This is a genomic window from Acidovorax sp. SDU_ACID1 (genome assembly GCF_045291395.1).
In the GTDB taxonomy this organism is placed as follows: Bacteria; Pseudomonadota; Gammaproteobacteria; order Burkholderiales; family Burkholderiaceae_C; genus MR-S7.
This window is the reverse complement of record NZ_CP152342.1, coordinates 1,577,424-1,690,987: the sequence shown is the minus strand read 5'-3', so window position 1 is coordinate 1,690,987 and position 113,564 is coordinate 1,577,424. Positions and strand designations below refer to the sequence as shown.

98 protein-coding genes and 7 pseudogenes (1 of these 105 only partly in view) are annotated in these 113,564 nt (G+C 69.1%); 61 read left to right on the top strand and 44 right to left on the bottom strand.

Annotated features, from left to right (window positions below):
• Window positions 1-1,915: pseudogene (locus tag AAG689_RS08330) on the bottom strand (EAL domain-containing protein); it reaches 1,225 nt to the left of the window's first position.
• Between the two features lie 305 nt (window positions 1,916-2,220).
• Here AAG689_RS08330 and AAG689_RS08325 point away from each other — a divergent pair.
• Both AAG689_RS08325 and AAG689_RS08320 read left to right on the top strand, forming a co-directional pair.
• Window positions 2,221-4,011, top strand: coding sequence for an ABC transporter ATP-binding protein (locus AAG689_RS08325; RefSeq protein ID WP_406626308.1), 1,791 nt, complete (start codon window positions 2,221-2,223; stop codon window positions 4,009-4,011).
• Window positions 4,012-4,040: 29 nt separating this feature from the next.
• Window positions 4,041-5,369 carry a tetratricopeptide repeat protein gene (locus AAG689_RS08320; protein ID WP_406625551.1) on the top strand — a complete coding sequence of 443 codons (1,329 nt, stop codon included), beginning with the start codon at window positions 4,041-4,043 and terminating at the stop codon, window positions 5,367-5,369.
• 64 nt (window positions 5,370-5,433) lie between these two features.
• Here the strand turns inward: AAG689_RS08320 and AAG689_RS08315 are convergent.
• Both AAG689_RS08315 and mdtD read right to left on the bottom strand, forming a co-directional pair.
• A pseudogene (locus AAG689_RS08315) lies at window positions 5,434-6,940 on the bottom strand (rhomboid family intramembrane serine protease).
• Between the two features lie 67 nt (window positions 6,941-7,007).
• A complete protein-coding gene (gene mdtD / locus AAG689_RS08310; protein WP_406625550.1) occupies window positions 7,008-8,435 on the bottom strand; it encodes a multidrug transporter subunit MdtD in 1,428 nt (475 codons plus the stop codon).
• 279 nt (window positions 8,436-8,714) lie between these two features.
• Here mdtD and AAG689_RS08305 point away from each other — a divergent pair, with 279 nt between their 5' ends.
• A complete protein-coding gene (locus tag AAG689_RS08305) occupies window positions 8,715-8,873 on the top strand; it encodes a DUF3309 family protein (protein ID WP_406625549.1) in 159 nt (52 codons plus the stop codon).
• A gap of 18 nt (window positions 8,874-8,891) precedes the next feature.
• On the opposite strand, the gene AAG689_RS08300 is transcribed toward AAG689_RS08305, so the two are convergent.
• The 3 genes and pseudogenes from AAG689_RS08300 to AAG689_RS08290 form a co-directional block, all read right to left on the bottom strand.
• Window positions 8,892-9,155 (bottom strand): YdeI/OmpD-associated family protein, encoded by a 264-nt coding sequence (locus tag AAG689_RS08300; protein ID WP_406625548.1) that lies wholly within the window; start codon window positions 9,153-9,155, stop codon window positions 8,892-8,894.
• A gap of 41 nt (window positions 9,156-9,196) precedes the next feature.
• Entirely contained in the window at window positions 9,197-9,601 is a 405-nt protein-coding gene (locus AAG689_RS08295) for a LysR substrate-binding domain-containing protein (protein ID WP_406625547.1), read from the bottom strand.
• A gap of 89 nt (window positions 9,602-9,690) precedes the next feature.
• Window positions 9,691-10,092: pseudogene (locus AAG689_RS08290) on the bottom strand (LysR family transcriptional regulator); the annotation flags it as partial.
• A gap of 108 nt (window positions 10,093-10,200) precedes the next feature.
• Between AAG689_RS08290 and AAG689_RS08285 the strand changes: the two are divergent.
• The 9 genes from AAG689_RS08285 (at window position 10,201) to AAG689_RS08245 (ending at window position 16,771) form a co-directional block, all read left to right on the top strand.
• Entirely contained in the window at window positions 10,201-11,721 is a 1,521-nt protein-coding gene (locus AAG689_RS08285; RefSeq protein ID WP_406625546.1) for a CoA-acylating methylmalonate-semialdehyde dehydrogenase, read from the top strand.
• Entirely contained in the window at window positions 11,718-12,104 is a 387-nt protein-coding gene (locus tag AAG689_RS08280) for a lysozyme inhibitor LprI family protein (RefSeq protein ID WP_406625545.1), read from the top strand. The genes AAG689_RS08285 and AAG689_RS08280 overlap by 4 nt, the downstream gene beginning before the upstream one ends.
• Window positions 12,105-12,113: 9 nt before the next feature.
• Window positions 12,114-13,280, top strand: a complete 1,167-nt coding sequence (locus AAG689_RS08275; RefSeq protein WP_406625544.1) for an acyl-CoA dehydrogenase family protein — start codon at window positions 12,114-12,116, stop codon at window positions 13,278-13,280.
• 5 nt (window positions 13,281-13,285) lie between these two features.
• A complete protein-coding gene (locus AAG689_RS08270; RefSeq protein ID WP_406625543.1) occupies window positions 13,286-13,660 on the top strand; it encodes a TfoX/Sxy family protein in 375 nt (124 codons plus the stop codon).
• Window positions 13,661-13,747: 87 nt separating this feature from the next.
• Window positions 13,748-14,635 (top strand): 3-hydroxyisobutyrate dehydrogenase, encoded by an 888-nt coding sequence (gene mmsB, locus AAG689_RS08265; protein WP_406625542.1) that lies wholly within the window; start codon window positions 13,748-13,750, stop codon window positions 14,633-14,635.
• Window positions 14,636-14,774: 139 nt separating this feature from the next.
• Entirely contained in the window at window positions 14,775-15,326 is a 552-nt protein-coding gene (locus tag AAG689_RS08260; protein WP_034691228.1) for a C40 family peptidase, read from the top strand.
• Between the two features lie 141 nt (window positions 15,327-15,467).
• Window positions 15,468-15,719 carry a GlsB/YeaQ/YmgE family stress response membrane protein gene (locus AAG689_RS08255; RefSeq protein WP_020229653.1) on the top strand — a complete coding sequence of 84 codons (252 nt, stop codon included), beginning with the start codon at window positions 15,468-15,470 and terminating at the stop codon, window positions 15,717-15,719.
• A 19-nt stretch (window positions 15,720-15,738) separates the two neighbouring features.
• Complete coding sequence (locus AAG689_RS08250; RefSeq protein ID WP_020229654.1) at window positions 15,739-16,254, top strand: hypothetical protein; 516 nt, start codon at window positions 15,739-15,741, stop codon at window positions 16,252-16,254.
• A gap of 31 nt (window positions 16,255-16,285) precedes the next feature.
• A complete protein-coding gene (locus tag AAG689_RS08245) occupies window positions 16,286-16,771 on the top strand; it encodes an EVE domain-containing protein (protein ID WP_406625541.1) in 486 nt (161 codons plus the stop codon).
• A 48-nt stretch (window positions 16,772-16,819) separates the two neighbouring features.
• Here the strand turns inward: AAG689_RS08245 and AAG689_RS08240 are convergent, their stop codons facing one another.
• Window positions 16,820-17,767 carry a hydroxymethylglutaryl-CoA lyase gene (locus AAG689_RS08240; protein ID WP_406625540.1) on the bottom strand — a complete coding sequence of 316 codons (948 nt, stop codon included), beginning with the start codon at window positions 17,765-17,767 and terminating at the stop codon, window positions 16,820-16,822.
• A gap of 126 nt (window positions 17,768-17,893) precedes the next feature.
• Between AAG689_RS08240 and AAG689_RS08235 the strand changes: the two genes are divergently transcribed.
• A complete protein-coding gene (locus AAG689_RS08235) occupies window positions 17,894-19,045 on the top strand; it encodes a CaiB/BaiF CoA transferase family protein (RefSeq protein ID WP_406625539.1) in 1,152 nt (383 codons plus the stop codon).
• On the opposite strand, the gene AAG689_RS08230 is transcribed toward AAG689_RS08235, so the two are convergent.
• From AAG689_RS08230 to AAG689_RS08220, 3 genes and pseudogenes are all read right to left on the bottom strand, one after another.
• Window positions 19,026-20,015: a Bug family tripartite tricarboxylate transporter substrate binding protein gene (locus tag AAG689_RS08230; protein ID WP_406625538.1), complete on the bottom strand. Its 990-nt coding sequence runs from the start codon at window positions 20,013-20,015 to the stop codon at window positions 19,026-19,028. The two genes, AAG689_RS08235 and AAG689_RS08230, sit on opposite strands and share 20 nt — an antisense overlap.
• A gap of 105 nt (window positions 20,016-20,120) precedes the next feature.
• Window positions 20,121-21,008, bottom strand: a complete 888-nt coding sequence (locus AAG689_RS08225) for a LysR family transcriptional regulator (protein WP_406625536.1) — start codon at window positions 21,006-21,008, stop codon at window positions 20,121-20,123.
• Window positions 20,999-21,958, bottom strand: a pseudogene (locus AAG689_RS08220) (class I SAM-dependent methyltransferase). Before AAG689_RS08220 ends, AAG689_RS08225 begins: the two are co-directional and overlap by 10 nt.
• 88 nt (window positions 21,959-22,046) lie before the next feature.
• Here AAG689_RS08220 and AAG689_RS08215 point away from each other — a divergent pair.
• Window positions 22,047-22,361: a DUF2322 family protein gene (locus AAG689_RS08215; RefSeq protein WP_406625535.1), complete on the top strand. Its 315-nt coding sequence runs from the start codon at window positions 22,047-22,049 to the stop codon at window positions 22,359-22,361.
• 69 nt (window positions 22,362-22,430) lie between these two features.
• Here the strand turns inward: AAG689_RS08215 and AAG689_RS08210 are convergent, their stop codons facing one another.
• From AAG689_RS08210 to aceE, 5 genes are all read right to left on the bottom strand, one after another.
• Window positions 22,431-23,396 (bottom strand): tripartite tricarboxylate transporter substrate binding protein, encoded by a 966-nt coding sequence (locus AAG689_RS08210; RefSeq protein ID WP_406625533.1) that lies wholly within the window; start codon window positions 23,394-23,396, stop codon window positions 22,431-22,433.
• Between the two features lie 116 nt (window positions 23,397-23,512).
• Window positions 23,513-24,064 carry a YdeI/OmpD-associated family protein gene (locus AAG689_RS08205; protein ID WP_406625531.1) on the bottom strand — a complete coding sequence of 184 codons (552 nt, stop codon included), beginning with the start codon at window positions 24,062-24,064 and terminating at the stop codon, window positions 23,513-23,515.
• 72 nt (window positions 24,065-24,136) lie between these two features.
• Complete coding sequence (gene lpdA / locus AAG689_RS08200) at window positions 24,137-25,975, bottom strand: dihydrolipoyl dehydrogenase (protein WP_406625530.1); 1,839 nt, start codon at window positions 25,973-25,975, stop codon at window positions 24,137-24,139.
• A gap of 13 nt (window positions 25,976-25,988) precedes the next feature.
• Window positions 25,989-27,638 (bottom strand): dihydrolipoyllysine-residue acetyltransferase, encoded by a 1,650-nt coding sequence (gene aceF / locus AAG689_RS08195; RefSeq protein WP_406625529.1) that lies wholly within the window; start codon window positions 27,636-27,638, stop codon window positions 25,989-25,991.
• 13 nt (window positions 27,639-27,651) lie between these two features.
• Window positions 27,652-30,357, bottom strand: a complete 2,706-nt coding sequence (gene aceE / locus AAG689_RS08190; protein ID WP_406625527.1) for a pyruvate dehydrogenase (acetyl-transferring), homodimeric type — start codon at window positions 30,355-30,357, stop codon at window positions 27,652-27,654.
• A gap of 172 nt (window positions 30,358-30,529) precedes the next feature.
• On the opposite strand from aceE, the gene AAG689_RS08185 reads away from it, so the two are divergent.
• From AAG689_RS08185 to AAG689_RS08165, 5 genes are all read left to right on the top strand, one after another.
• Window positions 30,530-33,082 carry a PAS domain S-box protein gene (locus AAG689_RS08185; protein WP_406625526.1) on the top strand — a complete coding sequence of 851 codons (2,553 nt, stop codon included), beginning with the start codon at window positions 30,530-30,532 and terminating at the stop codon, window positions 33,080-33,082.
• Window positions 33,079-33,705 (top strand): response regulator transcription factor, encoded by a 627-nt coding sequence (locus AAG689_RS08180; protein WP_020229668.1) that lies wholly within the window; start codon window positions 33,079-33,081, stop codon window positions 33,703-33,705. The genes AAG689_RS08185 and AAG689_RS08180 overlap by 4 nt, the downstream gene beginning before the upstream one ends.
• Before the next feature lie 85 nt (window positions 33,706-33,790).
• Entirely contained in the window at window positions 33,791-34,642 is an 852-nt protein-coding gene (folD, locus tag AAG689_RS08175; RefSeq protein ID WP_406625525.1) for a bifunctional methylenetetrahydrofolate dehydrogenase/methenyltetrahydrofolate cyclohydrolase FolD, read from the top strand.
• A 31-nt stretch (window positions 34,643-34,673) separates the two neighbouring features.
• The gene (locus AAG689_RS08170) at window positions 34,674-36,704 is read left to right on the top strand and encodes a M3 family metallopeptidase (protein WP_406625524.1); all 2,031 of its coding nucleotides are present in this window, start codon (window positions 34,674-34,676) and stop codon (window positions 36,702-36,704) included.
• A gap of 125 nt (window positions 36,705-36,829) precedes the next feature.
• Window positions 36,830-37,468, top strand: coding sequence for a glutaredoxin domain-containing protein (locus AAG689_RS08165; RefSeq protein ID WP_406625523.1), 639 nt, complete (start codon window positions 36,830-36,832; stop codon window positions 37,466-37,468).
• A gap of 1 nt (window position 37,469) precedes the next feature.
• Here AAG689_RS08165 and rpiA read toward each other — a convergent pair whose 3' ends face one another.
• Entirely contained in the window at window positions 37,470-38,159 is a 690-nt protein-coding gene (gene rpiA / locus AAG689_RS08160; protein WP_406625522.1) for a ribose-5-phosphate isomerase RpiA, read from the bottom strand.
• A 38-nt stretch (window positions 38,160-38,197) separates the two neighbouring features.
• On the opposite strand from rpiA, the gene AAG689_RS08155 reads away from it, so the two are divergent.
• Window positions 38,198-39,262 (top strand): quinone-dependent dihydroorotate dehydrogenase, encoded by a 1,065-nt coding sequence (locus AAG689_RS08155; RefSeq protein ID WP_406625521.1) that lies wholly within the window; start codon window positions 38,198-38,200, stop codon window positions 39,260-39,262.
• 272 nt (window positions 39,263-39,534) lie between these two features.
• Here the strand turns inward: AAG689_RS08155 and AAG689_RS08150 are convergent, their stop codons facing one another.
• From AAG689_RS08150 to AAG689_RS08130, 5 genes are all read right to left on the bottom strand, one after another.
• Window positions 39,535-39,849: a hypothetical protein gene (locus tag AAG689_RS08150; RefSeq protein WP_406625520.1), complete on the bottom strand. Its 315-nt coding sequence runs from the start codon at window positions 39,847-39,849 to the stop codon at window positions 39,535-39,537.
• Between the two features lie 2 nt (window positions 39,850-39,851).
• A complete protein-coding gene (locus tag AAG689_RS08145; protein WP_406625519.1) occupies window positions 39,852-40,247 on the bottom strand; it encodes a phage holin family protein in 396 nt (131 codons plus the stop codon).
• 16 nt (window positions 40,248-40,263) lie between these two features.
• Entirely contained in the window at window positions 40,264-40,572 is a 309-nt protein-coding gene (locus tag AAG689_RS08140; protein WP_020229676.1) for a YqjD family protein, read from the bottom strand.
• 114 nt (window positions 40,573-40,686) lie between these two features.
• A complete protein-coding gene (locus tag AAG689_RS08135; protein ID WP_406625518.1) occupies window positions 40,687-41,793 on the bottom strand; it encodes an NAD(P)/FAD-dependent oxidoreductase in 1,107 nt (368 codons plus the stop codon).
• Window positions 41,794-41,809: 16 nt separating this feature from the next.
• A complete protein-coding gene (locus tag AAG689_RS08130; RefSeq protein WP_406625517.1) occupies window positions 41,810-42,847 on the bottom strand; it encodes a histone deacetylase family protein in 1,038 nt (345 codons plus the stop codon).
• Between the two features lie 104 nt (window positions 42,848-42,951).
• Here AAG689_RS08130 and AAG689_RS08125 point away from each other — a divergent pair, with 104 nt between their 5' ends.
• The 5 genes from AAG689_RS08125 to AAG689_RS08105 all read left to right on the top strand — a co-directional run bounded on the left by AAG689_RS08125 (window position 42,952) and on the right by AAG689_RS08105 (window position 48,980).
• Window positions 42,952-45,129, top strand: a complete 2,178-nt coding sequence (locus AAG689_RS08125) for an ATP-binding protein (RefSeq protein ID WP_406625516.1) — start codon at window positions 42,952-42,954, stop codon at window positions 45,127-45,129.
• Window positions 45,119-45,763 (top strand): RluA family pseudouridine synthase, encoded by a 645-nt coding sequence (locus tag AAG689_RS08120; RefSeq protein WP_406625515.1) that lies wholly within the window; start codon window positions 45,119-45,121, stop codon window positions 45,761-45,763. Before AAG689_RS08125 ends, AAG689_RS08120 begins: the two co-directional genes overlap by 11 nt.
• A gap of 89 nt (window positions 45,764-45,852) precedes the next feature.
• A complete protein-coding gene (locus tag AAG689_RS08115; RefSeq protein ID WP_406625514.1) occupies window positions 45,853-46,602 on the top strand; it encodes an SDR family NAD(P)-dependent oxidoreductase in 750 nt (249 codons plus the stop codon).
• 87 nt (window positions 46,603-46,689) lie between these two features.
• Window positions 46,690-47,874: a beta-ketothiolase BktB gene (gene bktB / locus AAG689_RS08110; RefSeq protein ID WP_406625513.1), complete on the top strand. Its 1,185-nt coding sequence runs from the start codon at window positions 46,690-46,692 to the stop codon at window positions 47,872-47,874.
• 116 nt (window positions 47,875-47,990) lie between these two features.
• Window positions 47,991-48,980, top strand: coding sequence for a Bug family tripartite tricarboxylate transporter substrate binding protein (locus AAG689_RS08105; protein ID WP_406625512.1), 990 nt, complete (start codon window positions 47,991-47,993; stop codon window positions 48,978-48,980).
• 69 nt (window positions 48,981-49,049) lie between these two features.
• Here AAG689_RS08105 and AAG689_RS08100 read toward each other — a convergent pair whose 3' ends face one another.
• From AAG689_RS08100 to AAG689_RS08090, 3 genes are all read right to left on the bottom strand, one after another.
• A complete protein-coding gene (locus AAG689_RS08100; protein WP_020229684.1) occupies window positions 49,050-49,490 on the bottom strand; it encodes a universal stress protein in 441 nt (146 codons plus the stop codon).
• An 84-nt stretch (window positions 49,491-49,574) separates the two neighbouring features.
• The gene (locus AAG689_RS08095; protein WP_406625511.1) at window positions 49,575-50,330 is read right to left on the bottom strand and encodes a 2OG-Fe dioxygenase family protein; all 756 of its coding nucleotides are present in this window, start codon (window positions 50,328-50,330) and stop codon (window positions 49,575-49,577) included.
• Between the two features lie 41 nt (window positions 50,331-50,371).
• The gene (locus AAG689_RS08090; protein WP_406625510.1) at window positions 50,372-52,069 is read right to left on the bottom strand and encodes a long-chain fatty acid--CoA ligase; all 1,698 of its coding nucleotides are present in this window, start codon (window positions 52,067-52,069) and stop codon (window positions 50,372-50,374) included.
• Between the two features lie 144 nt (window positions 52,070-52,213).
• Here AAG689_RS08090 and AAG689_RS08085 point away from each other — a divergent pair, with 144 nt between their 5' ends.
• Window positions 52,214-53,284 (top strand): linear amide C-N hydrolase, encoded by a 1,071-nt coding sequence (locus AAG689_RS08085; protein WP_406625509.1) that lies wholly within the window; start codon window positions 52,214-52,216, stop codon window positions 53,282-53,284.
• A 24-nt stretch (window positions 53,285-53,308) separates the two neighbouring features.
• On the opposite strand, the gene AAG689_RS08080 is transcribed toward AAG689_RS08085, so the two are convergent.
• From AAG689_RS08080 to hisD, 7 genes and pseudogenes are all read right to left on the bottom strand, one after another.
• Window positions 53,309-54,094: an HpcH/HpaI aldolase family protein gene (locus tag AAG689_RS08080; RefSeq protein ID WP_406625508.1), complete on the bottom strand. Its 786-nt coding sequence runs from the start codon at window positions 54,092-54,094 to the stop codon at window positions 53,309-53,311.
• A 35-nt stretch (window positions 54,095-54,129) separates the two neighbouring features.
• Window positions 54,130-54,828, bottom strand: coding sequence for an RraA family protein (locus AAG689_RS08075; protein ID WP_406625507.1), 699 nt, complete (start codon window positions 54,826-54,828; stop codon window positions 54,130-54,132).
• Window positions 54,829-54,837: 9 nt separating this feature from the next.
• Window positions 54,838-55,854, bottom strand: coding sequence for a Bug family tripartite tricarboxylate transporter substrate binding protein (locus AAG689_RS08070; protein WP_406625506.1), 1,017 nt, complete (start codon window positions 55,852-55,854; stop codon window positions 54,838-54,840).
• Between the two features lie 24 nt (window positions 55,855-55,878).
• A pseudogene (locus AAG689_RS08065) lies at window positions 55,879-56,663 on the bottom strand (Bug family tripartite tricarboxylate transporter substrate binding protein).
• Between the two features lie 231 nt (window positions 56,664-56,894).
• A complete protein-coding gene (locus AAG689_RS08060; RefSeq protein WP_406625505.1) occupies window positions 56,895-57,911 on the bottom strand; it encodes a LacI family DNA-binding transcriptional regulator in 1,017 nt (338 codons plus the stop codon).
• Complete coding sequence (locus AAG689_RS08055; protein ID WP_406625504.1) at window positions 57,908-58,669, bottom strand: SDR family NAD(P)-dependent oxidoreductase; 762 nt, start codon at window positions 58,667-58,669, stop codon at window positions 57,908-57,910. The genes AAG689_RS08060 and AAG689_RS08055 overlap by 4 nt, the downstream gene beginning before the upstream one ends.
• Before the next feature lie 2 nt (window positions 58,670-58,671).
• Window positions 58,672-59,991, bottom strand: a complete 1,320-nt coding sequence (gene hisD / locus AAG689_RS08050; protein WP_406625503.1) for a histidinol dehydrogenase — start codon at window positions 59,989-59,991, stop codon at window positions 58,672-58,674.
• A 166-nt stretch (window positions 59,992-60,157) separates the two neighbouring features.
• Here hisD and AAG689_RS08045 point away from each other — a divergent pair, with 166 nt between their 5' ends.
• The 6 genes and pseudogenes from AAG689_RS08045 (at window position 60,158) to AAG689_RS08020 (ending at window position 67,222) form a co-directional block, all read left to right on the top strand.
• Complete coding sequence (locus AAG689_RS08045) at window positions 60,158-60,532, top strand: hypothetical protein (RefSeq protein ID WP_406625502.1); 375 nt, start codon at window positions 60,158-60,160, stop codon at window positions 60,530-60,532.
• Between the two features lie 189 nt (window positions 60,533-60,721).
• The gene (locus AAG689_RS08040) at window positions 60,722-61,909 is read left to right on the top strand and encodes a TolC family protein (RefSeq protein WP_406625501.1); all 1,188 of its coding nucleotides are present in this window, start codon (window positions 60,722-60,724) and stop codon (window positions 61,907-61,909) included.
• A gap of 14 nt (window positions 61,910-61,923) precedes the next feature.
• Window positions 61,924-62,553, top strand: a complete 630-nt coding sequence (locus AAG689_RS08035) for a hypothetical protein (RefSeq protein ID WP_406625500.1) — start codon at window positions 61,924-61,926, stop codon at window positions 62,551-62,553.
• A pseudogene (locus AAG689_RS08030) lies at window positions 62,550-63,661 on the top strand (efflux RND transporter periplasmic adaptor subunit). Before AAG689_RS08035 ends, AAG689_RS08030 begins: the two are co-directional and overlap by 4 nt.
• A 10-nt stretch (window positions 63,662-63,671) precedes the next feature.
• Window positions 63,672-66,791, top strand: a complete 3,120-nt coding sequence (locus AAG689_RS08025; protein WP_406625499.1) for an efflux RND transporter permease subunit — start codon at window positions 63,672-63,674, stop codon at window positions 66,789-66,791.
• 44 nt (window positions 66,792-66,835) lie between these two features.
• Entirely contained in the window at window positions 66,836-67,222 is a 387-nt protein-coding gene (locus tag AAG689_RS08020; RefSeq protein ID WP_406625498.1) for a hypothetical protein, read from the top strand.
• A 15-nt stretch (window positions 67,223-67,237) separates the two neighbouring features.
• On the opposite strand, the gene AAG689_RS08015 is transcribed toward AAG689_RS08020, so the two are convergent.
• Complete coding sequence (locus tag AAG689_RS08015; protein ID WP_406625497.1) at window positions 67,238-68,179, bottom strand: LysR substrate-binding domain-containing protein; 942 nt, start codon at window positions 68,177-68,179, stop codon at window positions 67,238-67,240.
• A 122-nt stretch (window positions 68,180-68,301) separates the two neighbouring features.
• Between AAG689_RS08015 and AAG689_RS08010 the strand changes: the two genes are divergently transcribed.
• The 6 genes from AAG689_RS08010 to AAG689_RS07985 all read left to right on the top strand — a co-directional run bounded on the left by AAG689_RS08010 (window position 68,302) and on the right by AAG689_RS07985 (window position 75,931).
• The gene (locus tag AAG689_RS08010; RefSeq protein WP_406625496.1) at window positions 68,302-69,438 is read left to right on the top strand and encodes an alanine racemase; all 1,137 of its coding nucleotides are present in this window, start codon (window positions 68,302-68,304) and stop codon (window positions 69,436-69,438) included.
• A gap of 18 nt (window positions 69,439-69,456) precedes the next feature.
• Entirely contained in the window at window positions 69,457-70,437 is a 981-nt protein-coding gene (locus tag AAG689_RS08005) for a tripartite tricarboxylate transporter substrate binding protein (protein WP_406625495.1), read from the top strand.
• A gap of 279 nt (window positions 70,438-70,716) precedes the next feature.
• Complete coding sequence (locus tag AAG689_RS08000) at window positions 70,717-71,589, top strand: c-type cytochrome (protein WP_406625494.1); 873 nt, start codon at window positions 70,717-70,719, stop codon at window positions 71,587-71,589.
• Window positions 71,590-71,655: 66 nt separating this feature from the next.
• The gene (locus AAG689_RS07995) at window positions 71,656-73,032 is read left to right on the top strand and encodes a cbb3-type cytochrome c oxidase subunit I (protein ID WP_406625493.1); all 1,377 of its coding nucleotides are present in this window, start codon (window positions 71,656-71,658) and stop codon (window positions 73,030-73,032) included.
• Window positions 73,004-73,837, top strand: coding sequence for a CbbQ/NirQ/NorQ/GpvN family protein (locus AAG689_RS07990; RefSeq protein WP_406625492.1), 834 nt, complete (start codon window positions 73,004-73,006; stop codon window positions 73,835-73,837). Before AAG689_RS07995 ends, AAG689_RS07990 begins: the two co-directional genes overlap by 29 nt.
• Window positions 73,838-73,840: 3 nt before the next feature.
• Entirely contained in the window at window positions 73,841-75,931 is a 2,091-nt protein-coding gene (locus AAG689_RS07985; protein WP_406625491.1) for a nitric oxide reductase activation protein NorD, read from the top strand.
• Between the two features lie 26 nt (window positions 75,932-75,957).
• On the opposite strand, the gene AAG689_RS07980 is transcribed toward AAG689_RS07985, so the two are convergent.
• Window positions 75,958-77,187: an MFS transporter gene (locus AAG689_RS07980; RefSeq protein ID WP_406625490.1), complete on the bottom strand. Its 1,230-nt coding sequence runs from the start codon at window positions 77,185-77,187 to the stop codon at window positions 75,958-75,960.
• A 263-nt stretch (window positions 77,188-77,450) separates the two neighbouring features.
• Here AAG689_RS07980 and AAG689_RS07975 point away from each other — a divergent pair, with 263 nt between their 5' ends.
• On the top strand, window positions 77,451-78,458 hold the full coding sequence (locus AAG689_RS07975) for a D-2-hydroxyacid dehydrogenase family protein (RefSeq protein WP_406625489.1): 1,008 nt from the start codon (window positions 77,451-77,453) through the stop codon (window positions 78,456-78,458).
• 98 nt (window positions 78,459-78,556) lie between these two features.
• Here AAG689_RS07975 and AAG689_RS07970 read toward each other — a convergent pair whose 3' ends face one another.
• From AAG689_RS07970 to AAG689_RS07955, 4 genes are all read right to left on the bottom strand, one after another.
• Complete coding sequence (locus AAG689_RS07970; RefSeq protein ID WP_024001199.1) at window positions 78,557-79,684, bottom strand: branched-chain amino acid ABC transporter substrate-binding protein; 1,128 nt, start codon at window positions 79,682-79,684, stop codon at window positions 78,557-78,559.
• Window positions 79,685-79,816: 132 nt separating this feature from the next.
• Window positions 79,817-80,197, bottom strand: coding sequence for a hypothetical protein (locus AAG689_RS07965; protein WP_406625488.1), 381 nt, complete (start codon window positions 80,195-80,197; stop codon window positions 79,817-79,819).
• Window positions 80,197-80,643: a DNA polymerase III subunit chi gene (locus tag AAG689_RS07960; RefSeq protein WP_406626307.1), complete on the bottom strand. Its 447-nt coding sequence runs from the start codon at window positions 80,641-80,643 to the stop codon at window positions 80,197-80,199. The genes AAG689_RS07965 and AAG689_RS07960 overlap by 1 nt, the downstream gene beginning before the upstream one ends.
• Window positions 80,644-80,645: 2 nt before the next feature.
• Entirely contained in the window at window positions 80,646-82,130 is a 1,485-nt protein-coding gene (locus AAG689_RS07955) for a leucyl aminopeptidase (RefSeq protein ID WP_406625487.1), read from the bottom strand.
• A gap of 23 nt (window positions 82,131-82,153) precedes the next feature.
• Here AAG689_RS07955 and lptF point away from each other — a divergent pair, with 23 nt between their 5' ends.
• From lptF to AAG689_RS07930, 5 genes are read left to right on the top strand one after another with little or no spacing between them, the layout of a single operon-like run.
• Entirely contained in the window at window positions 82,154-83,248 is a 1,095-nt protein-coding gene (gene lptF / locus AAG689_RS07950; protein ID WP_406625486.1) for an LPS export ABC transporter permease LptF, read from the top strand.
• Entirely contained in the window at window positions 83,245-84,366 is a 1,122-nt protein-coding gene (gene lptG / locus AAG689_RS07945; protein WP_406625485.1) for an LPS export ABC transporter permease LptG, read from the top strand. Before lptF ends, lptG begins: the two co-directional genes overlap by 4 nt.
• Before the next feature lie 33 nt (window positions 84,367-84,399).
• Complete coding sequence (locus AAG689_RS07940) at window positions 84,400-84,789, top strand: sirohydrochlorin chelatase (RefSeq protein WP_406625484.1); 390 nt, start codon at window positions 84,400-84,402, stop codon at window positions 84,787-84,789.
• A 43-nt stretch (window positions 84,790-84,832) separates the two neighbouring features.
• A complete protein-coding gene (locus AAG689_RS07935; RefSeq protein WP_406625482.1) occupies window positions 84,833-85,774 on the top strand; it encodes a CysB family HTH-type transcriptional regulator in 942 nt (313 codons plus the stop codon).
• Window positions 85,771-86,922 (top strand): pyridoxal phosphate-dependent aminotransferase, encoded by a 1,152-nt coding sequence (locus tag AAG689_RS07930; RefSeq protein WP_406625481.1) that lies wholly within the window; start codon window positions 85,771-85,773, stop codon window positions 86,920-86,922. The genes AAG689_RS07935 and AAG689_RS07930 overlap by 4 nt, the downstream gene beginning before the upstream one ends.
• 59 nt (window positions 86,923-86,981) lie before the next feature.
• On the opposite strand, the gene AAG689_RS07925 is transcribed toward AAG689_RS07930, so the two are convergent.
• The 5 genes from AAG689_RS07925 to cobA form a co-directional block, all read right to left on the bottom strand.
• Window positions 86,982-87,857: a DMT family transporter gene (locus AAG689_RS07925; protein WP_406625480.1), complete on the bottom strand. Its 876-nt coding sequence runs from the start codon at window positions 87,855-87,857 to the stop codon at window positions 86,982-86,984.
• A 43-nt stretch (window positions 87,858-87,900) separates the two neighbouring features.
• Window positions 87,901-88,494: an alpha/beta fold hydrolase gene (locus tag AAG689_RS07920; protein WP_406625479.1), complete on the bottom strand. Its 594-nt coding sequence runs from the start codon at window positions 88,492-88,494 to the stop codon at window positions 87,901-87,903.
• Between the two features lie 296 nt (window positions 88,495-88,790).
• Window positions 88,791-90,425 carry a phosphoethanolamine transferase gene (locus AAG689_RS07915; RefSeq protein WP_406625478.1) on the bottom strand — a complete coding sequence of 545 codons (1,635 nt, stop codon included), beginning with the start codon at window positions 90,423-90,425 and terminating at the stop codon, window positions 88,791-88,793.
• Between the two features lie 30 nt (window positions 90,426-90,455).
• Window positions 90,456-91,943, bottom strand: coding sequence for a ribonuclease G (gene rng, locus AAG689_RS07910; RefSeq protein WP_020228067.1), 1,488 nt, complete (start codon window positions 91,941-91,943; stop codon window positions 90,456-90,458).
• A gap of 44 nt (window positions 91,944-91,987) precedes the next feature.
• The gene (gene cobA, locus AAG689_RS07905) at window positions 91,988-92,803 is read right to left on the bottom strand and encodes a uroporphyrinogen-III C-methyltransferase (protein WP_406625477.1); all 816 of its coding nucleotides are present in this window, start codon (window positions 92,801-92,803) and stop codon (window positions 91,988-91,990) included.
• A gap of 212 nt (window positions 92,804-93,015) precedes the next feature.
• Between cobA and AAG689_RS07900 the strand changes: the two genes are divergently transcribed.
• The 11 genes and pseudogenes from AAG689_RS07900 to AAG689_RS07850 all read left to right on the top strand — a co-directional run bounded on the left by AAG689_RS07900 (window position 93,016) and on the right by AAG689_RS07850 (window position 103,784).
• Window positions 93,016-94,734 carry a cytochrome D1 domain-containing protein gene (locus AAG689_RS07900; protein ID WP_406625476.1) on the top strand — a complete coding sequence of 573 codons (1,719 nt, stop codon included), beginning with the start codon at window positions 93,016-93,018 and terminating at the stop codon, window positions 94,732-94,734.
• Between the two features lie 17 nt (window positions 94,735-94,751).
• Window positions 94,752-95,099, top strand: coding sequence for a c-type cytochrome (locus AAG689_RS07895; protein ID WP_406625475.1), 348 nt, complete (start codon window positions 94,752-94,754; stop codon window positions 95,097-95,099).
• Between the two features lie 5 nt (window positions 95,100-95,104).
• Entirely contained in the window at window positions 95,105-96,313 is a 1,209-nt protein-coding gene (locus AAG689_RS07890; RefSeq protein ID WP_406626306.1) for a cytochrome D1 domain-containing protein, read from the top strand.
• Window positions 96,314-97,342 (top strand): Lrp/AsnC family transcriptional regulator, encoded by a 1,029-nt coding sequence (locus AAG689_RS07885; protein ID WP_406625474.1) that lies wholly within the window; start codon window positions 96,314-96,316, stop codon window positions 97,340-97,342.
• Window positions 97,329-97,805 (top strand): Lrp/AsnC family transcriptional regulator, encoded by a 477-nt coding sequence (locus AAG689_RS07880; protein ID WP_406625473.1) that lies wholly within the window; start codon window positions 97,329-97,331, stop codon window positions 97,803-97,805. Before AAG689_RS07885 ends, AAG689_RS07880 begins: the two co-directional genes overlap by 14 nt.
• On the top strand, window positions 97,795-98,274 hold the full coding sequence (locus AAG689_RS07875) for an Lrp/AsnC family transcriptional regulator (protein WP_406625472.1): 480 nt from the start codon (window positions 97,795-97,797) through the stop codon (window positions 98,272-98,274). Before AAG689_RS07880 ends, AAG689_RS07875 begins: the two co-directional genes overlap by 11 nt.
• A 3-nt stretch (window positions 98,275-98,277) precedes the next feature.
• Window positions 98,278-99,497, top strand: a pseudogene (nirJ, locus tag AAG689_RS07870) (heme d1 biosynthesis radical SAM protein NirJ).
• Window positions 99,490-101,076: a cytochrome D1 domain-containing protein gene (locus tag AAG689_RS07865; protein ID WP_406625471.1), complete on the top strand. Its 1,587-nt coding sequence runs from the start codon at window positions 99,490-99,492 to the stop codon at window positions 101,074-101,076. The pseudogene nirJ and the gene AAG689_RS07865 overlap by 8 nt, the downstream one beginning before the upstream one ends.
• Window positions 101,077-101,121: 45 nt before the next feature.
• Window positions 101,122-101,865 carry a Crp/Fnr family transcriptional regulator gene (locus tag AAG689_RS07860; protein ID WP_406625470.1) on the top strand — a complete coding sequence of 248 codons (744 nt, stop codon included), beginning with the start codon at window positions 101,122-101,124 and terminating at the stop codon, window positions 101,863-101,865.
• A 34-nt stretch (window positions 101,866-101,899) separates the two neighbouring features.
• Complete coding sequence (locus AAG689_RS07855) at window positions 101,900-102,505, top strand: class I SAM-dependent methyltransferase (protein WP_406625469.1); 606 nt, start codon at window positions 101,900-101,902, stop codon at window positions 102,503-102,505.
• 124 nt (window positions 102,506-102,629) lie between these two features.
• Window positions 102,630-103,784, top strand: coding sequence for an acyltransferase family protein (locus tag AAG689_RS07850; protein ID WP_406625468.1), 1,155 nt, complete (start codon window positions 102,630-102,632; stop codon window positions 103,782-103,784).
• Window positions 103,785-103,819: 35 nt separating this feature from the next.
• On the opposite strand, the gene AAG689_RS07845 is transcribed toward AAG689_RS07850, so the two are convergent.
• Entirely contained in the window at window positions 103,820-105,742 is a 1,923-nt protein-coding gene (locus AAG689_RS07845) for a diguanylate cyclase domain-containing protein (protein ID WP_406625467.1), read from the bottom strand.
• Window positions 105,743-106,026: 284 nt separating this feature from the next.
• Here AAG689_RS07845 and argA point away from each other — a divergent pair, with 284 nt between their 5' ends.
• Window positions 106,027-107,373: an amino-acid N-acetyltransferase gene (argA, locus tag AAG689_RS07840; protein WP_406625466.1), complete on the top strand. Its 1,347-nt coding sequence runs from the start codon at window positions 106,027-106,029 to the stop codon at window positions 107,371-107,373.
• Here argA and bla read toward each other — a convergent pair.
• Window positions 107,360-108,247, bottom strand: coding sequence for a class A beta-lactamase (bla, locus tag AAG689_RS07835; RefSeq protein WP_406625465.1), 888 nt, complete (start codon window positions 108,245-108,247; stop codon window positions 107,360-107,362). The two genes, argA and bla, sit on opposite strands and share 14 nt — an antisense overlap.
• A gap of 103 nt (window positions 108,248-108,350) precedes the next feature.
• On the opposite strand from bla, the gene AAG689_RS07830 reads away from it, so the two are divergent.
• The 5 genes from AAG689_RS07830 to AAG689_RS07810 all read left to right on the top strand — a co-directional run bounded on the left by AAG689_RS07830 (window position 108,351) and on the right by AAG689_RS07810 (window position 113,307).
• A complete protein-coding gene (locus AAG689_RS07830) occupies window positions 108,351-109,217 on the top strand; it encodes a LysR family transcriptional regulator (protein ID WP_406625464.1) in 867 nt (288 codons plus the stop codon).
• Between the two features lie 110 nt (window positions 109,218-109,327).
• On the top strand, window positions 109,328-110,542 hold the full coding sequence (locus tag AAG689_RS07825) for a CaiB/BaiF CoA transferase family protein (protein ID WP_406625463.1): 1,215 nt from the start codon (window positions 109,328-109,330) through the stop codon (window positions 110,540-110,542).
• Window positions 110,543-110,584: 42 nt separating this feature from the next.
• Window positions 110,585-111,556, top strand: coding sequence for a Bug family tripartite tricarboxylate transporter substrate binding protein (locus AAG689_RS07820; RefSeq protein ID WP_406625462.1), 972 nt, complete (start codon window positions 110,585-110,587; stop codon window positions 111,554-111,556).
• Complete coding sequence (locus AAG689_RS07815) at window positions 111,553-112,377, top strand: HpcH/HpaI aldolase/citrate lyase family protein (RefSeq protein WP_406625461.1); 825 nt, start codon at window positions 111,553-111,555, stop codon at window positions 112,375-112,377. The genes AAG689_RS07820 and AAG689_RS07815 overlap by 4 nt, the downstream gene beginning before the upstream one ends.
• A 42-nt stretch (window positions 112,378-112,419) precedes the next feature.
• Complete coding sequence (locus AAG689_RS07810) at window positions 112,420-113,307, top strand: LysR family transcriptional regulator (protein ID WP_406625460.1); 888 nt, start codon at window positions 112,420-112,422, stop codon at window positions 113,305-113,307.
• The last annotated feature ends 257 nt before the right edge of the window (window positions 113,308-113,564 follow it).

Below are 113,564 nucleotides of genomic sequence, written 5' to 3'. Positions count from 1 at the left end.
CGCTCAAGGCCAGGGCCTGCTGCAGGCGGTCGAGCAGCAGGCGCCGGTTGGGCAGGCCGGTGAGCGGGTCGTAGTAGGCCAGGTAGCGGATTTCCTCCTCGGCGGCCTTGCGCTGGCTCAGGTCCACCATGGTGACGATATGGCTGTCGCCCAGCCGCATGCCCGACAGCTCGATGGTGCGGGTCTGGCCGGACTTGGCGGTGATCACGCATTCCACCGGACGGATGGCGCCGTCCTCGCCATCCTGCGCCTGCGCGCAGGCGGTGCGCCATTCGCTCTGGGCGCGCTGGCGCTGCTGCGGGTCGGGCACGACCAGGCGCCACCAGGTGTCCACGTCGGGCGCCTCCTCGGCGCCGTAGCCGCAGATCTGCACGTGGCGGTCGTTGCGGAAGACGATGGCGCCGTTCTGCACCAGGTTCACCCCGGCGGGCATGTGGTTCAGGATGTTGCGCAGGTGGTGCTCGCTGCCGCGCAGCGCATCCTCCATCTGCTTGCGCTCGCTGATGTCCTGCACCACGGCGATGTAGAAGCCGGCCCGCCCGCCGTCGATGCGCAGCGGCGACGCGGTGAGGTCCGCCCAGACGAAGTGCCCGTCCTTGTGGCGGTAGCGCTTCTCCATGTGGAACTCGGAGATCTCTCCCGCCAGCATGCGCTCCAGGAGGGCCTGGCCCTCCTGCAGGTCCTCGGGGTGGCTGAAGTCCTGCAGGCGCATCTGCTGCAGTTCCTGCGCCTCGTAGCCGAGGATGTCGCAGAACTTCTGGTTCACGCGCACCAGCCGTCCGCCGCGCGAGTCCGCCTGGGCCATGCCCACGGCGGCCTGGTTGAACACGGCGCGGAAGCGCTCCTCGCTGTCGCGCAGGGCCGTGTCGGCCACCTTCACGTGGTCCAGCGCCTGGGCGCGCCGCAGCACCAGCAGAGCCACCAGGGCCGTCAGCAACGCGGTGACCAGCAGCCCGCCGGAGGCGAGCACGCCCGGCAGCTGCATTTCGTAGGGCGACAGGAAGCTGGCAGTGGGTTGGAACTCCAGGTGCCAGCGGCGCCCGCCCACCTGCACGTCGGACTCGCGGCGCATGTCCGTGTACCAGGGTGTCTCCTGGGCGGTCAGCAGGGGATAGGCGGGGCCGGGCTGGGCCGCGTCGGCCGGGCCGACGTCCGCCATCGTCAGCGACAGGCCCTGCAGGTAGCCCTCGCCGCGCAGCGACTGGACCACGTCGTACACCCGCAGGCTCACTCCCACCGCACCGAGAAAGCGCGGCGCCGCGCCGGGACCGGCCGCGAACACCGGCACGCGGATGATGATGCCCGCGCGGTGCTCCGTCTCCTGGTGCAGGTCGAACGGGGCCGACGCCACCAGCGCCCTGGTGTCGCGGGCCCGGTACATGGCCTCCAGGTTGGCCGGCTGCGAATGGATGTCCAGCCCTTCCACGCCCGGGTTGCCTTCCCGGGGCCAGAGGAAGTCCACCACGAAGTATTCCGGCCGCTGCCGGGGCGGGTGGATGGCGAAGCCGCCGGGCATGCTGCCGTCCAGGTGCGCGTCGGCACGCGCCCGGGCCTCGAACGCCTCGCGCTCGGGGCCGGGTACGTAGCGCGTGAAGTTCACGTTCTTCACGCTCGGGTGGTAGCGCGACAGCTCCAGCTGGCTGGCCACGCGCTCGAACTCGCTGCGGCGCAGCTGCGGGTTGACGGTGAGCAGGCCGCGTATGCCGTGCAGCAGGTCCACGTGCGATTCCATGCGCCGCTGCAGGGCCTCCGCGAACGAGCGCGCCTGCTGCTCGAAGCGCGCCTGCGCGATGGCCGTCATCGACGTGCGCTGCTGTTGCCACAGCGCATAGCACGCCACGCAGCCCGCCAGCACCATCGCCAGGCTGGGCAGCCAATGCCACGGCGAACGGCGCGAATCGGCGGGCGGTGTCATGTGGGGGAAGAAGAGAGGAGCCGGGCATCATGCCCGGTCGGGTGTGGGCAGAGCATAGCGGCATTTGCGCGCCCGATTGGCCGGCAGCGCGCGTGCCGGGCGCATGCCGCCATGAAAACCGTGCGCCGGCCTGCAAGGTGCGGCGCCGCCGCAACACTTGCCCGCCGCCCGCGCCCCGATGCCCCCACGCCAACCCCTGCGCGCCCAGGTACTTACCATCGGCGGCACAAGGAGTTTTGTCCGTGCTATCTCGTTTCTTCGGTTTCTTCGAGGCGCAGGTGCCGCCCTATCCCGCGGCCGAACCCATGCCGCCGCCCAAGGGCTTCTTCGCCTTCCTGTGGGCGTGCACGCAGGGCATGCGCGGCTGGATCGCGCTGCTCACGGCGACGTCCGCGCTGCTGGCGCTCTACGAGGCGCTGCTGTTCGCCATCATGGGCCACGTGGTGGACTGGCTGGGCACCGTCTCGCCCGCGCAGTTCTGGCAGGAGCAGCGCGCCACCGCGCTGGGCATCGCGGCGGTGCTGCTGGCCAGCGGCGGCCTGCTGGCGCTGCACACCTCGGTCATGCACCAGGTGCTGGCCATCAACTTCCCGATGCGGCTGCGCTGGGTGTTCCACCGGCTGATGCTGGGCCAGAGCATGTCGTTCTACGCCGACGAGTTCGCCGGCCGCATCACCACCAAGATCATGCAGACCGCCCTGTCGGTGCGCGAAGTGGTGTTCCTGGTGGTGGACGTGCTGGTGGGCGTGAGCGTCTACATGATCGGCATCCTGGTGCTGGCGGCCAGCTTCGAGTGGCGGCTGATGCTGCCCTTCGCCCTGTGGCTGGCCGCCTACGTGGCGGCATGCTTCTACTTCGTGCCGCGCCTGGGCAAGATCGGCAAGGAGCAGGCCGACGCGCGTTCGATGATGACCGGCCGCGTGACCGACGCCTACACCAACATCGCCACCGTCAAGCTCTTCGCCCACACGCGCCGCGAGGCCGAATACGCGCGCAGCGCCATGGAGGCCTTCAAAAGCACCGGCTATGCGCAGATGCGGCTGGTGAGCCAGTTCGAGATTGCCAACCACCTGATGATCACGCTGCTGCTGCTGGGCAGCACGGGCACGGCGCTGTCCCTGTGGTCGCAGGGCCAGGCCAGCCCCGGCGTGGTGGCGGCGGTCACGGCCATGGCTCTGCGCCTGATGGGCTACTCGCACTGGGTGATGTGGCAGATGACGGGCCTGTTCGAGAACGTGGGCACGATCCAGGACGGCATCGTCACGCTGACCCGGCCGCGCACCATCGTGGATGCGCCCGATGCCCGGCCGCTGCAGGTGCCGCGCGGCGAAATCGCCTTCGAGGACGTGAGCTTCGCCTACAAGGACGGCGGGCGGCAGGTCATCGACCACCTGAACCTCACCATCCGCCCCGGCGAGCGCATCGGCCTCATCGGCCGCTCGGGCGCGGGCAAGTCCACGCTGGTGAACCTGCTGCTGCGCTTCCACGACGTGCAGGGCGGGCGCATCGCCATCGACGGGCAGGACATCCGCGGCGTGACGCAGGACAGCCTGCGCGGCAACATCGGCATGGTCACGCAGGACACGTCGCTGCTGCACCGCTCCATGCGCGACAACATCCTCTACGGCCGCCCCGACGCCACCGAGGAGCAGATGCGCGCCGCCGCACACAAGGCCGAGGCGGCGGACTTCATCGCCCAGCTCACCGACCTCAAGGGCCGCAGCGGCTACGACGCCCAGGTGGGCGAGCGCGGCGTGAAGCTTTCGGGCGGCCAGCGCCAGCGCGTGGCCATCGCGCGGGTGATGCTGAAGGACGCGCCCATCCTGCTGCTGGACGAAGCCACCAGCGCCCTGGACAGCGAGGTCGAGGCCGCCATCCAGCACAGCCTGGACAGCCTGATGCACGGCAAGACCGTGATCGCCATCGCCCACCGCCTGTCCACCATCGCCGCGATGGACCGACTGATCGTGCTCGACGACGGGCGCATCGCGGAGCAAGGCACGCACGCCGAGCTGCTGGCGCAGGGCGGCGTGTACGCGCGCCTGTGGGCGCACCAGAGCGGCGGGTTCATGGGCGGCGACCTGGATGAGGCATAGTCGCATGTCACAAACCGTTACCCCGACCCATGCCCTCCCCCCGTCCGGCCCCGCTCAACGACGACGACGAAGACTCCGCCCGCTGGGACATCCCGCCCTTCTGGCAGCGGCTCAATAGCTTCTTCCTCTTCCCGCTGCAGCTCGAGCCGCTGCTCTACGCCGCCCTGCTGGCCCTGGCCTGCCTGGCGCTGCTGCTGGGCGGGCTGTTCGCGCCCTTCGTCCTGCTGGGCCTGCTGCTGGCGGTAAGCCGCTATGCCTTCAAGGTGGCGGCGCTGGCCTCGGTGGGCGTGACCCATAGCGACGACTACCGCAGCGACCTGGTGCAGGACGAATGGAAGTGGCTGCCGTGGAAGCTCTTTGCCGTGATGGTCGTCCACGGCCTGGCGATCGGCTGGCTGGCGCACGTCAGCCTGCGCCTGGGCGTGCTGGGCAACGTGGTGTCTTCCCTGCTGCTGCCCGCCACGGTGATGGTGCTCATCAACACCTGCAGCCTGCGCGCGGCCATCAACCCGTTCGAGCTGCTGGGCACGATCACGGGCATCGGCAAGTCCTACCTGCTGCTGTGCTTCTTCCTGTTCCTGCTGATGCAGGGCATGCCGATGGCCGCCGGGCTGCTGGCGGCCATCGTGCCGCGTGCGGTGGTGGTGCCGGCTATCGGCTTCGCCGTCATCTACTTCACCTGGGTCATGGCCGCGATGATCGGCTACGTGATGTACCAGCACCACCGCGCGCTCGACATCAGCCCCGTGCGCGCGCCCGAAGGCGCCGCCGCGCCGGTGCAGGACCCTGCCGCGGCCGAGGCCAGGCGGCGCGACGCGCAGGTGCTGCAGTGGGTGCAGGCCGGCGACATGCACGAGGCCCTCACCACCGCCCGCGAATGGCTGCGCACCGGCGCCGACGACCTGGCCGACCACCGCCGCTACCACCGCGTGCTCAAGGTGGCCGAGCGGCCGGACGCGCTCGCCACCCATGCGCAGCAGTTCATCCCCGTGCTGCTGCGCCAGCAGCTCACGGGCGAGGCGCTGGAGGTCTGGACGTCCTGCTACAAGCGCGCGAAGGGCTTCCAGCTCGCCGCGCCCGACGCCACGCTGGCCCTGGCCCGGCACGCCTGGAAGGCCCAGCAGGCGCGCCACGTGCTGGCCTTGCTGCAGGGGTTCGAGAAGCAGTTCCCCGATGACGGGCGCGTCCCCGAGGCGCTGGAGCTGATCGTGCGCGCCCTGCAGCAGGGGTTGAACGACTCCGAGCGCGCCGTGCGCGTGTTCATGCGCATGAAGGGCCGCTACCCCGATCACCCCTGCACGCAGGAAGCCGCATGGGTGCTGCGCGAGCAGCTCGGCAGCACGGCCACAGCGGCCTGAACGCTAGGCGCTGCATGGGGTGCCTGGTCTGCGGATCAGGTCCATGCATGCGTTTCCCCTTTGTTCATTGCGCTGCGCGGCCTGCCAGCCACCGGGTCACCGCCTCCTGCGGCGCGTCGCGCTGCAGGGCCGGCAGCCAGGCCCGGGCCGACTCCATGCGACCCGCCTGCGCCAGCCCGTTGGCCAGCAGCGCCAGCGTGTCGGGCCACTGCGGGTGGCTGCGGTGCGGCTCCAGTGCGCGGCACAGGCGCTCGGCGTCCGCCAGCTCGCCCAGGCGCACGAAGCAGCGCACCAGGCCATGCATGGTGTCGGCGCTCATGCGCACGCCGGGGCGGGCCCGCTCGCGGTAGGTGACGAAGCTCGCGTGCTGCAGGCGGCGCTCGTCCTCGGTGCGCGCCGGCAGCTTGAAGATGAGGCGCGCGGCGGCGTGGAAGTCGTCGCTGCCGGGAGCGTGGCGGGCGCTGTCGAACCAGGCGCACAGCACCTTGCGCGTCCGTCGGCGCCAGGCGGGCCGCGCCGCGCCATGCAGGCGCCGCGCGCTCGAAGTCCAGCGCGTCGCTGTAGCGGCGGGCGCGGGCGATGGCCTCCTGCAGGGGCCGGACGGATGCGGCCTGCTGCGCCGGCGCCGCGCCTTGCGCCGGCACGTCCACGCGGCGCAGCCTCATGTAGAGCGCCATGGACAGCGCGCCCGTCAGCAGCCCGCCGAAGTGCGCCATGTAGGCCACGCCGCGCCCGCCCACGAAGTGCTGCACCAGCTCGAACGCCATCCACACCGGCAGCATGACCAGCGCGGGCCAGCGCGCGTAGTTGAAGTAGAAGAGCACCATGTAGAAGAAGCGGATGCGCCGCATGCGGTACATCACCGCGTACATGCCCATCAGCGCCGACACCGCGCCCGAGGCCCCCAGACCGTAGCCGCCCATGCCGGCGTAGAACGCCAGCGCGAAGAACGACGCCCCCACGCCCCCCAGCAGGTAGAAGCCCAGGTAGGCCCAGGCCCCCAGCGCCATCTCCAGCGTGAAGCCGAAGAGGAACAGGAACACCATGTTGCCGACCAGGTGCCCCGTGCTGCCGTGCAGGAAGGTGGACGTGAGCGCCTGCACGGGCTGCCACCCCGCGCCGCTTTCGTAGCTCATGGCCCAGCGCTGGGTGAACGGCGCGGGCTCCTGCGGCGCGAAGGCCTCGCGCGCAGCCTTCCAGCGCGGATAGGCCTCGTCGCCCGGGCGGATGACCTCCCCGGCCAGCAGGCGCTTGCGGAACGCGCCTTCGTCCCACATGAGGCGGTACAGCTCGGCATGGGCACCCTTGCGGTACAGGCCCTGCGCGGCCTCGGCGAATGCCCCGTCGCGCCGGTCGCCCCGGGCCCTGGCCTGCAGGTGCTCGACGAACGGCGGCAGCTCCAGCCGGGGCAGCGGCGTGGCGGCGTAGCGCGCCGCGGCGCGCTGCACGGCCGCCTGCTCTCCTTCCTGCCAGCCCCAGTAGATGAGGCACTGCACGGCGATGAGCAGCACCGTCATCCACGGCGGCGAGCGCCAGGTGGGCTTGTTCTCGAGCGGTATGGCGATGAACATCTGTTATGCGAAAAAAGGCTGTGGCGCCCGTCCATCAAGCGCTGGCAGCTACGCTAACCATAGCAGATCAGCTCTGCTCCTCAGGCCCCAGCGGGCGCGGGCGCGGCGGCTCGTGCGGCGGCAGCTGCAGGAACAGCGCCGTGGCCGCCAGCGTGAGCACGCCCATGCAGGCGAAGGTGGCGCGGAAAGCCCAGAGCGTCTCGCCCTGGCTGAAGTAGCCCTCGAAACTCGCCAGCACCGCGCCCGCCACCGCCACACCCATGCCCATGGCGAGCATCTGCACCATCGACAGCAGGCTGTTGCCGCTGCTGGCATGCACCGTGTCCAGGTCCTTGAGCGTGACCGTGTTCATGGCCGAGAACTGCATCGAGTTCACGCTGCCGAACAGCGCGAGCTGCAGCACCAGCAGCGGCAGTGGCTGCCCCGGCGTGAGGAAGGCGAAGCTGGCGATCAGCAGCGCCAGCATGCAGGTGTTGGCCACGAGCACCTCGCGGTAGCCGTGGCGCCGCACCAGGCGCGTGACCAGCGGCTTGACCGCCATGCTGCCCAGCACCGTGGGCAGCATCATCAGCCCGGCCTGCAGGGGCGCGAAGCCCAGGCTCACCTGCAGCACCAGCGGGATCATGAACGGCATGCACGAGCTGCCCAGCCGCGAGAACAGGTTGCCCAGCAGCCCCACGCGCAGCGTGCGCACGGTGAACAGCCCCGGCGCGAACAGCGGGTTGCCGCTGCGCAAAGCATGCAGCCAGTAGGCCGCCAGGCTGGCCAGGCCGAACACCAGCATGACCAGCGCCGACGCGCCGCGCACGCCGCCCCCGGCCATGCCCTCCACGGCCAGCGACACCGCCGCCATGCCGAAGGCCAGCAGGCCGTAGCCCACCGCGTCGAACGCGCGCACGGCCAGCGCGTCGCCCCCGGCCATGAAACGGCGCGCGGCCACGAACCCCACCACGCCCACGGGCACGTTCACCCAGAAGATCCAGTGCCAGGACGCGTACTCCACCATCCACCCGCCCAGCGTGGGCCCGATCAGCGGCCCCACCAGCCCCGGGATGGCCACGAAGCTCATGGCCCGGATGAACTCGTCGCGCGGGAACGCCCGCAGCACCGCCAGCCGCCCCACCGGCAGCAGCAGCGCCCCGCCCAGGCCCTGCACCACGCGCGCGCCCACCAGCAGCGGCAGCGTGGGCGAGAGCGCGCACAGCACCGACCCGAGCACGAACAGCGCGATGGCCGACATGAACACCCGCCGCGTGCCGAAGCGGTCCGCCAGCCAGCCCGAAGCCGGGATCAGCACCGCCATGGCCAGCGAATACGCCACGATGACCGAATGCATCTGCAGCGGGCTTTCCTGCAGGTCGCGCGCCATGGCGGGCAGCGCGGTGTTGACGATGGTCGCGTCCAGCGTCTGCATGAAGAAGCCCAGCGCCACCAGCCAGAGCAGCGCGCGGCGTGGCGGGGCGGAAGACGGGGAGGAAGGCGGCGGCATGGACATGGGCGGGCAAGCGGGTAGCGCCCGAGTGTGCCACCGCGCCGCACCCCGCGCAGTTCATGGCGAAAATGCCTTGCAGCGCCCGTCCAACAAGCGCAGGCAGCTATGAAAACAAAAGCGCTTTACCCGCATGCGCACCCGTCCCGCCCCATGCGCCGGCCGCGCCCACAGGCCGCGTCGGAAAACCCTGACGCGGCCATGCGCCGCCTGCCGTCCTGCGCGTGCGGGTGGCCTGCGAAGAATGCAAGACATCGTCAACACCGCCTCTTGGAGGGAACCGCCATGTCGATCTCGCTTCTCCTGCTGATCATCCTGATCCTTATCCTGGTCGGCGCCCTGCCCACCTGGGGCTACAGCCGCAACTGGGGCTATGGACCGTCGGGCGGCCTGGGGCTGGTGGTGGTCATCCTGCTGATCCTGCTGTTGATGGGACGGATATGAGCGCAGGCCGCCGGGCCTTCAGCCCTGCGGCCGCTTGCCAGGCGACCAGGCCATGTTCATGTAGGCCGTTCCGCCGCGCAGTTCGTCCAGCATCTGCCGCAGGCGCTTGTGCCGGGTGGCTTCCAGCTTGGCGCGCGAGATCCAGCCCAGGTAGTCGTTGCGCTGGTAGGGCGGGCGGGCCTCGTAGGCCGGCATCAGCCCCTCGCCGTCCAGCGCCTCCCGCACGAACGGGGGCATCGGGTTCCTCGCCCGCTTGAGGGTGGATTGCTTCGCAGCAGCCATGCATGTCTCCTTTGCAGTGGGGCGCGCCATCATAAAAAGCCTCACGCCGGCATCAACCGCTGCGCCTCCCGCTGCCCCACCTCCTTCAGAAACCCCCACACCGCCTGCGTGCGCGCGAGGTGCTTGGCCTCGGCGGGCATGCTCATCCAGAAGGTGCGGGTGAAGCGCGCCTCCTGCGGCAGCACGCGCGCCAGGATGGGGTCGCGGTCGGCCAGGAAGGCGGGCAGCACAGCCAGGCCCGCGCCGGCGCGCACGGCCTCGTACTGCGCGGTGATGCTGGTGCTGCGCAGCGCGAAGCGCTCGGGCTGGTGCAGCTGGTCGAGAAACTGCAGCTCTTTGGTGAACAGCAGGTCGTCCACGTAGCTGATGAAGGCATGGTGGCGCAGGTCCTCGGGCCGCGCCACCAGGGGAGGCGCGCCAGGTATTCGCGCTGGCCGTACAGGCACAGCCGGTAGTCGGCCAGCCGGGTGACGATGACGGAGCCGCGCTTGGGCCGCTCCAGCGAGATGACGATGTCCGCCTCGCGCCGCGACAGGTGCAGCATGCGCGGCACGGCCAGCAGGTCGATGGACAGCTGCGGATGCTGCTGCGTGAGGCGCGCCAGGTGGGGCGCCAGGATCAGCGTGCCGAAGCCCTCGGTGGCACCCACGCGCACCAGGCCAGAGGGGCCGCTGCTGGCCGCGTTGGCGGGTGCGGCGCGCTCCACGCCGAGCACGGCGGTCTCCATGGCCTCCACGGCGGGCAGCAGGTGGCGGCCGGCTTCGGTGAGCCGGTGGCCCGCCGCCTCGCGCGCGAACAGGGGCGCGCCCATCTGCTTTTCCAGCGCCTGGATGCGGCGCGCCACGGTCGTGTGCTCCACGCCCGTGCGGCGCGCGGCGGCGGCCAGGGTGCCGGTGCGGGCCAGTTCGAGGAAGTAGCGCAGGTTGTCCCAATCCATGGCGAATGTGCAATTTTGCAAAGCTGGAGTGCGCGATTGTCTATTGCATGAAGAATTTCGCACACATACGATGGCTATATTCATTCCACTTCTCCAGGAGACAGACCCATGGACGCTTCCACCACCGCCGTGCAGGCCCCCACCGTCAAGCTGCTGATCGGCGGCAAGCTGGTCGAATCGAAGACCACGCAATGGCGCAACGTGGTCAACCCCGCCACGCAGGAGGTGCTGGCACGCGTGCCGTTCGCCACGCCCGACGAGATCGACGCCGCCGTCGCCTCGGCCAAGGAAGCCTTCAAGACCTGGAAGAAGACGCCCATCGGCGCGCGCGCCCGCATCTTCCTGAAGCTGCAGCAGCTCATCCGCGAGAACATGAAGGAGCTGGCCGCGCTGCTGACGGCCGAACAGGGCAAGACCCTGCCCGACGCCGAGGGCGACGTGTTCCGCGGCCTGGAGGTGGTGGAGCACGCCAGCGCCATCGGCAACCTGCAGCTCGGCGAGCTGGCGAACAACGTCGCCAACGGCGTGGACACCTACACCGTGCTGCAGCCGCTGGGCGTGTGCGCGGGCATCACGCCGTTCAACTTCCCGGCCATGATCCCGCTGTGGATGTTCCCGATGGCCATCGCCACGGGCAATACCTTCGTGCTCAAGCCTTCCGAGCAAGACCCCATGGTGACGATGCGCCTCGCCGAGCTGGCGCTCGAAGCCGGCATTCCCCCCGGCGTGCTCAACGTGATCCATGGCGGCGAGGACGCGGTGAACGCCATCTGCGACCACCCGGACATCAAGGCGATCAGCTTCGTGGGCTCCACCAAGGTCGGCACCCATGTGTACAACCGCGCCAGCCTCGCCGGCAAGCGCGTGCAATGCATGATGGGCGCGAAGAACCACGCCATCGTGATGCCCGACGCGAACAAGGAGCAGACCCTCAACGCTCTGGCAGGCGCGGCCTTCGGCGCGGCGGGCCAGCGCTGCATGGCGCTGTCGGTGGCGGTGCTGGTGGGCGAGGCGCAGAAGTGGATTCCCGAGCTGGTCGAGAAGGCCAAGACGCTCAAGGTGAGCGGCGGCACCGAGGCCGGCACCGACGTGGGCCCGCTGGTGAGCTGCGCCGCGCTCTCGCGCGTGGAAGGGCTGATCGAGCGCGGCATCGCCGACGGCGCCACGCTGGAGCTGGACGGCCGCAAGCCGCAGGTGGCGGGCTACGAGAAGGGCAACTTCGTCGGCCCCACGGTGTTCTCTGGCGTGAAGGCCGGCATGAGCATCTACGAGCAGGAAATCTTCGGCCCCGTGCTGTGCCTGGTGGCCGCCGACGACATCGACGCGGCCATCGAGTTCATCAACGCCAACCCCAACGGCAACGGCACCGCCATCTTCACGCAGTCGGGCGCGGCGGCGCGCAGGTTCCAGGAAGACATCGACGTGGGCCAGGTGGGCATCAACGTGCCGATCCCCGTGCCCGTGCCGCTGTTCTCGTTCACCGGCAGCCGCGCCTCCAAGCTCGGCGACCTGGGCCCCTACGGCAAGCAGGTGGTGATGTTCTACACGCAGACCAAGACCGTCACCGCGCGCTGGTTCGACGACAGCACCACCGGCCACGGCGTGAACACCACCATCAGCCTGAAGTGACCGGCACGCGCGCGGCCCTCGTCCTTGCCCTGCTGTGCCTCGGCGGCCCCGCCGCCTGGGCGCAGGCGGGCAGCGCCTGCCGCCCCGGCGGCACGGTGGAGGAGACGAGCGCCTGCGCCGTGCAAAGCTACCAGCAGGCCGACACGGCCATCCAGATCCTGTACGGCGACGTGATGCGCGCGCTCTCCGCCCACGAGCGCCCCGCCCTGCGCCAGGACCACGCGGCCTGGCAGCGCGAGCGCATCACGCACTGCAAGCAGGCGCAGCGCGCGGCGGAATCGCGCCCCGAATGGCCGCGCCTGTACCACGAGTGCCTGACGGCGCAGACCGAGGCGCGGCGCGCGGCGCTGGCGCACTGGCTGCACCACGGAGAAAAACCATAAGGAGACACCATGGACTTTGAACTCAGCGAAGACCAGCGCGCCTTTGCCGACACCGCCCGCCAGTTCGCGCAGGCCGAGCTGGCGCCGCATGCCGCGCAGTGGGACGCCGAGGCCATCTTTCCGCGCGAAGCCATTGCCAAGGCGGGCGAACTGGGCTTTTGCGGCCTCTACGCGCCCGAGAGCATCGGCGGCCTCGCCCTGCCCCGGCTCGACGCCACGCTGGTATTCGAGGAACTGGCCGCCGTCGATCCCAGCACCACGGCTTTCATCACCATCCACAACATGGCGACGTGGATGCTGGGCACCTGGGGCCAGGACGAAGTGCGCGCCACATGGGGCGAGGCACTCACCAGCGGGCAAAAATTAGCCAGCTACTGCCTGACCGAACCCGGCAGCGGCTCGGACGCCGCTTCCATCAAAACCCGCGCGGAATTGGTGGGCGGCGAATACGTCATCAACGGCGGCAAGGCCTTCATCAGCGGCGCGGGCGCGACCGACGTGCTGGTGCTCATGGCCCGCACGGGCGACGGCCAATCGGGCGCGGCCGGCATCAGCGCCTTCGCCGTGCCCGCCGACGCGGCGGGCATCCACTACGGAAAGAAGGAAGAAAAGATGGGCTGGAACAGCCAGCCCACGCGCCAGATCAGCTTCGACAACGTGCGCATCCCCGCGAATCACCTGCTGGGCCGCGAGGGCGAGGGTTTCAAGATAGCGATGAAGGGGCTGGACGGCGGGCGCATCAACATCGCCACCTGTTCCGTGGGCGCAGCCCAGGGCGCGCTGGGCCATGCACAGCGCTACATGCAGGAGCGCAAGCAGTTCGGCAAGCCGATCGCGAGCTTCCAGGCGCTGCAGTTCAAGCTGGCCGACATGGCGACCGAACTCGTCGCCGCGCGCCAGATGGTGCGCCTGGCCGCAGCCAAGCTCGACGCGGGCGCGCGCGACGCCTCCACCTATTGCGCGATGGCCAAGCGCTTCGCCACCGATGCGGGATTCAACATCGTCAACGAAGCGCTGCAGTTGCACGGCGGCTACGGCTACATCCGCGAATACCCGCTGGAGCGGCTGCTGCGCGACGCGCGCGTGCACCAGATCCTCGAAGGCACGAACGAGATCATGCGCGTCATCATCGGCCGGCGCATGCTGGACGGCGATGCGCCGGACGTGATTCGCTAGGCCCCATGCCCGCGCGCCCCATCGCTCCGGAAACCCTGCGCCTCATCGGCGCGGTGCAGGACGCGCTGGCCGAGCGCCTGGGCGCGCACGCCACGGTGGAAGAGCGCACGCTGTTCGGCTGCCACGCCTTCATGGTGGACGGCAAGCTGTGCCTGGCCGTCAAGGGCGAAGACCTGCTGGTGCGCCTGCCTCCGCAGGATCACGCCGCCACCGCCGAGCAGCCCGCGGTGCGCGAGCTGGATTCGCGCGGCGGCATGCCGGGTTACTTCTGGGTCGAACCCGCCGGCTACGCCACGCGCGCGCAATGGGTGCACTGGGTGGACGCCGCCATCGCCTACAACCCGCAGGCCAAGGCATCCCCCCGCAGGCGCAAGAAATGATTTCAAGCCTTCTCAGGCTCTAGCGCTTGATGCACAAGCGCAAGCAGCTATCAAAACCATAGTTTTCACACCACCAGGAGACACACCATGCAGATCGCATTCATCGGCCTCGGCAATATGGGCGGCCCCATGGCCATCAACCTCATCAAGGCCGGCCACAGCGTCAAGGCCTTCGACCTGAGCCAGGACGCCCTGGCAAAGGTCCAGGCCGAAGGCGGCCAGGCGGCGGCCAGCGCGCAGGAGGCCGTGCAGGGCGCCGAGGCGGTCGTCACCATGCTGCCCGCGAGCCAGCATGTGGAGGGGCTGTTCCTCGGCAGCGGCAACCTGCTGGCCAGCATCGCCAAGGGCACGCTGGTGATCGACAGCTCCACGATCGCCGCGGCCGCCAGCCAGAAGGTCGCCAAGGCGGCCGAGGCGGCGGGCATCGACTTCATCGACGCGCCGGTCTCCGGCGGCACCGGCGGCGCCATCGCCGGCACGCTCACCTTCATGGTCGGCGGCAGCGACGCGGCCCTGGAGCGCGCCCGACCCCTGCTGGAAAAGATGGGCAAGAACATCTTCCACGCCGGCGGCGTGGGCGCGGGCCAGACCGCCAAGATCTGCAACAACATGCTGCTGGGCATCCTGATGATCGGCACCAGCGAGGCCATCGCCCTGGGCGTGGCCAACGGGCTCGACCCCAAGGTGCTCTCGGAAATCATGCGCCGCAGCTCCGGCGGCAACTGGGCGCTGGAGGTCTACAACCCCTACCCCGGCGTGCAGGAGGCCAGCGCCGCCACGCGCGGCTACACCGGCGGCTTCGGCACCGACCTGATGCTCAAGGACCTGGGCCTGGCGCAGGAGAACGCGATGACCGTGAAGGCCAGCACCCCGCTGGGCGGCATGGCGCGTGCGATCTACGCCGCGCACAGCATCGCGGGCCACGGGGGCGAAGACTTCTCCAGCGTCATCAAGATGCTGCAGAAGAAGGGCTGACGCCGGGCGGCACCCGGCCGCCCCGGGCCGCAAGAGGCTGCCTATCGGCCTCGGCGGCCCCATGAAATCGGCCAAAATCAAAGGCTTGCAACATTTTGGGGGTGAGAAAAAGCCCCGACCCGTGTTACCCTCGCGCCCCATGTCCCGTTGGTTGTGCCTCCTGTTACTCCTTTGCGCAAATGCTTACGCCGCTCCCGCCGATGAGATGGACGGTGCGCGCACGGAACGCAACCTGATCGCCCACCTGCAGGAAGTGCGCCACGACGTGGCGGACCGCACCTCCGAGCTGGTCACCACCGCCATGGGCTTCATCGGTGTGCCCTACCGCCGGGGCGGCAACAGCGCCGAGACGGGCTTCGACTGCAGCGGCCTCGTACGCACCATCTACGAGCAGGCCAAGGGCCTGGTGCTGCCACGCCGGGCCAACGAGCAGGCCGCCGCCACCGAGACCATCGAGAAGAAGGACCTGCAGCCCGGCGACCTGGTGTTCTTCAACACCATGCGCCGCGCCTTCAGCCACGTAGGCATCTACCTGGGCGACGGCAAGTTCATCCACGCCCCCCGCTCGGGCGCGCAGGTGCGCGTGGAGGACATGCGCACTTCCTACTGGCAGCGCCGCTTCAACGGCGCGCGCCGCGTTGCGCTGGACGAAGCCGACGAGACCCTGGCCGCCGCGACGCGCCAGCCCTGAGCGTCCGCTCCCGCCCCCTCCATTGAAGATCGTTGACAGTTGGCAAGGGCCGCGCCCCCTTGTCCGACACGCGCATGCCTGCGCGCGGCCTTAGAGTGTGGCGACTCTCCAATCCTCACAACTGCGAAGGCGTTTTCCATCATGATGACTTTTCTCGGCACCGTACTGGTCGGCTTCATCGTGGGCCTGCTGGCCCGCGCCCTCAAGCCCGGCGACGACAAGCTCGGCTGGTTCATGACCACCCTGCTGGGCATTGCCGGCTCGTTCATCGCCACCTACATCGGCATCGCCATGAACTGGTACGCGCAGGGGGAAGCCGCGGGCTGGATCGCCTCGGTGATCGGCGCCATCGTGCTCCTGGTGCTGTACGACCTGGTGCGCCGCAAGTCCTGACCCGCTGATCCGTCACGCCATGGCCCTGCGCCGCACTCCCAGCGCCCACGCCCTGGCCGGCGACGACCCGGCGCTGCTGGCCGCGGTGCAGCGCAGCCGCCGGCTGCTGCACCGGCGCGCGCTGGTGGCCGCCGCCGCGGGCGTGGTGCCCGTGCCGGGGCTGGACTGGGCGGTGGATGCCGCCCTGCTCTCGCGGCTGATCCCGCTGGTGAATGCCGAATTCGGCCTCACCCCGGCGCAGCTCGATCTGCTCGCACCCGAAAAGCGCGAGCAGGTGCAGAAGGCGGTGGCCATGGTGGGCTCGGTGCTCATCGGCAAGTTCGTCACGCGCGAGCTGGTGCTGCGCGCCACGCAGGCCGTGGGCCTGCGCCTGTCGGCCCGGCAGGCCGCCAAATTCGTGCCCCTGGCAGGCCAGGCCGCGGCCGCCGCGCTGGGCTACGCCACGCTGCGCTACCTGGGCGAGCAGCACCTGCGCGACTGCGTGCGCGTGGTGCAGCAGGCACAGCTGCCGCTGCCGCCGCCCCAGGCGGCCTGACGCCTGCGCAGCGTTTTGCCAGAATGCGGCCATGACCGCTCCTGCTCCCCATGCACCGCGCTACTGGCTCATGAAGTCCGAGCCCGACGAATGCTCCATCGACGATGCCCTGGCCGCGCCCGGCGCCACCGTGCCCTGGACCGGCGTGCGCAACTACCAGGCGCGCAACTTCATGCGCGACGCGATGCAGGTGGGCGACGGCGTGCTTTTCTACCATTCGAGCTGCCCCGAGCCCGGCATCGCCGGCATCGCGCGCGTGGCCTCCGGCACGCGGCCGGACCCGACGCAGTTCGACCCCGGCTCGCCCTACCACGACCCCAAGTCCTCCCCTGGCCAGCCGCGCTGGCTGCTGCTGGACGTGCAGGCCCTGCGCAAGACGCGCCTGATCGGCCTGCCGGAGCTGCGTGCCACCCCCGCGCTGGCGGACATGCGCGTGCTGCAGCGGGGCAACCGGCTGTCCATCACGCCGGTGGAGCCGCACGAGTGGGAAGCGGTGCTGGCGCTATCCAATAGATAGCGCCTTGCGCTTGCTGGGCAAGCGCTGAAGGGCTTTTGGCCTGAAATCCTAACCCTGTGCCGCGTGCTGCTCGTCCAGCGCATGCAGGCGCAGGCGCGGGCCGGCGCGCATGACCTGCCCCGGCAGGTCGCGCCCCAGCACGCGCTGCAGGTCGTGCGCCACCGCGACCAGGCGCTCCAGGTCGATGCCGGTGTCTATGCCCAGCTCGTGCATCAGGTGCACCGTGTCCTCGGTGCAGATGTTGCCGGTGGCGCCCGGCGCGAACGGGCAGCCGCCGATGCCGCCCAGCGACGATTCGTAGTGCTCCACGCCGTGCGCCAGCCCCTCCATCACGTTGGCCAGGCCGAGCCCGCGCGTGTTGTGGAAGTGCAGCGCGATGGGCAGGTGCGGCAGATGCTCGCGCAGCGCCTGCACCGTGCATGCCACGAGCGGCGGCGTAGCCATGCCGGTGGTGTCGCCCAGCGTCAGGCCGGCGAAGCCCAGGTCGGCGAAGGTGCGGGCGATGGCCAGCACCTGCTGCACGGGCACGTCGCCCTCGAACGGGCAGCCGAAGGCGCAGGCAATCGCCCCCTTGAGCCGGATGGGCGCCCCCAGCGTGGCGGCAGCGATCTCGCGGATGTCCTGCAGCGAGCGCTCCACGCTGCGGTTCAGGTTCTTCTGGTTGTGGCTCTCGGAGGCCGAGACGAACACCACGGCTTCGTCCGCACCCGCGTCCAGCGCGCGCTCCACGCCGCGCCGGTTGGGCGCGAGCACGGCCAGCACCACGCCGGGGCGCCGGCGCACGGCGGCCAGCAGCTCGGCCGCGTCGCGCAGCTGCGGCACGGCGCGCGGCGAGACGAAGGAGGTGGCCTCGAAATGGCGCACGCCCGCGTCCATCAGCGCCTCCAGCAGCCGCAGCTTGGTGGCGGTGGGGATGAATTCGCTCTCCATCTGCAGCCCGTCGCGCAGGCCGACTTCGGTGATGGAGACCCGGGGAGGATAGGTGCGCGCCGTCATGCCTGCAGCATAGGACGCGGCACGCGGGCCCCCGCTCTCCATTCTTCGCGCCGCCATCGCGCTTCGCGACGCGCACGCGCGCAAACGCGACGCGCCGGGGGTGGCGTTTGCGGGATAGTCGGCGCCATGCAACTCGAAGGCATCCGCATCATCGACCTGACCCGCATCATCTCCGGGCCGTTCTGCACCATGCTGCTGGCCGATCTCGGCGCGGACGTGATCAAGGTGGAGACACCCGACGGCGACCCCGTGCGCGCCCAGGGCGAGGTCGTCGACGGCATGAGCTGGTATTTCGCGGCGTTCAACCGCAACAAGCGCTCCGTGGTGCTGGACCTGCGCAGCCCCGAGGGACTGGACGCGCTGCGCCACCTGATCCGCCACGCGGACGTGGTGGTGGACAACTTCCGCCCCGGCGTGATGGAGGCCATGGGCCTGGGCTGGGAGCAGCTGCAGGCGCTCTCGCCCGGCGTCATCCACACCAGCATCACCGGCTTCGGCGCCGACGGGCCCTACGCCCAGCGGCCCGCGTTCGACTTCATCGCGCAGGCCATGAGCGGCTTCATGAGCCTCAACGGCGATGCGCAGTCCGGCCCCATGCGCACGGCGGTCCCGATCAGCGACCTCGTGGCCGGCAACTACGCGGCGCTGGGCACGGTGGCCGCGCTGGTGCGCCGCGCGCGCACTGGCCAGGGCGAGCGCGTGGGAGCCGCGCTGCTGGACGGGCTGGTGAGCTACGGCGCGTTCTCCAGCGCCAACTTCTTGGCCAGCGGCCGGCTGCCGCCCGTGACGGGCAACGACCATTCGCTGGTCGCGCCCTACGGCCTGTTCGCCGCGGCGGATGGCGAGATCGCCGTGGCACCGTCCAACGATGCGGTGTACCGCAAGCTCATGCACGCGCTGGGCCTGCAGGCGCTGCTGGAGGACCCGCGCTTCGCCACCAATGCGCTGCGCGTGCGCCACCGCCCGCAGATCAACGCGCTGATCAACCAGGTGACGGTGCGGCGCGGCAAGGCGCACTGGGTGGAGGTGCTCAACGCCGCCGGCGTGCCCTGCGGCCTGGTGCAGGACCTGGCCGAGGTGTTCGCCGACCCGCAGGTGGCCCACCAGCAGATGGTGCTGGACGTGGAGCATCCGGGCCACGGCAGCGTGCGCATGACCGGCTTTCCCGTCAAGTTCGCCCGGCAGCCGTGCGCGGTGCGCCGGCCGGCACCCGACCTGGGGATGCACAGCCGGGAGGTGCTGCAAGAGCTGGGCTACGTCAGCCCAGCTCCAGCGTGAGCCCGGTGGCCGCGATCGCCGCGCGCCACTTCTTCGCGTCCTGCGCCAGGCGCTCGCCCAGCTGCTCGGGCGTGAGCGGGCGCGGCTCGCCGCCCTGGGCGCTGATGGCGCCGCGCACCTCGTCGGTCTGCAGCAGGCGGTTGACCTCGGCGTTCACCCGCTGCACCACGCCGCCGGGCACGCCCTTGGGGGCGAACAGGCCGTACCAGGTCGTCACGTCGAACTGCGGCAGGCCCTGCTCGGCCACGGTGGGCACGTCGGGCAGCACGGGATTGCGCCCGGCCGAGGTGACGGCTAGGGCGCGCAGCTTGCCCGCCTTGAGCTGCGTGAGCACGGAAGGGATGGACGCGGCCAGCATCTGCACCTGGCCGCCCAGCGTGTCCGCGAGCGCGGGGCCCGAGCCCTTGTAGGGCACGTGGCGCAGCCGGATGCCCGCCTGGTGCGCGAGCAACTCCACCGACAGGTGGGTGATGGTGCCCGCGCCGGGCGATGCGTAGGTGACGGTGTCGGGCGCCTTGCGCGCCGCCGCGATCAGGTCGGCCAGGCTTTTGTAAGGCGAGGCCGTGGGCACCACGTAGACCAGCGGCGAGTCGCCCACCAGCGCCACGGGCGACAGGTCGCGCTGCGCGTCGTAGGGCAGGCTCTTGTAGAACAGCGGCGCGATCACGAGGTTGTCGAGCTGCCCCATGACCAGGGTATGCCCGCTGTGCTCGGCCTTGGCCGCCTCGCCGATGCCGATGGTGCCGCCTGCACCGGCCTTGTTGTCCGGCACCACGGTCCAGCCCGTGGACTCGGCCAGCTTGGTGGCCACCACGCGCGAGAGGAAGTCCGTGCCGCCGCCGGGCGGAAACGGAACGATGAGCCGGATGGCCCGCGCGGGCCACGCGGCCGCGGTCTGCGCCTGCAGGTGCGGCGCCAGGCCTGCGGCCAGGGCGGCCGCCAGCGCCTGCCGTCGGGTGATGCACGTCATGGGGGGATGTCTCCTTCGGTCTTGTCGCAGCCCATGGTGCAGCCGGGGCGCCAGCCATGGCGTCGCAAATCCGCACGGCGGCATCTCGTTCAGCGATGCGTCACGTCACGCCAGCGGGCCGCGCAGGTGCTCCAGCAGCAGCCGCGCCGCGGCGCCGAGCTGGTCGTCCGGGCGCACGCCCAGCAGCAGCTGGCGGCGCGCCCAGGCGTCGTTCAGGTCCACCAGCGCGATGCCCTCCTGCACGTAGCGGCGCACGGCAGCCACCGGCGCCACGCACACGCCCAGGCCGGCGCTCACCATGGCGATCATGGCGTCGTAGGAGGTGACGTGGAAGCGCGGGCTGAAGCCCTGCTCACCCTGCGCGGCGGCGCGCGCCAGCATGTTGTTGGCGGCAGAGCCGCGGTGCATGGCCACGTGTTCGTACTGCAGCGTGGCGGCGAAGTCCACCGCCCCGCGCCCGGCCAGCGGGTGGCCGCGCGGCACCACCAGCGCCATGCGGTCCTGCCGGTAGGGGTGCACCTGGAGCTGCCGCGCGTCGTCCGACTCGGCGAACACGCCGATGTCGGCCGCGTTGTCCAGCACCATGCGCGTGACCGTGCTGCTGATGCGCTCCTCCAGCTCCACCTTCACGCGCGGATGCAGCGCCAGGAAGCGCGCGATGTCGTGTGCCAGGAACTGGGTGATGGACGACAGGTTGGCCGCCACGCGCACATGGCCGGTCACGCCGCTGGCGAAGTCGCGCACCTCGGCGGCCAGGTCCTCCGCGCCATGCAGCAGCGTGCGGGCGCCGCGCGCCAGCGTGCGCCCCGCCTCGCTGGGCACCACGCCGCGCGACTGGCGGATCAGCAGCGGCGTGCCGATCAGGCGCTCCAGCTCGGAGATGCGCTTGCTCAGCGCCGAGGTGGCGATGTGCTCGCGCTCGGCCGCGGCGGCGATGGTGCCCTCCTCGACCACGGCCACGAAAAGCTGCAGGGAATAGAGGTTCAGCCGCATGGCGCACTGTCCTGCCGGAAGACCAGCACCTTGAGCGCGCGGCCCGGGTCCACGTCGGCGAAAGCCGGCGGGTTGCCCACCCGCTCCACGAATATCAGGCCCGGCGCCAGTTCGCGCACCTACTCCCGCAGGAAGTCCACGCCCAGCTCGGGCGCATTCAGGCACAGCAGCGCGTGGCCGCCCGGCGCCAGCAGCGCGGGCAGGCGGCGCACCAGCCGCGCATAGTCCTTGGTGGCGACGAAGCTGCCCCTCTGGTAGCTGGGCGGGTCGGCGATCACCAGGTCGTACGGCCCGCCGCGCGTGATCTTGCCCCACGAGCTGAACACGTCGTGCGCCAAGAAGCTGGCGCGCGCGCCCAGCCCGTTGAGCTGATGGTTCTGCTGGCCCGTGCTTAAAGCGCCCCGGGCCATGTCCACGTTCACCACCTGCGCCGCCCCGCCCTGCAGCGCCGCGACCGAGAAGGCGCAGGTGTAGGCGAACAGGTTGAGCACCCTGGCGCCGGGCCGGGCGGCCACGTGGGCGCGCACCCAGCGCCGTCCCTCGGCCATGTCGAGGAACAAGCCGTGGTTCTGCCCGCGCAGCACGTGCACGCGAAAGCGCGCGCCCTGCTCCGTCACCATGTGCGGATCGGGCACGCTGCCGGCCATCAGCCGCGTCATCGGCAAGTTAGGGCTGCAGCCCTCGCTGCGCAGGGCCTCGCCGCGGTGCTGGAACACCCAGGAGAGAGGCTCGCGCGGCGCCAGCTGCGCCCAGCGCGCCTGCAGCGCATCGCCGACGGCGGCCAGTTGCCCCTCGTCCACGGGGGCGAAGCTCGTGAGCACGAAAACCGGCGGATAGGCGTCCAGCGCCCACTGCTCGCAGCCCGCGTGCAGCCCGCCGCGGCCGTGGAAGATGCGGCAGGCGTCCTCGGGCAGAGGCATGGCGGCGATGGCGTCGAGCAGGGCTTGCATGGTGGGGCGCTTATTCTGCCAGCGCGGGCAGCTATCTTTTTTGAGTTAGGGTACGAGGCTTTCGCCTCTTCACCCAAGGAATCCTCCCATGGCATTCGCCGACAACCTGCGCCAGCTGCCCTCCATCGCCCACCTGTCCGCGCTCGAACTGCTGGACGGTGCGGGCCAGGTGGTGGCCACCATCCCCAACCAGCCGGGCAAGACCGGCTCGCTCACCGTCTACGCCGCCCTGGCAGCCAAGCACGGCGGCATCACCCCCGATGCGGCGCGCGAAGGCCTGGAGCTGTTCGCAGAGCACACCGAGGACGCGCGCCAGCACCCCGGCAACCACCCCAACATCGACCGGCTGCTGGAGGTGATCGCCAGCGGCAAGGGCTACGCGGTGCGGACCGTCGCGGCTTGACGGTTTCAAGCCAAATCGCCCCGCAGCGCTTATCCACGAAGCGCAGGAAGCTATCTAATAGATAGCAGATCAGTCCACCGTTGCGCCGGACTGCTTCACCGCCTCGCCCCATTCCACGATCTCGCTGGCGACGAACTGGTCCATCTCCTGCGGCGTGGTGGGCGTGGGCTCGGAGCCGCGGTCGCGGATGAACTTCTGCATCTCCGCGCTGCGCAGGATGTCCACCGTCTCGCGGTTCAGCGTGTCCACGATCGCCTGCGGCGTGCCCTTGGGCGCCATCAGGCCCAGCCAGCCCACGGCCTCGAAGCCCTTGAACTCGGGCAGGCCCGATTCGTCGATGGTAGGCACGTCGGGCAGCTTGGACGAGCGCGTGCGCGAGGTCACGCCCAGCGCCACGGCCTTGCCGGACTGGATGTTGGCCAGCCCCGCCGTGACGGAGTCCACCATCAGCGGCACCTGCCCGCCCAGGAAGTCGGCCTGCGCCGGGCCGCTGCCCTTGTAGGGGATGTGCTCGATCTCGATCTTCGCGCGGGCCTTGACCATCTCGGCGCTCAGGTGCTGCGTGCCGCCGATGCCGGCGCTGGCGTAGCTCAGCTTGCCGGGCTCGGCGCGCGCCTTGTTCACCAGGTCCTGCATGGACTTCATGCCGCTGCCCGGGTGCGCCAGGAACACCAGCGGCACCTTGGCGATGAGCGTGATGCCCTGCAGGTCCTTGCGCGGGTCGAAGTTCACCTTGCGGTAGAGCGTCTGGTTCACCGCCATGGCGCTGCCGGCCACCAGCAGCGTGTAGCCGTCGGGCTTGGCGCGCACCACCTGCTCGGAGCCGATGTTGCTGCCCGCGCCCGCCTTGTTGTCCACCACGACGGCCTGGCCCAGACGCGTGCCGAGCCGCTCAGCCAGCGCGCGGGCGAAGATGTCCGTGGCCTGCCCGGGCGGGAACGGCACGACGAGGGTGATGGGCCGCTCGGGCCATGCCGCCAGCGCGGCGCCCGAGAGCGTGCATGCGGCCAGGGCCAGGCCGATCTTCTTGAACATGGGGGTCTCCTTGCTTGCGCCCGTGCAACGGGCACCGGGTTTATTGAAAGAAATGGCTTCCAGCGCTTATCCTTCAAGCGCTAGCAGCTATTAATTCTATAGCCACCATGCGGCACCTAATCCACCGCCTGCGGAGCGCTCAGGCTCTTGCTGTAGAAGCCCGAGGGGTCGAAGCAGCAGACCCGCTTCTTTCCCGAGGCCAGCATGTCGCACGCATCCGCAATGCGGCTCTTGCGCGTCTTGGCCTGCTTCGCGGACTCGATCCAGTGGATCCAGTCGATCCGGGCCAGCGTCGTGGTCGCGTCCCACACCACGCTGGCCTGCGGCGAGCCGGCCAGAGCCTGCCGGAAATCGGGCGGCAGTTCCGGCTCCGGCTCCCCGGCCACGGCGGATATCTCCAGCTCGACCATGTCGCCCGCCGCCGCACCGCAAGCCGCCAGCAGCGATGGGCTCACCTTCAGCCAGTGGCTGCGCTGGCCGTCCGGCTCCAGGGTGGCCTGGAAAGGGTGGCCGCCGAGTGTGCCTTCCACGGTCGTTCTCCCACGCCTGGGCAGCTTCTCGCTCGCGGACCTGGGCAGGACCACGAACGCCCATGCATCCCCCTTGGCCGCCTTGGCCGGGCGAAGCAGCTTTGCCTTGAAGCATGATCTCGTCGTTTCCTGGTTCATGGCGGCGTCCCGGACAAAAAAGCCGCGCAGCCCTTGCGGAGCATGCGCGGCCCACTGCGGCGTCTGCAGCAGCTACTTGCGTTGCGGCGGCACGTCCGTGCAGGAACCGTGCGCGATCTCGGCGGCCATGCCGATGCTCTCGCCCAGTGTCGGGTGCGGGTGGATGGTCTTGCCGATGTCCACCGCGTCCGCGCCCATCTCGATGGCCAGGGCCACCTCGCCGATCATGTCGCCCGCATGCGTACCCACGATGCCGCCGCCGAGGATCTTGCCGTGGCCATGGGCCTCGGGGGAATCGTCGAACAGCAGCTTGGTGTAGCCCTCGTCGCGGCCGTTGGCGATGGCGCGGCCGGAAGCCGTCCAGGGGAACAGGCCCTTCTTGACCTTGATGCCCTGGGCCTTGGCCTGGTCTTCGGTCAGACCCACCCAGGCGACTTCGGGGTCGGTGTAGGCCACGCTCGGGATCACGCGGGCGTTGAACGCGGCGGATGCCAGCGCCTTGTCGCCCTTGAGTTCGCCGGCGATGACTTCCGCCGCCACGTGCGCCTCGTGCACCGCCTTGTGCGCCAGCATGGGCTGTCCCACGATGTCGCCGATGGCGAAGATGTGCGGCACGTTGGTGCGCATCTGGATGTCGACGTCGATGAAGCCGCGATCGGTGACGGCCACTCCCGCCTTTTCCGCGCCGATCTTCTTGCCGTTGGGCGTGCGGCCCACGGCTTGCAGCACGAGGTCGTACACCTGCGGCTCGGGGGCGGTGCCGCCCTCTTCCGCCGGGGCGAAGCTGACCTTGATGCCCTCGGGCGTGGCCTCGGCGCCTACGGTCTTAGTCTTCAACATGATGTTGTCGAAGCGGTGGGCGTTCATCTTCTGCCAGACCTTCACCAGGTCGCGGTCGGCGCCCTGCATCAGGCCATCCATCATTTCCACCACGTCCAGGCGCGCGCCCAGCGTGGAATAGACGGTGCCCATTTCCAGGCCGATGATGCCGCCGCCCAGGATCAGCATGCGCTTGGGCACGCCCGCCAGCGCCAGGGCGCCGGTGGAGTCGACCACGCGCGGATCGTCGGGCATGAACGGCAGGCGCACGGCCTGCGAACCCGCCGCGATGATGGCGCGCTGGAAGGCGATGACCTTCTTGCTCCCGGTCTTTTCCTGCCCGGTGGCGCCCGTGGTTTCCTCCACTTCGAGGTGGTTGGCACCGACGAAGCTGCCCAAGCCGCGCACCGTGGTCACCTTGCGCATCTTGGCCATCGCGGCCAGGCCGCCGGTCAGCTTGCCGATGACCTTTTCCTTGTGGCCGCGCAGCGTGTCCACGTTGACCTGCGGCGCGCCGAAGCTGATGCCCGCCTTGTCGAGGTGGGCCACTTCATCGATGACGGCGGCCACGTGCAGCAGCGCCTTGGACGGGATGCAGCCGACGTTGAGGCACACGCCGCCCAGGGTGGCGTAGCGCTCGACGATGACGACCTTCAGGCCCAGGTCGGCCGCGCGGAAGGCGGCCGAATAGCCGCCGGGGCCGCCGCCGAGAACGAGCACGTCGCATTCCAGGTCAGCCGTGCCGCCGAAGCTGCTTGCTACAGGTGCAGGAGCTGCCGGCGCTTGCGCTGCGGGCGCTGGAGCCGGTTTGGGCTCCGAAGGCGCGGATGCGGGCGCGGGGGCCGGCGCGGCGCCTGCGGCTTCCAACGTCAGCACCACCATGCCTTCGCTGACCTTGTCACCGAGCTTCACTTTCAGCTCCTTCACCACGCCCGCGTGGCTGGAAGGAATTTCCATGGAGGCCTTGTCGGACTCCACGGTGATGAGGCTCTGCTCGGCCCTGATGGTGTCGCCGGCCTTCACCAGCACTTCGATCACGCCGACTTCGTCGAAGTCGCCGATGTCGGGTACTTTGATGTCGATCACTGCCATGTCAGTCGTCCTTTCACAGCAGCACACGGCGGAAGTCGCCGAGGATCTGGCCCAGATAGGCGTTGAAGCGCGCGGCGGCGGCGCCGTCGATCACGCGGTGGTCCCAGGTGAGCGAGAGCGGCAGCATCAGGCGCGGCTGGAAGGCCTTGCCGTCCCACTTGGGTTCGGTCTGGCTCTTGCAGACGCCAAGGATGGCGACTTCGGGCGCATTGATGATGGGCGTGAAGTAGCGCCCGCCGATGCCGCCCAGGCTGGAGATGGTGAAGGTGGCGCCGCTCATGTCGGCCGGGCCGAGCTTGCCGTCGCGCGCCTTCTTGGCAAGTTCGCCCATTTCCTGGCTGATCTGCAGCACACCCTTCTTGTCGGCGTCCTTGATGACGGGCACGACGAGGCCGTTGGGCGTGTCGGCCGCGAAGCCGATGTGGTAGTACTGCTTGTAGACCAGCGCATCGCCGTCCAGCGAGCTGTTGAACTCGGGGAACTTCTTCAGCGCGGCGACGCTGGCCTTGATCAGGAAGGCGAGCATGGTCACCTTCACGCCGCTCTTCTCGTTCTCCTTGTTGGTGGAGACGCGGAAGGCTTCGAGGTCGGTGATGTCGGCATCGTCGTGGTTGGTGACGGCCGGGATCATGATCGCGTTGCGCGTCAGGTTCGCGCCGCTGATCTTCTTGATGCGCGACAGCTCCTTGCGCTCGATGGGGCCGAACTTGGCGAAGTCCACCTTGGGCCAGGGCAGCAGGTCGAGGCCGACGCCGGAGCCGCCGCCTGCAGGAGCCTTGGCCGCCTGGGCCTTGGTCTGCACGGCGCCCGCCATCACCTGCTTGGTGAACGCGGACACGTCTTCCTGCGTAATGCGCCCCTTGGGGCCGGAGCCCTTGACTTCTTCCAGCGGCACGCCGAGCTCGCGGGCGAACTTGCGCACCGAGGGCGATGCGTGCGGCAGGCCCGGCGCGGGCGTGCCGGGCTGGTGCGCGGGCACGGCAGCCGTGGCAGTCGCGGGTGCGGCGGCAGCGGCAGGTGCGGGCGATGAAGATGCGGGCGCCGGCGCAGCGGCCGCAGGTGCGGGTGCGGCGGCAGGCGCACTGCCCGCCGCGCCTTCCAGCACGGCCACGAGATCGCCGATGTTGATCTTGTCGCCGATCTTGATCTTCAGCTCCTTCACCACGCCTGCGGCGGGCGACGGGATTTCCATCGATGCCTTGTCGGATTCGACGGTGAACAGCGACTGTTCCTCCTTCACCGTGTCGCCCACTTTGACGAGCAGCTCGATGACGGCCACGTCCTTGAAGTCGCCGATGTCGGGCACGCGCACCTCGAGCGGGCCGGCCGCAGCGGCAGGCGCGGCGGCGGGCGCTTCTGCTTTAGGAGCTGCCGGCGCTTGTGCAGCGGGCGCTGGGGCCTGTTCGGGCTCCTGGGCGCCGGCGTCGGCCGTTTCCAGCACGGCGATCACCGTGCCTTCGCTGACCTTCGCACCCAGCGCGACTTTCAACTCCTTGATGACGCCTGCGTGGCTGGAGGGGATCTCCATCGAGGCCTTGTCGGACTCCACGGTGATGAGGGACTGTTCGGCCTTCACGGTATCGCCCGCCTTGACCAGCAGTTCGATCACGCCGACCTCGTCGAAGTCGCCGATGTCCGGAACCTTGATATCTACCAATGCCATTGTTGTCTCCGGTTCAAGCGTAGAGCGGGTTGGTCTTCTCGGTATTGATGCCGTACTTCTGGATCGCCTCGGCCACCTTGGCGGCGGGCACCTTGCCTTCCTCGGCCAGGGCCTTGAGCGCGGCCACGACGATGTAGTGGCGGTTGATCTCGAAGTGCTCGCGCAACTTGCTGCGGAAGTCGCTGCGGCCGAACCCGTCGGTGCCCAGCACCTTGTAGGTGCGGCCGGCCGGGATGAACGGACGGATCTGCTCCGCGTAGTTCTTCATGTAGTCAGTGGAGGCGATCACCGGGCCCGTGGTCTTGCCCAGCTGCTCGGCCACGAAGGAAGTGCGCGGCGCATCGGCCGGGTGCAGCAGGTTCCAGCGTTCCACAGCCTGGCCGTCGCGGGCCAGTTCGTTGAAGCTCGGGCAGCTCCAGATGCCGGCGGCCACGCCCCAGTCCTTCTCCAGCAGCTCTTGCGCGGCGAACGACTCGCGCAGGATGGTGCCGCTGCCCAGCAGTTGCACCGTGGGCGCGTCCTGGGCCAGGGCGGGCGCCTGCTTGCACAGGTACATGCCCTTGATGATCTGCTCCTCCGTGCCGGGCTGCAGGCCGGGCATGGCGTAGTTCTCGTTGAGCAGGGTGATGTAGTAGAAGACGTTTTCCTGGCGCTCGACCATGCGCTTGAGGCCGTCGTGCATGATCACCGCGACTTCGTGCGCGAAGGTCGGGTCGTAGCTCACGCAGTTGGGGATGGTGCCCGCCAGGATGTGGCTGTGGCCGTCCTCGTGCTGCAGGCCTTCGCCGTTGAGCGTGGTGCGCCCCGACGTGCCGCCCAGCAGGAAGCCGCGCGCCTGCATGTCGCCGGCCGCCCAGGCCAGGTCGCCGATGCGCTGGAAGCCGAACATCGAGTAGTACACGTAGAACGGGATCATGATCCGGTTGTTCGTGCTGTAGCTCGTGGCGGCGGCGATCCAGCTGGCCATGCCGCCGGCTTCGTTGATGCCTTCCTGCAGGATCTGGCCGGCCTTGTCCTCCTTGTAGTACATCACCTGGTCGCGGTCGACCGGGGTGTAGAGCTGGCCCTTGGGGTTGTAGATGCCGATCTGGCGGAACAGGCCTTCCATGCCGAAGGTGCGCGCCTCGTCGACGAGGATGGGCACCACGCGCGGGCCGATGGCCTGGTCGCGCAGCAGCTGCGTGATGAAGCGCACGTAGGCCTGGGTGGTCGAGATCTCGCGGCCCTCGGCTGTGGGTTCGAGGATGGCCTTGAAGGTCTCGAGCGAGGGCACGGTGAAGCTCTCTTCGGCCTTCGCGCGGCGGCTGGGCAGGTAGCCGCCCAGGGCCTTGCGGCGCTCGTGCAGGTACTTCATCTCCGGCGTGTCGTCGGCCGGCTTGTAGTACGGCAGGCTGGGCAGCTCGCTGTCGGGAATCGGGATGTTGAAGCGGTCGCGGATGTACTTGATGTCCTCGTCGCTGAGCTTCTTGGTCTGGTGCACCGTGTTCTTGCCCTCGCCGGCCTTGCCCATGCCGTAGCCCTTGACGGTCTTGACCAGCAGCACCGTGGGCTGACCCTGGTGCGCGTTGGCGGCGTGGAAGGCGGCGTAGACCTTGGCGGGCTCGTGGCCGCCGCGGCGCAGCTCGAACACCTCTTCGTCGGTCATGTGCTCGACGAGCTTGAGCGTCTCGGGGTACTTGCCGAAGAAGTTCTTGCGCACGAAGGCGCCGTCGTTGGCCTTCATGGCCTGGTAGTCGCCATCGAGCGTCTCCATCATCAGCTGCTTGAGCTTGCCGCTCTTGTCGCGCGCCAGCAATGCGTCCCAGCCGTTGCCCCACAGCAACTTGATGACGTTCCAGCCGCTGCCGCGGAACTCGCCCTCGAGCTCCTGAACGATCTTGCCGTTGCCGCGCACCGGGCCGTCCAGGCGCTGCAGGTTGCAGTTGATGACGAAGACCAGGTTGTCCAGGTTCTCGCGCGCCGCCAGGCCGATGGCGCCCAGGGACTCGGGTTCGTCCATCTCGCCGTCGCCGCAGAACACCCAGACCTTGCGGTTCTCGGTGTTGGCGATGCCGCGCGCATGCAGGTACTTGAGGAAGCGTGCCTGGTAGATGGCCATCAGCGGGCCCAGGCCCATGGAGACAGTGGGGAACTGCCAGAACTCAGGCATCAGCTTGGGGTGCGGGTAGCTGGACAGGCCCTTGCCGTCCACTTCCTGGCGGAAGTTGTCGAGCTGCTCCTCGGTCAAGCGCCCTTCGAGGAAGGCGCGGGCATAGATCCCGGGGGCGCTGTGGCCCTGGATGTAGAGCAGGTCACCGCCGTGGTTCTCGCTCTCGGCATGCCAGAAATGGTTGAAACCGGCGCCGAACATGCTGGCCACCGAGGCGAAGGAGCCGATGTGGCCACCCAGGTCGCCGCCGTCGGCGGGGTTCAGGCGGTTGGCGCGCACCACCATGGCCATGGCGTTCCAGCGCATGTAGGCGCGCAGGCGCTTCTCGATGGCGATGTTGCCGGGGCAGCGCACTTCCTGGTCCGGCTCGATGGTGTTCACGTAGCCCGTGTTGGCCGAGAACGGCATGTCGATGCTGTTCTGGCGTGCATGTTCGAGCAGTTGCTCCAGCAGGAAGTGCGCGCGCTCGGGCCCTTCCTTGTCGATCACGGCCGATAGTGCTTCCATCCACTCTCGGGTTTCCAGTTGATCGGTGTCTTTCGTGGTCGAGCCTTGGGTCGGATCGGACATGCCAATGTCTCCTTGTGTATCGATGGCGTAAACGGGTTATGCCCGCAAGTTTCTCACAATTTTCCAAGATTTCAAATAGTGCTTTTGATTTTCATATTGAGAAAATTTGTTGCAATCGCACAATATTTCTCCAGATGAAATAGCGTCAACGCCCTCCCTTAAACTCCACTCCATGGACTCCCACCCGCCATCTGCCGAGCAGCCCGAATCCGCCGTGCCCACTCCGGCCCGCTGGTGGCGTACCTGGTGGCGCAGCCTCTCTCCTCACCGGCAGGACCGCTTTGCCGCCCTGGCACCCCTGGCGGCCGTTCTCATGTTCCTTGCAGCCATCATCGCTGCGTTCTGGTATTTACGCGCAGAAGAGGTGGAGCGCGAGAAAGAGGCCCTCAAGCGCGACGTGGAATACGCCCAGCAGCGCGTGCGTCTGCGCCTGCTGGAGAGGCAGGAGCAAATCATGCGCATAGCGCGCGACCTGTCGAACCAGGACCTGGAGCGCGCCGATTTCGTGGCGCGCGCCGAGGGCCTGATCAGCCAGTACCCCGAGTTGCAGGCCATCACCTGGATCGACGAGCGCGGCCGCATCCGTGCCAGCCACGCGGCGCCCACGGTTACCAGTGGCCAGTTGCGCGTGGCCGGCGAGGTGCTCAAGGCCGGAGAAACGGCCGACACCTTCGGGCTGGCACGCGATCTGCAGCAGCCGGTCTACGCACAGCCCACGGGCAGCAGCGGCGAGGCCGCCCCGCTGCTGCAGCTGCAGGTGCCGCTGTCGTCCCAGGGCAAGTTCGGCGGCGTGGTGCTCAGCGAATACTCCATCGACAGCCTGCTGCGCTACGGCACGCCCACCGAGGTGCTGGCGCGCTACGCCGTCACCCTGCTCGACGGCAACGATCACGTGTTGGCCGGCACGCCGCTAGCCCCGCGCCCCGGCGCCCGCCTGCCCTGGACGGCCAAGGCCAACGGCTACGAGGTGCCCGTGTCCCCCGTGGGCAACGGCCTGGTGCTGCGCGCGCAGGCCTACCGCACCTCGCTGGGCGTGGTGGGCAGCGGGCTGTTCTGGCTCGTGGGCACGCTCAGCGTGATGACCGCCTGGCTGCTGATCGCCACCTGGCGCCACACGCGCCGGCGCATGCAGGCCCAGCAGGCCCTGGTGGCCGAGACCAACTTCCGCCGGGCGATGGAGAACTCCATGCTCACCGGCATGCGCGCGCTCGACATGGAAGGCCGCATCACCTACGTGAACGCGGCCTTCTGCCAGATGACGGGCTGGACCGAGGCCGAACTGGTCGGCCAGACGCCCCCCTTCAGCTACTGGCCCGAGGGCGAATACGAAACCCTGCACGCCCGGCTGCGCGACGAGCTTTCGGGCAGGGCCATGATCGGCGGCTTCCAGATGCGCGTGAAGCGCCGCAACGGCACACTGTTCGACGCGCGCCTCTACGTCTCGCCGCTGGTCGATGCGCGCGGCCAGCAGGCGGGCTGGATGACGTCGATGACCGACATCACCGAGCCCAACCGCGTGCGCGAGCAGCTCACCGCCTCACACGAGCGTTTCACCATCGTGCTGGAGGCGCTGGACGCCTCGGTCTCCGTGGCGCCGCTGGGCAGCGAGGAACTGCTGTTCGCCAACCGCCTGTACCGCCAGTGGTTCGGCTCGCAGACCAACGGCCACCTGCAGCTCGTGGCCCAGGCCGGCGTGCTGCCCGCGCCGCGCGACAGCGGCGTGGAGGACGAGGACGGGCTCATGGGCCTGCCCACCGACACGCTGACCAGCGCGCGCTCGGAGAACGCCGAGATCTACCTGCCCGACCTGGGCAAATGGCTGGAAGTGCGCTCGCGCTACCTCAACTGGGTGGATGGGCGCCTCGCGCAGATGGTGATCGCCACCGACATCACGCCGCGCCGCCTGGCCGAGGAGCAGGCCGCGCGCCAGGCCGAGCGTGCGCAGTCCGTCAGCCGCCTCATCACCATGGGCGAGATGGCCTCCAGCGTGGCGCACGAGCTCAACCAGCCGCTCACCGCCATCAGCAACTACTGCAGCGGCATGGTCTCGCGCATCGAAAGCGGCCAGATCACGCAGGATGCCCTGCTTTCAGCCCTCTCCAAGACCGCCCACCAGGCCCAGCGCGCGGGGCAGATCATCCAGCGCATCCGCGCCTTCGTGAAGCGCAGCGAGCCCAACCGCCAGCTCGCCGACGTGGCCGGCATGGTGGCCGAGGCCGTGGAGCTGGCCGACATCGAGCTGCGCCGCCATAACGTGCGCCTGACCCACTACGTCGCCGCGCGGCTGCCCAAGGTGATGGCCGACACCATCCTCATCGAGCAGGTGCTGGTCAACCTCATGAAGAACGGCGCCGAATCCATCGCCCATGCGCACCGTCCGCCCGCGCACCGCAGCGTGGAGCTGCGCGTGGTGCCGCGCCAGGTGGACGGCCGCGACGTGATCGAATTCACCGTGCAGGACACCGGCAAGGGCCTCGCACCCGAAGTGCTGGCCCACCTGTTCGAGGCCTTCTTCTCCACCAAGAGCGAGGGCATGGGCATGGGCCTGAACCTGTGCCGCAGCATCGTCGAGTCGCACCAGGGCAGGATGCATGCGGAGAACCTCTACAATGGAACGGAAGTGACCGGCTGCCGCTTCACCTTCTGGCTTCCGCTGGCCGATGCTGCGGATGCCACTATGAATACCGTAGCAACATCCACCTCCACGCCAAGGACTACTGCATGAGCTTGCTTCCGAAAAAAGGCACCGTCTACGTCGTCGATGACGACGAAGCCGTCCGCGACTCCCTCCAGTGGCTGCTGGAAGGCAAGGACTACCGGGTACGCTGCTTTGATTCGGCCGAATCCTTCCTCGCGCGCTACGACCCCCGCGAAGTCGCCTGCCTGATCGTGGACATCCGCATGGGCGGCATGACCGGCCTCGAACTGCAGGACCGCCTGGTGGAGCGCAAGTCGCCCCTGCCCATCGTCTTCATCACCGGCCACGGCGACGTGCCCATGGCCGTCAACACCATGAAGAAGGGCGCGCTGGACTTCATCCAGAAGCCCTTCAACGAGGAAGAGCTGCTCGGCCTCGTCGAGCGCATGCTGGACCACGCGCGCGAATCCTTCGCCGACCACCAGCAGGCCGCCAGCCGCGACGCGCTGCTGTCCAAGCTCACCGGCCGCGAGGCACAGGTGCTCGAGCGCATCGTCGCCGGCCGCCTGAACAAGCAGATCGCCGACGATCTGGGCATCAGCATCAAGACGGTGGAGGCGCACCGCGCCAACATCATGGAAAAGCTCAACGCCAATACGGTGGCCGACCTGCTCAAGATCGCCCTGGGACAAAGCGCGGCCAAGGCCTGAGTCGCTCTCCTTTCCATAGCTGCCTGCGCATGCTCCACAAGCGCCAGGCAGCTTTTTCATTTGTAATCCGGACGCTTCCACCACCATGACAGCCCAACTGATCGACGGCAACGCCCTTTCGCGCCAACTGCGCGCCGACGTCGCAACGCGCACCGCCGCGCTGAAAAACCGCGGCATCACGCCCGGCCTGGCCGTGGTGCTGGTGGGCGAGAACCCGGCCAGCCAGGTCTATGTGCGCAACAAGGTCAAGGCCTGCGAGGACGTAGGCTTCCACTCGGTGCTGGAAAAGTACGAGGCCACGATGACCGAGGCCGAGCTGCTCGCGCGCGTCGAGGCGCTGAACGGCGACCCGGCCATCCACGGCATCCTGGTGCAGCTGCCGCTGCCCGCTCACATCGACGACCACAAGGTCATCGAAGCCATCTCGCCCCTGAAGGACGTGGACGGCTTCCACGTCGCCAGCGCCGGCGCGCTGATGGTGGGCGAAGTCGGCTTCAAGGCCTGCACGCCCTACGGCTGCATGAAGATGCTCGAATCCATCGGCATGAAGGATCTGCGCGGCAAGCACGCCGTGGTCATCGGCCGCAGCAACATCGTGGGCAAGCCGATGGCGATGATGCTGCTGGCCGCCAACGCCACCGTCACCGTGTGCCACAGCGGCACGGCCGACCTGGCCGCGATGACGCGGCAGGCCGACGTGGTGGTCGCCGCCGTGGGCAAGCGCAACGTGCTGACGGCCGGCATGGTCAAGCCCGGCGCCGTGGTCATCGACGTGGGCATGAACCGCAACGACGAGGGCAAGCTCTGCGGCGACGTCGATTTCGACGGCGTGAAGGAAGTCGCCGGCTACATCACCCCCGTGCCCGGCGGCGTCGGCCCCATGACCATCACCATGCTGCTGGTCAACACCCTCGAAGCCGCCGAACGCCTTGCTTGAACCCTTGGGCCCCGACGCTATCTATACCCGCATGAGCAATCCCCTCCTCGACTTCTCGGGCCCGATCCCGTTCGACCGCATCACCCCCGCCGACGTGGCCCCGGCCATGGACGCACTGCTGCGCCGTGCCGACACCGCGCTGGAAACCGTCACCGCGCCCGGCTTCCCCGCCGAGTGGAACGCGATCGCCCGCGTGCTCGACGTGGCCACGGAAGAACTGGGCCGCTCCTTCAGCGCCGTGAGCCACCTCAACAGCGTGGCCGACACACCCGAGCTGCGCGCCGCCTACAACGAGGCCCTGCCCCGCGTCACCGAGTTCTGGACGCGCCTGGGCGCCGACGAGCGCCTCTACGCCAAGTACAAGGCCATCGACCCCGCCACGCTCAACGCCGAGCAGCGCCAGGCCCACACCAACGCCATGCGCAACTTCGTGCTCTCGGGCGCCGAGCTGCAGGGCGCGGCCAAGGAGCGCTTCGCCGCCATCCAGGAACGCCTGGCCGAGCTGCAGCAGAAGTTCAGCGAGAACACGCTCGACGCCACCGACGCCTTCGCCTACTACGCCAGCGCCGATGAGCTGGAAGGCGTGCCCGCCGATGTGGTGCAGGCCGCGCGCGCCGCGGCGCAAGCCGAGGGCAGGGACGGCCACAAGCTCACGCTCAAGATGCCCTGCTACCTGCCCGTGATGCAGTTCGCCCGCAGCAGCGCCCTGCGCGAGCGCCTCTACCGCGCCTACGTCACGCGCGCCTCCGACCAGGCCGAGGGGGAAGGAAAGCGCTTCGACAACACCGCCGTCATGGCCGAGATCCTGGCCCTGCGCAAGGAAGAAGCCGCCCTGCTGGGCTACGCCAATTTCGGCGAGGTTTCCGTCGTGCCCAAGATGGCCCAGTCGCCCGCGCAGGTGGTCGGCTTCCTGCGCGACCTGGCCGCCCGCGCCCGCCCCTATGCCGAGAAGGACGTGGCCGACCTGCGCGCCTTCGCCGCCGAACACCTGGGCCTGGCCGACCCGCAGCCCTGGGACTGGCCCTATGTCTCCGAAAAGCTCAAGGAAGCGCGCTACGCCTTCAGCGAGCAGGAGGTCAAGCAGTACTTCACCGCGCCCAAGGTGCTCGCGGGCCTGTTCAAGATCGTCGAGACGCTGTTCGAGGTGGCCATCCGCCGCGACGAGGCGCCCGTGTGGAACCCCGCCGTGGAGTTCTACCGCATCGAGCGCGGCGGCCAACTGGTGGGCCAGTTCTACCTCGACCAGCCCGCCCGCCAGGGCAAGCGCGGCGGCGCCTGGATGGACGACGCGCGCGCGCGCTGGCTTCGCCCCGACACCGGGGCGCTGCAGACGCCCGTGGCGCACCTGGTCTGCAACTTCGCGAGCGGCGTGGAGGGCAAGCCACCGCTGCTCACGCACGACGACGTCATCACCCTGTTCCACGAATTCGGCCACGGCCTGCACCACATGCTCACGCAGGTGAACGAGCGCGACGTCTCCGGCATCAGCGGCGTGGAGTGGGACGCGGTGGAGCTACCCAGCCAGTTCATGGAGAACTTCTGCTGGGAGTGGGACGTGCTCAAACACATGACCGCCCACGTCGATACCGGCGCGCCCCTGCCGCGCGCGCTCTACGACAAGATGATCGCGGCCAAGAACTTCCAGGCCGGCATGGGCACGCTGCGGCAGATCGAGTTCTCGCTGTTCGACATGCTGCTGCACACCGAGCACGATCCTTCCAAGGACCTGCAGCCCCTGCTCGACCAGGTGCGCAGCGAAGTCGCGGTGCTCCAACCGCCCGCCTTCAGCCGCACGGCGCACACCTTCAGCCACATCTTCGCGGGCGGCTACGCGGCCGGCTACTACAGCTACAAGTGGGCCGAGGTGCTGAGCGCCGATGCCTACGCCGCCTTCGAGGAAACTGCCGGGGCCGACGGTCAGCCCAGTCTAGAGACGGGCCGCCGCTACCGCCAGGCCATCCTGGAAGCCGGCGGCAGCCGCCCGGCGATGGAATCGTTCAAGGCCTTCCGCGGCCGCGAGCCCAGCCTGGACGCGCTGCTGCGCCACCAGGGCATGGCATGAGGAAAAAGTGAGCTGCTTGCGCTTTCCAGCCAAGAGGTTCCGCCGCTTTTCAGTGCCAATCCTTTGACAGAAAAGCGCAAGCAGCTATGATTTTTGAAATCACCCGCGAGAACAGGAGCGCCCGCATGACCCCCTTCCGCTTTGCCGCCGCCGTGGGCTGTGCCGTCCTGGCCCTCGGCGCCGCACACGCCCAGCAGGTGTACCAGATCGTGGGGCCCGACGGCAAGGTGACGTTCTCCGACCGCGCGCCCGATTCCAGCGCATCCGCCACCCCGCTCGGCGGCGGCCAACGCGCCGCCGGCGCGGGCGACACGCTGCCCTATGCGCTGCGCCAGGTGGCCTCGCGCTTTCCCGTCACGCTCTACACCGGCAGCGACTGCGCGCCCTGCGCGAGCGCGCGTACCCTGCTGGTCCAGCGCGGCGTGCCCTTCACCGAGAAGACGGTCAACACCAACGAGGACATCGAGGCGCTGCAGCGCCTGAGCGGCAGCGCCAGCCTGCCGTTCGGCACCATCGGCGGCCAGCAGCTCAAGGGCTTCTCCGACGTGGAATGGACGCAGTACCTCGACGCGGCCGGCTACCCCGCCCAGTCGCAACTGCCGCCCAGCTACCGCCGCCCCGCCGCGACGCCGCTGGTGGCCGCCGTGCCGCCGCCCGCCGCGCCGGCCGAGGCACCTGCGTCCGCGCCGCGCCGCGCGCCGGTGCCGGCGCCAGCAGCCCCGAGCGGCCCGGCGCCGTCCAACCCGGCCGGCATCATCTTCTGAGTCAGAACGACAGCGTCTTCACGCCCTGCGCGGTGCCCAGCAGGCACACGCTGGCCTTCTGGTGCGCGAACACGCCCACCGTCACCACGCCGGGCCACTGGTTCACCTCGCTCTCGAAGGCCAGCGGGTCGCTGACGGTGAGGCCGCGCACGTCCAGGATGTGCTGGCCGTTGTCGGTCACCAGCGGCTGGCCGTCCTTCAGGCGCAGCGTGGCCTCCCCGCCCAGCGACTCGAAGCGGCGCGCGATCTGCGCGGTGGCCATGGGAATCACCTCCACCGGCAGCGGAAAGCCGCCCAGCACCTCGACCAGCTTGGACTCGTCCGCGATGCACACGAAGCGCTGCGCCAGCGCCGCGACGATCTTCTCGCGCGTGAGCGCCGCGCCGCCGCCCTTGACCATGTAGCCGCGGCCGTCGATCTCGTCGGCGCCGTCGATGTAGACCGCGAGCGAGCGCACCTCGTTCGCGTCCAGCACGGGAATGCCCAGCGCCCGCAGCCGCTCCGTGCTCGCCACCGAGCTGGACACCGCGCCGCGCACCTGGTCCTTCATGCTGGCCAGTGCGTCGATGAACTTGTTGACCGTCGAGCCCGTGCCCACGCCCACTACCTCGCCCGGCACCACGTACTGCAGCGCGGCCTGGCCCACCAGGGTCTTGAGTTCGTCTTGGGAGAGGGGAGCGGGTGTCGTCATGGGGGAAAATCCAAAGAAGTGAACCCTGGATTATCCGCATGTCCCTCCTGCCCTACGCACTCGCCCGCCCTTTCCTCTTCGGCATGGATGCCGAAGCCGCCCACGAACTGACCATGGACATGCTGGCGCGCGGCCAGCGCACGCCGCTGCAATGGGCCTGGTGCAATGAGACAGTGAGCGACCCGGTGCAGCTGGCGGGCCTCACCTTTCCCAACCGCGTGGGCCTGGCTGCCGGGCTGGACAAGAACGCGCGCTGCATCGACGCGCTGGCCGCCATGGGCTTCGGCTTCGTCGAAGTGGGCACCGTCACGCCCAAGGGCCAGCCCGGCAACCCCAAGCCGCGCATGTTCCGCATTCCGCAGAAGAACGCGCTCATCAACCGCCTGGGCTTCAACAACGAGGGGCTGGATGCGTTCATCGCCAACGTGCAGCGCTCGCAGGTGCGTGCGCAGGGCAACCTGGCGCAAGGCAAGCCACTGCTGCTGGGCCTGAACATCGGCAAGAACGCCGCCACACCGATCGAGCGCGCCACGGATGACTACCTCGCCTGCCTGGAGGGCGTGTACCCGCATGCCGACTACGTCACGGTGAACATCAGCTCGCCCAACACCCAGAACCTGCGCGCGCTGCAAAGCGACGAGGCGCTGGACGCGCTGCTCTCGGCCATCGCGGAACGCCGCGAACAGCTCGCCGCCGTGCAGGGCCGCCGCGTGCCCATCTTCGTGAAGATCGCGCCCGACCTCGACGCGGACCAGATCGCGGTGATCGCCGCCACGCTGCAGCGCCACGGCATGGACGGCGTGATCGCCACCAACACCACCATCGCCCGCGACGCGGTGCAGGGCCTGCCCCATGCCGGCGAGACCGGAGGCCTGAGCGGAGCACCCGTCCTGGAGGCCAGCAACGCGGTGATCCGCCAGCTGCGCGCGGCGCTGGGCCCGTCGTTCCCGATCATCGGCGTGGGGGGCATCCTGAGCGCAGAGGACGCCGTGGGCAAGATCCGCGCGGGCGCGGATGTGGTGCAGATCTACACGGGCCTCATCTACGAGGGCCCCGCGCTTGTTTCCAGGGCCGCGCGGGCCCTGCGGGACATGCGCCGCTGATGAGGGCCTGCCATCAATCAAATCCCCCGCGCGCTGGCCCCGCAACGCGGATGGATGCGCGAAGCGCGGCGCAGTCAATAGCCGTAGCTATTGGCAAGCCGCGCGACAAAGCAGACGCCGCATTGCGAGGCCAGCCCGCAGGGAGAGGCAGCCGGGCGGCGCATTGCGTCGTTGCGGCTTGCTTGTGTAGCAAAGCTACACGGCGCTCGCCACGCCTAGCACTGCACCGCCCGGCTACCCCTCGCGTGGGGGATTTGATTGATGACAGGCCCCTAGCCGCGGCGCAGGCGCGCCACCAGCGGCATCACCATGCCCGCCCAGCGGATCAGCCGCGCGGGCCCGGCCATCACGGCCACGCCCACGGCGGCAGCCGTGACCAGGGGATGCAGACGCGCGAACGCGAGCACGCGCATGGCCACCGGCGCGCCGGGTTCCACGCGGCCCGCGCCTTCGGAGGCCATGACCGCGCGGCTCTGACGGTAGGCGGTGCGGCGCGCCTTCAGCCGTTCGCGCTGCACGAGGATGCGGTTCAGCACCTTCTGCTGTTCCGGGCTGGCGGGCGCTGCCGCCGGTCGGTTCGTGTCCATGGCTACAGCTGCTCCTTGATCACCTGCCAGTCGTTGGCGAGTTCCCTGCGCGTGAGCGCGAAGGCGTTGCCTGCCTGGCGCACGGTGGACATCAAACAAGCCACCACGACACCGCAGGCCACCACGCTACCGCCCGCCAGCAGCCAGGCCACCAGCGTGCGGTGCGGCGTGTCCCAGAACTGCACCAGCACTGCCAGCGCCAGCAGCAGCAGCGCCACCACGGCCAGTGCGCCCAGGACGATGGCCAGCGCCACCATCTGCGCCACCCTGCGTTTCTGGTCCGCCCATTCGAGCCGTGCCAGCTCGATACGGTCTTCGGCCGCGATGGCCCCTTCGATCACGGCGGCGCGCCAGCGCGCCAGCCAGCCGTCCAGACCCAGCAGGGAGAGCCAGTTCATGCGCAGGTTCCCCGAATCAGCGGCGTGCGAGCAGGAAGCCCACCAGCGCGCCTACGGCCAGCGCCGCGCTGGCCACGCGCCAGGGTTCGTCGTGCGCATAGCGGTCGGCGGCGGCAGCGGCCTCCTTGGCCTGGGCGGCCGCGTCCTGCGCTGCGCGCACGGCGGAATCGCGCACGGAATGCATGCCGTCGTCCAGACGCTGGCGCAATTGCTTGATCTCCGGAATGCCGTCCAGGTCCTTGCTGGCCAGCAGGCTGCGCAGGTCGCCGACGAGGCGTTCGAGCTCGCCCTGTGCGTTGGAAATGGTTTCGGATGCGGAGGTCATAGACAAGCCTTTCATAGCAGGACATTACGGTAATACGCCGCACGCGGGGCCGGTGTAGGCGTACGCCCCATCTTAGCCAATGCAAGGCTTGGCGCCGCTGATTCTCCGCAACCCTCAGGGCTTACCCACCATGCCGGCCACGTGCGCGCCAATGGCCAGCGCGCTGGTCAAGCCGGGCGACTCGATGCCGAACAGGTTCACCAGGCCCGGCACGCCATGCTCCGCCGGGCCCTGGATCAGGAAGTCGGCGGCGCTTTCGTGCGGCCCGCTGATCTTCGGGCGGATGCCCGCGTAGCCCGGGGCCAGCGCCCCGTCCTGCAGGCCCGGCCAGTACCGGCGCACTTCCGCATAGAAGCCGTCGGCCCGGCGCGGGTCCACGACCAGGTCGTCGGGACCGTCCACCCACTGCACGTCGGGGCCGAACTTGGCCTGCCCGCCCAGGTCCAGCGTGAGGTGCACGCCCAGGCCCGCGGCCTCGGGCACGGGGTAGATGAGCCGGCTGAAGGGCGCCTTGCCCGCCAGCGTGAAGTAGCTGCCCTTGGCATAGGCCGCACGCGGCACGTGGGCCGGGTCCAGCCCCTTGATGCGCCGCGCCAGGTCCGGCGCATGCAGGCCTGCGGCGTTGACCACCAGCGCTGCGTGCAGGCAAGTGCCGTCCTTCGCTACCAGTTCAATAGCATCCTGCGCTTTCTGTGCCTCCTCCAGAGGCGAATTCAGTGCCACGAGGCCGCCCGCGTTCTCCAGATCGCCCTGCAGGGAAAGCATGAGCGCATGGCTGTCCACGATGCCGGTGCTGGGCGACAGCAGGGCCGCCACGCATTCCAGCGCGGGCTCCAGCGCGCGCGCCTCGTCCCGCGCGAGCCACTGCAGGTCGTGCACGCCATTGGCCCCGGCGCGCTGGCGTATGCCGTGCAGCTGCGCTTCCTGCTGGGGCGAGGTCGCCACGATGAGCTTGCCGCAGCGGCTGTGCGGCAGGCCGCGCTGCCCACAGTAGTCGTACAGCAGCTCCTTGCCCTGCACGCACAGCCGGGCCTTCAGCGAACCTGCAGCGTAGTAGATGCCCGCGTGGATCACCTCGCTGTTGCGCGAACTGGTTTCGGTGCCGATGGCGTTAGCCGCCTCCATCACCAGCACCTCGCGCCCCTGCAGCGCCAGCGCGCGCGCCACGGCCAGGCCCACGACGCCGGCGCCGATCACGACGCAGTCGACGGTCTCACTCATGTTCTGTTTCCCTTCTTCAAGCCTGCTCGAAACCTTCGAGCACATTCACTGCATTGCTCCCCAGCTCCGCCGCCGCGTAGCCTCCTTCGAGCACGAACACCGTGGGCAGCCCCAGGCGGGCCAGGCGCTCGCCGATGCGCGGAAAGTCGTCCGCCGCCAGGCGAAAGCGCGAGATGGGGTCGCCCTCGAACGTGTCCAGCCCCAGCGACACCACCAGCGCATCGGCGCCGTGCGCAGCGATGCGCGCGCAGGCCTGCTCCAGCGCGGCCATCCACGCGGCGAAACCGGTGCCGGCGGGCAGCGGCAGGTTCAGGTTGCAGCCCGCGCCCGGCCCGGCGCCGGTCTCGTCGGCATGTCCCAGGTAGAACGGGTATTCGGTGCGCGGATCGCCGTGGATGCTGGCGAACAGCACGTCCGCGCGCTCGTAGAAGATGCTCTGCGTGCCGTTGCCGTGGTGGTAGTCCACGTCCAGCACGGCAACGCGCGCGGCGCCGTGCAGGCGCAGCCACTGGGCCGCCACGGCGGCGTTGTTCAGGAAGCAGTAGCCTCCCATGAAGTCCGGCCCCGCATGGTGGCCCGGCGGGCGGGTGCAGCAGAACGCGGCGCGCGCGCCGGCGGCCACGCAGGCCGCGGCGCTGGCGGCCGCATCGGCGCCGGCCTTGGCCGCGGCCCAGGTGCCCGCAGCCAGGGGCGTGCCGTTGTCCATGGAATAGAGCCCCAGGCGGGCGATGAAATTGGCGGGCTCCACGTCGTCGCGCAGCGTGCGCACGGGCCAGACCGAGGGAAAGGGCTGCACCTGGGCGTTGGCGGCGTCCAGCGCCAGCCACTGCTGCCAGGCCGTGCGCAGGAAGTCCAGGTAGCGCGGCGCGTGCACCTGGGCCAGCACGGCGACGCTGTCCTCGCCGGGCGCCTGCAGTGCATGGCCGCGTGCGCGCAGGCGGGCTTCCACGTAGTCCACGCGGGCGGGCTTCTCGAAGCACGGCACGCGCTCGCCCCGGAAGAATTCATGCTGCGGCGCGTGGCCCTGGTGCAGCGGGTTGTGGAAGGTGATCATCGTCGGCGCGGCGGCGGTGGGGCTGGAGCGCCGATTGTGGCTGAAGCCGCACCCACCCAGCGCGTACACTGGCAGGCCCGCGCCGGGCACCACCACCAGCCGCCATGAGCCGCCCCGACCTGTCCTTCCTCCTGCGCGCCGAACAGGGTGCGCCGGCACCCGCCGCCGCGCCGTCCAGCCAGGACGAGCGCCGCGGCATCGAGCGCGCCAGCGGCGCGGTGGCCGCGCTGATCGCCGAGCTGCGCGCCTCGCAGGCCGAGCTGGAAGCGCAGAACAAGGTGCTGCGCTACAGCCAGGCCGCGGCCGAGAGCGCCTCCGAGCGCTTCGAAACGCTGTTCTCCAGCGTGCCGCTGTCGCTGATGGTGCTGGACGAGCACGACATCGTGGTGCAGGCCAACTCCATGGCGCACCGCTCGTTCCAGCCCAGCGAGGCCGACCGCCCCCTGACCTCGCTCATGCCCTTCGTCAGCGCCGGAGACGCGCCGCGCGTGCGCGCCGCGTTCGACGCAGCGCGCCGCGAAGGCACGGCCGAGGCCACCGAGGTCGTGTTCCACATCGGCCGCGAAGGCCGCATCACCGGCGACCTGCACATCGCCCGCATCGAGGAGCCGCAGCAGGACGCCCAGCCCCCGCTGGTGCAGTTCCTGTGCGCCGTGATCGACCAGGGCCCCCTGCTGGCCGAGCGCCAGGCCCTGCAGCGCAGCGCGCAGGCGCTGCAGGAGCGCAACGCCCAGCTGCACGCCAGCGAGCTGCGGCTGGAGGCCGTGATCAACTCCGCGCTGGACGCCATCATCTGCGTGGACCAGCACCAGCGCATCACCGTCTTCAACCCCATGGCCGCCATGCTGTTCCAGTGCTCCACGCGCGACGCACTGGGCAGCCCTTTGGTGCGCTTCCTGCCCACCGCCGGGCAGGTGCTGGCCTTCGCGCAGCTCACCACGCAGGCGGGACTGGGCGAGATGACCGCCCTCACCGCCGGCGGCAAGGAGCTGGCGGTGGAGGTCAGCGTCTCCTTCGAGCGCCACGCCGAGGGCGAGACCACCACCGTGTTCGCACGCGACCTCACCGGCCGCAAGCGCGCCGAGGCGCGCCGCACCGAGCTCGAGGCGCAGCTGCGCGAGTCGCACAAGATGCAGGCCGTGGGCACCATGGCCGGCGGCATCGCGCACGACTTCAACAACATCCTGCATGCCATCCTGGGCAACGTGGAGCTGGCCAAGGCCGGCTACGCGGCCGACTCCGCAGGCATGGAAAGCCTGCTGGAGATCGAGAAGGCCGGGCGCCGCGCCCGCGACCTGGTGCGCCAGATCCTCACTTTCAGCCGCAACGAGCCGCCCCGGCGCGCCGCCGTCTCGCTGGCCGACGTGGCGCGCGACACCAACCGGCTGCTGCGCGTCACCATGCCGCCCGAGATCGAGCTGTCCATGCACCTGCCGCCCGACCTCCCGCCGGTGCTGGCCGACGCCACGCAGGTGGAGCAGGCGCTGCTGAACCTGTGCACCAACGCCATCCACGCCATCGGCCCGCGGCGCGGCCACATCCACCTGGAAGCCGCCCCGCTGCAGCCCGACCCGCGCCTGCGCGAGCGGCTGGGCCTGGCCGAAGGCGGCTACGTGGCCGTGACCGTGCGCGACGACGGCCCCGGCATGGACGCGGCCACGCTCTCGCGCATCTTCGAGCCTTTCTTCACCACCAAGCCCGTGGGCCAGGGCACCGGCCTGGGCCTGGCCGTGGTGCACGGCGTGATGCGCACGCACGGCGGCGGCATCGACGTGCACAGCAGCCCCGGCCACGGCAGCCGCTTCACGCTGTACTTCCCCGTGGCGCAGGGGCCCGTGGCAGCCGCACCCGCGCAGGCGGCCGCGCCGGTGCCACCGGCAAGCCCGCACACCCCGCCGGGAGCAGGCGACCGCCAGCGGCACGTGATGTACGTGGACGACGACGAGGCGCTGGTCTTCCTCGTGCAGCGGCTGCTGCGCCGGCGCGGCTATGCCGTGAGCGGCTTCACCGACCCGCACGAGGCCACCCAGGCGCTGCAGAGCGACCCCGCACGCTACGACCTGCTGGTGACCGACTACAACATGCCCGGCTACTCCGGCATCGACCTGGTGCGCGCGGCGCTGGCCATCCGCGCCGACCTGCCCGTGGCGCTGGCCTCGGGCTACGTCACGGCCGAGATCGAGCAGGCCGCCCTGGCCGAAGGCGCCCGCGCGCTGATCCACAAGCCCAACGACGTGCAGGAACTGTGCGCCACGGTGGACCGCCTCGTCCATGGGCATTGAGTGCCTGCACGCGGACGACGACCTGCTGGTGCTGCACAAGCCCGCAGGCCTGCTGTGCGTGCCCGGACGCGGCGACGACAAGCAGGACTGCCTGTCCGCACGCGCCGAAGGCGCATGGCCCGGCGCGCTGGTCGTGCACCGGCTGGACCAGGCCACCTCGGGCCTGGTGTTGATGGCACGCACCGCCGCGGCGCAGCGGCGCCTGGGCGATGCCTTCGCCGCACGCGCGGTGGACAAGCGCTACCACGCCGTCGTGCACGGACAGCTGCGCGCAAGCGATACGCCGGATGGCTGGGGGCTCATCGACCTGCCGCTCGCGCGCGACTGGCCTCGCCGCCCCATGCAGAAGGTCGACCTGGCGCACGGCAAGCCCAGCCAGACGCGCTGGCGCGTGCTGCACCACGACGCAGCGGCAGGCACCACGCGGCTCGAGCTGCAGCCGCTCACCGGGCGCACGCACCAGCTGCGCGTGCACCTGGCCGCCATCGGCTACCCCATCGTGGGCGACGCGCTCTACGCGCCCGCAGGCGCACTGCCCTCCGCGCCCCGGCTGCTGCTGCATGCCAGCGCGCTGCGCTTCGCCCACCCTGCCCTGGGCCACGACTGCCATTTCAGCCAGCCGCCGGATTTCTAGTGTTTTTTGCCTCCAGCGCTTGATGGACAAGCGCAACCAGCTATCAATCCATGAGCAGAGCAGCCTGCGGGCTGCATTACCATCGCAGCATGACCCAGCACCTCACCATCCTCACCGGCGCATCGCGCGGCATGGGCCTGGAGATGGCCCGGCAGCTGCTGCAGCCCGGCCACACGCTCATCACCCTGTCGCGCCAGCCCAGCGGCCAGCTCCACGCCCCGGAGGGCGCCCAGCTGGAACAATGGGCGCAGGACCTGGCCGACGGCGCCGGTGCCGCCCGGCGCCTGCGCGACTGGCTGGCCGGCCAGCAGGCCGGCCGCTTCGCCAGCGCCACGCTGATCAACAACGCGGGCGTGATCCCGCGCATCGCCCCCCTGTCGGACAGCGATGCCGCCGACCTGGCCAACGCATTGCGCGTGGGGCTGGAAGCGCCCATGCAGCTCACCGCGGCCTTCCTCGGTGCAACCGAAGGCTGGGCCGTGCCGCGCAAGGTGCTCAACATCTCCTCGGGCCTGGGCCGCAAGGCCATGGCCTCGCAGGCCGCCTACTGCGCCGCCAAGGCGGGCATGGACCACTTCACGCGCTGCCTGGCGCTGGACGAAGCGGCCAAGCCCCACGGCGCGCGCGTCTGCTCGCTGGCGCCCGGCGTGATCGACACCGACATGCAGGTGCAGCTGCGCGGCGCCGATGCGTCGGACTTCCCCGACGTGCAGAATTTCGCCAACCTCAAGGCCGGCGGCATGCTCGCCTCGCCCGCAGGCGCGGCCGCCCGCGTGCTCGCATGGCTGCAGCGCGCGGACTTCGGCGCGAATCCCGTGGCCGATGTGCGCGAGGCCTGAAACTACCCATTCGATAGCTGCTTGCGCTTATCCAGCAAGCGCTAGAGCCTGATTTCATTCACAACCATCACACCCTAGGAGAACACCATGTCCCGTGAAGTCGTCGTCGTTTCCGCCGTGCGCACCGCCATCGGCACCTTTGGCGGCAGCCTGAAAGACGTGCCGCCCACCGAACTGGGCGCCACCGTCGTGCGCGAGTCGCTCGCGCGCGCCAGCGTGGAGGGCAAGGACGTGGGCCACGTCGTGTTCGGCCACGTGGTCAACACCGAGCCCAAGGACATGTACCTCTCCCGCGTAGCGGCCATCAACGGCGGCTGCGCCGAGGGCACGCCCGCGTTCAACGTGAACCGCCTGTGCGGCTCGGGTCTGCAGGCCATCGTGAGCGCCAGCCAGTCCATCCTGCTGGGCGACGCCGACGTGGCCATCGGCGCGGGCGCCGAATGCATGAGCCGCGCTCCCTACGCCAGCCTCACCAGCCGCTGGGGCGCGCGCATGGGCGACTTCAAGATGATCGACATGATGATCGGCGCGCTGCACGACCCCTTCCACACCATCCACATGGGCGTGACGGCCGAGAACATCGCGGCCAAGTGGGGCATCACGCGCGAGGACCAGGACAAGCTGGCCGTCGAGAGCCACAACCGCGCCGAGCGCGCCACGCAGGCGGGCTATTTCAAGGACCAGATCGTGCCCGTGATGCTCAAGAGCAAGAAGGGCGAGGTGGCCTACGCCACCGACGAGCACTTCCGCTCCGGCGCCACCCTGGAAGACATGGCCAAGCTCAAGCCCGTGTTCGTGAAGGAAAACGGCACGGTGACGGCGGGCAACGCCTCGGGCATCAACGACGCGGCCGCCGCCGTGGTGCTGATGGAGGCCAAGGCCGCCCAGGCGCGCGGCGCCAAGCCGCTGGCGCGCCTGGTGGCCTATGCGCACGCGGGCGTGGACCCGAAGTACATGGGCATCGGCCCCGTGCCCGCCACGCAGCTCGCGCTCAAGAAGGCCGGCCTGACGGTCAATGACCTGGACGTGATCGAAGCCAACGAGGCCTTCGCCGCCCAGGCCTGCGCCGTCACGCGCGACCTGGGCCTGGACCCGGCCAAGGTCAACCCCAACGGCTCGGGTATCTCGCTGGGCCACCCGATCGGCGCCACGGGCGCCGTCATCACCGTGAAGGCGCTGCACGAGCTGCAGCGCATCCAGGGCCGCTACGCGCTGGTGACCATGTGCATCGGCGGCGGCCAGGGCATCGCGGCCATCTTCGAACGCATCTGACACCCGCCATCGCCAATGGCGATGGCGCGCGCCCGCATCGGCACGGCTGCCGCGCGGGCGTTTGCGCCATCATGCGCACCGGCTTCATTTCCCCCGATTCCAAGGAGACTCACCCCATGCACCGCAGACACCTTCTTTCCCTGGGCGTGCTCGCCTGCGCACTGGGCGCCGCACAAGCCCAGACCGCGGCCCCTGCCGCAGCGGGCGCCTATCCGTCCAAGCCCATCCGCCTGATCGTGCCCTTCCCGCCCGGCGGCGGCACCGACATCCTGTCGCGCCTGGTGTCAGCCAAGCTCACCGAGGCCAACAAGTGGACCGTGGTGGCCGACAACAAGCCCGGCGCGGGCGGCACCATCGGCATCACCGAGGCCGTGAAGGCCGCGCCCACGGGCTACGACATCGTCATGGGCCAGAAGGACAACCTGGTGATCGGCCCCTGGCTGTACAAGAGCCTGCCCTGGGATCCGACCAAGGACCTGACGGCCGTCGCCCACGTGGCCTGGACGCCCGTGGTGATCGCCACCAGCGCCACCTCGCGCTTCAAGACCCTGGCCGACGTGGTCGCCGCCGCCAAGGACAAGCCCGGCACCATCACCTACGGCTCGCCCGGCAACGGCACCTCCATCCACCTCGCGGGCCACCTGTTCGAGCAGGCTGCGGGCATCAAGCTGAGCCACGTGCCCTACAAGGGCTCCAACCCCGCGCTCATGGATGCGCTGGCGGGCAACGTGGACCTGCTGGTCTCGTCCCTGCCCTCGGCCATGGGCCAGATCAAGTCGGGCAAGCTGCGCCCGCTGGCCGTGACCTCGGCCAAGCGCAGTTCCTCGGCGCCCGACGTGCCCACCGTGGCCGAGTCCGGCTTCAAGGGCTTCGACGTGAGCACCTGGTACGGCCTGCTGGCCCCCGCCGGCACTCCCGCGGCGGTGGTGCAGACGCTCAACACCGAGGTCAACAAGCTGCTGGCCCAGCCCGACGTGCAGGCCGCCATCCAGGCCCAGGGTGCCGAGGCGCAGGCCATGACGCCCGCCGAGTTCAGCACGCTGCTCAAGACCGAGTACACGCAGTGGAAAGGCATCGTGGAGGCCTCGGGCGCCAAGATCGAGTGATCCTGCCGGCGCTTCCCATGAAAAAAACGGCTCCCGCGGGAGCCGTTTTTTGTAGGGCGCGGTGTGCGCTCAGTCGCGCACCACCAGCACCGGCACGTGGGCCACGCCCAGCACGCGCTGCGTGACGCTGCCCAGCACCAGCTTCTCCAGGCCGCGGCGGCCATGGGAGCCCATGACGATGAGGTCGGCACCCACGCTCTCGACGGCGCGCACGATGCCATCGTGCACCGCATGGCCCTCGCCCACCATGGTATTCACCGTGGCCACGCCGGCCTGCGTGACGGCGGTCTTGGCGGCATCCAGGGCCGTGTTGGCCTCGGCGGTCGCCGCGCTCAGGTACTGCGCCTGGCCATAGGCGAAATCGGCGCCCACGCCGGTGAACGGATAGGGGTCGATCACGTACAGCGCGGTGACCGCGCTGCCGAAGGTCTTGGCCAGCGCCGCGGCCTTGGCCACGGCCTTCATGGAGGTTTCCGAACCGTCCACGGGAACCAGGATGTGCTTGAACATGGAATCTCCTTTGCGAGTTGAGAGAAGTGGTGGGGTCCAGTGTGGCGCCATCACGCGCGCGGCGGCTTGACGCGCATCAATCAATCACGGCTCGCCGTCGCCCTGGAAGCCTGCGCGCCGGCAGGTGAGCACCAGCGTGTCGCGCCAGCCGCCGCCTTCCTCCAGCGGCTGGATGGGCGTGGTTTCATGGATCATGCGCGCATCGTCGAGCAGCATCAAGGACCATGGCTCGTTCAGGGTGAAGCGCTGGCCGTTGGGGCCCGCGGCCTCGAAGATGCGCGTTTCGCCCCCCTTGACGCCGTGCCGCGCGACGAGGAACACCGCCACCAGGTCCACGCCGTCGCGGTGCGCGCCCTCCGGCGTGGGGCGCCCGATGCCGCCCTCGGTGTCGATGCGGAACTGGTGCGCCTCGATGTACCAGCGCTCGGGCCGCGAGGCCAGGGCCGCCTGCGACAGACCCGCCACGGCATGCATCAGCCGCTGCCATGCGGGGAGCACCACGGCCTGCTCCTTCATCGGCGCGAACCACCGCTGCATGCCGCCGTGCAGCGCGTTGTACTCCACCGGCTGCCAATGCGCGCGGTGCGGCACCTGCTGCACTGCATCCCCGTCCACGACGAAGCAGGAGTGGCGCCGGCGGCGGTAGCGGCCGCCATCCTTCAGGAAATCGTCGGGCGGCAAATCGTCCCAGTCCTGTGCCAGCGCCTGCAACTCGGCCAGGGTGCACCCGGCCCACAGGGCCGTGTCGTTGGGCTGCAGGACGGCATAGCCGCGGTCGCGCAGTTGCGGCACGACCTGGCCCGGAGGAACGTAGGGAGGGGAAAAAGTGACATGCGCCATGCCGCTGGAGCTTAACCGCTGGCGCAGGACGTCCGTGCGGGCTACAACTGCCCTGCGTTCTGCGCCTCCTGCAGCAGGCGCCACATGACCTTGCCGCTGCCGGACTTGGGCAGCGCATCCACGAAGCGCACGAGGCGCGGCACCTTGTACACGGCCATGTGCTCGCGGCACCAGGCGACGATCTCCTCCTCGCTGACCAAGTCCCGGTGGCTGGCGCGCAGCACCACGACGGCCTTGACCGTCTCGCCGCGGTAGTCGTGCTGGGCGGCGATCACGCAGGCCTCCTGGATTGCGGGGTGGCGGAACATCAGCGCCTCGACCTCCGCCGGCCAGACCTTGAAGCCGCTGGCGTTGATCATGCGCTTGAGGCGGTCGGTGAGGAAGAAGTAGCCCTCCTCGTCCATGCGCCCCAGGTCGCCGCTGCGGAAGAACCGCCTGCCCTCCAGCTCCATGAACGCCGCCGCCGTGGCCTCGGGGTGCTTCCAGTAGCCCGAGAAGACCTCGGGGCCGTGGATGACGATCTCTCCTTGCTCGCCCACCGGTACTTCCTGCAGCGTCTGCGGGTCCACCACGCGCGCGTCAGTGCCTATGAAAGGGATGCCCAGGCATTGCTGCTTGGGGCGGTCAGGCGGGTTGCTGTGCGAGGGCGCCGCGGTTTCCGTCAGGCCATAGCCTTCGACGTAGCGCAATCCGTAGAGCTCCAGCAGCCGCTGCGCCACCGCCTGTGGCATGGCCGCACCGCCGCCACCGATGTACTGCAGGCTCGACAGGTCGTACTGCGCGAAATGCGGGCTGGCCAGCAGGTCGATGATCATGGTGGGAATGTTGGTCCAGCTCGTCACGCGGTAGCGTGAGATGAGCCGGCCGGCCAGGTCGCGGTCCCAGCGCGGCATGAGCACCAGCGTGGCGCCGCAGTACATGGCGCAATGCATGACGCTGACCATCCCCGTGATGTGGAACAGGGGCAGCACGCCCAGCACCACGCTTTCGGCCGTGGCGCCGCCCCAGAGGCTGCCGGCGACGGCGTTGTGCATGATGCTGCGGTGCGGATGCATGCATCCCTTGGGCAGTCCCGTGGTGCCGCTGGTATAGGGCAGCACCGCGAGGTCGCCGGGCCCGACCTCCAGCGCCGCAGGCGCGCCGGCACTGTCCAGCGCCTCGTGCCATGCATGCACCTGCCCCCCGTGCAGCAGGGGCAAGGGCCTGTGCGTGCACAGCCATTCCCGCCATGTGTCGGGCATGTCCGGCGGTGATAGCGACGGGGCATCGAAGGCATCCGCATACTGCGTGACCATGAGGTGCTGCAGCCCCTGGCCTTCGGGCAGCGCGGCGCTGGCCGTGGCCAGCTCGCCCGCGATGTCGGCCGTGGCGATGGCCACGCGCGCCTCCGAGTCCAGGAGGTAGTGCTGCAGCTCCTGCGCGCGGTTCATGGGATTGACCGGCACGACGACGGCATTGGCGCGCAGGATCGCGAAATGCGCCAGCACCCATTGCGGGCAGTTCTGCATGAACAGCACCACCCTGTCGCCCTTGCGCACTCCCAGGGCCTGCAGCCGCGCTGCCAGGCGCTGCGCGCCGTCGTGCAGCGCGCGGTAGCTGGTCTCCTGCCCGAGGAAAACCAGCGCCGGCTTGTCCGGATAGCGCCGCACATTCACGGCCAGGTTGTCCCAGAGGGAGGTGGCCGGCACGGTGATCGCCTGCGGAAGGCGGCTGGGCCAGAACGCGTGGTGGGGTCGCATGCGATGGGCTCCTATCTGATGCCACGCAAGCCTAGGGACTCGCGGCATGCGCATCATCAGTGGGAGCCCCAGTGCGCAGTCTCCGGCGCGACGCACGCGCCGCCTGCACGGTGGTATCCATAATGGCGTTCAGGGAGTATGCGCATGAAGCCGAACAAAGTTCTTTGCCTCTTGACCCGCTCACTGCTGGCGGGCCTGACCAGCGTGTCCGTGCTGACCGGCGCCTGGGCCTGTACGCGGCTGGTGTTCCATGGCGCCCACGGCCAGGTGGTCACCGCCCGGTCGATGGACTGGAAGAGCGACATCACCAGCAACCTCTGGGTACTGCCGCGCGGCATGGCCCGCAACGGCGAGGCCGGTCCGAACTCGCTGCGCTGGACTTCGCGCTACGGCAGCATCGTCACTTCGGGCTACGACGTGTCCACCACCGATGGCGTGAACGAAGCCGGGCTGCACGCCAACCTGCTGTGGCTGGCCGAGTCCCAGTACCCACGCTTCGATGCGCAGAGCAAGCCCGGCCTGACCATCGCCGCCTGGGCGCAGTACGTGCTGGACAACTTCGCCACCGTCCAGGAGGCCGTGGCGGCACTGGAGAAGGAGCCGTTCACCCTGGTCACCGACAACGTGCCGGGCGAGAACCGCCTGACCACGCTGCACCTGTCGATGTCGGACGCCAGCGGCGACAGCGCCATCGTCGAATACATCGGCGGACGCCAGGTGATCCACCACAGCCGTACCTACCAGGTGATGACCAACTCGCCGGTGTTCGAGCAGCAGCTGGCACTCAACACCTACTGGCAGCAGATCGGCGGCACCACCATGCTGCCCGGCACCAACCGCGCGGCCGACCGCTTCGCGCGGGCGGCGTTCTACGTCAACGCCATTCCCAAGGACCCGGACCCGAACAAGGCACTGGCCAGCGTCTTCAGCGTAATCCGCAACGTTTCGGTGCCCTACGGCCTCACCACGCCCGGCGAGCCCAACATCTCGTCCACCCGCTGGCGCACGGTCTTCGACCACCAGCGCAAGCTGTATTTCTTCGAATCCGCCCTCACGCCCAACACGTTCTGGGTCGATCTCAAGGCCGTGGACTTCAGCAGCGGCAGCGGCAAGGTGCTCAAGCTCGACCTGGGGCCGAACCAGAGCCACGCCTACGCGGGCGACGCCACGCGCGCCTTCCAGCCGGCGGCGCCATTCAAGTTCCTGGGCCTGTGAAGCGCCGGCACGCCTGAGACGCCGTCAGTACTGGATGGAGATGTCCTCCTGCCCCCGGCTGGCGGCCTTGCGCAGTGCCTGGGTGATGATGCTGGTCGCCACGTTGGCGAAGTAGCGCGCGCCCCAGCCGGCATACTTGTCCTCGGCTTCGGGCGTCAGCGCAATGGTTCCCGCGCACTTGCCGGCCGCGGCAACTGCCCGCAGCGCCTTCTCGATCGCCGCTTCCACCGGCGGCGAAGCCCAGTCGTTGTTGTGGCCCATCGCATGCGCAAGGTCGTTCGGGCCGACGAACACCGCATCGACACCCTCCACGGAAGCGATGGCCTGGGCGTTCTCGACACCCTCGGGCGTCTCGATCATGGCGATGAGGGAGATGCCCTCGTTGCTGCGCCTGGTGTGTTCGATGCCTCCGAAAGCGCCATAGCCTGCGGCACGCGAGCTGAAGGCGCTTCCGCGGCGCCCCACCGCCGGGTAGCGCACCTGCTCGACGAGGCCGCGCGCCTGCGCGGCAGAGCTGACCATGGGAATTTGCACCGCGCCCGCCCCCATGTCGAGCACACGCGAAATATCCTGGGGCAGGCAGCGCACCACGGGAATGATGCCGCTGGCCCGTGCCGCCCGCAGCATGTTCTCGGTGGTTTCCAGATCCGCGCAGCCGTGCTCGTTATCGATGATGACGAACTCGAATCCCGCGTAGGCGCACATCTCGATGATGGCAGGGCTGGGCAGGCCGCTGAAGAGGCCTCTCAAACGGCGGTCGCTTCGCAGCAGTGCGGACAGTCGGGTATCCAGGGGGTGGCGGATTTCCATGGGCTTGACGGGTGTGAAGAAGTGAGGGGAGAAGGTCAGTGGATTTCATCGGCGTGGCGCATCGCCGCTTCGAGCATGCCCAGGTCGAACCGGCCGCTGCGTGCGGCCTCCAGCAAGGGAGCTTCCTTGCGCTTGACCAGTTCGATGCACTCCGGCATCTGCGCCAGGTACCGGGGCGCGATGACCACTGCGCCATGCCGGTCGGCATGGACCACGTCGCCATCGTTCACCGTGAGGCCGAACACCTCCACGGGCTGTCCGAAATCGACGACGTGCACATGCGCATGCGATGGCCCCACGCTGCCGGCGAGGATCGGGAAATTGGGCGAGAGGTCCCCGATGTCACGCACGGAGCCGTTGGTCAGGACGCCGGCGACGCCCAGCCCCTCGTGCACGGCGGAATTGACCTCGCCCCAGAACGAACCCGTGCCGGGCCGGTCGTCCATGTCCTGCATGACGACGATCACGGGCCCTTGCGGGTGGCCCGCCACGTGCCGGTAGTACGCGAGGCGCGTGGCCCGCACCGTGGCGGGGTCGATCTGGGGCGGGCTGCTCGCACGGATGCGGGCCGTGCGGGCAATGCCTACCACGGCAGGCAGCGGCTGCGGTGCGGCGACGAGCGTGCCGTAGGTGAAACCGTGCGCCACACGGCTTCCCATGGCGATTTCCAGCGCGTTGCAGATCGTCGGCGTATCCACCGCGCGCAGCGCCTGGAGAAGGTCGGGTGTCAGCATGCGGGCACCTCAATCGATGGTCAGGTTGTTGGCCTTGATCAGGTTCGAGAACTTGACAGTCTCCTCGCGGATGAACTGGCGGAAGGCATCCGCCGTCATCGGCCTGGGCGAGAAGCCTTGCGCGGCCATGCGCTCCTTCACCCCTGCGCTCTTGAGCACGGCGACCACCTCCTGGTTGAGGAAGGAAACGACGGGCGCCGGCGTGCCCGCGGGCGCCAGCAGGCCCAGCCAGGTGACGGCCTCGAAGCCGGGCACGCCGGCTTCGTCCAGGGTCGGCAGATCGGGCTGGAGGGGCGAGCGCTGGCGGCTGGTCACGGCAAGCGCCGTCGCCTGGCCGTTCTTCGCGAACGCCAGCGCCGTGGCCATGTTGTCGAACTGCATGTCGATCTGGTTGCCCGCCAGGTCCACCAGCGACTGGCTGCTGCCCTTGTAGGGCACGTGCACGGCCTTGCCGCCGATGCGCTCGAGCATCATCAGCGTGGTCAGGTGCTGCGAGGTGCCGTTGCCGCTGGTGCCGTAGGACACGGCGTCCGGCTTGGCCTTGATGGCGGCCACCAGCTCCGGCACGTTGCGCGCGCCGGATTTCTTGCTGGCCAGCAGCACCAGCGGCGTGTCGGCCAGCTCCGTGATCGGAGCGAAGTCCTTCTCGACGTCGTAGCTGATCTTCTTGAGCAGGTGGGGATTCACCGCCAGGGCCGTCTGCGTGCCCAGCAGCAGGGTATAGCCGTCGGGCTTGGCGCGCGCGACATATTCCGTACCGATGCCGCCGCCCGCCCCGGCCTTGTTGTCGACCACCACCGCCGTTCCCCAGCGTTTGCCAAGCTCATCCGCGATGAGCCGACCGATGATGTCGGTGGCGCCTCCAGGGGCGAACGGGACCACGATCACGACGCGGCCGGTATGCGGATAGCCCTGCGGGCCGGTGGTCTGCGCCGCTGCGGCCACGGCGCCCAGGGATGCGCCGAGCACGGCGGCCTTGAACGCCCGCAGCAAAGGTCGGCGCGCGAGTTTGAACGAATCGAACATGGAATGTCTCCTCAGGATTGCGGTTTATTCGGCCTGGATTCGCGCGTCGCGAATGACCTTTTCCCATTTGGCGATTTCGGCACGCTGGAAAGCGGCGAACGGCTCGGCGGTGCGCCCGTCGGGCTCCACGCCCAGATTGCGCAACCGCTCCTGCGTGTCGGGGCTGGCCACGATGGCGGCGATTTCCTTGCCGAGGCGCTCGACGATGGGCTTGGGCGTACCGGCCGGGGCGAACACGCCTTGCCAGGACTGCATCTCGAACCCGGTGACGCCGGCCTCGTCCAGGGAAGGCACGCCCGGCAGGCTGGGCACTGCTTTCTTCGAGGTGACGCCCAGCACCTTGACGCGCTTGCCGTCGATCATGGGCCGCGCCGCGGCCACGGTTTCGAACACCATGTCGATCTGGCCGCCCACGAGATCGACCATGGCCTGCGAGCCCCCTTGTAGGAAATCTGGCGCAGCCGGGTGCCCGTGAGGCTTTGGTAGAGCTGCCCCGAAAGGTGTTGCGACGTGCCGGCACCCGCCGTTCCATAGGTCAGGCTTTCCGGTTTGGCCTTGAGCTCCGCCGTGATCTCCGCGACCGAATTGAAGCGGCTGCCGGCAGGCACGACCAGCACGTTGCTCACCATGCCCACCAGGTTGACGGGCGCGAAATCCTTGACCGGGTCGTAGCCCAGGTTGTCGTTGAAGAAAGGGTTGACCGCGTGCGTGGTGATGGTGCCGCCCATGAGGGTGTAGCCATCGGCCGGGGAGCGCGCGGCGGCCTGTGTGCCGACGATGCCCGAGACGCCCGGGCGGTTCTCGATCACCACCGGCTGGCCCAGGCGTTCGCCCAGTTTCTGGGCGATCAGGCGGGCCACGCCGTCCGAAACCCCACCGGTGGAAAACGGCACGATGTACTTGACGGGCTTGCTGGGCCAGTTGTCCGCCGAGGCCAGGCCAGGCAGGAATGCGAGCGTGGCGCAAGCCGCGGCCAGCGCGGCGCTCAGGGAACGGCGGCGCCGTTGATGGATGGACACGAAATTTTCTCCTTTGATTGATCAGACCGCGTGGGTCCGCACCGAATCGCGCTCGACGATGCGGCAGGGAACCACGACGTTGCGGGAATTCACATCGCCCTGCATCTGCTCATGCAGCAGATCCACGGTGGCGCTCACCATGTCCTCGACGCTTTGCACCACGGTGGTCAGGCGGTAGGAGCCCCACGCCGCCTGGGGCACGTCGTCGAAGCCGATGACCCCGACGTCCTGCGGTACGCGCAGGCCCAGTTCCAGGCGCAGCACGTCCATCGCGGCGATGGCCATGTGGTCGTTGGCAACGAACACCGCGTCGGGCGGCTGGCCGCTGCCGAACAGCTCGCGCGTGGCTTCCTGGGCGCCGCTGAAGCTGTAGTGGCCGACCGCCCGGCGGTACGGCGCATGGCCCGCCTCCTTCAACGCATCGCTGAAACCGCGCTCGCGCTCCTGATTCGTCGAGGAGTTCTCCAGGCCCGCCAGAAAAGCCGGGCGCCGGTAGCCCCGCTCCAGCAGCAGCTCCGCAACCATGCGCCCGCCCTTGTAGTTGTCCGAGGTCACGGAGCTGGTGCTGTGCCGCGCCAGCGCGCTCATGTCGGGCACACGGTTGAACAGCACCACGGGCACGCCCGCGTCGGCGCAGGTCTTCGCCAGCGCGGTGGACAGCGTCGTCGAGGCCATGACGATGCCGTCCACCTGGTATTGCAGGATCTCGGTGAGCACGCCATCCGTTTCGTCGAGGTCGCTGATGAACATCAGCACGTGGTAGCCCTGCTTCTGCAGCTTCTGCGACAGCTTCTCGATCACCAGCGGATAGAACTGGTTTTCCAGGTAGCTCATCACCAGCGCGATGATCCGGCTGCGCCGCGTGATGAGGCTGCGCGCCAGCGCGTTGGGCCGGTAGCCCAGGGTCTGGGCCGCCAGCATGACCTTGCCGCGCGTTTCTTCCGACACGCTGGCGCCGGGCGTGAACGTGCGGCTCACCGCCGACTGCGACACCTGCGCGAGCCGGGCGACGTCCTGCGCCGTGACGTTGGTCTTCATGCCGCGGTCCAGCCGCCGTCGAGCATCAGCGCGCTGCCGGTCACCAGGCTGGAGGCATCGCTGGCGAGAAAGACGAAGGCGCCCATCACCTCTTCCATCTGCCCGAGGCGCCCGAGCGCGATGCGTTCCATGACCCACTGGCGAAAGCCCGGCTCCTGGAACATGCGCGCCGTCATGTCGGTCTCGATGAAGGTCGGGCACACCGTGTTCACACGGATGCCCGCAGGGCCCAGCTCCCACGCCAGCGCCTTGCCCATGCCTTCGACGGCATGCTTGCTCGCGCAGTACAGGGTGCGGCGCGGGCTGCCGACGTGCCCCATCTGCGACGACACGTTGATCACACTGCCGCAGATGCCCTCTGCGGCCATGCGCCGCGTCACCGCGCGGGTGACGTAGAACGCGGCCTTCACGTTGAGGTCGAGCACTGCGTCGATGTCCTCGTTCTCCAACTGCGCCAGCGGCTTGGGCCGGTTCATGCCGGCGTTGTTGACCAGCACGTCGTACGCGCCCAGCCCCGCCAGCCGCTCGTCCACGGCCCGCGCATCGGTCACGTCCAGGACCAGGTAGTCGCACTGGCCGCCTTCCTCTCGCAGGCGCTCGCAAGCGGCGATCAACTCGTTTTCCGATCGCGCAGCCAGGGTGACGGCGGCGCCCGCCTGCGCCAAGGCCGCCGCGGCCGCGAGGCCGATGCCGCGGCCCGCGCCCGTGACCAGGGCGCGTTTGCCGTCCAGCCTGAAGCTGGGGGTGCGCGGCAGCATGCTCATGCCTCGGCCGGCACGGGCTGGTACCAGGGCACCTCGGCGCGCGTGCCATAGCGGCGCACGCGCAGGTTGGCCTGCTCGCCGTGCCCCGCGAAGTTCTCCATGTGGCACAGGCGCGAGCAGTATTCGCCCATGAGCGCGCTGGCCTCGTCCGTCAGCACCTTCTGGTAGGTACAGGTCTTGAGGAACTTGCCCACCCACAGGCCGCCCGTGTAGCGGGCCGCCTTGTTCGTGGGCAGCGTGTGGTTGGTGCCGATGACCTTGTCGCCGAAGCTGACGTTGGTGCGCGGCCCGAGGAACAGCGCCCCGTAGTTGGTCATGCGCTGCAGGAAGTAGTCCGGGTCGCGCGTCATCACCTGCACGTGCTCGGAGGCCAGCTCGTCCGCCTTCGCCAGCATTTCCTCGTCGCTGTCGCAGACGATCACCTCGCCGTACTCCGCCCAGCTCTGCGCCGCGATCGCTGCCGTGGGCAGGATCTGGAGCTGCCGCTCCACCTCGGCCATGGTGTCCCGGGCGAGCTTTTCGCTGGTCGTCAGCAGCACGGCGGGCGACGTCGGCCCGTGTTCGGCCTGGCCCAGCAGGTCCACGGCGCACATCTCAGCATCCACCGACTCGTCAGCGATCACCAGCGTCTCCGTCGGCCCCGCGAACAGGTCGATACCCACGCGGCCGAACAGCTGCCGCTTGGCCTCGGCCACGAACATGTTGCCGGGACCGACCAGCATGTCCACCGGCGCGATGCTCTGCGTGCCCACCGCCATTGCCACCACGGCCTGCACGCCGCCGAGCACGAGGATCTCGTCCGCCCCCGCCATGGCCATGGCCGTGACAATGGCCGGATGCGGCTTGCCCTGGAACGGCGGCGCGGTGGACACCACGCGCTTGACACCTGCCACCTTGGCCGTCAGCACGCTCATGTGCGCCGATGCGAGCAGGGGGTACTTGCCGCCCGGGATGTAGCAGCCCACCGCATTCACCGGGATGTGCTTGTGGCCGAGGACGACGCCGGGGTACGTCTCCACCTCCACGTCGCGCATCGAGTCGCGCTGGATCTGCGCGAAGTTGCGCACCTGCTTCTGGGCGAAGGCGATGTCCTCGATCTCGCGCGCGGACAGGCTCTTGCGCGCCGCTTCGATCTCCGCCTGGGACAGGCGGAAGTCCGCCGGGTCCCACTGGTCGAACTTGCGGCTGTATTCGCGCACGGCTTCGTCGCCTCGGCGTTCGATGTCCTGGATGATGCCTTCCACGGTGGCGCGCACCTTGGCATCGTCTTCGGCACGGATCTGCATGGCCTTGCCGCGTTTGAGGTATCTGATCATGAGGTTCTCTGGGTTGGGACGGGTTGCATACGAATGCAGCATACTTTTGGCGCCTTGCAATCGCATGCAAATAGGGGTTTTCACCAAGAAAAACCTTGCAGCTTGACCTTGGAGTGGCTTCAAGGTTTGAAATAGCGCCTCCCTCGCTGCTGCTACACTTTTTTCGATGCGCCGCTGGCTCGCCATCCTGTTGCTCGTGCTCATGCCCGCCCAGGCCACCTGGGCGGTGGCGGCGGGCTATTGCGTCCACACACCGGGCGCGGCGGCCTCGGACCACCTCGGGCACCACGACCCCAGCGCGCACGGCCATGCCTCCGTGCTGGCGGATGCGCCGCAGGCCCAGGACGCCGGCAGCGATGGGGCGCCCCATGGGCACCATGACTGCGGGCACTGCCATGGGCAATGCGCGGGCCTGCTGATCGGGCTGGCGCCGCTGCCCCTGGAACGGATTCCCGGCCCGTCTGTCCAGCCCATCGACGACCCGTGGGCGGCCTTGGCGTCCGTCCGCCCCGAACGTCCCAAATGGGCTCCCCTCGCCTGACCGGCGAGGCGGGACCCTCCTTCTCCTCCATCCCGTTCGCGCCCGAGCGCGCAGCCCCTTCGCTGCCCGCCCGGCCGCTGCTTGCCGGTCTCCCGTGTCCCGTCCTCAACACTGGAGCATCGGATGTATCCGACAACACGAATACCGAACCATCTTCGGCAGGCCCTGCTTGCCCTTACCCTGGCCGGCATGGGCGCCGGCGGTTTTGCCCAGGCAACGCCAGCACCGGCCAGCCTGAAAGATGTCTATGAGACGGCCTGGGCACGCCAGCCCGAGGCACAGGCCCTGGCTGCGCGCCGGGATGCCGTGCAGGCGCAGCAGCGCGCCGCGGGCGCATGGACACCCGAGCCGCCCGCACTCGCAGTCGCGGCCAAGTCCGACCGGTTCACGCGCAACGATGGCGCGCGCGAACTCGAAGCGGCCATTGCCATCCCCCTGTGGCTGCCCGGCGAGCGGCGCAGCAACGGCGCCTTGGCGGACAGCGCGGCCGCCGCCCTGGAAAGCCGCGTGGAGGCCGCGCGCCTGCGCCTAGCCGCCACGGTGCGCGAGGCCTGGTGGAGCTGGCAGCGCACACGCATCGATGCAGAGATGGCTCGCGGGCAATGGGACAGCGCGCGCCGCATCGCCGCCGACGTCGCGCGGCGCGCCCAGGCCGGCGACCTGGCGCGGGCCGACCGGCACCAGGCCGACGGCGCCGTCGCCGCGGCCGAGGCCGCCGTGGCGCAGGCCGAGGCCGCAACGACGGCGGCACTCCAACAGCTGAGGGCGCTGACCGGCGGCGCGGCCATCACAGCGATTGCGGACCCTGCCCCCGATGAGCCGGAACCTGCATCGGCAGACGCACCGCCGCACCCGGCGCTGGCCGAGTTGCAGGACCGTGCCGCCGTGGCCGAGCGCGCCGCAGCGCTGGCGGCCACGCAATCGCGCGCCAACCCGGAGCTGACCCTGTCCGCCACACGCGAGCGCGGGTCGTTCGACGAGCGCTACGGCCGCACCGTCACGCTGGGCATCCGCATCCCCCTGGGCGCAGGGCCGCGCCACGACAGCCGCGTGGCGGCGGCGCGGGCCGACGCCATGGAAGCCCAGGCGCAGCTCGCGCTCGACCGTGCGCGGCTGCAGTCCGAGGGCGAGGCCGCCGTCGCCCGCGTCCATGCCGCACGCGCCCAGCTCGCGGCCGCCGAACGCCGCGCCGCGCTGGCGCGCGAGACACGCGGCTTCTTCGACAAGTCCTTCCGCCTGGGCGAAACCGACCTGCCCACGCGCCTGCGCATCGAGAACGAGGCCTTCGATGCCGAGCGCCAGGCCGCGCGCAGCCGCATCGAGCTGGCCGCGGCCATTTCCACTTGGCGCCAAGCGCTGGGCCTGCTGCCGCAGTGAGCGGCAGGATATGAATGAAATTGGCCTCCAGCACTTATTCATCAAGCGCGAGCAGCTATCAAACAAGTAGCAAATCTCTTTTCGAAACCTCGACCATGAAACCCTCATCCCTGCTGGCGGTGCTCGGCATCGCCGCCCTCCTCCTGTCTCCGCTGGCGCGCGCCGGCGAAGGCCACGACCACGGCGACGCGGTCCCCGCCGCCACCGGCCCCGCGCTGCCGCGCTTTGCCGCCGCGTCGGAACTCTTCGAACTCGTCGGCGTGCTGAACGGCAAGCGCATCACGCTCTGGCTCGACCGCGCCGACGACAACGCGCCGGTGACCGGCGCGCGGATCGAACTCGACATCGCCGGCGAAAAACTCCAGGCCGAACCGCATGACGATGCCTATGAACTCATGCTCGCTGCCGAGCCCGAGCCGGGCGTGCTGCCGATCACGGCGACAGTCACTGCGGGCAGCGACGTCGATCTGCTGGCCGGCGAACTCGACCTCCACGAGCACGCCCACGCCGACGCCACTGCACCCTCCAGGCCCTGGGCCCGCTATGCGGCCTGGGCCGCCGGCGCGGCTGCAGCGCTCGCGGTGCTGGTCGCCATCGGCCGCACGGCGGCCTCCCGCCAACGCCGCGCAGGGGGTGCCGCATGACCGCGCGACGCATAGTTCTCACCCTGGCCGCCGCGCTGTCGCTGAGCATGCTCCCCTGCGCCTTCGCCGGCGAAGGTCACGACCATGGCGACAATCCCGCAGCGCCGAACGCCAACGGCCCGCAGCGCCTGCCCGATGGCAGCGTGTTCCTGCCCAAGCCCGCGCAGCGCAGCTCGGCGTGCGCACCCTGCGCGCCGAGGAAGGCGCGCTGCCACGCGCGCTCGAACTGAACGGCAAGGTGGCCATGGACCCCAACGCGGGGGGCAAGGTCCAGCCTACGAGCGCCGGCCGCATCGAACCGGGTCCGCGCGGGCTGCCGAACCCCGGCCAGGCAGTGCGCAAGGGCGAGGTGCTGGCCTATGTCGTCCCGTCGGCCGCCCCCATCGAGCGCTCGAACCAGGCCGCGCAACTGGCCGAGCTGCGTGCCGCCAAAGGCCTGGCCGACAAGCGCGCCGCACGCCTGCAGGAACTGGCAGACACCGTGCCGCGCAAGGACATCGAGGCGGCCGAGAGCGAGGCCCGCAGCCTGGCCGAGCGCATCGCCGCCGTCGGCGCCGGGCTCTCCACCCGCGAGGCCCTGGTGGCGCCCGTCTCCGGCGTGATCGCCTCGGCCAACGCGGTGGCCGGCCAGGTGGTGGATGCGCGCGAACTGGTCTTCGAGGTGATCGACCCGGCGCGGCTGCGCATCGAGGCGCTCGCTTTCGACCCGGCGGTCGGCGCGGACATCGGCAGCGCCACGCTGGCCATCGGCCAGGAGCGCGTTCCGCTGGCCTTCATCGGCGCCGCGCGCAGCCTGCGCGAGCAGGCGCTGCCGCTCGCCTTCCGCGCCGAAGGACCCGCGCTGTCGGCGCTGGCCGTGGGCCAGCCGGTGCGCGTCTTCGTGCAGAGCAAGGCCACGGTCCAGGGCATCGCGGTGCCCGTGGCCGCGCTGATGAAGAACCCTGCGAACCAGACCATCGTCTGGGTGAAGACCGCGCCGGAGCGCTTCGAGCCGCGCCCCGTGACGGCCGAGCCGCTGGACGGCGTGAACGCGGCGGTCACGTCGGGCCTCGCGGCCGGCGACCGGGTGGCCACGCAAGGGGCCACGCTGATCAACCAGGTGCGCTGAAGGAGCCCGCATGTTCAAGTGGCTTCTCGACAACAGCCTGGCCAACCGGCTGCTGGTGATCATCGCCAGCGTCGTGCTGATGGCCTACGGTGCCTTCACACTGTCCCGCACGCCGGTGGACGTGTTCCCCGACCTCAACAAGCCCACGGTCACCATCATGACCGAGGCCGGCGGCATGGCCGCCGAGGAGGTGGAGCAGCTCATCACCTTCCCGCTGGAGACGACCATGAACGGGCTGCCCGGCGTCGAGTCGGTGCGCTCGACCTCGTCGGCCGGCCTGTCCTTCCTCTACGTCACCTTCGGCTGGAGCACCGACATCTTCCGTGCCCGCCAGCTCGTCTCCGAGCGGCTGGCCTCGATGGAGGAAGGCCTGGCCGAAGGCGTCGTGCCGCGCATGGGGCCCATCAGTTCCATCATGGGCGAGATCATGCAGATCGCCATTCCGGTCGACCCGCAGAAGATCAGCCCCATGGCCGTGCGCGAGTACGCCGACTGGGTGCTGCGCCCCCGGCTACTGTCGGTGCCGGGCGTGGCGCAGGTGATTCCCATCGGTGGCGAGGTACGGCAGTTCCAGGTGCAGCCGGACACGGCACGCATGGCCGACCTGGGCATCTCGCACGAGCAGCTCGCCGCGGCGCTCAAGGGCTTTTCGGCCAACACGTCGGGGGGATTCCTGGAGCTGAACGGGCGCGAATACCTGATCCGCCACATCGGCCGCACGTCGCGCCTGGAGGACCTGAAGAACCTCGCGCTCACCGCCCGCCAGGGGCAGCCCATCGTGCTGCGCCAGATCGCCGAAGTGACCTTCGCCGCCGCCATCCAGCGCGGCGACGCGGGCTTCGAGGGCAAGCCGGCCGTGATCCTGGGCGTCCAGAAGCAGCCCACTGCCGACACCATCGCCCTGACCACGGCCATCGAGGACGCGCTGGCCGGGCTGCAGGGCTCGCTGCCCGCAGGCATGGAGGCGCCGCGCGTCACCTTCCGCCAGGCCAGCTTCATCGAGGCGTCGATCACCACGCTGCAAGGCAAGCTGATCGGCGCCTCGGTGTTCGTCGCGGCGATCCTGTTCTTCTTCCTCGGCACGCTGCGGCCCACCATCATCGCGCTGACGGCCATCCCCGTGTCGATCTTCATCACCGCGCTGGTCTTCCGCTGGTTCGGCCTGTCGATCAACACCATGACGCTGGGCGGCCTGGCGATTGCCATCGGCGGGCTGGTGGACGATGCGGTCGTCGGCGTGGAGAACGTGCTGCGCCGCCTGAAGGAAGACCGCGCCAGGCACCCTGGCAAGCGGCTGCATCCGCTCGAAGTGGTGGGCCGCGCGACGATGGAGGTGCGCTCGGCCATCCTCTATGCCACGGTGATCATCGTGCTGGTCTTCATCCCGCTGTTCGCGCTGCCCGGGCTGGAGGGCAAGCTGTTCGTGCCGCTGGGCATCGCCTTCATCGTCTCGACGCTGGCCTCGCTGGTGGTGTCGGTGACGGTCACGCCGGTGCTGAGCTTCTTTCTGCTGCCCCGCATGAAGCACCTGGACCATGGCGACACCCGGGTGCTCGCCTGGCTGAAGGCGCGCTACCGGGGCGGTCTGGAGGCCGTGCTGGAGCGACCCCGGGCCGCGCTCGCCGCCGCGGCCATCGCGGTCGTGGCGGCCACGGCGGCGGTGCCCTTCTTCCCGACGACCTTCCTGCCGCCGTTCAACGAAGGCACGCTGCTGATCGGCCTGCGGTTGAATCCGGGCGTCACCCTGCCGGAGAGCTCCGCGGTGGCGCGCCAGGCCGAGGTGCTGGTGCGCCAGGTGCCCGAGGTCACGCACGTGGGGCGGCGCAGCGGCCGCGCCGAGCTGGACGAACATGCCGAGGGCGTGCACGTGAGCGAACTCGACGTCGGCCTGAAGCCCACCGCCGAACTCACGCGCAGCATGGACGAGGTGCGGGCCGACATCCGCGCACGCCTGGCCAACCTGCCGGCCGCCATCGAGATCGGACAGCCGATCTCGCACCGCATCGACCACATGCTCTCGGGCGTGCGCTCGCAGATCGCGATCAAGATCTTCGGCGAGGACCTGGACGCGCTGCGCGGGCAGGCCGAGGCGCTGCGGCAGCGGCTGGCGGCTATTCCCGGCATCGCCGACCTGCAGGTCGAAAAGCAGGTGCTGGCGCCGCAGATCAAGGTGCACATCGACTACGCCGCGGCCGCACGGTACGGCGTGCCCGCGCCGCAGGTGCTGGCCACGCTGCAGAGCCTGGTCGAGGGCGAGAAGATCGCGCAGGTCGTCGAAGGAGGCCGGCGCTTCGCGCTGGTGGTGAAGCTGCCCGAGGCGGCGCGGTCGATCGAGGGCTTGCGCCAGATCCTGATCGAAACACCGGCGGGCCACATCCCGCTCTCCAAGGTCGCGACGATCGAGGACGGCGACGGCCCCAACCAGATCAGCCGCGACGATGGCAAGCGCCGCATCGTGCTGTCGGCCAACGCTTCGGGCCGCGCGCTGTCGGAAGTCGTTGCGGACATCCGCCGGGTCGTCGCCGAAACCCCGCTGCCCGAGGGAGCCTTCATCACGCTGGGCGGACAATTCCAGGCGCAGGAGGAAGCCGCGCGGCTCGTCGGCCTGCTGTCCATCGTGTCGCTGGCGCTGATGTTCGTGGTGCTGTACAGCCGTTATCAATCCACCACGCTCTCGGCCCTGATCATGGTGAACATCCCGCTGGCCCTGGTCGGCGCGGTGATCGGCCTCGCGCTGTCGGGCCAGCCGCTGTCGGTGGCCGCGCTCGTGGGCTTCATCACGCTGGCGGGCATCTCGGTGCGCAACGGCATCCTCAAGGTCAGCCACTACATCAACCTGATGCGCTTCGAGGGCGAGCGCTTCGACCGGAAGATGATCCTGCGCGGCTCCCTGGAGCGCCTCTCCCCGGTGCTGATGACGGCGCTGGTCACCGCCTTCGCGCTGGCGCCGCTGCTGTTCGAGGCCGAGCAGCCCGGCACCGAGGTGCTGCACCCGGTGGCCGTGGTGATCTTCTCCGGCCTGATCAGCTCGACGCTGCTCGACACCTTCCTCACACCCGCCATGTTCTGGCTGTTCGGTCGCAAGGATGCCGAGCGGCTGGAGAACGACAAGGACGCCGAGGCGCTGTGATTTCCCCAATGCCCGTTTTTTCCATCCACCCGAAAGGAAACACCATGAAGACGCATGCTGCTGTCGCTGCCATCACCCTGACTCTCGCCAGCGCGGCTTTCGCCGCGGGCGGCAAGCACGACCATGCCCACGGACACCAGCCGATGCACGGCGGCGTCGTGGTCGAGGTCAAGGACGTGGACTACGAACTCGTCGCCCGGCCCGACACGATCCAGCTCTATGTGCGCGACCACGGCAAGCCTGCCGATGTCTCGCAGGCCCGCGCGAAAGTCGTGCTGCTGACCGGCACCGACAAGCAGGAGGTCGAGCTCCAGCCGGCTGGCGACAGGCTGCAGGCCACCGGAAGCTTCAAGGTGGGGCCCGGCACCAAGGCCGTGGCGGTCGTCACGGTCCATGGCAAGGCCGCTACCGCGCGCTTCACCATGAAGTAAGCGCCGAAGGCCGCCCTATCGCGGCGGGAACTGCACGGTCGCATCGGCAAACTCGCGCGCATCGGCCTGCAGCCAGGCGATGAGCGCCTCGACCGGTCCGCGTGCGGCAGTCTCTTCGCGGCAGAGGAAGTAGTACTCGCCCGCACTGGGCACGTTCGACGCGAAAGGGCAGAACAGGTCGGACAGTGGATCGAGGCTGCGCAGGAAAAGCGTGGGCACCAATGCCACCCCACGCCCGGCGCGCGCCGCGTCCAAGGTCATGAAGAAGTGCCCGAAGTCGCTCGTCGCCACCTTGGCAGGCAGCGTCTCGCCGCGCGAACGGAACCAGTCGCTCCATGCAGTGGGACGGGGAGCCACGGAAAGCAAGGTGAATTGGCAGAGGTCGGCGGGCGAGTGCAACGCACCTGGCGCGATCAAGCGGCGGCTGGCCACCGGCGTGAGGACCTCGTCCCAGAGCTGGAACGCCGCGACGCCGTTCCAACTGCGCACCAGCTCATGCGGGATGCGCGGCTGGTTGCGCAGATAGCGCTTGCCCGGGAACGGGCCGAGCCGGATCGCAGCGTCGAATTCATCGCTTTGGAAATCCGCGGGCGCGGTCGATGTCAGCACCCGCACCTCGATATCCGGCCACGCCGCCGAGAACGCAGGCAGCCGCGGCAGCACGTACTCAAAAGCCAGCGATTGCGTGATGCTGATCTTGAGCGTGCAGCGGCCTCCGGATTCCCGTCCGCGGCGGGTCGCCGTTTCGAGAATATCGAGGCTTTGCTGTGCCGCCCGGAAGAAATCCTCTCCCTGCGGGGTGAGCGCCACGCTGCGCGTGAGGCGCACGAAGAGCCGGTAGCCGAGGAAGTCCTCGAGCAGCCGAACCTGGCGGCTGACGGCGCTCTGCGTCACATGCAGGTCCTGTGCAGCCAGCGAGAAGCTGAGGCGCCGCGCTGCCGCCTCGAAGGCGCGCACGGCCAATAGCGGTGGAAGAAGCTCACGGCTGGAACTGCGCGGCATACGCATGATTTTAAGTCATGCATACAGCCCAAAATCATCGTTTGTCAGCACTCGGCCGCAGGGCGACAGTGCGGGCCATGCTCCATCGGCCCAACGTTTTCCAAATAGATCTGCGCGCGGTTGCGGCCTGTACCCGCGAAATCCGCACCGTCATCGGCCAGGGCCGCCCTTTCATCGCGACCTTGAAGGCCGGCGGATACGGCTACGGGGTCTTGCCCGTGGCGCTGACGGTGCTGGAGAACGGCGCCGACGCGCTCTCGATGTCCAGCCTGCACGACGCGGTCGCCCTGCGCGAAGCGGGCATCACCGCGCCGATCCTGGTGTACGCAGGCACTCTGGCGGACGCCGGCAGCGTCGCGGTCCACGAGGAATATTCGCTGATGCCTTCGTTGCACGACGAGGCCTCCTTCGCCGGTTTCGCACAGCACCTGAAGGCCCGAGTGCGCGTTGCCGTGAAGGTCGACATCGGGCCCGAGCGCATCGGCGTGCCTTTGTCGCAGGCGCGTGAATTCATCCGGCGGGTGCATGCGCATCCACGGATGGAATTGTTTGCGGTGCATGCGCACCCGAACGTGCAGCACGGCGACGGGGAAGGCGTGCGCGAGTGCATGCAATGGCAATACGACCGCTTCGTCGGGTTGCACCAGGAACTGCGGGCCGATGGCATCGACGTGCCGTGGTTCGCGCTCGCGAGTTCGAAGGTGCTGCGGATGGCCGGCGCATCCATGGCACTCAGCGCGGTGGACCCCGGCGCCGCATTGTTCTCCTCCCTGTCGGGAGGGCCGGCGCAGGCCTTCGCCCAGTTGCGCACCCGCCTTCTCGCCGTGCGGACCGTCGAGCGCACCGAGCACCTGCAACAAGCAGCCTTCCCGATGCGCCAGGACATGCGGGTCGGCGTGCTGCCCATCGGTTACTCGGATGGCATGCATCGCGTCCATGCTGCCAGCGTGCTGGTGCGCGGCCAGCGGGCGCCTGTCCTCGGCAAGCCCGCGCTCGAATACACGCGCATCGACCTCAGCAGCCTGCCTGATGCGCAGGTGGGGGACGAGGTAGTGATCATTGGCCGGCAGGAGGGAGCCGTGATCTCCCCGGAAGAGGCTTGCGCCTTCCAGCGTGCCGCCCGTGTCATCGATCTGGCGCTGCAGATCGGTCCCACCGTGGAGCGTGAGTACATCGGCGCCTGCGGGTCTCCGCTTTCCTTTTCTCAACCCTAGATCGCAGGAGCTGTGAACATGCCCTCCATTTCCCGCCGCCACTTCGTCGCCCTGGCCGCCGCGCACGCCGCTGGCGCCACGAGTGGTTCCGCATTCGCAAACGGTTTTCCCAACCGTCCCATCCGGCTGATCGTGCCGTACGCGGCGGGCGGGGGTGCCGACATGGTTGCCCGGACCATCGCACAGCGCCTGACCGAGACGTTGGGATGGTCGGTCGTGGTCGACAACAAAGCCGGCGCGAACGGCTTGATCGGTTCCGACGCGGTGGCCAAGGGCCCTGCGGACGGCTATACCCTCCTGCTCACCGATGCCGCATTTGCGACCAATCCCGCGGTGCAGCCCAAGATTCCGTTCGACCCGATCAAGGACTTCGCGCCCATCACCCTCGTCGGCTCGTCGCCCCAACTGCTTGTGGCCCACCCCTCCTTCCCGGCCGACTCGCTGAAGGACATGCTCGCGCTGCCGCGCGACCAGGTGCGCAATGCCGGAGTGGGCACCACCGGCGCTGGGTCGGTGGCGCATCTGCTGCTGGAAACGCTGAAGCTGAAGACTGGTATGGATCTTGTACACGTGCCCTACAAGGGCGGCAGCGCTGCTCTGAGCGATGCCGTCGGCGGGCAGATTCCGCTGGTGATCAACTCCGTTCCAGCTTGCATGCCGCACATCGAGGCGAAACGGCTCAAGGTTCTCGCCATCGCCAGCCCGTCGCGCCATCCCAAGCTGCCGCAGGTGCAGACCTTCTCGGAAAGCGTGCCGGGTATCGTCGCCAGCGCCTGGTACGGCGTGCTGGCTCCGGCGAAGACGCCGCCTGAGGTATTGCAACAGCTGGGCGCAGCCTTTGCGAAATCGGTCGAACTGCCCGATGTCAAGGCCAAGCTGACGGCAGCATTCATCGACCCCATGCAGGTCGGTCCGCAAGCGTTCTCGAAATTCCTCGGAGAGGAAATCGCGCGTTGGCAGGCGGTGGCCAGGCAAACCGGCATCACGGCCAATTCCTGAAGCGCTGGCGGCTGCGGCCGCCAGGCCACTGGCGCCGCCCTCCAGAGTTTTCGGGCCTTTGTCCTACACCGCTGAGCATGCGGCGTTCCCAACATTGGTGCGCAACGACACCTAGCCACTCCAGCAGGAGTGAGACAGAGGGGAGCCCCACATGAAAGCTTAGTTTGTACCGTTCAAACTGGTCTCGTATGCGGTAGTGCTGCTGATGGTGGGCGCGATCTGCTACGGCGGCATCATTGCGCTCACCTACTGGTCCGGCATCGGCGTGTGAGGCGCGCAATGAACAAGCGCCAAACCCGTCTGTTCGCGATCGGTGCCACAGCCGCCTCGGCCCTCGTCTTCCTAGGACTGACGCTGGACAGCCACCGGCAATTCGACCGCCTCACCAACGCCCATGCCATCACCCCTGCCGTCACGCTCGGCAAGGACGTATGGCACAAGAACAATTGCATCAACTGCCATACCCTGTTCGGCGAAGGCGCCTACTACGCCCCCGATCTCACCAAGATCACCAAGCTGCGCGGAGAGGCCTACCTCAAGGCCTACCTCAAGGATCCGTCGAAGTTCTACGACGAGAAGCGCCATCGGCGCCTCATGCCCAAGCAGGATCTGAGCGATGACGATATCGCGGGCCTCATCGCCTTCCTCGACTGGGTGAGCAATGTAGACAACCAGGGCTGGCCCCCGCGGCCCATCCTCGTTACCGGAGCAGCCCTGCCGGGCAGCGACCGAAGCGCCAGCCAGCAGACGGATGCGTCTGCCGCAGACCGCGGCGTAGGCGACGCGCCCCCGGGGGCACGTCCCGTCAGTGGCCAGGAAGATCCCATTGCCCTCGGCGAGCGGCTGTTTCGCTCTGCCACACCGGCGTGCACCGCGTGCCACTCCACGGCACCCGGTGTCGACATGGCAGGCCCGTCCCTGGCAGGCCTGCAGGGTCGTACCGAATCACTGCTGGCATCAGGCCAGTACAAGGGGAAGGCGCACGACGTGAGCGGCCATATCCACGAATCGATCGCGGAACCCAGCGCACACCTGGTGCCGGGCGCCATGTATTCGGCAGACGGCACCTCGTTCATGCCCACAACGTATGCGAAAGACCTGAAGCCGGAGCAGATCGACCAGCTCACGGCCTATTTGATGTCGTTGAAATAGGCCAACCGATGGTGTGTGCAGGCAGGTCCGCACCATCGCAGCGCCAGGTTCTCCCGGGAGTCCGCCATGAGATACAAGTCACAAGCCGTCGCCTACTGGTACTTCGCCGTGGCCGTGGCCCTGTTCGGCCTGCAGCTGGTGTTCGGGCTACTGTCGGCCACCAAATACCTGGGGCCCGATCCCTTGCTCTACATCCTGCCGTTCGACGTCACCAAGATGATCCACACGAACGTGCTCATCGTGTGGGTGATCTGCGGCTTCATGGGCGCCACGTACTGGATGGTGCCGGATGAATCCCGCACCGAACTCCACAGCACGCGGATCGCCTATGTCCAGCTCGTGCTGTGGACCCTGATGGGCCTGGCCACGGTGGTCGGCTACCTGTTCCGCTGGGGCACCGGCAACAAGCTGCTGGAGCAGCCCCTGCCGTCGAAGATCGTCATCGTCATCGTCATGCTCATGTTTCTCTACAACGTGGGCATGACCATCCGGAAGTCGGGACGCTTCACCACGACGGAAGGCGTGCTGCTGGGCGGCCTGGGCCTTGCCGCCGTGCTGTACCTGCCTGCACTGCTGTACTACGAGAACTACACCGTTTCCATCTTCTACCGGTGGTGGACGATCCATCTGTGGGTGGAGGGAGTGTGGGAAATGATCCAGGGCGGCTTCCTGGCCTATCTGCTCATCCGCCTGTCGGGCGCCGACCGGGAGGTGATGGAAAAGTGGCTGTACGTGATCGTCGGGCTCGTCTTCATTGCCGGCATCCTGGGCACGGCGCACCACTACTACTGGGTGGGCGTGCCGTCGTACTGGCTGCCGATCGGCGGCATCTTCAGCGCGCTGGAACCTGTGGCACTGGTGGGCATGGCGATGTATGCGTATTTCGCCATACGGCGTTCGGGCATGGCCCATCCCAACAAGCTGGCGCTGCACTGGACCGTGGGCAGCGCGGTCTACACGCTGTTCGGAGCGGGGCTCCTGGGGCTGGCACACACGTTTCCGAGCGTCAACAAATGGACGCACGGCACATTGATCACGGCCATGCATGGCCACGCCGCCTTCTATGGCGCCTACGCGATGATCGTGCTGGCGATGATCACCTATGCCCTGCCCTCCTTCACGCGCCGACCCGAGGAAGGCACGTCCATGGGCTATCTCTCCTTCTGGATGCAGATGGCCGGCATGTTCGGCATGACGCTGTCGTTTGCCACGGCGGGCATCGGACAGGTGTACCTCGAACGCATCATGGGAATGGGCTACCTGGATGCGCAGCTCAAGATCCAGGTGCACTTCGTCATGCTCATCATCACAGCGTCCATCTTCACCATCGGGGTCGCGCTGTTCATCATCGACTTCTTCCGCTACGCGCCCCGGCTGGAACCGTTGCGCGCCGATGCCCCCAACCATCCACTCGATGCGAACAGAACTGCCGCCACTACATGAACCGGCCGGCGCCCAGCCAGCAGCCGGCTCCGCCGCGCCCTACTACGTGCCGAGCGGCGACGAGGTCGAGGTTTTCGCACGATGCCACGCACAGGGCCTGGCCGTGATGCTCAAGGGGCCCACGGGATGCGGCAAGACGCGTTTCATGGAGCACATGGCCTGGCGCCTGCAACGGCCGCTCATCACCATTTCCTGCCATGACGACCTGAGCGCCAGCGACTTGGTGGGACGGTTCCTCATCCGCCATGACGGCACCGTGTGGCAGGATGGGCCTCTCACACGTGCCGTGCGCGAGGGCGCCCTGTGCTATCTGGACGAGGTGGTGGAGGCGCGGCAGGACACTGTGGTCGTGCTGCATCCGCTCACCGACCACCGGCGCATGCTGCCCATCGACAAGACAGGCGAGCTGCTGCAGGCCACACCCGGTTTCGGCCTGGTGGTGTCGTACAACCCGGGCTACCAGCGCATGCTCAAGGACCTCAAGCCCAGCACGCGGCAACGTTTCGTGGCATTGGATTTCGATTTCCCACCACCAGACGCGGAGGCGCAGATCGTTGCGCAAGAGGGCGGCGTGGCCCTGGGAGATGCCCGCGCATTGGTACAGCTGGCCGTGCGCCTGCGTGCACTGCAGGACCGCGGCTTGGCGGAAGTGCCCAGTACGCGCCTGCTGGTCGCCGCGGCGCAACTGGCCGCAGGTGGCATCGAATTGCGCCGAGCCTGTTACCGCGCCGTAGTGTCCCCGCTCTCCGACGAGCCCGCACTGGTGGGGGCCATGCGCGACCTCGTGGATGCCACCTTCGTGTGAGCCATGGCCGAGGCCGAAGACGTCATCACCGACGCGGCGAGACACGCGACGACTTTCGCGCAGGCCTTGTGGCGCAGGCATCGCCCCGACACAAGCCCCGCTTCATCGCATTTGGCGGACTCCGCCGATCGGCTGGACCTGCTGATACGCGCGGCCTTCGGCGATGGGCTTTCGCTACGGACGGCGCAGGAGCCCGCACCGGTGACATTCCTGCGCCGATGGTTCGTGCGCAACGAGCCACCGCCACGCTCCTCGGCCTTACCGGGCACCGATGGAACGCACGTATGGCTGCCTCGCACAATGCCCGCCTCCCTGCCGCCCGCCATGGCAGCGGAACGCTACCGCGTGCTGGCCTTGGTCCAAGCGATGCGCGCACGACGAGGCGGGGCGCCCCTGCACGCAAGCACGCACCGACCGTTGTTGCGCGATCTGTTTTCTCTGCTGGAAGCCCATGCGGCCGATCGTGCGCTGATCGCTCTCCTGCCGGGCATGGCTGCGCCGCTGGAGCGCCTGCACCAGGCTGCGCTGGAGGAGCGCCCTTCTCCAGACACCTTGCCACGCGCCCTTCGCAGCTTGGAAAGATTGGCACGTGCCATCCTGGCTGCCCCTGCAGGCGCTCCGCTGGCGTACGACCCTGCAGAGCTTTCCACGTTGCCGCAGGCAGGCGGCCCAAGGCAATGGCTGATCCCCCTGCCCGCCAGCGCGGCACAGGTGATGGCGCGCGCGCAGGAGCTGATGCCGCTGTTCGTTCCCGCAGAGGGGGAAGGCAGGCTACAGCGGTGGCTGTGGCGGGACGCATGGCTGGGAGAGATGCGCAATCCGGCCCCGCTGGCCAGGGCTTGCGCCGGCGACAATCCGCCGGCCGAACAGATACCGCCGCAAATGCCCGTACGTTCTGCACGCTTGGCACGCCGCCCGCAAGCGCGTCAACCACGCGAGGATGAAGACGACGAAGGGGGATCGGGCGCCTGGATGGTACAGACGGCTCAGCCACACGAGCAGGCCGAAGACCCCATGGGCATGCAGCGACCCAGCGACCGGGACGCCAAGACAGCGGCAGAGGAGTTTGCCGATGCACTGTCCGAGCTGCCCGAAGCGCGGCTCGTCTCGACTTCGGAGCGTGCCAAGGAAGTACTGTTGAGCGACGATCCTCCCGAGAGGCTGGCACATCAGGCAGCCTGGCATGCGGAAAGGCGCGATGCGCTCACGCTGCAGTATCCCGAATGGAACTTTCGCACAGGGTCCTATCGGATTCCGGGTGCCACTGTGCGGGTGTTCGAAGCATCTGACGGCCCCGCACGCTGGCTGCAGGACACGCTGGCCGAGCGGCAAGCGATGCTGCAGGAGGTGCGCCGGCGATTCGAATTGCTGCGCAGCCGCCGGACACGCGTGCGCCGACAACTCGATGGCGACGACATCGATCTCGATGCCTGTGTCGAAGCACATGCGGACTTTGCCGCCGGACTGCCCTTGTCCCAGCACCGCTATTGCAGTGAACGGCGCACGCGGCGGGACCTAGCGGTGATGGTGCTGATCGACGTCAGCGGCTCCACCGATGCGTGGATCGCACCAGGCCGGCGGGTGATCGACGTGGCACGCGAGGCACTGCTGCTCGTGAGCGTCGCACTCGACGGCATGGGTGCGCCCTTCGCCGTGCAGGCCTTCTCGGGCGAAGGCCCTCAGGGCGTCACCGTCCGCAACGTCAAACGCTTCCACGAAGCGTACGGATCTCCGGTCGCCCTGCGCATCGCGGGGCTGGAGCCCGAGCACTACACGCGCGCAGGCGCTGCATTGCGGCATGCATCCACCACCCTGCTGCAGACCCCTGCGGCGCACCGGCTGCTGCTGCTGCTCTCCGACGGCAAGCCCAACGATATCGACGACTACGAGGGGCGATACGGCATCGAGGATGTCCGGCAGGCCGTCGCCGAAGCGCGCCTACAAGGCGTCGCCCCCTTTTGTTTGACGGTGGACCGGCATGCGGCGGACTACCTGCCCTTTATTTTCGGCGCGCACCATTTCGCACTGCTGCCCCGCACGGAGCATCTGCCGGCAGTGCTCCTGGACTGGTTGAGGCGCCTGCTCACGGTGTAGTGCCCTGCGGGCCTGAATGACCGAGGTCAGAGCTTCTTCTTGCGGGTATTGGGCAGGAATGCCGTCGCCAATCCCAGCAGTGGCAGGAACGAGGTCACGCCGTAGACCCAGACGATTCCATGCTTGTCGGCCAGTTCCCCGACTCCGGCTGCGCCGATGCCGCCGATTCCGAACATGAGCCCGAACATGAGGCCCGACACCAGGCCGACGCGGCCGGGCACGGCCTCCTGGGCATACACCACAAGCGCGGCGAATGCCGAGGACATCACCAGGCCGACGGCAATGGCCAGGATCGCCGTCCACAACAGGTTGGCATAGGGCAGCGCAAGCGCAAAGGGCGCGACGCCGAGAAAGGAAATCCAGATGACCGCCTTGCGGCCGATGCGATCGCCCACGGGCCCGCCGACAAACGTGCCTGCCGCCACCGCAGCGAGGAACAGGAAGAGGAAAACCTGGCTGTGCTGAACGCTCAAGCCGAAGCGCTGGATCAAATAGAACGTGAAGTAGTTGGTGAAGGATGCGATGTAGACGAATTTCGCAAACATGAGGATGCAGATGACCGTCACGGCACGGATGACGCCCGCCCGGTCCAGGCCTTCCCCGTGGCTCTTCGCAAGGCTCTTGGCCTTTGCCTTGCCGTGGTGCAGCACCCAAACCGTCAGGCGGTACAGCACGAAGATGGCGGCCAGGGCGACGAGCATGAACCATGCGACGGCCGATTGCCCATACGGAATGACGATGGCGGCCGTGAGCAGCGGTCCGATCGCAGTGCCCGTGTTCCCGCCCACCTGGAAGGTCGACTGGGCGGTGCCGAACCGCCCGCCCGATGCGAGCCGTGCGATGCGCGAAGCTTCCGGATGGAACGTGGCGGAGCCCACGCCTACGACGGCCGCCGCCACGAGCAGCATGGGGTAGCTTCCGGCGGTGGCAATCAGCGCGATGCCGATCAGCGTCATCACCATTCCCGAAGGGAGCAGGTAAGGCTTGGGATGCTTGTCCGTGTACAGGCCGATCCACGGCTGGAGCAGCGATGCCGTCGCCTGGTAGACCAGCGCGATGATCCCGATCTGCCCGAAGCTCAGCGAGAAGTTCGCCTTGAGCATGGGGAAAATCGCAGGCAGCATGGCCTGGATCATGTCGTTGAGCAGATGGGCCAGCGCTGCGCCCCCGACGATGGGCATGAGGAAGCCTTGGGGCTGTGCCTCGCTTGCGGACGGAGGCATCGGGGCATCGAGCGTGGCGCTTTTGGCAGTCATGGGCAGTCAATGGAATGGAAGTACGCGAGAGTACGCCGTCCGGCCGTGGCCCTCTCTCGACAAGCTGCCAATTCCTGTCGCGCTCCTGCCATGGAGCCACCGAGGCGTTTTGTAACCTTGTGTCGATTCCTGCGTGATTTGCCGGGGCGGCCCGGCCACCCCCTTTTTCATCAACGACAATGCGACCTTGGCGCCGAAAAGACGGCCGCATCGACCATTTTTTGAACACGATGGCCGACCATCGTGCAGATGTACCGGACCCAATGAACATAGTCATTCTCGACGACTACCAGGACGCGGTGCGCAAGCTCCACTGCGCACCCCGCCTCGACCCGTATTCCGCCAAGGTCTACACGAATACAGTCAAGGGCCTGGGCCAGTTGTCGGTGCGGCTGAAAGACGCGGACATCATCGTCCTGATCCGCGACCGCACCCATATCAACCGCCAGCTGGTGGACAAGCTGCCCCGCCTCAAGCTGATCGCCCAGACCGGGCGGGTAGGCTCGCATATCGACGTGCCGGCGTGCACGGAGCGCGGCATCGCCGTCGCGGAAGGCGTCAGCTCCCCCGTGGCGCCTGCCGAACTGACCTGGGCCTTGATCATGGCCGCCATGCGGCGGCTGCCCCAGTACATCGCCAACCTCAAGCATGGGGCCTGGCAGCAATCCGGCCTGCGCGCCGCCGCCATGCCGCCCAATTTCGGCATCGGCACCGTGCTGCGTGGCAAGACGCTGGGCATCTGGGGCTACGGGCGCATTGGCCAGATCGTCGCCAGTTACGGCCGCGCCTTCGGCATGAACGTGCGGGTCTGGGGCCGGGAGGCCTCGCGCGCGCAGGCGCTCAGCGACGGGCTGCAGGTGTCCAGCACGCGCGCCGAGTTCTTCGCGGAATGCGACGTGGTGTCGGTACACGTGCGCCTCACGGACGAGACGCGCAACATGATCACGCTGGACGATCTGTCGTGCATGAAGCCCACCGCCCTGTTCGTGAATACGTCGCGCGCCGAACTCGTCGAACCTGATGCGCTGATCGCCGCGCTCAACCGCGGCCGTCCCGGCATGGCGGCCGTGGACGTCTTCGAAAGCGAGCCGATCCTGCAAGGCCATGCCCTGTTGCGGCTGGAGAACTGCATCTGCACCCCGCATATCGGCTACGTGGAGCAGGACAGCTACGAGCTCTATTTCGGTGCCGCCTTCGACAACGTGGTGAATTACATCAAGGGAACACCGACGAATATCGTCAATCCCGGCGCCTTGCAGGTCCGGCGCTGATACCGATAACCCGAAGGCGATGCAAAAAGGGGCTTCGATCGAAGCCCCTTTTTAATGCCGGTCCTGGTCGGACCGGCAATGCACAAATAACCGGCTGATTAATTCAGCGGCGTCTTCTTGCCGTCCTTGTAGACATACAGCGTGATGGCGGGATTCTTCATCTCGCCATTCGGCTCGAATGCGATATTCGCGGTCACGCCCTTGTAATTGGACTTCAGCAGTTCAGGGATGTACACCTTGGGATCCCACGAACCGGCACGCTTCATGGCATCGACCAGCAGCATGGTGGCATCGTAGGTGTAGGGGCTGTACACCTGGAACTGGTTAGGGTACTTGGCATCGTACTTGGCCTTCCAGGCCGTGCCGCCAGGCATCTTCGCCAGCGAAGCGCCACCTTCCGCGCACACCACGTTGCCCAGCGTCTTGGCGCCTGCCGCCAGTTTAGCGATCTCGGTCGTGCAAACGCCGTCACCGCCGAAATACTTCACGTTGGCCATGCCGAGTTGCTCCATCTGGCGGAGCATGGGGCCGGCTTGCGGGTCCATGCCGCCGAAGAAGATGGCGTCGGGGTTCTTCGCCTTGATGGCCGTCAGGATGGCCATGAAGTCCGTGGCCTTGTCGGTCGTGAACTGCTCATCGACCACCTTCATGCCCTTTTCGGCGGCCACGCGCTTGAACACGTTGGCCACGCCCTGGCCGTAGGCCGTACGGTCGTCGACAATGGCCACGGTCTTGAGCTTCAGGGTTTCGGCGGCGTAGACAGCCAGGCCGGAACCCAGCGCATTGTCGTTGGCGATGATGCGGAAGGTGGTCTTGTAGCCGGGCTTGGTCAGGTTGGGGTTGGTCGCCGCGCCCGTGACGTGCGGGATGCCGCAGTCGTTGTACACCTTGGAAGCCGGAATCGTGGTGCCCGAGTTCAGATGGCCGACGACGCCCGCCACCTTCGCATCGCACAGCTTTTGTGCGGCAGCGGTGCCCTGCTTCGGATCGGCCGCATCGTCTTCCGCCAGCAGTTCCAGCTTGACCTTCTTGCCGCCGATGGTGACGCCCTGCGCATTCAACTCCTCGATGGCCATGCGCGAGCCGTTTTCGTTGTCCTTCCCGTAGTGTGCCTGGGCACCCGATACCGGGGCCACGTGGCCGATCTTCACCACCTCTTGAGCGGCGGCCATCCCAGCAACCGCTGCGATCGCAGCAGCCACGGTCAGTTTCAACTTCAGTTGCATATGGATCTCCAATAAAAAGACGCTGGAATATGGTTGTGTCCAACGCGGAGAAACATATCGCAATTCCTATGCCCAATCACTAGGGAACACGATGAAGTTTCCAGGAAACGACACAGGGGAATACCCTGTCAGCTACGAGACGTTTGAACCGTTCGCCAATTCTTCCGCCACAGCCTCGTAAACAGCATGGCGAACGACGGCTTCCACTTCTTCCCTGAGACGAGGGACCATGGAGCGCGTCTGCTCCTGCACGACGAGGGCGATGGCTTCGCGCAAGCGCTGGTCCAGGACCACGTCCACGCGCTGCATGACACGGTGCACCACATATTCCTCGATGCCATGCGGCAGCGGACTGCCCGCCACCGGCGCTTCAGCGGGCACAGGAACAGGCTCCTGGACCGCCGCAGGCGGTGGTGCCGCCTGTGCCTCGGACAGGACTGCGGTTTCGGGAAGGTGCACCACATCGGTGAGCGTGGGCACGAATCTGGGCGGCATGCGCGGCGGGGTGGACATCACATCCCCTCCTTGAGCACCAGGTCGTGGCGCACGATCTGGTGGCCGCGCGATGCATAGTGGCGCCACCGCTCCCGCGCCCTGCTGCGGTCGGCCTCGTCGGAGCGGCTCACCACCTCGACCAGCTTGGCGAATTCGCCATACCCTTCGGGCACCGCATCGCCGAGGTTCAGCAGCATCTCGCGGTGCCGGCACTGGCGCATGTCATAGGTGGCGCGCACCAGCAGCACCGGCGACGCCATCCGCTGCTCCTCGTCCGCCTCGTCCAGGCAATGGGCCACGAAGTCGGTCGGCGCCATGGCCCACAGCATGCGGTCGAGCTGGCGCAGGTCCTGCTCGGAACCGGTGATCACCACGCGCATGTCGCGGCGCACCGCCTTGCGCGCGAACCGGCAGGCATAGGCCAGCTTGTCCGGCGCATTGAAATGGAACGCCACCTCGGTCATGTTCATCCCACGCGGGCCGCGCGCCTGGCGGGCTTGCGGGCAGAGCCTGCCGCTTCGATACCCAGCAGGTAATGCACCAGCAGGCCCACGGGCCGGCCGGTGGCGCCCTTGGCCGCGCCACCCTTCCAGGCCGTGCCGGCGATGTCCAGGTGCGCCCAGGGCGTATTGCCGACGAAGCGCTGCAGGAACTTGGCCGCCGTGATGGAGCCTCCGGCGCGGCCGGCCACGTTGGCCACGTCGGCGAAGTTGCTCTTGAGCCCCTCGGCATATTCGTCGTCGAGCGGCATGCGCCAGCAGGGGTCCAGCGCGGCGTCGCCGGCCGCCAGCAGGCGCTCGGCCAGGCCGTCGTCCGAGGCGAACAGGCCGCTGCGCAGCCCGCCCAGGGCGATGACGCAGGCCCCCGTGAGCGTGGCGATGTCGATCACGACAGCCGGCTTGAAGCGCGCGGCATAGGCCAGGGCGTCGCACAGCACCAGCCGCCCCTCGGCGTCAGTGTTCAGGATCTCGATGGTCTGCCCGCTCATGCTCGTCACCACGTCGCCGGGCTTGACCGCCCTGCCGTCGGGCATGTTCTCGCACGCGGGGATCAGGCCGACCACGTTGATGGCCGGCCGCAGGTCCGCCAGCGCGCGGAAGACGCCGAGCACGCTGGCCGCGCCGCCCATGTCGAACTTCATCTCATCCATCTCGGCGGCCGGCTTGATGGAGATGCCGCCCGTGTCGAAGGTGATGCCCTTGCCCACCAGCACCACCGGTGCCTGGGTCTTGCCCGCGCCCTCGTAGCGCAGTTCAATGAAGCGCAGCGGTTCCTCCGAGCCGCGCGCCACGGCCAGGAAGGCGCCCATGCCCAGCCTGGCGACCTCGGCCGGACCGTGCACCTTGCACTGGATGCCCGGGTGCTTGGCCAGCGCCTTGGCAGCCTGGCCCACCAGCGTGGGCGTGGCGTGGTTGGCGGGGCGGTTGGCCCATTCGCGCGCATATTCGGTGCCGGCGACCAGCGCCGTGGCCGTGGCGAACTCGGCCCGCGCCGCCGCGGCATCGGCCACCCCCACGGCCACGCGCGCGAGTGCGCGCGGTTCGGCCTTGCTCTTGGTGGCCGTATAGACATAGCTGGCTTCCGACACGGCCCGGACCGCCGCGCCCACCGCGCCCGCCTGGGGCGCGGCCGCGAAGACCAGCGCCAGTCGCCTGACGGACGGCGCCTTGATCATCGCGCCCGCCGCCAGGACGGCCTGGCGCACGGCGCGCGCGGTACCGTCGCCGCAGCCCAGCAGCGCCACCCTGCGCGCGGATACGCCCAGGGGTGCATACAGCGGCAGCAGCTTGCCCGCCTTGGTGTCCAGGTCGCCCGCCTTGAGCGCATGGGCCGCCAGCGACGACAGCGCGTCCGCGCGCGGCTTGAAGCCCTCGGGCACCAGCACCACGAGCAGATCGCACGGATGCGCGGCAGCGGCGGACAGTGAAAGCGTCTTCAGTTCGAAGTTCATAATCAGCGTTTTCCTTCGAACCAATGTTATTCGATTCGTCCATTCGCAAGGAGCTGGCGCGCAGCTTCGGCGCCACCCTGGTGGTGCTGATCACCGTGGTCATGACCATGATGCTGATCCGCACGCTGGGCCAAGCCTCGCGCGGCAGCGTGGCCCCGTCCGACGTGATGCTCGTCATGGGCTTCACCGTGCTGGGGCAGTTGCCCACCATCCTGAGCCTGAGCCTGTTCATCGCCGTGGTCGGCACGCTTTCGCGCATGTACCGCGACAGCGAGATGGTCATCTGGTTCTCCGCCGGCCGGGGGCTCATGAGCCTGCTGGCGCCACTGCTGCGATTTTCCTGGCCGGTGATGCTGGCCGTGGCCGCGCTGTCTCTGGCGGTGTGGCCCTGGGCCAACCGGCAGGTGCAGGAGCTCAAGGAACAGTACGAGCAGCGCAGCGACGTGGACCGCATCGCGCCGGGTGAATTCCAGGAATCCTCCAACGGCACGCGCGTGTTCTTCATCGACAAGGACTCGCCCGACGCCAACGCGGCCAACAACATCTTCATCGCCACCACGGAGCCGCACCGGGAAACCGTCACGTCCGCGCGCAGCGCGCGGCTGGAGGTGCGCAACGGCGAGCGCCTGGCCCTGCTGAGCGACGGGCAGCGGCTGGAGACCCTGCTCGACAAGCCGGGCCTGCGCATCAGCGAGTTCGAGGAATACGGCACCCGCATCGGTTCCGCCGCGCCGGGCGACCGGGAAGAGGCCGCCGCCAAGACGCGCGACACGCACGAGTTGGCGCAAAGCCCCCTGCCCGCCTACCGCGCCGAGCTGGGCTGGCGCCTGGGACTGGCCTTCGCCGTGCTGAACTTCACCGTGCTCGGGCTGGCGCTGGCCGTCGTCAATCCGCGCGCCGGGCGCAGCGGCAGCCTGGTGTTCGCGCTGTTCGCCTTCGTGGTCTATTACAACCTCATGACCGTGGGCCAGAGCTGGATCGCCGCCGGCCGCCTCGGCCTGCCGTCCTTCATGCTGGCATTGCACGGCGGCACGTTGCTGCTGGGCCTGCTGCTGCTGGCCGCCCGGCACAACCACTGGTCGCCGCGCATGCTCCGGCGCGGGCGGAGCGCCGCATGATCACCATCCGCCGTTTCATCTACCGCGAGGTCGTCGCCAGCGTGGCCTTCGCCACGCTCGCCTTCCTGGCACTGTTCTTCTTCTTCGACATGGTGGACGAGCTGCGCTGGGTGGGCCGCAGCACGCCCTTGGGCGACTACCAGCTCTCGCACGCACTGCTGTTCGTCGCGCTGAGCCAGCCCAAGCACCTGTACGAGCTGCTGCCGATCACCGTGCTGATCGGCACCATCTTCGTCATGGCCCGGCTGGCACAGAGCTCCGAATTCACCATCATGCGCACCAGCGGCCTGGGGCCCTGGCGGGCACTGAGCACGCTGCTGCTGCTGGGCGGTGCGTTCGTCGTCGTCACTTTCGCCATCGGCGACTACATCGCCCCCGCCAGCGAGCGCGCGGCCCAGTTGGTCAAGGCGCGGCGGCTAGGGCAGATCAGCACCGGCGCCACGGGCGCGTGGCTCAAGGAGCGCCAGGGCGACCACTCCGTCGCCGTCAACGTGCGTGCCATCGACCCCGATGGCCAGATGCGCAACGTGCGCATCTTCGAGTTCGACGGCAATGGTCGCGTGGCCTCCACCATCCAGGCCGAACAGGGAGATTTCGACGACGCGAGCGAGGGCTGGAACCTGTCGCAGGTGCAGCGCAGCGTGTTCCAGCGCGGAGGGGGCAAGGACGCCGACGAGGTCCGCGTGAGCCGCCTGCAGGAGCCCACGCTGCACTGGCCCACGCGCATCAGCCCCGAGATGGTGGCCGCCTCGCTGCTCAAGCCCGACAAGATGGCGACCATCGACCTGTTCCGCTACATCCGCCACCTGGAGGCCAACGGCCAGGCCGCGCAGCGCTACGAGATCGAGTTCTGGCGCAAGGTGTTCTACCCCCTCTCCTGCCTGGTGATGGTGGTGCTCTCGCTGCCCTTCGCCTACCTGCACTTCCGCTCGGGCGGCATCGCAGGCTACGTGTTCGGCGGCGTGATGGCGGGCATCAGCTTCTTCCTGCTCAACAACGTGTTCGGCTTCGCGGGCAACCTGCAGAACTGGTCGCCCTGGCTCACGGCGGCGGCGCCGGGGCTGATCTACTCCGTGCTCTCGCTGGCGGCGTTCGGCTGGCTGGTGCTCAGAAGGTAGCCGGACCTCAAGCCTTTTCAGCCCCTAACGCTTATGCAGCAAGCGCAAACAGCTATTATTTTGCTAGCACACGGCTCGCGCGACCCGCTATGGCGCCGGCCCATCGAAGCCGTGTGCGCACGCATCCAGGCAGACCAGCCGCACCGCGCCGTGCGCTGCGCCTACCTGGAGCTGTGCACACCCGACCTGGCCAGCGCCGTGGGCGAGCTGGCGGCCGACACCACGCAGATCACCATCGTTCCGCTGTTCCTGGGCACGGGCCGCCACGCCCGCGAGGACCTGCCCCGCATGGTGGAGGAGCTGGCCCGCGCATTCCCCCACCTGCGCCTGCACCTGCAGACCCCGGTCGGCGAGGACGAGCGCATGGTCGCGCTGATGGCACACATCGCCAGCGAAACCACCCACGAGGCCACCATTCGTTAGATGAATGCAGCATAATGATGCGACTTCTTAGCCGCTTTTCAGTATGAATCTGCACCAGTTCCGCTTCGTTCAGGAAGCCGCGCGCCGCAACCTCAACCTGACCGAGGCCGCCAAGGCGCTGCACACCTCGCAGCCCGGCGTCTCCAAGGCCATCATCGAGCTGGAGGACGAGCTGGGCGTGGACATCTTCGCGCGCCACGGCAAGCGGCTCAAGCGCGTGACCGAGCCGGGGCAGCACGTGCTCAAGAGCATCGAGCTCATCATGCGCGAGGTGGGCAACCTCAAGCGCATCGGCGAGCAGTACAGCGCCCAGGACAGCGGCACCCTCTCCATCGCCACCACGCACACCCAGGCGCGCTACGTGCTGCCCATGCCCGTGGCCAGGCTGCGCGAGGCCTATCCCAAGGTCCACATCAGCCTGCACCAGGCCACGCCGCACGAGGTGGCGCGCATGGTGATCGACGAGGTGGCCGAGATCGGCATGGCCACCGAGTCGCTGGCCGACTACCCCGACCTCGTCACCCTGCCCTGCTACGAATGGCAGCACGTGCTGGTCATGCCGCCCAGCCACCCGCTGGCAGGCAAGGAGCGCATCGGCCTGGACGACATCGCGCACGAGGCGCTCATCACCTACCACCCCTCGTTCACCGGCCGCGGCAAGATCGACCAGGCCTTCGCCGCGCGCAAGCTGCAGCCGCGCATCGTGCTGGAGGCCATCGACTCAGACGTCATCAAGACCTACGTGCGCCTGGGGCTGGGCATCGGCATCGTGGCCGAGATGGCGATGCGGGGCGACCCAGCGGGCGACCTCGTCGTGCGTCCGGTCGGCCACCTGTTCGGCCAGAGCGTGGCGCGCGTGGCGTTCAAGCGCGGCGCCTACCTGCGCAACTTCGTCTACAAGTTCGCCGAACTGCTGAGCGACCGCCTGAGCCGCGACCTGATCGCCCGCGCGATGACCGGCCACGTGAACGACTACGAACTATGACCACCCCCACCTTCCCCAGCCGCCTGCCCAACGTGGGCACCACCATCTTCACCGTCATGTCGGCGCTCGCCACCGAGCACCAGGCTGTCAACCTCGGCCAGGGCTTCCCCGACTTCGCCTGCGACCCCGCGCTGCTGGACGCCGTCACCCGCGCCATGCAGGCCGGGCACAACCAGTACCCGCCCATGACCGGCGTGGCCCCGCTGCGCGAGGCCGTCTCCGCGAAGATCGAAACGCTGCATGCGCGCCGCTACTGTCCCAACACCGAGATCACCATCACCGCCGGGGCCACGCAGGCCATCCTGACGGCCGTGCTCGCCTGCGTGCAGCCGGGCGACGAGGTCATCGTGCTGGAGCCCTGCTACGACAGCTACGTGCCCAACATCGAGTTGGCCGGCGGCGTGGTGGTGCGCGTGCCCCTCACTCCCGGCACCTTCCGTCCCGACTTCGCAAGAATAGCCGCCGCCATCACCCCGCGCACGCGCCTCATCATCGTCAACACGCCGCACAACCCCAGCGCCACCGTGTGGACCGAAGCCGACATGCGCACGCTCGAAGAGCTGCTCGCACCCACCAACGTGCTGCTGATCTCCGACGAGGTCTACGAGCACATGGTCTTCGACGGCGCCCAGCACCAGAGCGCCGCGCGCTTTCCCGGCCTGGCCGAGCGCGCGTTCATCGTCTCCAGCTTCGGCAAGACCTTCCACGTCACCGGCTGGAAGATCGGCACCGTGGCCGCGCCCGCCGCGCTCACGGCGGAATTGCGCAAGGTGCACCAGTTCAACGTGTTCACCGTCAACACACCCATGCAGTACGGGCTGGCCGAATACCTGAAGAACCCCGCGCCCTACCTGGATCTGCCCGCCTTCTACCAGGCCAAGCGCGACCTGTTCCGCCAGGGACTGGAGGGCTCGCGCCTGAAGCTGCTGCCCAGCACCGGCAGCTACTTCCAATGCGTGGACATCTCGGCCGTGAGCGACCTGCCCGAAGCCGACTTCTGCCAATGGCTGACGCGCGAGATCGGCGTGGCGGCCATTCCGCTCTCGGCCTTCTATGGCGACGGATTCGACCAGCGCGTGGTGCGCTTTTGCTTCGCCAAGCAGGACGAGACGCTGCGCGCGGCGCTGGAGCGGCTGCGCAAGCTTTGAGCCCAATCGGGCTCCAGCGCTTTTCCAGCAAGCGCAAGCAGCTCCTTTTTGAATAGCACCTACCGGCGTGCCAGCCACACCCCGGTAGCTGCCACCACCATGCCCACCAGCGCCCAGCCGGTCAGCGTTTCGCCGAACAGCAGCCAGGCGACCAGGGCCGTGACCGGCGGCGTCAGGTAGAACAGGCTCGCCACATGGACCGCCCCGCCGCGGCGGATGAGCAGGTTCAGCAGGCTGACCGCGCCCACGGAGAGCACCAGCACCAGCCAGCCCAGCGCGAAGGCGAATTCACCCGTCCACTGAACGGCCATGGTCTCGGTGGCAGCGGCCAGCGCTGCCGTTGCCACCAGGGTGGGCAGGTACTGGATGACCGTGCCCGTACGCAGGTCGAACGACGGGCAGAACCGCTTCTGGTACAGCGTGCCCACCGTGATGCCCAGCAGCGCCACCACCGCCGGGCCCAGCATGCCTGCCACCGCCCCGACCGGCACCCCGGCCACCTTGCCCGCCACCACCAGCACCACGCCCGTGAAGCCCAGCGCCAGACCCGCCCACTGCACGGGCCGCACCTTCTCGCCCAGCAGCGCCCCCGCTGCCAGCGCCGTGACCAGCGGCTGCAGGCCCACCACCAGTGCGGTGATTCCCGACGGCAGCCCCTGGCCGATGGCGATGAACACGCCGCCCAGGTACACGCCATGCACCAGCAGGCCCGCGACGCCGATGTGCACCCAGCTCCTGCCCCACGCAGGCCAGGGGGCCCGCGCCACCACGGCCACCGCGAGCATCAGCACGATGACGATGGCAAAACGCAGCGTCAGGAAGGTGAGCGGCTCGGCATAAGGCAGGCCCAGCTTCGCGCCGATGAAGCCCGTGCTCCACAGCATCACGAACAGCAAGGGGGCCAGGGCATCGAGCGTGCCGGGTGCTTTGGACATCGGGGTCATAGACGATGGAAATGGCGCCGCGAGGGCATGGAAGTCAGGCCTGCGAGCCGCTGCGCGCCAGGAACGCGGCGATGCGCTCCAGCACTTCGGCCGCGCGTTCGCGGTGCGGCAGGTGGTGGCAGCCGGGAAGCACCGCCAGTTCGGCGGGGCCGCGCACGCTGGCCACGATGCGCTCGGCCTGCTGCGGGGAGCCGTATTCGTCCTCGGCGCCGTGGATCACGAGCGTGGGACAGTGCACGCGCGCCAGCGCGGGCTCCATGGAATAGCCGGCGTGGGCGGGGGACAGCCAGGTGCGCGTCCAGGCGTCCAGCACCCAGCGCGCCTTGTCCCCGTGGTATTTGCGCAGGCGGTCCATCTCGGCCTCGTCGGCAAAGGCGGCCTCGGCCGCTCGGATGCCCTCCAGCGTGCGCTCCTCCACGTAGCACTGGGCGGACACGGTGAGCAGCGCCTCGCACGCGCTGCCCAGGTGGGCCGCGGCGAAGGCGGCCATGCCGCCGCCCACGCTGTGCCCCAGCAGCACGGCGCGTTCCCTGCCGCACTGCGCCAGCAGGCGCGGCACGACCTGCTCGCCCTCCTCGCGCACGAAGCCGGTGCCCGGCAGGCCGGTGCGCGCGTCGGACGCGGCCAAAGCCCCAGCGGTCGTAGGCCAGCACCTCGCGGCCCGTGGCGGCGCTCAGCTGCGCGGGAAAGTCCCGCCACAGCGCCACGCACCCCAGGGAGTCGTGCAGCAGCACCATGGGCGCACGGGCGCCGCCGCCCTGGGGCTGCCACAGGCGGCCATGCAGCACGACACCGCCCGGCCCTGCCAGAGGCAGGTCGCGTACGGCGGGGGCGGACGCTTCACTGCCCCTGTCGGATCCTGTTTTCATAGCTGCTTGCGCTTGCTGGATAAGGGTTTGACGCCATTTTCATATGAAACCTCCGTCACCGGTCATACGCGGAGATGGCGATGGGCAACCGCGGTGCCTGCCACACATAGTCCTTCGCCAGCACGTCGCGCGCGGGCTGCAGGCCGGGCCAGCGCAGGTGTAGCAGGCTGGCCATGGTCCAGCCGGCCCAGTCCCCACGGAAGGGTCGCGCGGCGATGGCGGCGCGCTCCGGGCGCGGCGCATCGTTGCTCCACAGCAGCGCGGGGATGCGGTAGCCCGCGGCCGTTCCGGGGCTGTGGCCGGCATGGTCGGTCGCATGGCCCACCTCCTGGCCATGGTCGGACAGGTACATCCAGGCGCGGTAGCCCGGGTTGCCGCCGGCGTTGCGCGTGAGCGCCAGCGTCTCGGAGACGACGAAGTCGTGGTAGAGCATGGCCGCGTCGTAGTCCTGGCGCAGGCGGCGCACCCAGTAGGGCCGGCCCTGGCGCTCCAGCTCGCGCTCCACGCTGTCGGGCGCATCGTCGAACGGATTGGCATCGGCAGGAAAGCGCAGCCGGTAGTGCGGGTGCGTGCCCAGCAGGTGCACCACGATGAGCTTGCGCGGCGCGCTGTCCTCCAGCGCCTTCTGCAGCTCGTCCAGCAACTCGCCGTCCAGCGACATGGTGGAACGGCCCGGCGTACGGTTGATGAAGTCCACGACGTCGGCCAGCCGCGCATGCGTCTGCTCCACGGCCACGTCGTCGTGGTTGCTCACCCACCAGACCTTGTAGCCCGCCGCGCGGGCGAGCGCGAGCAGGTGGGGCGGCGCATCCTGCCGGCCCAGGCCGCCGAAGCCGAAGATGTTGCGCAGCGCGGGCAGCGTGCTGGCATCGGCGGACCAGGCGTGGCGCAGCGTCAGCATCTGGTCGCCCAGCTGCCGCACCTGGGTTTCCAGACGGTGCGTGGTGGGCCTGGCGTAGCCGTAGAGCGACATGTTGTCCCGGTTCACGCTGTCCCCGAGCACCATCACCACGGTGGACGGCCCTTCCCTGGCCACCGACGGCGCCGCGGCGCGCGCCCGCGCCAGCTCCGCGCGCCGGAACGCCTCCTGGTCCCCCAGGGTGCCGCGCAAGGCCTGCACGGACTGGCTCCAGCCGGCCCAGAAAACGACAGGGTGCAGCCGGCGCCACGGCTTGCTCGCATACCCCAGGGCGCCGACCAGCAGGCCCACGGCCAGCAGCACCACAAGGCCGCGGGACAGCCGGCCCGTGCCCTGCGCGCCGGCCTGCGCGGCCAGGCGCCAGCTCCACGCGCCGGCTGCGGCCAGCCCCGCCAGCCACAGCAGCAGCGTGCGCCAGTGCGCCTGCAGGTACTCGCCCGTCTCGCGCGCATTGGTGTTGGCCGCGGCACCGAGCACCAGCGAGCTGTCCGGCGCGGATTGGTAGGCATCCAGCAGGAATCCCCGGGCCGCGCCGTCCAACGCGAAGCACATGAAGCCGGCCCACGCCAGCACGCGCCGCCATCGCCGCACCGCCGGGCTGCGCACCGGCCAGGCCAGCCAGGCCATGAGCGGCAGGAACAGGATGAGCAGTTGCGCCACGCGGCGCCCGTCGTGCCCCAGCACCACGAACACGGCCGCGAGGCCCCAGAGACATGCCAGCGCCCCGCGGGCGCGCAGCGGCGCCGCGGCGCCCGTGGTCGATCCAGACACGAAAGATGCTTTCCCGGAAAAACGGCCGCTTCAGAGCAGGACGATATCGTACTGCTCCTGCCCCATCGCGTTCTCGGCCTGCAGCGAGATCGGCTTGCCGATGAAGTCCGACAGGCCCGCGAGGTGCTGGCTTTCCTCGTCGAGGAACAGCTCCACCACCTTGGGCGAGGCGATCACGCGGAACTCGCGCGGGTTGAACTGGCGCGCCTCGCGCAGCACCTCGCGCAGGATGTCGTAGCACACGGTGCGCGCGGTTTTCACCTCGCCCACGCCATGGCAGGTGGGGCACGGCTCGCAGAGCATGTGGGCCAGCGACTCGCGCGTGCGCTTGCGCGTCATCTCCACCAGGCCGAGCTGCGAGAAGCCGCCCAGCATGGTCTTCACGCGGTCGCGCGCGAGCTGCTTGCGGAACTCCGCCAGCACGGCCGTCTTGTGGTCCTCGCGCAGCATGTCGATGAAGTCCGCGATCACGATGCCGCCCAGGTTGCGCAGCCGCAGCTGGCGCGCGATGGCGCCGGCGGCCTCCAGGTTGGTCTTGAAGATGGTGTCGTCGAAGTTGCGCGCGCCCACGTATCCGCCGGTGTTCACGTCGATGGTGGTGAGCGCCTCGGTCTGGTCCACGATGAGGTAGCCGCCGGACTTGAGCTGGACGCGCCGGCCCAGGGCCAGGGCCACCTCCTCGTCGATGGCGAACAGGTCGAAGATCGGACGCTCGCCCTTGTACAACTGCAGCTTGGAAGCCGCGGCGGGCATGAATTCGCGCCCGAAGGCGGCCAGCAGCGCGTGCTGCTCGCGCGAGTCGATGCGGATGGACTGCGTTTCCTCGCTGGCGATGTCGCGCAGCACGCGCTGCAGCAGGCTCAGGTCCTGGTAGAGCAGCGACGTGGGCGGGCGGCTCAGGGACGCCTGGCGGATGCCCGTCCAGGTCTTGCGCAGGTAGGCGATGTCTTCGGCCAGCTCCTCGTCGCTCGCGTCCTCGCCGTTGGTGCGCAGGATGAAGCCGCCCCCGCCGCCCGCGGCCTTGTCGCCCACCAGCGCCTGCAGGCGCGCGCGCAGGGCGTCGCGCTCGTCGGCCGGGATCTTCTGCGAGACGCCCACGTGGTCGTCCTGCGGCAGGAAGACGAGCAGCCGCCCGGCGATGCTGACCTGGGTGGACAGGCGTGCGCCCTTGGTGCCGATGGGGTCCTTGATGACCTGCACCATGAGCGACTGGCCCTCGAACACCTGCTTCTCAATCGGCACGGGCGGCTCGTTCTTGCGCGCGAACATGGGCGCCTCGCCGCCCTCCTGGCGGTGCCACACGTCGGCCACGTGCAGAAAGGCGGCCCGCTCCAGGCCGATGTCGATGAACGCCGACTGCATGCCCGGCAGCACGCGCGAGACCTTGCCCAGGTAGATGTTGCCGACCAGACCGCGTTCCAGAGTGCGCTCCACGTGCAGCTCCTGCACAGCGCCGTTCTCCACCACGGCCACGCGCGTCTCCTGCGGCGACCAGTTAATCAGAATGTCTTGTTGCATGGGCTTCGCCAAGTGAAGCCCGGATGATGCCCGAAACCGCCCGCTCAGGCGGCCATGGCCTGCAAGCCCTTGAGCAGTTGCGGGCGCAGGGCCACCACCCCACCCACCACGATCAGCGCGGGCGGGCGCACGCGGTGCTGCAAGGCGAGCCGCGGCAGGCTCTGCAGCGTGCCTTCGATGCAGCGCTGCCCCGGCAGCGACGCCTGCTCCACCAGCGCCGCCGGCGTGTCCTGCGGCAGGCCGTGGCGCACCAGCTCGGCGCAGATCACGGGCAGGTTGCCGATGCCCATGTAGATCACCACCGTCTGGCGCGGGCGCGCCAGCGCCTGCCAGTCCAGCGCCACTTCTCCGTCGCCCTGCAGGTGGCCGGTGGCGAACACCAGCGTGGCCGCATGGTCGCGGTGGGTGAGCGGGATGCCGGCGCAGGCGCCGGCGCCCTGGGCGGCGGTGATGCCGGGCACCACGTCGAAGGCGATGCCGGCGTCGGCCAGGGCCTGCGCCTCCTCGCCGCCGCGGCCGAAGATGAAGCCATCTCCTCCCTTGAGGCGCACCAGGCTGCGCCCGCTGCGCGCCAGCCGCAGCATGAGGTCGATGATGGATTCCTGCGGCAGCGTGTGATGAGCGGCCTCCTTGCCCACGTAGATCAGGTCGGCATCGTCGGCCACGTAGCGCAGCACCTCCTTGCCCACCAGGTGGTCGTAGAGCACCAGGCGCGCGCCGCGTAGCGCCTTCACGGCGCGCAGCGTGAGCAGTTCGGGGTCGCCGGGGCCGGCCCCCACCAGGGTCACGCGCCCGGGACCGGCGTTCGCCCCGGCGGCGGGAGGCGCTGCGAACCAGCGCGCGTCTTCTATGAAGCTCATACAGGTCTTCTTTCTTCGCGGATCGTGGTGGTGCCGATTGTTCAAAGGCCCCGTGCTTCCGTCCTTGAACCAGTTCAAGGACAGGCGCGCGGGCCGGCGCGACGATCACAGCCACTCGCATGAAGAGGGAATGGACAGCGACCTCGCGAGAGGGCCCGCGGCATCCGCCGGGGGACCACCCATGCGCTGATCCGTGACGCAGAGGACCCACAATGACAGCAAAGAGGATCGCCAGGCTGGTCGCGCTTGCCGCCGCCACCCTGGTGTCGGCCACCGCGATGGCGCAGGACGCCAAGCCGGTCTCCGAGGCCGAGAAAAACTACCAGGCCGGCGGCTCGCCTCTGGCGGATGTGCCCATGCACCAGAGCACGAACCCCAAGGCGCCCGCGATGACGCAGGCCGAGTTCGACCGCGCCCGCCAGATCTATTTCGAGCGCTGCGCGGGGTGTCACGGCGTGCTGCGCAAGGGCGCCACCGGCAAGGCGCTCACGCCGGACATCACCCTGGGCAAAGGCACGGACTACCTGAAGGTCTTCATCGCTTACGGCTCGCCCGCCGGCATGCCCAACTGGCTGACGTCGGGCGACTTCGACGAGGCCACCGTGGATCTGATGGCGCGCTACGTGCAGCAAGACCCTCCCACACCGCCGGAGTTCTCGCTGGCAGACATGGAGAAGTCGCGCAAGGAATACGTGCCCGTCGCCCAGCGGCCCGCGAAGAAGATGAACAACTACAACATCAACAACATCTTCTCGGTCACGCTGCGTGACGCGGGCGAGATCGCGCTGATCGACGGCGACACCAAGCAGATCATCAACATCGTCAAGACCGGCTATGCGGTGCACATCTCGCGCCTGTCGGCCTCGGGCCGCTACCTCTACGTGATCGGCCGCGACGCACGCCTGAACCTGATCGACCTGTGGATGGAAAAGCCCGACAACGTGGCCGAGATCAAGATCGGCCTGGAGGCCCGCAGCGTCGAGACCAGCAAGTTCAAGGGCTGGGAAGACAAGATCGCCATCGCCGGCACCTACTGGCCGCCCCAGTTCGTGCTGATGGACGGCGATACGCTCACGCCGCGCAAGATCGTCTCCACCCGCGGCATGACCGTGGACAACGAGTACCACCCCGAGCCGCGCGTGGCCGCCATCGTGGCCAGCCACCAGAAGCCCGAGTTCCTTGTCAACGCCAAGGAGACCGGCAAGATCTGGATGGTCGACTACACCGACCTGGAGAACCTCAAGACCACGCAGATCGACTCGGCCAAGTTCCTGCACGACGGCGGCTTCGACGCCACGCGCCGCTACTTCCTGACCGCCGCCAACGCGTCGGACAAGATCGCCGTGGTGGACACCAAGACCAGCAAGCTGGCCGCGCTGGTGCCCGTGGGCAAGATCCCGCACCCGGGCCGGGGCGCCAACTTCGTGCACCCGAAATTCGGTCCGGTGTGGTCCACCTCCGGCCTGGGCGACGAGAGCATCGCCATCATCGGCACCGACCCGGCCAGGCACAAGGCCAACGCCTGGAAGGTGGTGCAGTCGCTCAAGGGCCAGGGCGGCGGCTCGCTGTTCATCAAGACGCACCCGAAATCCACCAACCTGTGGGTGGACACGGCACTCAACCCCGACCCGAAGATCAGCCAGAGCGTGGCGGTGTACGACATCAAGGACCTGGGCAAAGCGCCGCAGATCATCGACATCGCAGGCTGCGCCAACCTCAAGGACGACGGCGCCAAGCGCGTGGTACAGCCCGAGTACAACCAGAAGGGCGACGAGGTCTGGTTCTCGGTGTGGAGCGCCAAGGACAAGGAATCGGCCATCGTGGTGGTCGACGACAAGACGCGCACCTGCAAGACCGTGATCAAGGATGCGAAGCTGGTCACGCCGACGGGCAAGTTCAACGTCTACAACACCATGCACGACGTCTACTGACGTCGACGAGGACTGTCATGGTGCGTCCCGCCATCCTCCTCCTCGCCGGGGCCGTCTGCGCGGCGCAAGCCATGGCGCAGAGCGCGGTGCCCACGGCCGAGCGCAGCGCGCAGCTCGTGCGCATGGTGCGCCAGGATTGCGGCTCGTGCCATGGCATGCGCCTCACCGGCGGCCTGGGCCCCGCGCTCACGCGCGAGGCCCTGACCGGCAAGCCCCCCGAATACCTGGCCGCCGTCATCACCCACGGCATTCCCGGCACCCCCATGCCGCCCTGGAGCGCCCTGCTCCAGGGCAGCGAGGCGCGGTGGATCGCCGAGCGGCTGGCCAGCGGCTTTCCCGAAGAAAACAGGAGCCCGGCTCCATGACTCCCATGAAACGGCGCAACCTGCTGTCGCTCGCCGCCAGCGCGCCGCTGCTCGCCAGCGGCTGCGCGGCCACCTCTTCTCCTGCCTCGCCGCCGCCGGCGCCCACGCTGCAAGGCACGGGCGACCTGGGCGTGGTCGTCGAGCGCGCCCAGGGCGCGCTCACCCTCGTCAACACCAGCCGCCGCGCCGCCATGGGCCGCGTCACCGGGCTGGGCGATCTGTCGCACGCCTCGGTGGTGTTCTCGCGCGATGCGCGCTACGCCTACGTCTTCGGCCGCGACGGCGGCCTGACCCGCGTGGACATCCTCGCGCAGCAGATCACCCACCGCGTGATGCAGGCCGGCAACTCCATCGGCGGCGCCATCAGCGCCGACGGCAGCCTGGTCGTGGCGCAGAACTACACGCCCGGCGGCATCAAGGTGTTCGACGCCGCCACCCTGGAGTTGCTGGCCGACGTGCCCGCGCTCACCCCGGGCGGCGAACGCTCGCGCGTGGTCGGCCTGGCCGACCTGCCGCAGCGGCGCTTCATCTACAGCCTGTTCGACGCCGGCGCCATCTGCATCGCCGACTGCGCCGACCCGCGCCAGCCGCGCATCGCCACCCTGCCTGACATCGGCAAGCAGCCCTACGACGCCCTGGTCTCGCCCAACGGCCGCCACTACATCGCCGGACTGTTCGGCGAAGACGGCCTGGCCATGGTGGACCTGTGGGACGCCGCACCCCGCGCGCGCCGCATCATGAAAGGCTACGGACGCGGCCAGCAGCCCCTGCCCGTGTACAAGATGCCGCACCTGCGCGGCTGGGCCATCGCGGGCCGGCACGCCTACCTGCCGGCCGTCGGCCGCCACGAAGTGCTCGTCGTCGACACCGACACCTGGGCCGAGGCCGGCCGCATCCCCGTCGCAGGCCAGCCCGTGTTCGTGATGGCGCGGCCCGACGGACGCCAGGTGTGGGTCAACTTCTCGGTCCCCGACTACCACCGGGTGCAGGTGATCGACACGCCCAGCCAGCGCGTGGTGGAGACGCTGCGCCCCGGCAAGGCCGTGCTGCACATGGAGTTCACGCCGCGCGGCGAATCGGTGTGGATCAGCTGCCGTGACGACAACCGCGTACAGGTCTACGACACCCACACGCTGCAGGCGCAGGCCAGCCTGCCGGTGGATGCCCCCAGCGGCATCTTCTTCACCGCGCGCGCACAGCGCATGGGGTTCTGAATGTCTGCCGGCGATGCCCTGGGCCTGGCGCTGCTCAACACCTGGCAGCGCGGCTTTCCGCTGTGCGAGCGGCCGTTCGAAGCCATCGGCCGGACCCTGGGCCTGGACGAAGGCGAGGTGCTGGGCCGCTACGCGCGGCTGTGGCAGGCCGGCGCGCTCAGCCGCATCGGCGCCGTGTTCGCGCCGGGCGCGGGCGGCGCGTCGCTGCTGGCCGCCATGACCGTGCCGCCCGCGCGCCTGGACGGCGTGGCCGCCACCGTCTCGGCACACCCCGGCGTCAACCACAACTACGAGCGCGAGCACACCACCAACCTCTGGTTCGTCGCCACCGGCCGCGATGCGCAGCAGGTGGAGCGCCTGCTGCGCTCCATCGAGCAGGCCACGGCCTTGCCGGTGCTGCGCCTGCCCATGCTGCGCCCCTACCGCATCGACACCGCCTTCGACCTGCATGCCGACCTGGCCGGCGCCGCGCAGCCCACGCCCGCGGCGGCCGCCCCGCTGGTGCCTGCCGACCGGCCGCTCGCCGCCCTGGCCGAGGAAGGCCTGCCGCTCACGCTGCGGCCCTACGACGTCTGGGCCGACCAGCTGCACGGCAGCACGCTGGCCGTGCTGGACACACTGTCGCGCTGGCTGGCCCAGGGCCAGCTCAGCCGCTTCGGCGTCGTCGTGCGCCACCACGAGCTGGGCTACACCGCCAACGCCATGGCCGTGTTCGACGTGCCCGACGCGCTGGTAGACCGCCACGGCGCGGCCCTGGCGCACACGCCAGGCGTCACGCTGGCCTACCGGCGCGCCCGTGCGGACGGCTGGCCCTTCAACCTGTACTGCATGGTGCACGGACGCAACCGGCAGGCAGTGCATGCGGCGCTCGCCCACGCCAGCGCACAGGCCGGCCTGCAGGCCTATCCCAGCGCCGTGCTGTTCTCGCTGCGGCGCTTCAAGCAGACCGGCGCGCGCCGCTTCGCCCACCACGCGCCGCATGCCTGCCCGGCGCCCGAACTCCAGGAGCCCGCCCATGTTGAGCCCTGACGACGCACTCCTGGTGGACCACTTGCACGGCGGCTTTCCGCTCGTGGACCGCCCCTTCGCCGCCGTGGCGGCCGCGCTGGGCTGCACCGAGGAGCGGGTGCTGGTGCGCCTGCGGCGCCTGCTGTCGCAGGGCGTGCTCACGCGCTTCGGCCCGCTGTTCCAGATCGAGCGCGCGGGCGGCCAGTTCGTGCTCGCCGCCATCGCCGTACCCGAGGAAAGCTTCGGCGCCGTGGCTGCCACCGTCAACGCCTTTCCAGAAGTGGCGCACAACTACCGGCGCACGCATGCGCTCAACATGTGGTTCGTCGTGGCCGCCGAATCCCCCGCGCAGGCGGCCGACGCGCTCGCGCGCATCGAGGCCACCACGGGCCTGCCCGTGCACGCGTTTCCCAAGGAGGAGGAGTATTTCGTGGAACTGCGCCTGCCTCCGCTGCCCCTCGCAGGAGCATCCCATGGCGCTTGATGCCTTCGACCGCGCGCTGATCGCCGCTACCCAGGGCGGACTGCCCCTGGTGGCGCGCCCCTACGAGGCCGTGGGCGCCATGCTCGGCGTACCCGGCGAGCAGGTGCGCGAACGCCTGGAACACATGCTGGCCCAGGGCCTGGTGCGCCGCATCGGCGCCGTGCCCAACCACTACCGCCTGGGCTACACCGCCAACGGCATGAGCGTCTGGGACGTGGCCGACGAACAGGTGGCCGCGCTCGGCCCGCGCGTGGCCGCCCTGCCGGGCGTGAGCCACTGCTACCGCCGCCCGCGCCACCTGCCCGGCTGGCCCTACAACCTGTTCGCCATGCTGCACGGCACCAGCCGCGAAAGCGTGGCGCAGCAGGCCAGCGAGATCGCCGCGCTGCTGGGCGATGCCTGCCGTGGCCACGACATCCTGTATTCCACCGCCATCCTGAAAAAGACCGGCCTCCGATTAAAGGACTGAACCATGTTCCGCATCAGCCAGTACCTGCGCGAACTCGCCCAGGCACAAGCCACCGGCCAATACCCCACGCCGCGCGAGCGCCACGCACGCGGCCCCGTGGCCATCTGGAACCTGATCCGCCGCTGCAACCTCACCTGCAAGCACTGCTACGCGCTCTCGGCCGACCACGACTACGCGGGCGAGCTGTCCTTGCCGGAAGTCTTCGCGGTGATGGACGACCTGAAGGCCTTCGGCGTGCCCGCGCTCATCCTCTCGGGCGGCGAGCCGCTGCTGCGGCCCGACCTGTTCGAGATCGCCGCGCGCGCACGCGACCTGGGCTTCTACATCGGTCTCTCGACCAACGGCACGCTGATCGACGCCCCCTGGCCGCGCGCATCGCGGGCGCGGGCTTCGACTACGTGGGCATCAGCCTCGACGGGCTGAAGCCCACGCACGACAAGTTCCGCCGCCTCGACGGCGCGTTCGACCGCAGCCTGGCCGCCATCCGCCACCTGGCCACGCACAACGTCAAGGTGGGCCTGCGCTTCACCATGACGGCGCTGAACGCGCACGACCTGCCCGCGCTGCTGCAGCTCATGCAGGACGAGGGCGCCAACAAGTTCTACTTCTCGCACCTGAACTACGCCGGGCGCGGCAATATCCATCGCGACAAGGATGCGCACCACCAGGCCACGCGCGCCGCCATGGACCTGCTGTTCGACCACGCCTGGGCCGCCGCCCAGGCCGGCAGCCTGGACGACTACGTGAGCGGCAACAACGACGCCGACGGCCCCTACCTGCTGCAATGGGTGCGCCAACGCCTGCCGCAGTGGGAGGGCGCACTGCGCCAGCGCCTGGTGGCCTGGGGCGGCAACGCCAGCGGCCAGATGGTGGCCAACATCGACAACCTGGGCCACGTCCACCCCGACACCATGTGGTGGCACCACGACCTGGGCAGCGTGCGCGAGCGCCCGTTCTCGCAGATCTGGAACGACACCAGCGACCCGCTCATGGCCGGCCTGAAGCAGCGCCCGCGCCCCGTGCAGGGCCGCTGCGCGGCGTGCCAGTACCTTGCCATCTGCAACGGCAACACGCGCGTGCGCGCCCAGCAGCTCACCGGCAACCCATGGTTCGAGGACCCGGGCTGCTACCTCGGCGATGCCGAGGTGGGCGCCGCCAGCACGCCCTTCGAGGCGCCCGTGAAGAAGCACGCGCGCCGCACCATCGAGATCGCCCATGCATAAAACCCTCCGCCCCCTGCTTGCCGCCGTTACCGCCCTCGCCTCCCTTGCCGCGCTGGCCCAGGCCCCGGCGCCCGCCAAGCCCGACGCCCCCGCCCTGTACCAGCAGCACTGCGCCGTGTGCCACGGCGCACAGCGCACCGGCCTGATGGGGCCGGCGCTGCTGCCCGAGAGCCTGGAGCGCACGCGCCCCGCCGAGGTGCTGCGCGTGATCCAGCAAGGCCGCCCGGCGACGCAGATGCCCGGCTTCGCGGACCAGCTCACGCAGGACGAAATCGCCGCCCTGGCCGCCTGGGTGCGCACGCCCGTGGTGCCCGCGCCGCGCTGGGGCGAGGCCGACATCCGCGCTTCGCGCAGCTTCACGCCCCTGCCGGCCGACGAACCCGTCAAGCCCAAGTGGGACGCCGACCCGATGAACCTGTTCGTCGTCGTCGAGGGCGGCGACCACCACGTCTCGCTGCTCGACGGCGACCGCTTCGAGGTCATCACGCGCTTCGCCAGCCGCTACGCGCTGCACGGCGGCCCCAAGTTCACGCCCGACGGACGCTACGTGTTTTTCGGCTCGCGCGACGGCTGGATCACTAAATACGACCTGTGGCGCCTGGCCGTGGTGGCCGAGGTGCGCGCCGGCCTGAACATGCGCAACGTGGCCGTGAGCGGCGACGGGCGCTGGGTCATGGCCGCCAACTACCTGCCGCACACGCTGGCGCTGTTCGACGCCGACCTCAACCTGGTCAAGACCTACGGCGCCGCCACGCTCGACGGCAAGGCCAGTTCGCGCGTCTCGGCCGTCTACGACGCCACGCCGCGCCACAGCTTCGTGGTGGCGCTCAAGGACATTCCCGAGATCTGGGAAATCTCCTACGACCCGCAGGCCGGGCCCATCCACGACGGCCTGGTGCACGACTACAAGATGGGCGAAGCAATCGCCAAGCCCGGCTACCTGGGCGTGCGCCGCACGCCCCTGAGCGAGCCGCTGGACGACTTCTTCTTCGACCAGAGCTACCGCCACGTGCTCGGCGCCACGCGCCCCAAGCAGGGCGAAGGCGCGGCCAGCGCCCAGGTGGTGAACCTCGACATCCGCCGCAAGGTGGCCGATCTGCCCATCGCCGGCATGCCGCACCTCGGCTCGGGCATCACCTTCGCGTGGGACGGCACCACCGTGCTGGCCAGCCCCAACCTGGGCGGCGGCGCGGTGGACGTGATCGACATGAAGACCTGGAAGACCGTGCGCACCCTCAAGACGCCCGGCCCCGGCTTCTTCATGCGCAGCCACGAGGACACGCCCTACGCCTGGACGGATTCGATGATGAGCCCCGCCGCCAAGGACACGCTCACCATCATCGACAAGCGCACGCTGGAGCCGGTGGCCCAGGTGCGCGAGCCGGGCAAGACGCTGGCGCACATCGAGTTCACGCGCGACGGGCGCTACGCCCTGGCCAGCGTGTGGGAGATGGACGGCGCCCTCGTCGTCTTCGATGCCGCCACCTTCCAGGAGGTCAAGCGCCTGCCCATGAAGAAGCCGGTGGGCAAATACAACGTGTGGAACAAGATCACGCGCAGCGAAGGCACGTCGCATTGACGCACGTCACGAACGTACAGAGCGAATTCCCCTTCAATCCGGCGCATGGATATTTCGCACCTCGACATCGCGCGCTACCTCGCGGCCCTGCCCTTGTTCCAGGAGATGACGCTGCCCGAGCTGCAGCGCCTGGCCACGGGCTGCCGCCTGCGGCGCTATGCGCGCGGCGAAGGCATCTTCCACGTGGGCCAGCCATGCGAGGAGTTCCACGTCACGGTGACGGGCCAGGTCAAGCTGTTCGCGCTCTCGCCCTCGGGGCAGGAGAAGGTGATCGAGCTGGCCGGCCCCGGCATCAGCTTCGCCGAGGCGCTGATGTTCACCGGCAAGCCCTACATCGTGAACGCCCAGGCGCTGGCCGACACGCTGCTGCTGTCCGTCGGCAAGGACGCCGTGGTGCGCGAGATCGGCAACGACCCGCGCTTTGCCATGCGCATGCTCGCCGGCATCTCCCGGCGCCTGCACGGGCTGGTGCATGACGTGCAGACCTACACCCTGCACAGCGGTGCGCAGCGCGTGATCGGCTACCTGCTGCACGCCCTGCCCGAGCACGCCGCAGACGCCGCCGCGCTGGCCCTGGCCGCCACTGCCGCACAGGCAGCGGCGCACCCGCCCGGCGCGCGCAGCGTGTCGCTGCCGGTGAGCAAGGCCACCATCGCCTCGCGGCTGTCCATCACGCCCGAATACTTCTCGCGCGTGCTGCACGACCTGGAATCGGCCGGGCTGATCCGCATCGACAAGCGCGACATCCACATCCCCGACGCCGCGCGCCTGGCCAGCCATCCCCTGTAGCCGATACTCGCTGCTTCAACAGGAGAAGCCCAGCGTGCAATCGGCAAGCGATGAATGGTTCGACGAGGCGTATTACCAGCGCTACTACTTCGACAAGAAAACCCGCGTGGTGGACGCGCAGCACACGCAGCGGCTGGGCAACTTCGTCTGCGCCTACCTGCAGTACCTGCGCGTGCCGGTGCGGCGCGTGCTGGACGTGGGCTGCGGCATCGGCCTGTGGCGCGAGGCGGTGGAGCGGCACTTTCCCGGCGCGGCCTACCATGGCGTGGAGTACAGCGACTACCTGTGCCAGCGCTACGGCTGGGAGCGCGGCTCGGTGGTCGACTACCGGGCCACGGCGCCCTTCGACTTCGTCATCTGCCAGGGCGTGCTGCCCTACCTGGGCCCGGCCGACCTGAAGGCCGCGCTGGCCAACCTGGGCCGGCTGTGCCAGGGCGCGCTGTACGTGGAGGCGGTCACGCGCGAGGACTACGAGCAGGACATCATCGACGAGACGCTGACCGACCCGCGCCTGTTCCGCCACCGCGCGTCGCTGTACCGGCGGGGGCTGTCGGAGCATGCGCGGGAGATGGGCGGCGGCGTGTGGCTGAGCCGCCGGGCCGACGTGCCGCTGTTCGCCCTGGAGTCCGCTGCGCCCTGATCGTGGCGCCCTGTAGGACATCGTCCCATTAACACTTGGCAATCCGCGCAAACCCTGATTTTCTCTAGAATCCGCCGCTTCGCCGGGACCTGCGCGCCCGGCGCCGTCAACGGAGTTTCAGGTTTTGGCGCACACCAAGAACAACAGCAATCCCCCTCATGCGGGCGGCCCGGCCGCCCTTCCCTACAACCCCGCGCTGGACGGGCTGCGCGGCGTGGCCATCGTCCTGGTGATCCTCTCGCACGCACACGCGCCGATGTTCGACGGCGCGTTCTACGGGGTGGATCTGTTCTTCGTGCTCAGCGGCTTTCTCATCACCTCGCTGCTGCTGCAGGAACTGCGCCGCGAGGGCCGCATCGACTACTGGCGCTTCTGCCGCCGGCGCCTGTACCGGCTGATGCCGGCGCTGGCGCTGTTCCTGCTGGCGTACTGCGCATTCGCGCCGCTGCTGTGGCCCGGCCTGGCGCACGTCTATTCCGATGCGCTGGTGTCGCTGCTCTACCTGGCGGACTACGGCATCGCCTTCTTCGACAGCCCGGACACGCTGCTGCACATGTGGTCGCTGTCGGTGGAGGAGCATTTCTACCTCGCCTGGCCGCCGCTGCTCGTGCTGCTGGTGCGCTTTTCGCCGCCGGGGCAGCTGTGGCGCCCGGTGCTGGGGCTGTGGCTGCTGGGCTGGGCCTGGCGCGTGCTGTGGGTGGCGCAAGGCCAGCAGTTCTACGAGGTGTTCTTCCGCTTCGACACGCGCGCCACGGGGCTGCTGATGGGCAGCCTGCTGGCCGCCCTGGTGCTGGAGCAGCCGGCCTGGTTCCTCTGGCTGCGCCAGCGGCTGGCGCATTGCATGTGGCTGGTGCTGGCCGTGCCGCTGCTCATGGCCCAGAGCTGGGACGACATGAACGCCATGGTCTGGGGCATGACGGTGGTGGAATGCGCCACCCTGCTGGTACTGGTGGCCGTGCTGCAGCGCCGCGGCGCGGTGTACGAGGCGCTGGGCGCACCGGCGCTGGTGCTGCTGGGCCGGCTGTCCTACGGCGTGTACCTGTGGCACTACCCGGTGGTGCGCTACCTGCGCGCCGACCTGCCCTGGCCCGCCGTGGTGGTGCTGGGGCTGGCGGTCTCGCTGCTGCTCGCTGCGCTGTCGTACCACACGGTGGAGCGCTGGGGCCTGCGCCGGCGCGACGCGCTCCCGCGGCGGCGGGCAGGCGCTATCAGAACCGTAGCTGCCTGCGCTGGACTGTCCTTGTCCGTGGTGCCCATCACCTTGGGAACCCTGGAATAGCAGGCGCGACCAGCTCCTGATTCGATAGCACTCCCTCAGAACCGCTGCGCATTGCCGCGCGGCGAGGGCTCCCAGCTGAAGCGGTTCTTGCCCAGGTGCTTGGCCGCGTACATGGCGCGGTCGGCGTGGGCCACCAGGGTCTCGGCGTCGGTGCCGTGCAGGGGGTAGAGCGCCGCGCCCGCGCTGGCCGAGATGCTCACCGCATCGCCCTGCAACTGGAACGGCATCGACAGGGCCTGGATGACCTTGAGGGCGACGGTCTCGCAGTCCTGCTCCCGGTTCACCGTGGCCAGCACGATGCCGAACTCGTCGCCGCCGAAGCGCGAGACCGTGTCCTCCGCACGCACGCAGTCCTCCAGGCGCCGCGCCACCTGCTGCAGCAGGGCGTCGCCGGCCGCATGGCCACGGCTGTCGTTGACGGCCTTGAAACCGTCCAGGTCGATGTACAGCACCGCCGCGCGGCGGCCGTAGCGGCGTGCGGACTCCAGCACCTGCGAGAGCCGGTCATGGAACATCACGCGGTTGGGCAGCCCGGTGAGCGCGTCGTGCAGCGCGTCGTGCGACAGGCGCGCCTCCAGGTCCTTGCGGGCCGTGACGTCCTGCGTAACGGCCACCAGGAACTCGGGCCGCCCCTGAATGTCGCGCACCACGCCGAGCGCCTCGCATACCCACAGCACCGTGCCGTCCTTGCGCCGGTAGGTCTTCTCCATCTCTGGCGAGAAGACCGCCGCGTGGGCGGACAGCCGGTGCGCCAGGAACTGCCGCGCCTCTTCGCGCCGGTCCATGTCGCTGAGCTCGAACACCGTGCGCTTGCGCAGCTCGTCGCCGCTGTAGCCCAGCATGCGGCAGAACTTGTCGTTGGCGCCCAGGATGCGTCCGTCCGGTGCGATGTGCGCGATGCCCATGGCCGCCTGGTGGAAGGTGGCGCGGAACAGCGCCTCGCTGGTGCGCAGCGCATCGGCCACGGCGCGCTGGCGCCGCAGCACCAGGATCAGCACGGCGGCGAAGACCAGCAGCGCCACGCTGGCGCAGGCCGTCATCACCAGGTACACGGCGCGCCGCTGCAGCACGGGCGCCATCTCGTCGTCGTAGGCCGTGCCCACGGCCACCATCAGCGGGTAGCCAGCCACGGCGCGGTAGCTGAGGATGCGGGCCACGCCATCCACTCCCTCGCCGCCGTCGACGAAGCCGCCCTCGGAATCGAACGCCTGGCGCTGGAACCACGCCAGGCCCTGCGCGTCGCCGCCGAAGCTGGCCTGCCCGCCGGTCTTGCGGCCGCGCACGATGCCGTCGGTGCCCGCCAGCTCCAGCAGGCCCTGGCCGCCCAGGTCGGCCTGGCGGTAGAAGTCGGTGAAGTTCACCGGATCGACCGACACCACCACCACGCCGCCGAAGCCGCCGTCGGGCCGCGTGATGCGCATGGACATGGGGATCTGCCAGCGGCCCGTCACGCGGCCGAGCACCGGCGCACTCACGTACAGCTCGTCGCTCTCGGCGCGCTGCTGCGCCTGGAAGAAGGCACGGTCGGCATAGTTCACGTGTCCCGTCGGCAGGCTGCTGCTGACGATGGCGCCGCTGGCGTCCACCACGCTGACGATGTTGAACATCGACTCGCGGATGACGTGCTGCATCACCCACTGCCCCAGGTCGATGCTGGAGCCCTCCCGCCGGTACTGCTCGCGCACGAAGGCGGCCACCTGCTCGGCGGACTTCAGCGTGCGGAACACCTGCTGCTCAAAGGCGATGGCCAGGTTGGAGTTGGACTTCATCGCCGCGGCCACCGCCTGCTCGCGCTCGGACAGGATGCGCTGCAGCGTGGTCAGCCAAAGCCCGGCGATGAGGGCGCCGCACACCAGCACGATCAGCAGGGTAAGCGGCACGTCGATGCGCGCATGCCACGGCAAAGCCGCGGAGCGGGCTCCTTCGGGCACCTCACCCACGGGCTGGTCGGGCGTCATCGCATGGCTCTCCGGGCATCACGGCCGCAAGTCGTTTCAAAATGTATAGCATTATCGGCAAGAACCGCCAGCGGGTTTGCCGCCGCGGCGTCGCCGCCCGCGTGGGGGCCGCGCAACAGGCGCTAGCATTTCCATAGCTGCGGGCGCTTGGCGCGCGGCGCTTTCATCGGAAAAATCGCCTCATGTGCGCTTGCAGCAAGCGCAGCCAGCTATTGTATCGATAGCATCAAATCCAGGCCCCATGCAGCCGCTACACTGCGCGCTCCGCTTTTGCAGCCCACGCCATGTCCGCCGTCTTCAACTTCACCTTCGTGCCCTGGTTCCGGTCGGTGGCGCCCTACATCCACAAGTTCCGCAACCAGACCTTCGTGGTGGGCCTGACGGGCGAGGCCATCGCCTCGGGCAAGCTGCAGAGCATCGTGCAGGATCTGGCCATGATCCAGGCCATGGGCGTGAAGATCGTGCTGGTGCATGGTTTCCGCCCGCAGGTCAACGAGCAGTTGCGCCTCAAGGGCCACGAGCCGCGCTACTCCCACGGCATGCGCGTGACCGACTCCGTGGCGCTGGACTGCGCGCAGGAGGCCGCGGGCCAGCTGCGCTACGAGATCGAGGCCGCCTTCAGCCAGGGCCTGCCCAACACGCCCATGGCGGGCGCGCGCGTGCGGGTGATCTCGGGCAACTTCCTCACCGCGCGGCCGGTGGGCATCATGGACGGGGTGGACTTCCAGCACACCGGCCTGGTGCGCAAGGTGGACGTGGAGGGCATCCGCCGCGCGCTGGAATCGCAGGCGCTGGTGCTCATCTCGCCGTTCGGCTTCTCGCCCACGGGCGAGGCGTTCAACCTGGCGATGGAGGAAGTCGCCACGCGCGTGGCGGGCGAGCTCAAGGCCGACAAGCTGCTCTTCCTCACCGAGCTGCCCGGCATCGCCACCCGCCCGCTGGAGCCGCTGGGCGACGACAACCCCATCGACACCGAGCTGCCCCTGGCCGCCGCGCGCCTGCTGCTGGCCCAACTGCCCCCGCCCGCGCAGCCCACCGACGTGGGCTTCTACCTGCAGCATTGCGTGCGCGCCTGCGAGCACGGCGTGGAGCGCAGCCACATCCTGCCCTTCGCGGTGGATGGCGCGCTGCTGCTGGAGATCTACGTGCACGACGGCATCGGCACCATGGTCATCGACGAAAAGCTGGAGGAGCTGCGCGAGGCCACCATCGACGACGTGGGCGGCATCCTGCAGCTCATCGAGCCCTTCGAGCGCGACGGCACGCTGGTCAAGCGCGACCGCACCGAGATCGAACGCGACATCGCCGCCTACACCGTGATCGAGCACGACGGCGTGATCTTCGGCTGCGCCGCGCTCTACCCCTACCCCGAGGCCGGCACGGCCGAGATGGCCGCCGTCACCGTCTCGCCGCAGAGCCAGGGCACGGGTGACGGCGAGAAGCTGCTCAAGCGCATCGAACAGCGCGCGCGGCTGCTGGGGCTGTCGAGCATCTTCGTGCTCACCACGCGCACCATGCACTGGTTCATCAAGCGCGGCTTTTCGCCCGTCGATCCCGACTGGCTGCCCGACGCGCGCAAGCGCAAGTACAACTGGGATCGCAAGAGCCAGGTGCTGGTCAAGCGGCTCTGAGCCACGCGGCCGCGAGCGCCCCCGCCTCGGCGATGGCCGCATCGCGCAGCGCCGGTGCGGCCGGGCATTCGGTGAGGTAGCAGGCCACCACGGCCGGCGCACCCTGCGCGGGCCAGACCACGCCCGCGTCGTTGCCTGTGCCCTGTGCCGTCCCCGTCTTTTCCCCCACGCGCCAGCCGGGCGGCATGCCCGCGCGCAGGCGCCTGTCGCCCGTCAGGTTGCCCAGCAGCCAGCCCTGCAGCCGCTCGCGCGAGGCCGGCGCCAGCGCATCGCCCAGCACCAGCGTCTGCAGGGTGCGCAGCATGGCCAGCGGCGTGGTGGTGTCGCGCACCTCGCCGGGCGGCACGTCGTTGAGCGTGGGCTCGGTGCGATCCAGCCGCGTGTGCGCGTCGCCCAGCGTGCGCAGCCAGGCCGTCAGTCCCTCGGGCCCGCCCTGGCGGCGCAGCAGCAGGTTGGCGGCGGTGTTGTCGCTCAGCACCATGGCGGCCTCGCAGAGTTCGGCCACCGTCATGCCCTCGCCGCCCGCGTGCGGCTCCGTGCGGGGCGAATACTCCACGAGGTCGCCGCGGCCGAAGCGCACGCGCGCGTCAAGCCGCTCGCGCCCCTCGTCCACGCGGCGCAGGATCTGCGCCGCCAGCAGCAGCTTGAAGGTGCTGCACAGCGCGAAGCGCTCACCGCCCCGGTGCGCGGCGAATGCGCCGGTGTCCGTATCGAGCACCGCCACGCCCAGCCGGCCACCCACGCGTGCCTCCAGGCGGCGCGCCTCGCGTTCGAACAGGGCCGTGGCTTCCTCCCTGTTTTTCTTGGTCCTGGGCTGTGTACAGCCCCACAGCGGCAGCAGCGCCGCACCCGCCATCACCATCCGTCTTTGCATATTTCCTCCTCGGTTCCTGGGTTGGAATGGCGCGACGATAGCGGCGCCACGGTCGCCTGACCATCGACAATAATCGCGCCCAGACCCCAGAAAAACTGCACCCATGCACCTGCCGCTGAACGCTCTGCGCGCCTTCGAGGCTGCAGCCCGCCACCTGAACCTGACGCGCGCGGCCGAGGAGCTGAATGTGACGCAGACGGCCGTGAGCCAGCACATCCGCAACCTGGAAGAACGGCTGGGCAAGCCGCTGTTCCGCCGCCTGCCGCGCGGGCTGGCGCTGACGGACGAGGGCCTGCAGCTCGTGCCCGTGCTGACGGAGAACTTCGCGCGCATGGCGCAGGCCCTGGCCCGCATGGCCGACGCACGCCCGCGCGAGGTGCTGACCGTGGGGGTGGTGGGCACCTTCGCCGTGGGCTGGCTGCTGCCGCGCCTGCGCGGCTTCCAGGACGCCCACCCGTTCGTGGACCTGCGCCTGCTGACCAACAACAACCGCGTGGACCTGGCCGGCGAAGGGCTGGACTGCGCCATCCGCTTCGGCGACGGCGCCTGGCACGGCACCGATGCCGAGCGGCTCCTGCCCGCGCCGCTGGCGCCGCTGTGCGCACCCGAACTGGCCGCGCGCCTGCACCACCCTGCCGACCTGGCAGCCCAGGTGCTGCTGCGCAGCTACCGCGCCCACGAGTGGCCCGCCTGGTTCGATGCCGCGGGCGCGCCCTGCCCGGTGCTGCGCGGCGCGGTGTTCGACTCTTCGCTCACGCTGGCCGAGGCCGCCGCCCTGGGCGCGGGCGTGGCGCTGCTGCCGGTGCGCATGTTCGAGCGCGAGCTGCGCCAGGGCCGGCTGGCGCAGCCCTTCGGCCACACCGTCGCGCTGGGGCAATACTGGCTGTGCCGCCTCAAGTCGCGCCCGCCCACGGCGGCGCTGCAGGCGTTCCGCGCCTGGCTGCTGCGAGAGACGGCCTCCGCCGGCTGAAGCGCCCCACTGCGCCAGCGGTATTTGCGGGACTTATGGCGCAGTTAAAAACAACTCAATGGACGCCGGCAGGGGCGTGTTCATAGGATTCCTCCACCCTGGAATCCGACATGACACAAGCACACGCCCCCTCCAAGAAGCCGCTGGCCGGCATCCGCGTCCTCGACCTGGGGACCTTCGTCGCCGGCCCTTTCTGCACCACCATCCTCGGCGAATTCGGCGCGGAGGTCATCAAGGTCGAACCGCCCGGCACGGGCGACTCCCTGCGCCGCTTCGGCACGCCCACCGCCTGCGGCGACACGCTCATGTGGCTCAACGAAAGCCGCAACAAGAAATGCGTGACGCTGAACCTGCGCGACGCGCGCGGGCAGGCCCTGCTGCGTGACCTGGTCGCGCACAGCGACGTGGTGGTGGAGAACTTCCGCCCCGGCGTGCTGGAGCGCTGGGGGCTGGGCTACGACGAGATCAAGAAGATCAACCCGCGCGCCATCCTCGTGCGCATCTCCGCCTACGGCCAGGAAGGGCCGTACCGCAACCGCCCCGGCTTCGCGCGCGTGGCGCACGCGTTCTCGGGCCTGGCCTACCTCGCGGGGGAGCCAGGGCGCGTACCGGTCACGCCGGGCTCCACGTCGCTCGCGGACTATGGCTCGGGCATGTACGGCGCCATCGGTGTGCTGCTCGCGCTGCGCGCACGCGACCAGACCGGCGAGGGCCAGTGCGTGGACCTGGCGCTGTACGAGTCCATGTTCCGCGTGCTCGACGAGATGGTGCCGGTCTACCACCAGACCGGCCAGGTGCGCGAACGCCAGGGGGCCGACACGGTCAACGTCGTGCCGCACAGCCACTACCAGACGCGCGACGGCAAGTGGGTGGCCATCGCCTGCACGAACGACAAGATCTTCGAGCGCCTCGCCCACGTCATGGGACGGCCCGAGCTGGCCTCGCCCCAGGCCTGGGGCACGGTGCAGGCGCGCCTGGCCGAACGCGGCGCGGTGAACGCCTGCGTGGCCGAATGGGCCGCGCAGCGCGACTGCGCCGAGCTGCTCGCCGAATGCGATGCGGGCGGCGTGCCCGCCGCCACGCTCTACAGCGTGGCCGACATTTTCGAAGACCCGCAGTACAAGCTGCGCGAGAACATCACCCTGGTCGACTCACGCATCGGGCCGCTCGCCGTGCAGAACGTGATTCCCAAACTGTCCGGCACGCCCGGCGGCATCGAGTGGCTCGGGCAGCCGCTGGGCGGGCACAACGATGCCGTCTTCGGCGAACTGCTGGGCCTATCCGGGCAGGAGCGCGCCGAACTCCGGAGCGCCGGCGTGATTTGAGGCCCTGACCGGCACACCCTTCTCACAACAAAGGAGACAACCATGGACAAAAGAACCTGCCTGGCGCTGCTCGCCGCCTTCGCCTTTGCACCTGCCGTGCACGCCCAGACCGACTGGCCGAGCAAGCCTGTGCGGATCCTCGTGCCCACGCCGCCCGGCAATGCGCTGGACATTTCGGCCCGCATCCTGGCCGATGGGCTGACCCAGCAGTGGAAGCAATCGGTCTTCGTGGAAAACAAGGGCGGCGGCGCGGGCATTCCCGCCATGGCGGCCGGCAAGGCCGCGGCCCCCGATGGCTACACCATCGTCTTCGGGCCGTCGTCCACCGTCGGCATCAACCCGGGCCTGTTTCCCAAACTGCCCTACGACCCCGTCAAGGACTTCGATACGGTGACCGGCGTCTACCTCGGGCCGATCATGCTGGTGGCCAACAACAAATCGCCCTACCGCTCGCTGGAAGACGTGGTCGCCGCCGCGCGCAGCAAGCCGGGGCAGGTTTCGGTCGCCCACGGCGGACCTATCGGCACCACGCAGCACCTGTCGATGGAATTGTTCCGGCACCGCGCCGGACTGGATCTGGTCGGCGTTCCCTACCAGGGCAGCGCACCAGCCATGCAGGATCTGATCGGCGGCCAGGTCGAGCTGCTGTTCGACAGCGTCGCATCCGCCCTGCCCCACATCGCGGCAGGCACCGTGCGCCCGATCGCGGTTGCGACGCGCGAACGCATGCCCCAGTTGCCGAAGGTGCCCACCATCGCCGAACTCGGCTATCCGGATTTCGAGGCTGTGAGCTGGGGCGGGCTGATGGTTCCCAAGGGCACTCCGCCCGCCGTGGTCGAGCGCATCGGCGCGGATGTCGCCCGCATCGTCAACACGCCGCAGGTGCGCGACCAGATGCTCGCGCGCGGGCTGCTGCCGGACCCGCGCAGCGCCAAGGACTGGAGCGCTTTCATCGATGCGGAAATCAAGAAATGGGGCGGGCTGATCCAGGCCGCCCACATCAGGCCCCAATGAGCACGCGCATGCATTCCTTCCTGTACGTGCCCGCCACCCGGCCCGACCGCTTCTCCAAGGCCGTGGACACGGGCGCCCATGCCGTCATCGTGGATCTGGAGGATGCCGTCAACGCGGACGACAAGGACCGGGCCCGCGCGCATCTCGCGGCGCAGGCAGGGGCCCTCAAGGCCGCATGCGATGCGCGGGGCACGCAATTGCTGGTGCGCATCAACGCCAGGACCACTCCCTGGCACGATGAAGATGTGCGCCTCTGCGCCACGCTGGGCCTGCACGGCATCGTCGTGCCCAAGCCGGACTGCGCGCAGGCCTTGGGCATCCTGGCCGATGCCCTGCCCGGCAAGGACCTCTACCTGCTCGTGGAAACCTTGCGGGGCTTCTCGCGCATCGACACCATCGCGGCCGCACCGGCCGTGCGGTGCATGATGTTCGGCACGGTCGATCTGATGCTGGACATGGGCATCACCGACGCCGACGTGCCGCTGCACCACTTCCGCTCGCTCATCCTCATGCACTCCCGGCTCGCCGGCCTGGAGCTCCCCGTCGACGGGGTGTGCACGGCGCTGGACGACGGCGAGGCGCTGCAGGGCGAAATCCGCCGGGCCCAGCGCTTCGGCTTCGGCGCCAAGCTCTGCGTGCATCCGTCGCAGGTCGGCCCCATCAATGCGCTCTTCGCGCCTTCCGCCGAAGACCTCGCCTGGGCACGGCGCGTGGTCGATGGCGCGGCGCACGCGGGCGGCGCAGCCATTAAAGTCGATGGACAGCTGGTGGACGCCCCCGTCCTGGAGCAGGCGCGCCAGTTGCTCGCCCGCGCCCGTTGACCCGCGCGCCGCCCCGGCCGGGCGCGCGCTTTTGCCAATCCCATGGACCTCCAGCACATCCGCGCCTTCGTCGCCATCGCCCGGGAGGGCAACCTGACCCGGGCGGCGCAGTGCCTGCACCTGACGCAGCCCGCCGTCAGCCTCCAGATCAAGGGGCTGGAAGAAAGCCTGAAGGTCGCGCTGTTCGACCGCACCTCGCGCGGCCTGAAGATCAGTGCGAGCGGCGCCGTCCTGCTGCCGCTGGCCGAGAAGATCCTGGCGTCCATCGGCGAATTCGAGGGACGCGCCGGACACATGCAGAGCGACGTCTCCGGCCGGCTGACGATGGGCACCGTCCTCACACCCGAGACCATCCGCCTCGGACAGGCGCTGCAACACCTCGTCGAGCGCTACCCGCGCGTGCAGACCGTGCTGCGCCACGGCATGTCCGGCTGGGTGCTGAGCCAGGTGCGCAGCGGCGCGCTGGACGCAGGCTACTACCTCGGCCCGCGCAACGACGAGGTGGATGCGGACGACATCCTCGCCCTGCGGCTGACCTCCTTCACCTACTACGTCATGGCCCCCAAGGGCTGGCGCGAGCGCGTCAAGGGCAAGGGCTGGGCGGAGATCGCGGCGCTGCCGTGGATCTGGACGCCGCCCCACTCCACGCACCACCGCATGCTGGTGCGCAAGTTCTCGCAGGCGGGCGTCAAGCCGCACATCGTGGCGGAAGTCGATCTGGAAGCGTCGATGCTCGGCCTCGTCAAGTCCGGCGTGGGCCTCACGCTGGCACGGGACTCGGTGGCGCTGAAAACCGCGCAGACGGAAGGCACGGTAGTGGTCCGCAAGCTCACCACCTCGGCCGACCTGTCGTTCATCACCCAGGCCCACCGCGCCGAGGACGGCCCGGTGAAGGCCGCCTTCGCGGCCGTGCGCTCCGCGTTCGCCTAGGGCGCCGTCCTCCTCCCGTTCCTCCTGCCCTGCGGCCACCCGGCCAGCGTTCGCATGCCCGTGGCGACAGCCATCGCACCAGGCTGGTTCTCCGTGCACCGTGTCGGTGAAAACCATTAGCTCGTTGCATTGACCTGAAAAGTCACAAGTGTCTACACTTAATTAGACACTGATATCCATCAATCAGATGAGGCTTTTGCAGGAACAGCGCAATGCACCTTGCAAAGGACATTTTCCTTGCAAATCAGCCACTTGCA

Bases quoted from the DNA above. Each gene is read 5' to 3' on its own strand.
- AAG689_RS08325 (WP_406626308.1), top strand. From the start codon at position 2,221: ATGCCGCCGCCCAAGGGCTTCTTCGCCTTCCTGTGGGCGTGCACGCAG.
- AAG689_RS08320 (WP_406625551.1), top strand. From the start codon at position 4,041: ATGCCCTCCCCCCGTCCGGCCCCGCTCAACGACGACGACGAAGACTCC.
- mdtD (WP_406625550.1), bottom strand. From the start codon at position 8,435: ATGTCCATGCCGCCGCCTTCCTCCCCGTCTTCCGCCCCGCCACGCCGC.
- AAG689_RS08305 (WP_406625549.1), top strand. From the start codon at position 8,715: ATGTCGATCTCGCTTCTCCTGCTGATCATCCTGATCCTTATCCTGGTC.
- AAG689_RS08300 (WP_406625548.1), bottom strand. From the start codon at position 9,155: ATGGCTGCTGCGAAGCAATCCACCCTCAAGCGGGCGAGGAACCCGATG.
- AAG689_RS08285 (WP_406625546.1), top strand. From the start codon at position 10,201: ATGGACGCTTCCACCACCGCCGTGCAGGCCCCCACCGTCAAGCTGCTG.
- AAG689_RS08275 (WP_406625544.1), top strand. From the start codon at position 12,114: ATGGACTTTGAACTCAGCGAAGACCAGCGCGCCTTTGCCGACACCGCC.
- AAG689_RS08270 (WP_406625543.1), top strand. From the start codon at position 13,286: ATGCCCGCGCGCCCCATCGCTCCGGAAACCCTGCGCCTCATCGGCGCG.
- mmsB (WP_406625542.1), top strand. From the start codon at position 13,748: ATGCAGATCGCATTCATCGGCCTCGGCAATATGGGCGGCCCCATGGCC.
- AAG689_RS08260 (WP_034691228.1), top strand. From the start codon at position 14,775: ATGTCCCGTTGGTTGTGCCTCCTGTTACTCCTTTGCGCAAATGCTTAC.
- AAG689_RS08255 (WP_020229653.1), top strand. From the start codon at position 15,468: ATGATGACTTTTCTCGGCACCGTACTGGTCGGCTTCATCGTGGGCCTG.
- AAG689_RS08250 (WP_020229654.1), top strand. From the start codon at position 15,739: ATGGCCCTGCGCCGCACTCCCAGCGCCCACGCCCTGGCCGGCGACGAC.
- AAG689_RS08245 (WP_406625541.1), top strand. From the start codon at position 16,286: ATGACCGCTCCTGCTCCCCATGCACCGCGCTACTGGCTCATGAAGTCC.
- AAG689_RS08240 (WP_406625540.1), bottom strand. From the start codon at position 17,767: ATGACGGCGCGCACCTATCCTCCCCGGGTCTCCATCACCGAAGTCGGC.
- AAG689_RS08235 (WP_406625539.1), top strand. From the start codon at position 17,894: ATGCAACTCGAAGGCATCCGCATCATCGACCTGACCCGCATCATCTCC.
- AAG689_RS08230 (WP_406625538.1), bottom strand. From the start codon at position 20,015: ATGACGTGCATCACCCGACGGCAGGCGCTGGCGGCCGCCCTGGCCGCA.
- AAG689_RS08225 (WP_406625536.1), bottom strand. From the start codon at position 21,008: ATGCGGCTGAACCTCTATTCCCTGCAGCTTTTCGTGGCCGTGGTCGAG.
- AAG689_RS08215 (WP_406625535.1), top strand. From the start codon at position 22,047: ATGGCATTCGCCGACAACCTGCGCCAGCTGCCCTCCATCGCCCACCTG.
- AAG689_RS08210 (WP_406625533.1), bottom strand. From the start codon at position 23,396: ATGTTCAAGAAGATCGGCCTGGCCCTGGCCGCATGCACGCTCTCGGGC.
- AAG689_RS08205 (WP_406625531.1), bottom strand. From the start codon at position 24,064: ATGAACCAGGAAACGACGAGATCATGCTTCAAGGCAAAGCTGCTTCGC.
- lpdA (WP_406625530.1), bottom strand. From the start codon at position 25,975: ATGGCAGTGATCGACATCAAAGTACCCGACATCGGCGACTTCGACGAA.
- aceF (WP_406625529.1), bottom strand. From the start codon at position 27,638: ATGGCATTGGTAGATATCAAGGTTCCGGACATCGGCGACTTCGACGAG.
- aceE (WP_406625527.1), bottom strand. From the start codon at position 30,357: ATGTCCGATCCGACCCAAGGCTCGACCACGAAAGACACCGATCAACTG.
- AAG689_RS08185 (WP_406625526.1), top strand. From the start codon at position 30,530: ATGGACTCCCACCCGCCATCTGCCGAGCAGCCCGAATCCGCCGTGCCC.
- AAG689_RS08180 (WP_020229668.1), top strand. From the start codon at position 33,079: ATGAGCTTGCTTCCGAAAAAAGGCACCGTCTACGTCGTCGATGACGAC.
- folD (WP_406625525.1), top strand. From the start codon at position 33,791: ATGACAGCCCAACTGATCGACGGCAACGCCCTTTCGCGCCAACTGCGC.
- AAG689_RS08170 (WP_406625524.1), top strand. From the start codon at position 34,674: ATGAGCAATCCCCTCCTCGACTTCTCGGGCCCGATCCCGTTCGACCGC.
- AAG689_RS08165 (WP_406625523.1), top strand. From the start codon at position 36,830: ATGACCCCCTTCCGCTTTGCCGCCGCCGTGGGCTGTGCCGTCCTGGCC.
- rpiA (WP_406625522.1), bottom strand. From the start codon at position 38,159: ATGACGACACCCGCTCCCCTCTCCCAAGACGAACTCAAGACCCTGGTG.
- AAG689_RS08155 (WP_406625521.1), top strand. From the start codon at position 38,198: ATGTCCCTCCTGCCCTACGCACTCGCCCGCCCTTTCCTCTTCGGCATG.
- AAG689_RS08150 (WP_406625520.1), bottom strand. From the start codon at position 39,849: ATGGACACGAACCGACCGGCGGCAGCGCCCGCCAGCCCGGAACAGCAG.
- AAG689_RS08145 (WP_406625519.1), bottom strand. From the start codon at position 40,247: ATGAACTGGCTCTCCCTGCTGGGTCTGGACGGCTGGCTGGCGCGCTGG.
- AAG689_RS08140 (WP_020229676.1), bottom strand. From the start codon at position 40,572: ATGACCTCCGCATCCGAAACCATTTCCAACGCACAGGGCGAGCTCGAA.
- AAG689_RS08135 (WP_406625518.1), bottom strand. From the start codon at position 41,793: ATGAGTGAGACCGTCGACTGCGTCGTGATCGGCGCCGGCGTCGTGGGC.
- AAG689_RS08130 (WP_406625517.1), bottom strand. From the start codon at position 42,847: ATGATCACCTTCCACAACCCGCTGCACCAGGGCCACGCGCCGCAGCAT.
- AAG689_RS08125 (WP_406625516.1), top strand. From the start codon at position 42,952: ATGAGCCGCCCCGACCTGTCCTTCCTCCTGCGCGCCGAACAGGGTGCG.
- AAG689_RS08120 (WP_406625515.1), top strand. From the start codon at position 45,119: ATGGGCATTGAGTGCCTGCACGCGGACGACGACCTGCTGGTGCTGCAC.
- AAG689_RS08115 (WP_406625514.1), top strand. From the start codon at position 45,853: ATGACCCAGCACCTCACCATCCTCACCGGCGCATCGCGCGGCATGGGC.
- bktB (WP_406625513.1), top strand. From the start codon at position 46,690: ATGTCCCGTGAAGTCGTCGTCGTTTCCGCCGTGCGCACCGCCATCGGC.
- AAG689_RS08105 (WP_406625512.1), top strand. From the start codon at position 47,991: ATGCACCGCAGACACCTTCTTTCCCTGGGCGTGCTCGCCTGCGCACTG.
- AAG689_RS08100 (WP_020229684.1), bottom strand. From the start codon at position 49,490: ATGTTCAAGCACATCCTGGTTCCCGTGGACGGTTCGGAAACCTCCATG.
- AAG689_RS08095 (WP_406625511.1), bottom strand. From the start codon at position 50,330: ATGGCGCATGTCACTTTTTCCCCTCCCTACGTTCCTCCGGGCCAGGTC.
- AAG689_RS08090 (WP_406625510.1), bottom strand. From the start codon at position 52,069: ATGCGACCCCACCACGCGTTCTGGCCCAGCCGCCTTCCGCAGGCGATC.
- AAG689_RS08085 (WP_406625509.1), top strand. From the start codon at position 52,214: ATGAAGCCGAACAAAGTTCTTTGCCTCTTGACCCGCTCACTGCTGGCG.
- AAG689_RS08080 (WP_406625508.1), bottom strand. From the start codon at position 54,094: ATGGAAATCCGCCACCCCCTGGATACCCGACTGTCCGCACTGCTGCGA.
- AAG689_RS08075 (WP_406625507.1), bottom strand. From the start codon at position 54,828: ATGCTGACACCCGACCTTCTCCAGGCGCTGCGCGCGGTGGATACGCCG.
- AAG689_RS08070 (WP_406625506.1), bottom strand. From the start codon at position 55,854: ATGTTCGATTCGTTCAAACTCGCGCGCCGACCTTTGCTGCGGGCGTTC.
- AAG689_RS08060 (WP_406625505.1), bottom strand. From the start codon at position 57,911: ATGAAGACCAACGTCACGGCGCAGGACGTCGCCCGGCTCGCGCAGGTG.
- AAG689_RS08055 (WP_406625504.1), bottom strand. From the start codon at position 58,669: ATGCTGCCGCGCACCCCCAGCTTCAGGCTGGACGGCAAACGCGCCCTG.
- hisD (WP_406625503.1), bottom strand. From the start codon at position 59,991: ATGATCAGATACCTCAAACGCGGCAAGGCCATGCAGATCCGTGCCGAA.
- AAG689_RS08045 (WP_406625502.1), top strand. From the start codon at position 60,158: ATGCGCCGCTGGCTCGCCATCCTGTTGCTCGTGCTCATGCCCGCCCAG.
- AAG689_RS08040 (WP_406625501.1), top strand. From the start codon at position 60,722: ATGGGCGCCGGCGGTTTTGCCCAGGCAACGCCAGCACCGGCCAGCCTG.
- AAG689_RS08035 (WP_406625500.1), top strand. From the start codon at position 61,924: ATGAAATTGGCCTCCAGCACTTATTCATCAAGCGCGAGCAGCTATCAA.
- AAG689_RS08025 (WP_406625499.1), top strand. From the start codon at position 63,672: ATGTTCAAGTGGCTTCTCGACAACAGCCTGGCCAACCGGCTGCTGGTG.
- AAG689_RS08020 (WP_406625498.1), top strand. From the start codon at position 66,836: ATGAAGACGCATGCTGCTGTCGCTGCCATCACCCTGACTCTCGCCAGC.
- AAG689_RS08010 (WP_406625496.1), top strand. From the start codon at position 68,302: ATGCTCCATCGGCCCAACGTTTTCCAAATAGATCTGCGCGCGGTTGCG.
- AAG689_RS08005 (WP_406625495.1), top strand. From the start codon at position 69,457: ATGCCCTCCATTTCCCGCCGCCACTTCGTCGCCCTGGCCGCCGCGCAC.
- AAG689_RS08000 (WP_406625494.1), top strand. From the start codon at position 70,717: ATGAACAAGCGCCAAACCCGTCTGTTCGCGATCGGTGCCACAGCCGCC.
- AAG689_RS07995 (WP_406625493.1), top strand. From the start codon at position 71,656: ATGAGATACAAGTCACAAGCCGTCGCCTACTGGTACTTCGCCGTGGCC.
- AAG689_RS07990 (WP_406625492.1), top strand. From the start codon at position 73,004: ATGCGAACAGAACTGCCGCCACTACATGAACCGGCCGGCGCCCAGCCA.
- AAG689_RS07985 (WP_406625491.1), top strand. From the start codon at position 73,841: ATGGCCGAGGCCGAAGACGTCATCACCGACGCGGCGAGACACGCGACG.
- AAG689_RS07980 (WP_406625490.1), bottom strand. From the start codon at position 77,187: ATGACTGCCAAAAGCGCCACGCTCGATGCCCCGATGCCTCCGTCCGCA.
- AAG689_RS07975 (WP_406625489.1), top strand. From the start codon at position 77,451: ATGAACATAGTCATTCTCGACGACTACCAGGACGCGGTGCGCAAGCTC.
- AAG689_RS07970 (WP_024001199.1), bottom strand. From the start codon at position 79,684: ATGCAACTGAAGTTGAAACTGACCGTGGCTGCTGCGATCGCAGCGGTT.
- AAG689_RS07965 (WP_406625488.1), bottom strand. From the start codon at position 80,197: ATGTCCACCCCGCCGCGCATGCCGCCCAGATTCGTGCCCACGCTCACC.
- AAG689_RS07960 (WP_406626307.1), bottom strand. From the start codon at position 80,643: ATGACCGAGGTGGCGTTCCATTTCAATGCGCCGGACAAGCTGGCCTAT.
- AAG689_RS07955 (WP_406625487.1), bottom strand. From the start codon at position 82,130: ATGAACTTCGAACTGAAGACGCTTTCACTGTCCGCCGCTGCCGCGCAT.
- lptF (WP_406625486.1), top strand. From the start codon at position 82,154: ATGTTATTCGATTCGTCCATTCGCAAGGAGCTGGCGCGCAGCTTCGGC.
- lptG (WP_406625485.1), top strand. From the start codon at position 83,245: ATGATCACCATCCGCCGTTTCATCTACCGCGAGGTCGTCGCCAGCGTG.
- AAG689_RS07940 (WP_406625484.1), top strand. From the start codon at position 84,400: ATGCAGCAAGCGCAAACAGCTATTATTTTGCTAGCACACGGCTCGCGC.
- AAG689_RS07935 (WP_406625482.1), top strand. From the start codon at position 84,833: ATGAATCTGCACCAGTTCCGCTTCGTTCAGGAAGCCGCGCGCCGCAAC.
- AAG689_RS07930 (WP_406625481.1), top strand. From the start codon at position 85,771: ATGACCACCCCCACCTTCCCCAGCCGCCTGCCCAACGTGGGCACCACC.
- AAG689_RS07925 (WP_406625480.1), bottom strand. From the start codon at position 87,857: ATGTCCAAAGCACCCGGCACGCTCGATGCCCTGGCCCCCTTGCTGTTC.
- rng (WP_020228067.1), bottom strand. From the start codon at position 91,943: ATGCAACAAGACATTCTGATTAACTGGTCGCCGCAGGAGACGCGCGTG.
- cobA (WP_406625477.1), bottom strand. From the start codon at position 92,803: ATGAGCTTCATAGAAGACGCGCGCTGGTTCGCAGCGCCTCCCGCCGCC.
- AAG689_RS07900 (WP_406625476.1), top strand. From the start codon at position 93,016: ATGACAGCAAAGAGGATCGCCAGGCTGGTCGCGCTTGCCGCCGCCACC.
- AAG689_RS07895 (WP_406625475.1), top strand. From the start codon at position 94,752: ATGGTGCGTCCCGCCATCCTCCTCCTCGCCGGGGCCGTCTGCGCGGCG.
- AAG689_RS07890 (WP_406626306.1), top strand. From the start codon at position 95,105: ATGAAACGGCGCAACCTGCTGTCGCTCGCCGCCAGCGCGCCGCTGCTC.
- AAG689_RS07885 (WP_406625474.1), top strand. From the start codon at position 96,314: ATGTCTGCCGGCGATGCCCTGGGCCTGGCGCTGCTCAACACCTGGCAG.
- AAG689_RS07880 (WP_406625473.1), top strand. From the start codon at position 97,329: ATGTTGAGCCCTGACGACGCACTCCTGGTGGACCACTTGCACGGCGGC.
- AAG689_RS07875 (WP_406625472.1), top strand. From the start codon at position 97,795: ATGGCGCTTGATGCCTTCGACCGCGCGCTGATCGCCGCTACCCAGGGC.
- AAG689_RS07865 (WP_406625471.1), top strand. From the start codon at position 99,490: ATGCATAAAACCCTCCGCCCCCTGCTTGCCGCCGTTACCGCCCTCGCC.
- AAG689_RS07860 (WP_406625470.1), top strand. From the start codon at position 101,122: ATGGATATTTCGCACCTCGACATCGCGCGCTACCTCGCGGCCCTGCCC.
- AAG689_RS07845 (WP_406625467.1), bottom strand. From the start codon at position 105,742: ATGACGCCCGACCAGCCCGTGGGTGAGGTGCCCGAAGGAGCCCGCTCC.
- argA (WP_406625466.1), top strand. From the start codon at position 106,027: ATGTCCGCCGTCTTCAACTTCACCTTCGTGCCCTGGTTCCGGTCGGTG.
- bla (WP_406625465.1), bottom strand. From the start codon at position 108,247: ATGCAAAGACGGATGGTGATGGCGGGTGCGGCGCTGCTGCCGCTGTGG.
- AAG689_RS07830 (WP_406625464.1), top strand. From the start codon at position 108,351: ATGCACCTGCCGCTGAACGCTCTGCGCGCCTTCGAGGCTGCAGCCCGC.
- AAG689_RS07825 (WP_406625463.1), top strand. From the start codon at position 109,328: ATGACACAAGCACACGCCCCCTCCAAGAAGCCGCTGGCCGGCATCCGC.
- AAG689_RS07820 (WP_406625462.1), top strand. From the start codon at position 110,585: ATGGACAAAAGAACCTGCCTGGCGCTGCTCGCCGCCTTCGCCTTTGCA.
- AAG689_RS07815 (WP_406625461.1), top strand. From the start codon at position 111,553: ATGAGCACGCGCATGCATTCCTTCCTGTACGTGCCCGCCACCCGGCCC.
- AAG689_RS07810 (WP_406625460.1), top strand. From the start codon at position 112,420: ATGGACCTCCAGCACATCCGCGCCTTCGTCGCCATCGCCCGGGAGGGC.